The sequence below is a fragment of the Naumannella cuiyingiana genome, assembly GCF_013408305.1.
Lineage (GTDB): Bacteria > Actinomycetota > Actinomycetes > Propionibacteriales > Propionibacteriaceae > Naumannella > Naumannella cuiyingiana.
In genome coordinates this window covers 568,162-680,174 of sequence record NZ_JACBZS010000001.1, presented here as the reverse complement: position 1 = coordinate 680,174, position 112,013 = coordinate 568,162, and the positions used below count along the sequence as shown (strand labels likewise).

106 protein-coding genes and 1 tRNA gene (2 of these 107 only partly in view) are annotated in these 112,013 nt (G+C 71.6%); 72 read left to right on the top strand and 35 right to left on the bottom strand.

Features of this window, described 5'->3' with window-relative positions; genetic code table 11:
* The 14 genes from GGQ54_RS03040 to GGQ54_RS02980 all read left to right on the top strand — a co-directional run.
* On the top strand, positions 1-760 hold the 3' portion of the coding sequence (locus GGQ54_RS03040; protein ID WP_179444042.1) for an alpha/beta fold hydrolase. The gene continues 38 nt to the left of window position 1, outside the view; 760 of the gene's 798 nt are visible here — the last part of the coding sequence; the start codon falls outside the window, past its left edge; its stop codon occupies positions 758-760.
* Between the two features lie 32 nt (positions 761-792).
* The gene (locus GGQ54_RS03035) at positions 793-2,472 is read left to right on the top strand and encodes an ABC transporter substrate-binding protein (RefSeq protein WP_179444041.1); all 1,680 of its coding nucleotides are present in this window, start codon (positions 793-795) and stop codon (positions 2,470-2,472) included.
* Positions 2,473-2,494: 22 nt separating this feature from the next.
* Positions 2,495-3,517 carry an ABC transporter permease gene (locus GGQ54_RS03030; protein ID WP_179444040.1) on the top strand — a complete coding sequence of 341 codons (1,023 nt, stop codon included), beginning with the start codon at positions 2,495-2,497 and terminating at the stop codon, positions 3,515-3,517.
* Complete coding sequence (locus tag GGQ54_RS03025) at positions 3,514-4,482, top strand: ABC transporter permease (RefSeq protein WP_179444039.1); 969 nt, start codon at positions 3,514-3,516, stop codon at positions 4,480-4,482. The genes GGQ54_RS03030 and GGQ54_RS03025 overlap by 4 nt, the downstream gene beginning before the upstream one ends.
* Positions 4,483-4,546: 64 nt before the next feature.
* Positions 4,547-5,560 (top strand): ABC transporter ATP-binding protein, encoded by a 1,014-nt coding sequence (locus tag GGQ54_RS03020; RefSeq protein ID WP_179444038.1) that lies wholly within the window; start codon positions 4,547-4,549, stop codon positions 5,558-5,560.
* A gap of 8 nt (positions 5,561-5,568) precedes the next feature.
* Complete coding sequence (locus GGQ54_RS03015) at positions 5,569-6,681, top strand: ABC transporter ATP-binding protein (protein WP_179444037.1); 1,113 nt, start codon at positions 5,569-5,571, stop codon at positions 6,679-6,681.
* Positions 6,682-6,701: 20 nt separating this feature from the next.
* Positions 6,702-7,073: an RNA-binding S4 domain-containing protein gene (locus tag GGQ54_RS16650; RefSeq protein WP_218843651.1), complete on the top strand. Its 372-nt coding sequence runs from the start codon at positions 6,702-6,704 to the stop codon at positions 7,071-7,073.
* Positions 7,074-7,101: 28 nt separating this feature from the next.
* A complete protein-coding gene (locus GGQ54_RS03010) occupies positions 7,102-8,349 on the top strand; it encodes a glutamate-5-semialdehyde dehydrogenase (protein ID WP_343045839.1) in 1,248 nt (415 codons plus the stop codon).
* Positions 8,350-8,374: 25 nt separating this feature from the next.
* The gene (locus GGQ54_RS03005) at positions 8,375-8,512 is read left to right on the top strand and encodes a hypothetical protein (RefSeq protein WP_179443516.1); all 138 of its coding nucleotides are present in this window, start codon (positions 8,375-8,377) and stop codon (positions 8,510-8,512) included.
* Between the two features lie 14 nt (positions 8,513-8,526).
* Positions 8,527-9,210, top strand: coding sequence for a nicotinate-nucleotide adenylyltransferase (nadD, locus tag GGQ54_RS03000; protein ID WP_179444035.1), 684 nt, complete (start codon positions 8,527-8,529; stop codon positions 9,208-9,210).
* Positions 9,207-9,602: a ribosome silencing factor gene (gene rsfS, locus GGQ54_RS02995; RefSeq protein WP_179444034.1), complete on the top strand. Its 396-nt coding sequence runs from the start codon at positions 9,207-9,209 to the stop codon at positions 9,600-9,602. Before nadD ends, rsfS begins: the two co-directional genes overlap by 4 nt.
* Positions 9,599-10,210, top strand: a complete 612-nt coding sequence (locus GGQ54_RS02990) for a histidine phosphatase family protein (RefSeq protein WP_179444033.1) — start codon at positions 9,599-9,601, stop codon at positions 10,208-10,210. Before rsfS ends, GGQ54_RS02990 begins: the two co-directional genes overlap by 4 nt.
* Before the next feature lie 42 nt (positions 10,211-10,252).
* Positions 10,253-10,723 carry an SRPBCC family protein gene (locus tag GGQ54_RS02985; protein ID WP_179444032.1) on the top strand — a complete coding sequence of 157 codons (471 nt, stop codon included), beginning with the start codon at positions 10,253-10,255 and terminating at the stop codon, positions 10,721-10,723.
* Positions 10,724-10,769: 46 nt separating this feature from the next.
* The gene (locus GGQ54_RS02980; protein WP_179444031.1) at positions 10,770-11,201 is read left to right on the top strand and encodes a VOC family protein; all 432 of its coding nucleotides are present in this window, start codon (positions 10,770-10,772) and stop codon (positions 11,199-11,201) included.
* 78 nt (positions 11,202-11,279) lie between these two features.
* Here GGQ54_RS02980 and GGQ54_RS02975 read toward each other — a convergent pair whose 3' ends face one another.
* Entirely contained in the window at positions 11,280-12,716 is a 1,437-nt protein-coding gene (locus tag GGQ54_RS02975) for an aminotransferase class I/II-fold pyridoxal phosphate-dependent enzyme (protein WP_179444030.1), read from the bottom strand.
* 60 nt (positions 12,717-12,776) lie between these two features.
* Between GGQ54_RS02975 and yczE the strand changes: the two genes are divergently transcribed.
* The 4 genes from yczE (at position 12,777) to GGQ54_RS17740 (ending at position 14,185) form a co-directional block, all read left to right on the top strand.
* Entirely contained in the window at positions 12,777-13,421 is a 645-nt protein-coding gene (gene yczE / locus GGQ54_RS02970) for a membrane protein YczE (RefSeq protein ID WP_343045838.1), read from the top strand.
* Between the two features lie 59 nt (positions 13,422-13,480).
* A tRNA-Ala gene (locus GGQ54_RS02965) sits at positions 13,481-13,553 on the top strand.
* Between the two features lie 223 nt (positions 13,554-13,776).
* On the top strand, positions 13,777-14,100 hold the full coding sequence (locus GGQ54_RS02960) for a hypothetical protein (protein ID WP_246292536.1): 324 nt from the start codon (positions 13,777-13,779) through the stop codon (positions 14,098-14,100).
* Positions 14,024-14,185, top strand: a complete 162-nt coding sequence (locus GGQ54_RS17740) for a ribbon-helix-helix protein, CopG family (protein ID WP_425487415.1) — start codon at positions 14,024-14,026, stop codon at positions 14,183-14,185. The genes GGQ54_RS02960 and GGQ54_RS17740 overlap by 77 nt, the downstream gene beginning before the upstream one ends.
* A 112-nt stretch (positions 14,186-14,297) precedes the next feature.
* Here the strand turns inward: GGQ54_RS17740 and GGQ54_RS02955 are convergent, their stop codons facing one another.
* Together GGQ54_RS02955 and GGQ54_RS17735 are read right to left on the bottom strand one after the other, a co-directional pair.
* Positions 14,298-14,813 (bottom strand): GNAT family N-acetyltransferase, encoded by a 516-nt coding sequence (locus GGQ54_RS02955; RefSeq protein ID WP_179444027.1) that lies wholly within the window; start codon positions 14,811-14,813, stop codon positions 14,298-14,300.
* Between the two features lie 302 nt (positions 14,814-15,115).
* On the bottom strand, positions 15,116-15,460 hold the full coding sequence (locus GGQ54_RS17735) for a zinc-binding dehydrogenase (protein WP_179444026.1): 345 nt from the start codon (positions 15,458-15,460) through the stop codon (positions 15,116-15,118).
* A 431-nt stretch (positions 15,461-15,891) separates the two neighbouring features.
* On the opposite strand from GGQ54_RS17735, the gene GGQ54_RS02945 reads away from it, so the two are divergent.
* A complete protein-coding gene (locus tag GGQ54_RS02945) occupies positions 15,892-17,184 on the top strand; it encodes an aspartate aminotransferase family protein (RefSeq protein ID WP_179444025.1) in 1,293 nt (430 codons plus the stop codon).
* On the opposite strand, the gene GGQ54_RS02940 is transcribed toward GGQ54_RS02945, so the two are convergent.
* Positions 17,185-17,700, bottom strand: coding sequence for a TetR/AcrR family transcriptional regulator (locus GGQ54_RS02940; RefSeq protein WP_343045837.1), 516 nt, complete (start codon positions 17,698-17,700; stop codon positions 17,185-17,187).
* A 73-nt stretch (positions 17,701-17,773) separates the two neighbouring features.
* Here GGQ54_RS02940 and GGQ54_RS02935 point away from each other — a divergent pair, with 73 nt between their 5' ends.
* Together GGQ54_RS02935 and GGQ54_RS02930 are read left to right on the top strand one after the other, a co-directional pair.
* Positions 17,774-18,181, top strand: coding sequence for a DUF5360 family protein (locus GGQ54_RS02935; protein ID WP_179446395.1), 408 nt, complete (start codon positions 17,774-17,776; stop codon positions 18,179-18,181).
* A gap of 83 nt (positions 18,182-18,264) precedes the next feature.
* Positions 18,265-19,044, top strand: a complete 780-nt coding sequence (locus GGQ54_RS02930) for a glycoside hydrolase family 16 protein (protein WP_179444023.1) — start codon at positions 18,265-18,267, stop codon at positions 19,042-19,044.
* 9 nt (positions 19,045-19,053) lie between these two features.
* Here GGQ54_RS02930 and GGQ54_RS02925 read toward each other — a convergent pair whose 3' ends face one another.
* Complete coding sequence (locus GGQ54_RS02925) at positions 19,054-20,436, bottom strand: FAD-binding oxidoreductase (protein ID WP_179444022.1); 1,383 nt, start codon at positions 20,434-20,436, stop codon at positions 19,054-19,056.
* 32 nt (positions 20,437-20,468) lie between these two features.
* The gene (locus GGQ54_RS02920) at positions 20,469-20,930 is read right to left on the bottom strand and encodes a DUF1707 SHOCT-like domain-containing protein (protein WP_179444021.1); all 462 of its coding nucleotides are present in this window, start codon (positions 20,928-20,930) and stop codon (positions 20,469-20,471) included.
* Between the two features lie 261 nt (positions 20,931-21,191).
* On the opposite strand from GGQ54_RS02920, the gene GGQ54_RS02915 reads away from it, so the two are divergent.
* The 7 genes from GGQ54_RS02915 (at position 21,192) to leuS (ending at position 30,616) form a co-directional block, all read left to right on the top strand.
* Positions 21,192-22,325 (top strand): L,D-transpeptidase family protein, encoded by a 1,134-nt coding sequence (locus GGQ54_RS02915; RefSeq protein WP_246292534.1) that lies wholly within the window; start codon positions 21,192-21,194, stop codon positions 22,323-22,325.
* Positions 22,326-22,451: 126 nt separating this feature from the next.
* Complete coding sequence (locus tag GGQ54_RS02910) at positions 22,452-23,417, top strand: DMT family transporter (RefSeq protein ID WP_179444020.1); 966 nt, start codon at positions 22,452-22,454, stop codon at positions 23,415-23,417.
* Positions 23,417-24,646 (top strand): glycosyltransferase family 4 protein, encoded by a 1,230-nt coding sequence (locus tag GGQ54_RS02905; RefSeq protein WP_179444019.1) that lies wholly within the window; start codon positions 23,417-23,419, stop codon positions 24,644-24,646. The genes GGQ54_RS02910 and GGQ54_RS02905 overlap by 1 nt, the downstream gene beginning before the upstream one ends.
* Positions 24,643-25,806: a glycosyltransferase gene (locus GGQ54_RS02900; RefSeq protein WP_179444018.1), complete on the top strand. Its 1,164-nt coding sequence runs from the start codon at positions 24,643-24,645 to the stop codon at positions 25,804-25,806. Before GGQ54_RS02905 ends, GGQ54_RS02900 begins: the two co-directional genes overlap by 4 nt.
* A 94-nt stretch (positions 25,807-25,900) precedes the next feature.
* A complete protein-coding gene (locus GGQ54_RS02895; protein ID WP_179444017.1) occupies positions 25,901-26,935 on the top strand; it encodes a DUF4192 domain-containing protein in 1,035 nt (344 codons plus the stop codon).
* 9 nt (positions 26,936-26,944) lie between these two features.
* Positions 26,945-27,910 carry a PfkB family carbohydrate kinase gene (locus tag GGQ54_RS02890; RefSeq protein WP_179444016.1) on the top strand — a complete coding sequence of 322 codons (966 nt, stop codon included), beginning with the start codon at positions 26,945-26,947 and terminating at the stop codon, positions 27,908-27,910.
* Positions 27,911-28,096: 186 nt separating this feature from the next.
* On the top strand, positions 28,097-30,616 hold the full coding sequence (leuS, locus tag GGQ54_RS02885) for a leucine--tRNA ligase (protein ID WP_179444015.1): 2,520 nt from the start codon (positions 28,097-28,099) through the stop codon (positions 30,614-30,616).
* A gap of 46 nt (positions 30,617-30,662) precedes the next feature.
* On the opposite strand, the gene GGQ54_RS02880 is transcribed toward leuS, so the two are convergent.
* Positions 30,663-31,004: an ArsR/SmtB family transcription factor gene (locus GGQ54_RS02880; RefSeq protein ID WP_179444014.1), complete on the bottom strand. Its 342-nt coding sequence runs from the start codon at positions 31,002-31,004 to the stop codon at positions 30,663-30,665.
* Between the two features lie 58 nt (positions 31,005-31,062).
* Here GGQ54_RS02880 and GGQ54_RS02875 point away from each other — a divergent pair, with 58 nt between their 5' ends.
* From GGQ54_RS02875 to holA, 6 genes are all read left to right on the top strand, one after another.
* Positions 31,063-32,334, top strand: coding sequence for an MFS transporter (locus GGQ54_RS02875; protein WP_218843649.1), 1,272 nt, complete (start codon positions 31,063-31,065; stop codon positions 32,332-32,334).
* Between the two features lie 32 nt (positions 32,335-32,366).
* On the top strand, positions 32,367-32,861 hold the full coding sequence (locus GGQ54_RS02870; protein ID WP_179444013.1) for a hypothetical protein: 495 nt from the start codon (positions 32,367-32,369) through the stop codon (positions 32,859-32,861).
* Between the two features lie 127 nt (positions 32,862-32,988).
* Positions 32,989-34,041 carry a helix-hairpin-helix domain-containing protein gene (locus GGQ54_RS02865; protein WP_179444012.1) on the top strand — a complete coding sequence of 351 codons (1,053 nt, stop codon included), beginning with the start codon at positions 32,989-32,991 and terminating at the stop codon, positions 34,039-34,041.
* Complete coding sequence (locus tag GGQ54_RS02860; protein ID WP_179444011.1) at positions 34,038-36,479, top strand: ComEC/Rec2 family competence protein; 2,442 nt, start codon at positions 34,038-34,040, stop codon at positions 36,477-36,479. Before GGQ54_RS02865 ends, GGQ54_RS02860 begins: the two co-directional genes overlap by 4 nt.
* A gap of 99 nt (positions 36,480-36,578) precedes the next feature.
* Entirely contained in the window at positions 36,579-37,625 is a 1,047-nt protein-coding gene (locus GGQ54_RS02855) for an NAD(P)-dependent alcohol dehydrogenase (protein WP_179444010.1), read from the top strand.
* Positions 37,626-37,740: 115 nt separating this feature from the next.
* Positions 37,741-38,700 carry a DNA polymerase III subunit delta gene (gene holA / locus GGQ54_RS02850; protein ID WP_246292532.1) on the top strand — a complete coding sequence of 320 codons (960 nt, stop codon included), beginning with the start codon at positions 37,741-37,743 and terminating at the stop codon, positions 38,698-38,700.
* A 7-nt stretch (positions 38,701-38,707) separates the two neighbouring features.
* Here the strand turns inward: holA and GGQ54_RS02845 are convergent, their stop codons facing one another.
* The 8 genes from GGQ54_RS02845 to GGQ54_RS02810 all read right to left on the bottom strand — a co-directional run bounded on the left by GGQ54_RS02845 (position 38,708) and on the right by GGQ54_RS02810 (position 47,936).
* A complete protein-coding gene (locus GGQ54_RS02845) occupies positions 38,708-40,021 on the bottom strand; it encodes an exo-beta-N-acetylmuramidase NamZ family protein (RefSeq protein ID WP_343045836.1) in 1,314 nt (437 codons plus the stop codon).
* 106 nt (positions 40,022-40,127) lie between these two features.
* Positions 40,128-41,297 carry an acyl-CoA dehydrogenase family protein gene (locus GGQ54_RS02840; protein ID WP_179444009.1) on the bottom strand — a complete coding sequence of 390 codons (1,170 nt, stop codon included), beginning with the start codon at positions 41,295-41,297 and terminating at the stop codon, positions 40,128-40,130.
* A 2-nt stretch (positions 41,298-41,299) separates the two neighbouring features.
* Entirely contained in the window at positions 41,300-42,907 is a 1,608-nt protein-coding gene (locus tag GGQ54_RS02835) for a long-chain-fatty-acid--CoA ligase (RefSeq protein ID WP_179444008.1), read from the bottom strand.
* Positions 42,908-42,938: 31 nt separating this feature from the next.
* Positions 42,939-44,285, bottom strand: a complete 1,347-nt coding sequence (locus tag GGQ54_RS02830; RefSeq protein ID WP_179444007.1) for an ABC transporter substrate-binding protein — start codon at positions 44,283-44,285, stop codon at positions 42,939-42,941.
* Entirely contained in the window at positions 44,282-45,520 is a 1,239-nt protein-coding gene (locus GGQ54_RS02825; protein WP_179444006.1) for a branched-chain amino acid ABC transporter permease, read from the bottom strand. Before GGQ54_RS02825 ends, GGQ54_RS02830 begins: the two co-directional genes overlap by 4 nt.
* 1 nt (position 45,521) lies before the next feature.
* Positions 45,522-46,397, bottom strand: a complete 876-nt coding sequence (locus GGQ54_RS02820) for a branched-chain amino acid ABC transporter permease (RefSeq protein ID WP_179444005.1) — start codon at positions 46,395-46,397, stop codon at positions 45,522-45,524.
* Between the two features lie 11 nt (positions 46,398-46,408).
* Positions 46,409-47,110: an ABC transporter ATP-binding protein gene (locus tag GGQ54_RS02815; RefSeq protein WP_179444004.1), complete on the bottom strand. Its 702-nt coding sequence runs from the start codon at positions 47,108-47,110 to the stop codon at positions 46,409-46,411.
* Positions 47,103-47,936 carry an ABC transporter ATP-binding protein gene (locus GGQ54_RS02810; protein WP_246292530.1) on the bottom strand — a complete coding sequence of 278 codons (834 nt, stop codon included), beginning with the start codon at positions 47,934-47,936 and terminating at the stop codon, positions 47,103-47,105. Before GGQ54_RS02810 ends, GGQ54_RS02815 begins: the two co-directional genes overlap by 8 nt.
* A gap of 151 nt (positions 47,937-48,087) precedes the next feature.
* Between GGQ54_RS02810 and GGQ54_RS02805 the strand changes: the two genes are divergently transcribed.
* Positions 48,088-49,317, top strand: a complete 1,230-nt coding sequence (locus tag GGQ54_RS02805; protein ID WP_343045835.1) for a PucR family transcriptional regulator — start codon at positions 48,088-48,090, stop codon at positions 49,315-49,317.
* 90 nt (positions 49,318-49,407) lie between these two features.
* Here the strand turns inward: GGQ54_RS02805 and rpsT are convergent, their stop codons facing one another.
* The gene (gene rpsT, locus GGQ54_RS02800; RefSeq protein ID WP_179444002.1) at positions 49,408-49,668 is read right to left on the bottom strand and encodes a 30S ribosomal protein S20; all 261 of its coding nucleotides are present in this window, start codon (positions 49,666-49,668) and stop codon (positions 49,408-49,410) included.
* A 311-nt stretch (positions 49,669-49,979) separates the two neighbouring features.
* Between rpsT and lepA the strand changes: the two genes are divergently transcribed.
* Genes lepA through GGQ54_RS02755 form a run of 9 tightly spaced genes read left to right on the top strand, consistent with a single transcriptional unit; the run spans position 49,980 to position 60,329 of the window.
* Positions 49,980-51,827 carry a translation elongation factor 4 gene (lepA, locus tag GGQ54_RS02795; RefSeq protein WP_179444001.1) on the top strand — a complete coding sequence of 616 codons (1,848 nt, stop codon included), beginning with the start codon at positions 49,980-49,982 and terminating at the stop codon, positions 51,825-51,827.
* Positions 51,828-51,885: 58 nt separating this feature from the next.
* Positions 51,886-53,565, top strand: a complete 1,680-nt coding sequence (locus GGQ54_RS02790; RefSeq protein WP_179444000.1) for an ABC transporter transmembrane domain-containing protein — start codon at positions 51,886-51,888, stop codon at positions 53,563-53,565.
* On the top strand, positions 53,562-55,325 hold the full coding sequence (locus GGQ54_RS02785; RefSeq protein WP_179443999.1) for an ABC transporter ATP-binding protein: 1,764 nt from the start codon (positions 53,562-53,564) through the stop codon (positions 55,323-55,325). Before GGQ54_RS02790 ends, GGQ54_RS02785 begins: the two co-directional genes overlap by 4 nt.
* Before the next feature lie 5 nt (positions 55,326-55,330).
* Entirely contained in the window at positions 55,331-57,064 is a 1,734-nt protein-coding gene (gene sppA / locus GGQ54_RS02780) for a signal peptide peptidase SppA (RefSeq protein WP_179443998.1), read from the top strand.
* Between the two features lie 2 nt (positions 57,065-57,066).
* The gene (locus GGQ54_RS02775; RefSeq protein WP_218843647.1) at positions 57,067-57,921 is read left to right on the top strand and encodes a DUF2071 domain-containing protein; all 855 of its coding nucleotides are present in this window, start codon (positions 57,067-57,069) and stop codon (positions 57,919-57,921) included.
* Positions 57,918-58,649 carry a class I SAM-dependent methyltransferase gene (locus tag GGQ54_RS02770; protein ID WP_179443997.1) on the top strand — a complete coding sequence of 244 codons (732 nt, stop codon included), beginning with the start codon at positions 57,918-57,920 and terminating at the stop codon, positions 58,647-58,649. Before GGQ54_RS02775 ends, GGQ54_RS02770 begins: the two co-directional genes overlap by 4 nt.
* Complete coding sequence (locus GGQ54_RS02765) at positions 58,646-59,077, top strand: hypothetical protein (RefSeq protein WP_179443996.1); 432 nt, start codon at positions 58,646-58,648, stop codon at positions 59,075-59,077. Before GGQ54_RS02770 ends, GGQ54_RS02765 begins: the two co-directional genes overlap by 4 nt.
* Positions 59,074-59,454: a DoxX-like family protein gene (locus GGQ54_RS02760; RefSeq protein ID WP_179443995.1), complete on the top strand. Its 381-nt coding sequence runs from the start codon at positions 59,074-59,076 to the stop codon at positions 59,452-59,454. Before GGQ54_RS02765 ends, GGQ54_RS02760 begins: the two co-directional genes overlap by 4 nt.
* Positions 59,451-60,329 (top strand): DUF3419 domain-containing protein, encoded by an 879-nt coding sequence (locus GGQ54_RS02755; RefSeq protein WP_179443994.1) that lies wholly within the window; start codon positions 59,451-59,453, stop codon positions 60,327-60,329. The genes GGQ54_RS02760 and GGQ54_RS02755 overlap by 4 nt, the downstream gene beginning before the upstream one ends.
* Positions 60,330-60,353: 24 nt before the next feature.
* On the opposite strand, the gene GGQ54_RS02750 is transcribed toward GGQ54_RS02755, so the two are convergent.
* From GGQ54_RS02750 to GGQ54_RS02740, 3 genes are read right to left on the bottom strand one after another with little or no spacing between them, the layout of a single operon-like run.
* Positions 60,354-61,748, bottom strand: a complete 1,395-nt coding sequence (locus GGQ54_RS02750) for an ABC transporter substrate-binding protein (RefSeq protein WP_179443993.1) — start codon at positions 61,746-61,748, stop codon at positions 60,354-60,356.
* Between the two features lie 17 nt (positions 61,749-61,765).
* On the bottom strand, positions 61,766-62,605 hold the full coding sequence (locus GGQ54_RS02745; RefSeq protein WP_179443992.1) for a carbohydrate ABC transporter permease: 840 nt from the start codon (positions 62,603-62,605) through the stop codon (positions 61,766-61,768).
* Complete coding sequence (locus GGQ54_RS02740) at positions 62,592-63,473, bottom strand: carbohydrate ABC transporter permease (RefSeq protein WP_179443991.1); 882 nt, start codon at positions 63,471-63,473, stop codon at positions 62,592-62,594. The genes GGQ54_RS02745 and GGQ54_RS02740 overlap by 14 nt, the downstream gene beginning before the upstream one ends.
* Before the next feature lie 76 nt (positions 63,474-63,549).
* On the opposite strand from GGQ54_RS02740, the gene GGQ54_RS02735 reads away from it, so the two are divergent.
* On the top strand, positions 63,550-64,563 hold the full coding sequence (locus tag GGQ54_RS02735) for an NAD(P)H-dependent flavin oxidoreductase (protein WP_179443990.1): 1,014 nt from the start codon (positions 63,550-63,552) through the stop codon (positions 64,561-64,563).
* A gap of 18 nt (positions 64,564-64,581) precedes the next feature.
* On the opposite strand, the gene phoA is transcribed toward GGQ54_RS02735, so the two are convergent.
* On the bottom strand, positions 64,582-66,318 hold the full coding sequence (phoA, locus tag GGQ54_RS02730) for an alkaline phosphatase (protein ID WP_179443989.1): 1,737 nt from the start codon (positions 66,316-66,318) through the stop codon (positions 64,582-64,584).
* Between the two features lie 122 nt (positions 66,319-66,440).
* Between phoA and GGQ54_RS02725 the strand changes: the two genes are divergently transcribed.
* From GGQ54_RS02725 to GGQ54_RS02705, 5 genes are all read left to right on the top strand, one after another.
* Positions 66,441-66,932, top strand: coding sequence for an aminoacyl-tRNA deacylase (locus tag GGQ54_RS02725; protein WP_179443988.1), 492 nt, complete (start codon positions 66,441-66,443; stop codon positions 66,930-66,932).
* A 332-nt stretch (positions 66,933-67,264) separates the two neighbouring features.
* Complete coding sequence (locus tag GGQ54_RS02720) at positions 67,265-68,098, top strand: S-methyl-5'-thioadenosine phosphorylase (protein WP_179443987.1); 834 nt, start codon at positions 67,265-67,267, stop codon at positions 68,096-68,098.
* A gap of 38 nt (positions 68,099-68,136) precedes the next feature.
* The gene (gene hemW, locus GGQ54_RS02715) at positions 68,137-69,342 is read left to right on the top strand and encodes a radical SAM family heme chaperone HemW (protein ID WP_179443986.1); all 1,206 of its coding nucleotides are present in this window, start codon (positions 68,137-68,139) and stop codon (positions 69,340-69,342) included.
* Between the two features lie 124 nt (positions 69,343-69,466).
* The gene (locus GGQ54_RS02710) at positions 69,467-71,191 is read left to right on the top strand and encodes an N-acetylmuramoyl-L-alanine amidase (protein WP_179443985.1); all 1,725 of its coding nucleotides are present in this window, start codon (positions 69,467-69,469) and stop codon (positions 71,189-71,191) included.
* Positions 71,192-71,279: 88 nt separating this feature from the next.
* A complete protein-coding gene (locus GGQ54_RS02705) occupies positions 71,280-72,128 on the top strand; it encodes a DUF3097 family protein (RefSeq protein WP_179443984.1) in 849 nt (282 codons plus the stop codon).
* A 19-nt stretch (positions 72,129-72,147) separates the two neighbouring features.
* Here the strand turns inward: GGQ54_RS02705 and GGQ54_RS02700 are convergent, their stop codons facing one another.
* The gene (locus GGQ54_RS02700; RefSeq protein WP_179443983.1) at positions 72,148-72,363 is read right to left on the bottom strand and encodes a hypothetical protein; all 216 of its coding nucleotides are present in this window, start codon (positions 72,361-72,363) and stop codon (positions 72,148-72,150) included.
* 14 nt (positions 72,364-72,377) lie between these two features.
* Complete coding sequence (locus tag GGQ54_RS02695; protein ID WP_179443982.1) at positions 72,378-73,409, bottom strand: LacI family DNA-binding transcriptional regulator; 1,032 nt, start codon at positions 73,407-73,409, stop codon at positions 72,378-72,380.
* Between the two features lie 105 nt (positions 73,410-73,514).
* Between GGQ54_RS02695 and GGQ54_RS02690 the strand changes: the two genes are divergently transcribed.
* Entirely contained in the window at positions 73,515-74,300 is a 786-nt protein-coding gene (locus GGQ54_RS02690; RefSeq protein WP_218843645.1) for an inositol monophosphatase family protein, read from the top strand.
* 1 nt (position 74,301) lies between these two features.
* Here the strand turns inward: GGQ54_RS02690 and GGQ54_RS02685 are convergent, their stop codons facing one another.
* On the bottom strand, positions 74,302-75,159 hold the full coding sequence (locus GGQ54_RS02685) for an MBL fold metallo-hydrolase (RefSeq protein ID WP_179443981.1): 858 nt from the start codon (positions 75,157-75,159) through the stop codon (positions 74,302-74,304).
* A 114-nt stretch (positions 75,160-75,273) separates the two neighbouring features.
* Here GGQ54_RS02685 and hrcA point away from each other — a divergent pair, with 114 nt between their 5' ends.
* The 4 genes from hrcA to tgt are packed head-to-tail and all read left to right on the top strand — an operon-like array spanning position 75,274 to position 79,483.
* Positions 75,274-76,281: a heat-inducible transcriptional repressor HrcA gene (hrcA, locus tag GGQ54_RS02680; protein ID WP_179443980.1), complete on the top strand. Its 1,008-nt coding sequence runs from the start codon at positions 75,274-75,276 to the stop codon at positions 76,279-76,281.
* Between the two features lie 24 nt (positions 76,282-76,305).
* Positions 76,306-77,514, top strand: a complete 1,209-nt coding sequence (dnaJ, locus tag GGQ54_RS02675) for a molecular chaperone DnaJ (protein ID WP_179443979.1) — start codon at positions 76,306-76,308, stop codon at positions 77,512-77,514.
* Positions 77,511-78,245: a 16S rRNA (uracil(1498)-N(3))-methyltransferase gene (locus tag GGQ54_RS02670; RefSeq protein WP_179443978.1), complete on the top strand. Its 735-nt coding sequence runs from the start codon at positions 77,511-77,513 to the stop codon at positions 78,243-78,245. Before dnaJ ends, GGQ54_RS02670 begins: the two co-directional genes overlap by 4 nt.
* Positions 78,242-79,483 (top strand): tRNA guanosine(34) transglycosylase Tgt, encoded by a 1,242-nt coding sequence (gene tgt / locus GGQ54_RS02665; RefSeq protein ID WP_179443977.1) that lies wholly within the window; start codon positions 78,242-78,244, stop codon positions 79,481-79,483. Before GGQ54_RS02670 ends, tgt begins: the two co-directional genes overlap by 4 nt.
* Positions 79,484-79,555: 72 nt before the next feature.
* Here tgt and GGQ54_RS02660 read toward each other — a convergent pair whose 3' ends face one another.
* Together GGQ54_RS02660 and GGQ54_RS02655 are read right to left on the bottom strand one after the other, a co-directional pair.
* Positions 79,556-80,284 carry a queuosine precursor transporter gene (locus tag GGQ54_RS02660; RefSeq protein ID WP_343045834.1) on the bottom strand — a complete coding sequence of 243 codons (729 nt, stop codon included), beginning with the start codon at positions 80,282-80,284 and terminating at the stop codon, positions 79,556-79,558.
* Positions 80,285-80,324: 40 nt separating this feature from the next.
* Positions 80,325-80,741, bottom strand: a complete 417-nt coding sequence (locus tag GGQ54_RS02655; RefSeq protein WP_179443976.1) for a hypothetical protein — start codon at positions 80,739-80,741, stop codon at positions 80,325-80,327.
* Between the two features lie 46 nt (positions 80,742-80,787).
* Here GGQ54_RS02655 and GGQ54_RS02650 point away from each other — a divergent pair, with 46 nt between their 5' ends.
* The gene (locus GGQ54_RS02650; RefSeq protein WP_179443975.1) at positions 80,788-81,309 is read left to right on the top strand and encodes a DUF5709 domain-containing protein; all 522 of its coding nucleotides are present in this window, start codon (positions 80,788-80,790) and stop codon (positions 81,307-81,309) included.
* Positions 81,310-81,541: 232 nt separating this feature from the next.
* Here GGQ54_RS02650 and GGQ54_RS02645 read toward each other — a convergent pair whose 3' ends face one another.
* Positions 81,542-82,255 carry a CDP-alcohol phosphatidyltransferase family protein gene (locus GGQ54_RS02645; protein ID WP_179443974.1) on the bottom strand — a complete coding sequence of 238 codons (714 nt, stop codon included), beginning with the start codon at positions 82,253-82,255 and terminating at the stop codon, positions 81,542-81,544.
* 216 nt (positions 82,256-82,471) lie between these two features.
* Here GGQ54_RS02645 and GGQ54_RS02640 point away from each other — a divergent pair, with 216 nt between their 5' ends.
* Genes GGQ54_RS02640 through GGQ54_RS02620 form a run of 5 tightly spaced genes read left to right on the top strand, consistent with a single transcriptional unit; the run spans position 82,472 to position 86,901 of the window.
* Positions 82,472-83,458: a PhoH family protein gene (locus GGQ54_RS02640; protein WP_179443973.1), complete on the top strand. Its 987-nt coding sequence runs from the start codon at positions 82,472-82,474 to the stop codon at positions 83,456-83,458.
* Complete coding sequence (gene ybeY, locus GGQ54_RS02635) at positions 83,455-83,907, top strand: rRNA maturation RNase YbeY (protein ID WP_179443972.1); 453 nt, start codon at positions 83,455-83,457, stop codon at positions 83,905-83,907. Before GGQ54_RS02640 ends, ybeY begins: the two co-directional genes overlap by 4 nt.
* Positions 83,904-85,217 (top strand): hemolysin family protein, encoded by a 1,314-nt coding sequence (locus GGQ54_RS02630; RefSeq protein WP_179443971.1) that lies wholly within the window; start codon positions 83,904-83,906, stop codon positions 85,215-85,217. Before ybeY ends, GGQ54_RS02630 begins: the two co-directional genes overlap by 4 nt.
* Positions 85,217-86,173: a GTPase Era gene (gene era / locus GGQ54_RS02625; protein WP_179443970.1), complete on the top strand. Its 957-nt coding sequence runs from the start codon at positions 85,217-85,219 to the stop codon at positions 86,171-86,173. Before GGQ54_RS02630 ends, era begins: the two co-directional genes overlap by 1 nt.
* Positions 86,173-86,901, top strand: coding sequence for a glutamine amidotransferase (locus GGQ54_RS02620; RefSeq protein WP_179443969.1), 729 nt, complete (start codon positions 86,173-86,175; stop codon positions 86,899-86,901). The genes era and GGQ54_RS02620 overlap by 1 nt, the downstream gene beginning before the upstream one ends.
* Here GGQ54_RS02620 and GGQ54_RS02615 read toward each other — a convergent pair.
* Positions 86,889-88,118: an aminotransferase-like domain-containing protein gene (locus tag GGQ54_RS02615; RefSeq protein WP_218843642.1), complete on the bottom strand. Its 1,230-nt coding sequence runs from the start codon at positions 88,116-88,118 to the stop codon at positions 86,889-86,891. The two genes, GGQ54_RS02620 and GGQ54_RS02615, sit on opposite strands and share 13 nt — an antisense overlap.
* An 86-nt stretch (positions 88,119-88,204) precedes the next feature.
* Here GGQ54_RS02615 and GGQ54_RS02610 point away from each other — a divergent pair, with 86 nt between their 5' ends.
* Complete coding sequence (locus GGQ54_RS02610) at positions 88,205-90,118, top strand: ABC transporter ATP-binding protein (RefSeq protein WP_179443968.1); 1,914 nt, start codon at positions 88,205-88,207, stop codon at positions 90,116-90,118.
* Here GGQ54_RS02610 and GGQ54_RS02605 read toward each other — a convergent pair.
* Entirely contained in the window at positions 90,107-90,964 is an 858-nt protein-coding gene (locus tag GGQ54_RS02605) for an MOSC N-terminal beta barrel domain-containing protein (RefSeq protein WP_179443967.1), read from the bottom strand. The genes GGQ54_RS02610 and GGQ54_RS02605 overlap by 12 nt on opposite strands.
* Positions 90,965-91,098: 134 nt before the next feature.
* Here GGQ54_RS02605 and GGQ54_RS02600 point away from each other — a divergent pair, with 134 nt between their 5' ends.
* Both GGQ54_RS02600 and GGQ54_RS02595 read left to right on the top strand, forming a co-directional pair.
* Positions 91,099-91,311, top strand: coding sequence for a heavy-metal-associated domain-containing protein (locus GGQ54_RS02600; RefSeq protein ID WP_179443966.1), 213 nt, complete (start codon positions 91,099-91,101; stop codon positions 91,309-91,311).
* Between the two features lie 76 nt (positions 91,312-91,387).
* Complete coding sequence (locus GGQ54_RS02595; protein ID WP_179446385.1) at positions 91,388-93,595, top strand: heavy metal translocating P-type ATPase; 2,208 nt, start codon at positions 91,388-91,390, stop codon at positions 93,593-93,595.
* A gap of 22 nt (positions 93,596-93,617) precedes the next feature.
* Here GGQ54_RS02595 and GGQ54_RS02590 read toward each other — a convergent pair whose 3' ends face one another.
* Together GGQ54_RS02590 and GGQ54_RS02585 are read right to left on the bottom strand one after the other, a co-directional pair.
* Entirely contained in the window at positions 93,618-94,385 is a 768-nt protein-coding gene (locus GGQ54_RS02590) for an ABC transporter permease (RefSeq protein WP_179443965.1), read from the bottom strand.
* Positions 94,382-95,386, bottom strand: coding sequence for an ATP-binding cassette domain-containing protein (locus GGQ54_RS02585; protein ID WP_179443964.1), 1,005 nt, complete (start codon positions 95,384-95,386; stop codon positions 94,382-94,384). The genes GGQ54_RS02590 and GGQ54_RS02585 overlap by 4 nt, the downstream gene beginning before the upstream one ends.
* Before the next feature lie 192 nt (positions 95,387-95,578).
* On the opposite strand from GGQ54_RS02585, the gene GGQ54_RS02580 reads away from it, so the two are divergent.
* The gene (locus tag GGQ54_RS02580) at positions 95,579-96,322 is read left to right on the top strand and encodes a MerR family transcriptional regulator (protein ID WP_179443963.1); all 744 of its coding nucleotides are present in this window, start codon (positions 95,579-95,581) and stop codon (positions 96,320-96,322) included.
* The gene (locus tag GGQ54_RS02575) at positions 96,319-97,107 is read left to right on the top strand and encodes a TetR/AcrR family transcriptional regulator (RefSeq protein WP_179443962.1); all 789 of its coding nucleotides are present in this window, start codon (positions 96,319-96,321) and stop codon (positions 97,105-97,107) included. The genes GGQ54_RS02580 and GGQ54_RS02575 overlap by 4 nt, the downstream gene beginning before the upstream one ends.
* A gap of 10 nt (positions 97,108-97,117) precedes the next feature.
* Here the strand turns inward: GGQ54_RS02575 and GGQ54_RS02570 are convergent, their stop codons facing one another.
* Together GGQ54_RS02570 and pdxR are read right to left on the bottom strand one after the other, a co-directional pair.
* Entirely contained in the window at positions 97,118-97,564 is a 447-nt protein-coding gene (locus tag GGQ54_RS02570) for a DUF3817 domain-containing protein (protein WP_179443961.1), read from the bottom strand.
* Positions 97,565-97,574: 10 nt separating this feature from the next.
* Positions 97,575-99,014 (bottom strand): MocR-like pyridoxine biosynthesis transcription factor PdxR, encoded by a 1,440-nt coding sequence (pdxR, locus tag GGQ54_RS02565; RefSeq protein WP_179443960.1) that lies wholly within the window; start codon positions 99,012-99,014, stop codon positions 97,575-97,577.
* Positions 99,015-99,064: 50 nt separating this feature from the next.
* On the opposite strand from pdxR, the gene GGQ54_RS02560 reads away from it, so the two are divergent.
* The 6 genes from GGQ54_RS02560 to GGQ54_RS02535 all read left to right on the top strand — a co-directional run bounded on the left by GGQ54_RS02560 (position 99,065) and on the right by GGQ54_RS02535 (position 108,893).
* Positions 99,065-99,856, top strand: coding sequence for a CHAD domain-containing protein (locus GGQ54_RS02560; protein ID WP_179443959.1), 792 nt, complete (start codon positions 99,065-99,067; stop codon positions 99,854-99,856).
* A 166-nt stretch (positions 99,857-100,022) separates the two neighbouring features.
* Entirely contained in the window at positions 100,023-101,780 is a 1,758-nt protein-coding gene (gene leuA / locus GGQ54_RS02555; protein ID WP_179443958.1) for a 2-isopropylmalate synthase, read from the top strand.
* Positions 101,781-101,871: 91 nt separating this feature from the next.
* Complete coding sequence (gene trmD, locus GGQ54_RS02550) at positions 101,872-103,050, top strand: tRNA (guanosine(37)-N1)-methyltransferase TrmD (RefSeq protein WP_179443957.1); 1,179 nt, start codon at positions 101,872-101,874, stop codon at positions 103,048-103,050.
* Positions 103,051-103,139: 89 nt separating this feature from the next.
* Positions 103,140-103,742, top strand: coding sequence for a hypothetical protein (locus tag GGQ54_RS02545; RefSeq protein WP_343045833.1), 603 nt, complete (start codon positions 103,140-103,142; stop codon positions 103,740-103,742).
* 2 nt (positions 103,743-103,744) lie between these two features.
* A complete protein-coding gene (locus GGQ54_RS02540) occupies positions 103,745-105,361 on the top strand; it encodes a Y-family DNA polymerase (RefSeq protein WP_179443956.1) in 1,617 nt (538 codons plus the stop codon).
* Between the two features lie 22 nt (positions 105,362-105,383).
* Positions 105,384-108,893, top strand: coding sequence for an error-prone DNA polymerase (locus GGQ54_RS02535; RefSeq protein ID WP_179443955.1), 3,510 nt, complete (start codon positions 105,384-105,386; stop codon positions 108,891-108,893).
* Between the two features lie 67 nt (positions 108,894-108,960).
* Here GGQ54_RS02535 and GGQ54_RS02530 read toward each other — a convergent pair whose 3' ends face one another.
* The 3 genes in view from GGQ54_RS02530 to mmsB are tightly spaced (at most 38 nt apart) and all read right to left on the bottom strand, a layout consistent with a single transcriptional unit that may run on beyond the window.
* Positions 108,961-109,749: an isoprenyl transferase gene (locus GGQ54_RS02530; RefSeq protein ID WP_179443954.1), complete on the bottom strand. Its 789-nt coding sequence runs from the start codon at positions 109,747-109,749 to the stop codon at positions 108,961-108,963.
* A 38-nt stretch (positions 109,750-109,787) separates the two neighbouring features.
* Positions 109,788-110,897 (bottom strand): substrate-binding domain-containing protein, encoded by a 1,110-nt coding sequence (locus GGQ54_RS02525; protein WP_218843639.1) that lies wholly within the window; start codon positions 110,895-110,897, stop codon positions 109,788-109,790.
* Positions 110,898-110,932: 35 nt separating this feature from the next.
* Positions 110,933-112,013 carry the 3' portion of a multiple monosaccharide ABC transporter permease gene (gene mmsB, locus GGQ54_RS02520; protein ID WP_179443953.1) on the bottom strand. The gene runs 209 nt beyond the window's last position, so the window shows 1,081 of its 1,290 coding nt (coding positions 210-1,290); its start codon lies off the right edge, out of view; its stop codon occupies positions 110,933-110,935.

The window sequence follows — 112,013 nt, the reverse complement described above, 5'->3', positions numbered from 1 at the left end:
TGCGGCGCACGGCGGCTGGTGCTGGCAGTTCGTGCGCGAGGGGTTGGCCCGCGCCGGCGTACCCGCGATCGCGCCGGATCTGCCCGGTCACGGCGCCCGGGTGGGCGAGACCGAGCGGGCCTCGATGCGCGCGTACGCCGACGAGATCACCGCGCTCGTCGCCGGCATCGACCGGCCGGCAGTGCTCGTCGGGCACAGCATGGCCGGGCAGGTCATCGCCCGGGTGGCGCTGGACGCCCCCGACCGGATCCGCCGCCTGGTGTTCCTCAGCGGCCAGGTGCTGGAGCCGGGGATGACGGCGCTGGACACATTGCCGCCGCGGCGACGTGCGGACTACCTGGCCCGCGCCCGTGAGCGCGGCGGGCTCGCCTATGACGTCGCCGAGCAGACGGTACGCGAGCTGTGGTTGAACACCTTGGCCAAGGACGATCCCCGGTTGGACTGGGTGCTCGGCCAGATCACCCCGCAGCCGCTGCGGCCCCTGACCGAACGGGCCGCGGTCGCCGGTTTCCGGCGGCTCGCGATGCCGATCGACTACCTGTGGCCGCGGTCGGATCGGAGCACCACCGCGGGACGGATGCGCACCTTCGTGTCCCGGCTGCCGTCACACGCCAGCGTGCGTACCCTGCCCGGCGATCATGACATCATGGTCAGCGCGCCCGACCGGCTGATCCGAGAGCTCCTGCGGCTCACTCAGGCGGTTGCAACCCAACCGTTATCGCGAACGGCTGAGGGGCCGACGCCTTCTGGGTTAGGTTGACGCGGACCTGGACTCGATTGCGGAGGTTTCTCGTGCGCAACGGATGGAAGAAGCGCGGCCTGGCCGCGTTCGGTGCCCTGCTCGTCACGGCGGGGCTGGCGGCGTGTGCGCAGAGCGAGCGCGACCCCGGCGGTCAGAGCGGCGGCGCGGCCGACACCTTCGTCTTTGCCGCCTCCTCTGATCCGGTGATGCTCGACCCGGCGATGGCGAGCGACGGCGAGACCTTCCGGGTTGCGCGGCAGATGTTCGAGGGCCTGGTCTCGCTGCAGCCGGGCTCCACCGAGCTGGCGCCGCTGCTCGCGACGGAGTGGACCTCCAGCTCCGACGGCAAGACGCACAGCTTCACCCTGCGCGAGGGCGTCAAGTTCCACGACGGCACGGACTTCAACGCCGAGGCCGTCTGCGCGAACTTCGAGCGTTGGTACAACTGGACCGGCCTGAACCAGAACGAGAACATCACCTACTACTACGGGAAGCTGTTCAAGGGCTTCAAGAACCCCGAGGGCGCGGACAAGTCCGCCACCGGGATCTATGAGTCCTGCACCGCCGAGTCCCCGACCAAGGCGACGATCACGCTGAAGAAGCCGTTCGCCGCCTTCGTCGACGCGATGACCCTGCCGTCGTTCTCCATGCAGAGCCCCGCCGCGATGCAGCAGTGGGACGCCAACAACACCACCGGCACGGCGGATGATCCGCGATTCTCCGCCTACGCCACCGAGCACCCGACCGGCACCGGCCCGTTCAAGTTCGAGTCCTGGGACCGCGGCCAGCAGGTGACGCTGGCGGCCAATCCCGACTACTGGGGCGAGAAGCCGAAGATCGCCAAGGCGATCGTGAGGACGATCCCCGACGGCAATGCCCGCAAGCAGGAGCTGCAGGCCGGCAACATCGACGGCTACGACCTGGTCGCGCCGGGCGATGTCGAGCCGATGCAGGCCGAGGGGCTGCAGATCAAGAACCGTCCCGCGTTCAACATCCTCTACCTGGGCTTCAACCAGAAGAACAAGGCCCTGCAGGACGTGCGGGTACGCCAGGCGATCAACTACGCGATCGACAAGGAGGCCGTGATCAGCCAGACGCTGCCGCCGGGTTCGGTGGCGGCCAAGGAGTTCATGCCGGACATGGTGAACGGCTACAACCCCGATGTCACGAGCTATGACTACGACCCGGAGAAGGCCAAGCAGTTGCTGGCCGAGGCGGGGCAGAGCGATCTGACCCTGCGGTTCGCGTACCCGACCAGTGTCTCGCGGCCCTACATGCCGACGCCGGAGGACACCTTCGTGGCGCTGAAGTCCCAGCTCGAGGCGGTGGGGATCAAGGTCGAGCCGCTGAACGCGAAGTGGACCCCCGACTACCTCGACATGGTGCAGGGCGATGGTGGCACCGACAAGCGCGACATCCACCTGCTCGGCTGGACCGGCGACTACAACGACGCGGACAACTTCGTCGGGGTCTTCTTCGGTGGCAAGTCCAACGAGTGGGGCTTCGAGAACAAGGCCCTGTTCGACGAGCTGGGCGCGGCCCGCGAGCTGCCCGACAAGGAGCAGCAGGCAACGGCGTACGCCAAGATCAACGAGGACATCGCGAAGTTCGCTCCCGGCGTGCCGATCGCGCACCCGGCCCCGTCGCTCGCCTTCGGCAAGGGCGTCCAGGGCTATGAGCCCAGCCCGGTCCAGGACGAGGTCTGGAACAACGTCACGGTGACCCGCTGATCCTTCGCCCGGAGGCGGCACCATGCTGAGATTCGTGGTCCGGCGGCTGCTGTTGATGATCCCGGTGCTGTTCGGATTGTCGCTGCTGTTGTTCGCCTGGCTGCGCGCGCTGCCGGGTGATCCGGCGCGCGCGCTGCTCGGCGAGCGCGCGACCCCGGAGGGGATCGCCCGGCTGAACGAGCAGTACGGCTTCGACAAGCCGCTGGTCGAGCAGTACCTCACCTACATCGGGCGGTTGATCACCGGCGACTTCGGCAGCTCGCCGCGCACCGGCGAGGCGGTTCTGCCGACCTTCCTGGAACGGTTCCCGGCGACGATCGAGCTCGCGGTGGCGGCGTTGATCTTCGCGATCGCGATCGGCATCCCGCTCGGCTACTTCGCCGCGCGGCGGGCCGGTGGGTTCCTCGACCTGCTCGCGGTCGGCTCCTCGCTGGCCGGGGTGGTGATCCCGGTGTTCGTGCTGGCCTATGTGCTCAAGGTGATCTTCGCAGTCGGCCTGCCCGGGCTGGAGTTCCTCGCCGTGCTGCCGACATCGGGCCGACAGGACCCGCGGATCGACGCCACCCACATCACCAACTTCTATGTGTTGGACGGGCTGCTGACCCGCGAGTGGGACGCGGCGCTGGACGCGATCGTGCACCTGATCCTGCCGGCGATCGCGCTGGGCAGCATCCCGCTCGCGATCGTGGTCCGGATGACGCGCGCCTCGGTGCTGGAGGTGTTGAACGAGGACTACGTGCGGACCGCGAACGCCAAGGGCCTGCCGCGGCGGTGGATCACGACCCGGCACGTACTGCGCAATGCGTTGCTGCCGGTGGTCACCACGATCGGCCTGCAGGCGGGAGCGCTGCTGGCCGGCGCCGTGCTCACCGAGTCCGTCTTCGCGTTCAACGGGATCGGCTCCTACCTGTTCGAGGCGATCTCCTCCCTCGACTTCGCCGTGCTGCAGGGCTTCATCTTGTTCATCGCGCTGACCTACGCGGTGGTCAACCTCGTCGTCGACATCCTCTACGGCGTCATCGATCCGAGGATGCGGGTCGCATGAGCGAGCGGACGAAGATCGGCGGGGAGGCCGCCGACGAGCTCACCGATCACCGCCCGCCGGCCCTGGTCGAGGCGATGGGGCGGACCGCGCGCGCCGAGGAGACCGGGACCAGCCTGTGGGTCGGGGCCCTGCGCCGGTTGGTGCGCAACCCGTCGGCCATCGTCGGCGCGATCATCGTTGCCGCCTTCTTGGTGGTGGCGCTGTTCGCTCCGTTGCTCGCGCCGTACGCGCCCTCGGACCCGCGCTGGGCGAGCCAGGTGACGCCGTCGAGCGTTCCGCCGTTCAGCGCCGAGCACCCCCTCGGGCTGGACTCGTTCGGTTCCGACCTGCTCACCCAGTTGATCTACGGGGCGCGCCAGTCGCTGGTGATCGGGGTGGTGTCCACCACGCTCGGTCTGCTCGGCGGTGCGCTGCTCGGCGGGATCGCGGGCGCGTTCGGCGGCTGGGTCGACACCGCCGTGATGCGGGTCGTGGACATCTTGTTGTCGATCCCCGCGTTGCTGCTCGCCGTCAGCGTCGCCGCGGTGCTCGGTCGCAACCCCTATGCGTTGATGATCGCGATCGCGGTCGCCCAGGTGCCGATCTTCGCCCGGCTGCTGCGCGGGTCGATGTTGTCCCAGCGTCGGCAGGACTATGTGCTCGCCTCCACCTCGATCGGCCTGCGCCAGCGCACCATCGTGATGAACCATGTGCTGCCGAACTCGCTCGGCCCGGTGATCGTCCAGGCCACGCTGGTGCTGGCCACCGCGATCATCGAGGTGGCGGCGCTGTCCTATCTGGGTCTGGGCGACCCGAATCCGACCGTCGCCGAGTGGGGCCGGATGCTGGTCCGCGCGCAGACCCGCCTGGAGTCGGCGCCGCACCTGACACTGCTGCCCGGTGCCTGTATCGCGATCACCGCGCTCGGCTTCACGCTGCTCGGCGAGGCCCTGCGCGAGGCGCTCGACCCGAAGTCCCGACGATGAGGGATCCCGACGATGAGGGGTCCCGACGATGAGGGCTCGACGATGAGGGGGCGCGGAGGTGACCATGGCTGAGGCACGCACACCCGAGCCGGCGAGCGAGCCGGTGCTGGCGGTGCGCGATCTGCGCGTGCACTTCGTCCGCCGCGGTCAGCCGCCGGTACGCGCGGTCGACGGCGTCGACTTCGAGGTCGGGGCCGGGGAGGTGGTCGGCATCGTCGGCGAGTCCGGCTCCGGCAAGTCGGTCACCTCGATGGCGATCATGGGCCTGCTGCCGCGCCGCGGCGTACAGGTCACCGGTGCCGCCGACTACCGCGGACAGAACCTGCTGCAGCTGTCGCCCGACCGGCTGGCCAGGCTGCGCGGCAACGACCTGGCGATGGTCTTCCAGGACCCGATGAGCTCGCTGAACCCGGTGATGACCGTCGGCGCGCAGGTCGCCGAGGTGCTGCTCGCGCACGAGAAGATCAGCAAGCGTGCGGCCCGCGAGGAATCGATCGACCTGCTCCGCCGGTGCGGGATTCCCGACCCGGAGCGGCGCTTCGGCGAGTACCCGCACCAGCTCTCCGGCGGCATGCGGCAGCGCGCGCTGATCGCCACGGCGCTGGCCTGTAAACCGCGACTGTTGATCTGCGACGAGCCGACGACCGCGCTCGACGTGACCATCCAGGCCCAGATCCTGGAACTGCTGGCCGAGCTGGTACGCGGCTCCGGCGCGTCGATGATCATGATCACCCACGACCTCGGCGTCGTCGCCGGGCTGTGTGACCGGGTGAACGTGATGTATGCCGGGCGGATCGTGGAAACCGCACCGCGCCGCGAACTCTTCGCCCACCCCCGGCACCGCTACACCGCCGGACTGCTCAGCTCCATCCCGCGGCTGGACGCCGTGCGCAGCGAGCGGCTGGTGCCGATTCCCGGCACCCCGCGCGACACCATCGGCTGGGACGCCGCGTGCGCGTTCGCACCGCGCTGCCGGCATGCCACCGACGCCTGCGTACGACCCGAACTGGAGCTGTCGGGCGAGGCCGAGCATCGCTGGCGCTGCGTCCATCCTGCCGAATCGGAGGCGACCCAGTGACCGACACGATGCCCAACCCAGAGACCGATCACGCGACCGACGTGCTGCTCGACGCGCGCGGGGTGCAGGTGCACTTCCCGATCCGGCGCGGGCTGGTGATCGACCGCACCGTGGGGCATGTTCGCGCCGTGGACGGCGTCGACCTGGCGGTACGCCGGGGCGAGAGCTTCGGGCTGGTCGGCGAGTCGGGCTGCGGCAAGTCCACCCTGGGGCGGGCGCTGCTGCGGCTGGAGAAGCCGACGGCCGGCACCGTCGAGCTCGGCGGCACCGACCTCGCCGCGCTGCGCGGGGAGGCGCTGCGGCGCGAGCGGCGCCGGATGCAGATGGTCTTCCAGGACCCGCTGTCCAGCCTCGATCCCCGGATGAGCGTGCAGAGCCTGATGATGGAGCCGCTGCGCGTGCACGGACTGAGCGAGCGCGACCGGGACACCTTCGGTGCGGACTCGGGCCGAACCCACCTGGCGAAGGTGCGCGACATGATCGAACGCGTCGGCCTGCCGCAGTCCAGCCTGGCCAAGTATCCGCACGAGTTCTCCGGCGGCCAGCGGCAGCGGATCGGCATCGCGCGGGCGATGGTGCTCAATCCGGAGCTGGTGATCGCCGACGAGCCGGTCTCGGCGCTGGACGTGTCGGTGCAGGCGCAGGTGATCAACCTGCTGGAGGACCTGCAGGACGATCTCGGGCTGACCTACATCGTGATCGCCCATGATCTTGCCGTGGTACGCCACATCGCCGACCGGATCGGCGTGATGTATCTCGGCCGGATCGTCGAGGAGGCCGACAGCGACGAGCTGTATGCGATGCCGATGCACCCGTACACGATCTCGCTGCTGTCGGCGATCCCCGTCCCGGACCCCGACGTGGAGGACGCGCGGGAGCGGATCCTGCTCGCGGGCGACCTGCCCAGCCCGGCGAATCCGCCCAGCGGTTGTCGCTTCCACACCCGGTGCCCGTTCCGGCAGCCCGAGCGGTGCGACACCGAGGACCCACAACTGGTGGAGGTGTTGCCCGGGCACCGGGTCGCCTGCCACTACGCCCGCGAGATCAACGACGGGAGGATCACGGCCGCCGGATCGCAGGTCGTCGATCCCGAACGGGCCGGGATCGTGCCCGAGGCGTGAGCCGTGGTGGACTGACCGGCATGCCCGAGCAGGTACGCGTGGACAGTTGGCTGTGGGCGGTGCGCCTGGCCAGGACGCGCTCGGCCGCGACCGCGGCCTGCCGCGCGGGGCATGTGTGGGTGCGCGGCGAACGCGCCAAGCCGGCCCAGCCGGTCCGCATCGGCGACGAGGTACGCCTGCGCCTGCCCGGGGCCGAACGAATCGTCGTGGTACGCCAACTGCTGGTCAAACGCGTCGGTGCGCCGGTGGCTGCCGAGGCGTACCTGGATCGGACCCCGCCGCCACCGCCGCGGGTGGAGCGTGGCACCGTGCCGCAGCGCGATCCCGGCAGCGGCCGGCCCACCAAGCGGGAGCGCCGCCAGCTCGACCGGCTGCGCGGACGCCGGGGCTGACCGGGCCGATCGCCCGTATCCTGTGCGGGTGAGCGAGGTCATCGAGGCGGCGAACCGGGCGCGGGAGGCGGCGCGGGCGCTGGCGGTCGCGTCCAGCAGCGAGAAGGACGTGGCGCTCGCGGCGATGGCCGCCGCGCTGGAGTCCGAGTGCGAACCCATTCTGCGCGCCAACGAGCGCGACGTGGACGCCGCGCGGGAGGCCGGCGTGGACGCAGCGATCGTCGACCGGCTACGGCTGAACGCCGAGCGGATCGCGGCGATGGCGACCGGGCTGCGCGACCTGGTCGCGCTGCCGGACCCGGTCGGCGAGGTGGTGCGCGGGTGGACGGCGCCGAACCGCGTCGCCTATCGGCAGGTCCGGGTGCCGTTCGGTGTGGTCGGGATGATCTACGAGGCGCGGCCGAACGTGACCGCCGACGCGGCCGGGATCTGCCTGAAGTCGGGCAACGCGGCGCTGCTGCGCGGGTCGTCGTCGGCACAGGCCTCCAACGTCGCGGTCGCGGCGGCCCTGCGTACCGGTCTGGCGTCCACGCCGCTGCCCGCCGACGCGGTGCAGTTGATCACCGGGCCGCGGGAGGTGACCGGCGAGTTGATGCGCGCCCGCGGGCTGGTGGACGTGCTGATCCCGCGCGGCGGCGCGGGCCTGATCGAGGCGGTCGTCACCGGATCGCAGGTGCCGGTGATCGAAACCGGCACCGGCAACACCCATCTCTACGTCGACGAGCACGCCGACCAGCAGATGGCGCTCGACATCATGATCAACGCCAAGACGCAGCGGCCGTCGGTGTGCAACTCGCTGGAAACCCTGCTGGTGCATGCGGCGATCGCCGACTCGTTCGTGCCGAAGGCGCTGGCGGCGCTGGCCGAGCACGGCGTGACGGTGCACGGCGACGCGCGGATCGCGGGCCACGACCCGGACGGCGTCCGGCCCGCGACCGAGGACGACTTCACCGCCGAGGCGCTGTCGCTCGATCTCAGCGCCGCCGTGGTCGACGATCTCGACGCGGCGTTGGCCCACATCCGGCGCTACTCGACGGGCCACTCCGAGACCGTGGTCACCGAGTCGCTGGGCGTCGCGGAGCGGTTCAGCGCGGAGGTGGACGCCGCCGCGGTACTGGTCAACGCCTCCAGCCGGTTCGTCGACGGCGGCGAGTTCGGCTTCGGCGCCGAGATCGGCATCTCCACCCAGAAATTGCACGCCCGCGGGCCGATGGGGCTGCCGGAGATGACCACGACGAAGTATCTCGTCACGGGCCGGGGTCAGGTACGCCCGTGAGGCCGTTCGCGGCTAGGGTGTCGCCATGCTGATCCCGCTCGAGGCCGAGGTCGTCAATCACCTGCCCATGCCCGCCTATGTCTTCGGCATCGTGGCGTTCCTGCTGCTGATCGGCCTGCTGCAGCTCGTCCGCGGCGTCGGCAAGGGCCGCCCGCACAGCTGACCGATGGTGCGTGCATGACGGAGGCGACAGGGCTGGCGCACGGCGAGGAGGCCGGGCGACGCTACCGACTCGGGGTGATGGGTGGCACCTTCGACCCGATCCATCACGGCCACCTGGTCGCGGCGAGCGAGGTGGGCAGCCGGTTCGGGTTGGACGAGGTGGTCTTCGTGCCCACCGGCGTACCGTGGCAGAAGAAGGACCGCGAGGTCTCCCCGGGCGAGGACCGCTACCTGATGACGGTGATCGCGACGGCGTCCAATCCGCGGTTCACCGTGAGCCGGGTCGACATCGAGCGGCCGGGGGACACCTACACGGTCGACACGTTGAAGGACCTGTGCGAGCAGCGCGGCGACGTCGACCTGTTCTTCATCACCGGCGCGGACGCGCTGGCCAAGATCCTCACCTGGCGCGGGGCGGACCAGCTTTTTGATCTTGCCCATTTCGTCGGGGTGTCGCGGCCCGGTGTCGAGCTGAACTCGCCGGCGGTCGCGCATCTGCCGAAGGACAAGATCACGTTGATGGAGGTGCCGGCGATGGCGATCTCCTCGACGGCGATCCGGGAGCGTACCCGCTCCGGCGAGCCGGTCTGGTATCTGGTGCCTGACGGCATCGTGCAATACATCTCCAAGCGGGGCCTGTACGCCCCCGGGAATGATCAGAAGTCCGAGCATGATCACGACGGAGAAGGAGCCGGATGAGCGCGGACCCGGAGGCCCTGGCATGGGCGCGCGCGGCGGCACGGGCCGCCGATGACAAGCAGGGCATCGAGATCGTCGGCTTCGACGTCTCCGAGCAGCTTGCGATCACCGACATCTTCTTGGTGGCGAGCGCGGCCAGCGAACGCCAGGTCGGCGCGATCGTCGACGCGGTCGAGGAGGCACTGCTGAAGCTCGGCGCGAAGCCGATCCGGCGCGAGGGCGACCGGCAGAACCGTTGGGTGCTGCTCGACTACGGGGTGTTGGTGGTGCACGTGCAGCACGCCGAGGAGCGGGCGTTCTATGCGCTGGAACGGCTGTGGCGCGACTGCCCCCAGCTCGATCTGGAGCTGCCCACGCACGACCGGTCGGGTACGCCGGAGGACGACGCGTGACCGCATCGCGGATCGTGGTCTGGCGGCACGGGCAGACCGACTGGAATGTCCAACTCCGCTTCCAGGGCCATGCCGACATCCCGCTGAACGAGGTCGGCCGGGCGCAGGTGGCCGCGGCCGCCCCGGCGATCGCGGCGCTTCGGCCCGATGTGATCATCTCCTCGGATCTGTCGCGGGCGCGGGAGACGGCGGGCGCCCTGGCAGCGCTGACCGGTCAGCCGGTGGCGACGGATCCCCGACTCCGCGAGATCGCGGTCGGGACCTGGGAGGGGCGCACCCTCGCCGAGATCGCCGAGGAGGAGCCGGACTTCCGGGACCGGGAGATGGCCGGCGACGACGTGCGGCGCTCGCCCACCGGCGAGACCGTGACCGAGGTGGCGACCCGGTTCGCCGCGGCGCTGGCCGAACATGCCGATGCCCTGGCCGACGGGCAGACGCTGCTGGTCGCCGCGCACGGGCTGGCGGCCCGGGTCGGCTCGTGCGCGTTCCTCGGCATGTCGGGCAAGGACGCGCGGCTGCTGCGCGGGATGGACAATGCCGGGTGGTTGATCATGGACCGCTCCGGGGAGGGCGCCTGGCGGATGGCGGCGTACAACCGGGTCGCCTGACCGCCGTCGAGGCCGCGCGTACCGAAATGCGATGATCACTCCATGAGTGAACGTATCGAGGTCTCCCGGGTGGTGCCGGCCGGCGCGGCCGAGGTGTTCGCGGTGCTCCGCGACCCGGAGGGCCATGTGGCGATCGACGCGTCCGGGATGCTGCAGGGCTCCGACGGGCGGCCGGTCGAGGCCGCGGGGGAGTCGTTCGTGGTGCACATGGACCGCGAGGCGCTGGGCGACCTGCCGATGGGCAAGTACGACGTCGAGGTGGTCTTCACCCGCTACGAGCCCGACACGGAGATCGCCTGGACCATTCACGGGACGATCAAGCCACCGATCGGGCACGTCTTCGGCTATCGGCTGGAGCCCGTTGCGGAGGGCACGCGGGTGGTGTCCTACTACGACTGGTCCGATGCCGCGCCCGAGTGGAAGGGCATCTTCCCGGTGATCGGGGAGTCCTCGCTGAAGGCCACTCTCGGCATCCTCGACCGGACGGTACGCCGGGGCTACCCGCGCGGTTGACCGGGCGACCCCTGTCGGTCCGGGCTCGGGCGGGTTAGCGTGGCACATGGCCATCATCGACAGCCCGGGATTCGCGGACGTACACATCATCGTCTCCGACATGGAGCGGGCGAAGGACTTCTACGACAAGCTGTTCGGCTGGCCCGAGGTGGCGGCGAAGCCGATCCGCTACGACGCGAAGATCGGGTCCGAGGTCGCGGCGACCTACGACCGCGGCACCGTCTACCGCACCCCGCAGGGCACGCTGCTCAGCCTGCACCCCACGGGGATCGGAGCGTTCGACCCGGCGATCACCGGGCTCGACCACGTGACGTTCGGCGTCGGCTCGAAGGCCGACCTCGACCGGGCGACGAAGGCGCTGGACGAGGCCGGAATCAGCTACACCGGGCCGATCGAGGCGACCGAGGTTGGGCTGGCGCTGCTCGCGGTACACGACCCGGACGGCCTGCCGATCAACCTCACCGCCCCGCTGACGTAGCCTCCCCATTTGTGTCGTCAGTTATCGCCGCCTGCGGTAGCCCGCAGGCGGCGATAACTGACGACACGATCGTGGTGGTCAGGCCGACAGCGGCCCGAATCCCTCGTGCCGGGTGGGCGCGTCGGGGCGATCGAGCTCCTGCCAGGCGCGCGCGATCCGGCGTACCGCCTCGGCGAATGCGTCCTCCGGCGCCGCGAACGGGAGCCGGAGCCAGCGCTCGCCGCCCGGATTGCAGAAGAAGTGCGGGCCCGGGGTGAGCAACACGCCGTGCTCGGCCGCGCGCCGGGTGAGCCGCGTCGAGGACGCCGACGGCAGCTCCAGCCACAGCGATTGCCCGCCGTCGGGCCGCCGGAACGCGAACTCCGGCAGGTGTTCGCGGACCAGGTCCATCGCGGTGACCGCCTGTCGGTGCAGCCGCTCGCGTGCCGCCGGGTTCGCCGTCGGGTCGGCGAGCAGTTCGGCGAGGACGAGTTGTTCGACGGCCGCACCGTGGTCGGCGAGGGTACGCGCGCGCAGCAGCGGTTCGATCATGGCGTGCGGGGCGCGGATCCAGCCGAGTCGCAGCCCGCCCCAGTAGGTCTTCGACGCCGAGCCGACCAGGATCGCCGACGGGTCGTGCGCGGCGACCGGTAGTGCCGGTGCGGCCCACGGCAGGGCGAGCTCGGCGAGGGTCTCGTCGGCGACGACGGGTACGCCGGCACGGCGGGCGCGGGCGGCCAGGCCGGCGCGGGTGGTGTCGTCCATCTGCCGGCCGGTGGGGTTGTGGAAGTCGGCGATCACGAAGACGGCCGCGGGGCGGGTCTCGGCGAGGGCGGCGGCGAGGGAGTCGAGGTTCCAACCGGCGGGAGAGGTGTCGAAGGAGCGGACCCGGCCGCCGGAGCGACGTGCGACATCGTGCAGCAGGTGCAGGGTGTTGCCGAAGCCGACCGACTCGGTGATCAAGGCGCGCCGTGGCCCGGCGAGGGTGCGCGCGACGATGGCGAGCGCGGAGAGGGCGCCGGTGGTGATCAGGAGCTGGCGCGGGTCGGTGGGCAGGCCGCGGGCGGCGTACCGCTCGGCGAGCGCGGCGCGCAGCTCCGGCAGCCCGTCGGGGAAATAGCCGCTGCCGCCGGTCAGCTCGGGCAGGCGGTCGAGCGCGCGGGCGTAGGCGGCACCGACGTGGGGGAGCGCGGCGTCGGCGGCGGCGGTGAGGCCGATCCGGCCGTCGGCGTCGGGGCCGGCGGCCGGGAGCAGCGGGCTCATCGTCGGGGCGGGGCGTTCGGTGACGAAGTGGCCGGCGCCGCGGCGCGGGCGGAGCAGGTCGCGCTCGGTGAGGGTGGTGTAGGCGGCGCCGATGGTGGTGCGGCTGAGGTCGGTCGCGGCCGCGAGGTCCCGCTCGCTCGGCAGGCGCGTGCCCGCGGCGATGCGGCCGTCCGCGATCAGCCGCGCGATCCGGTCGGCGAGGTCGCGGTAGCGCGGCTGGGTCCAGGGTGGGCCGCCGAGCAGGCCGGCCAGGACGTTCGCTCCGATGGACACGGGTCCACCCTTGCAGAATTGGCTATGGCGTACCAGTCCAATTCGTGGTCGACTGCTCGGGTGACGACGACGCTGCAGAACCTCGGACCGATCGAACAGCTCCGCGCCGGCCGTCTGGCGCGCCGGATCCCCCAGTTGCTGGTGGGGCTGTTCCTGTACGGGTTCTCGATCGCGATGCAGGTACGCGGGGCGCTCGGCGTCGCGCCCTGGGACGTGCTGACCCAGGGATTGAGCCGGTGGCTGCCGCTGAGCTTCGGCACGATCGCGATCTTGGTCTCGGTCGTCGTGTTGTTGTTGTGGATACCGCTGCGCCAACTGCCCGGCCTGGGGACGATCTGCAATGTCGTGCTGGTCGGGATCTCCGCCGACATCGGGCTGGCCCTGATTCCGGTGGTGGATGATCTTGGTCCGCGGATCGCGCTGACGGTCGGCGGGGTTGTGCTGAACGGGCTGGCCGGCGGGCTCTACATCGGCGCGCAGTTCGGCCCCGGCCCGCGGGACGGGCTGATGACCGGGCTGCACCGCAGGACGGGGCGCTCGCTGCGGCTGGTGCGTACCGGCATCGAGGTCGTGGTGTTGTCGATCGGTTGGCTGCTGGGCGGGCAGGTCTGGATCGGTACGCTGCTCTACGCCCTCGCGATCGGCCCCCTGACGCAGTTCTTCCTGCGCTGGACGCTGGTACGCCTCCCCGAGCCCACGATTTGAGGCGGCGCCTCCGCGGGCGCTATCATCTCGTGGTCCTGGCCGCGAGGTCGGGGCAACCTGGGGCTATGGCGCAGTTGGTAGCGCGCTTCCATGGCATGGAAGAGGTCAGGGGTTCGAATCCCCTTAGCTCCACAATTTCAGACGTAGTCGAACCCCTGACATGGGTCTCTCCTGTCGTTGCGGCGAACGGTTCCGCGAAGCGGAGGGTTGCTTCTTCGCCTTCGTCGACGTCGATCCCGGTGGTGAAGGTCTGGTTCGCCAACCGTTTCCCGTGGGCATCAGTGGTCCTGTAGAGGCGTTGGCAGTCGATCAGGAGACGTAGCGCCTTCGCGATCTGGCGTCTCGGGCCTTGGTCTTGGTCGTTTTCGATGCGGCGGTCGATGTCGGCCAGGCCCGCCCGGATGCGGTCCTGGTGGCGTTTCAGTGTGGTGAGGTCGATCGCGTCGGCGAAGTGAGCGGCGAGGAGCTTGTCGGACTCGTCTTCCAAGCGGCGGCGGTTCGCTGCAAGCTCGGCCAGCTCGTCGGATCGGGCCGCGAACCGTTCGTCGAAAGCCTCCTCGACCTGGGCGACCGAAGCGGAGTCTGGCTACGATGTGGCGGCATTGAAGAAGCGGGGCCGTGGTCGACCTGGTCGTGGCGCGAAGCCGTCGCAGGTCATTGCGTTGCGTCTCACGGCTGACGAGGTCAGTGCTCTTGATGCGCGGGCGGAGCTTGAGGGTAAGTCTCGCTCCGAGGTGATCCGCGAGGCACTAGCCTCGGCGTGAGAGTCCAACCGATCGCTGCTCAGGGGGCGATTGGTCACGAACCGCAGCAGAATCGCCCGAAAACCTGCGGTTGGGACCAAACCCGCAACACGATGCCGAGCCCTGAGCACGCCTAAAGCGTGATCTCGAAACCGAGGAACCGGGCATCGGAGCCGACCGGTGACTCGGCGCGCCCGGTCTCGGTGAAGCCCACACGCGCCAGCACTCGCCGAGATCCGAGATTGTCCTCGGCCACGCGAGCGAGGACTTTGTCGACGCCGCACTCTCGAGCCGCCTCGAGGGCCGCGCTCACGCCGTAGGTCGCGACTCCGCGACCCTGATCGGCTTCGGCCACGCGGAACCCGAGCTCGGTCAGATCGGGCTGGTCGATGTCGGTGATGTTCACTCGGCCCAGGATTCGGCCGAAGTTGTCGACGATCACAAACAGCAGCGATCGCCCGACGTCATTCTCGTCGACGAGCGCGGCCAGCCGCTCCTCGAAGCGGGCAAAGTAGTCATCCCCGCGGTCTCCCACCCGCTCGGCAAAGAAGCCGCGGTTGGCGATCTCGAACTCCTCGAGGAACCGAGCATGACGCATCGCCACGAGTTCCAACTGCATGCGTCCATCTCCATCCGTGCCCGGGTCCAAGGAGAGTGATCGTGCAGGTCTCACCTCGGGAACCAACCGATTGTTCACCGTACCGCAGCCGGGTCACCATCCATTTGCGGTTGGGGACCAAGCCGCAGACCCCGTAGGTCGACGGCGAGGCGATAGCGGGCTGGATGCCGTCGTTGAAGAACAGTTAGGCGACCAGGATGGTGAGCGCTATCGGGTAGTTGCGCATGTCCTTCTACGTCGATAGAGCTGTTCGAAGCTGGCCTGGAGGATTCCGCCGCGCTCCTCGATGACGCGTGTGGGCGGATGGTTGCGCAGTCCGAGGAACGGGAGCATCACGTGACGATGTCGATCACCCGTTTGCCGGGTGTGGGATCTGTCTCCAGGTGATGGTGTGCCTCGTCGATGTGTGTGAGAGGGAAGCGTCGGGCGATCAGTCGTGTGAGGTCCCCGCGATCGATGAGGCGGGCGAGTTCGTTCAGGTGGCGTCGGGATGGGCGGTCGAATTCCGGGCTGGTGGATGTCCTGCCCGGGAGGGCCGCGGCGAGGATGGCGCCCGGGGCGATCGGGGACGACCGCGGCGACGCGCCCGCCTTTGCGCGCGACGCGAACCAGCCTGGCGAACTTGGTCTCCACCGACAAGAGCGAGGGCGGCCAATCGGACCGCACCCTCGACGCACTCCGCAGCGGCCACCGATCCGAAGTCGTCGAGACGCTTTGGCCGCTTGCCGTCCTCGTCCACCGCACCTGTGTGGCCGTCTGCTTTGTGGGTATCGCAGTGCTCATGGCGGCCATCGACATTTCCATTCCGCATGATCGTCTGGTTCAGCAGCTTGGAGTCCGACAGCGGCCGCAAGGGCCGCGCCGAGATGGAACGAGAGCGTTTCGACCGCGCCCCACAACCAACTGGCGCACCCCTAGTCAGACTCGCCGACGACCGCGCTACACACGACCACACAGCGGCAGGGCAGCGGCTGTGAATGCTGCGGGGCCCGCTGCCCATGAGGAGCCGAGTGCCACACGAGGGATCGCGCTCACACGAGGCCCGGAACGCGGCCTCATCAATGACGGCAACCGCGACGTCGAGCCCGCCGATGGTGGAGAATGCGGCATGGCGTACGAGATCAATGACCCGAGGCTTCAGTACCTGACCCGGTACGGCGGCACCTGGGCGCCGTTCGTGGCAACGAGCGCCTCCGGTTCGTTCGTCGAGGACGCCGACGGCCGCAAGGTCCTCGACTTCACCAGCGGGCAGATGAGTTCCATCCTCGGCCACGGGCATCCGGAGATCGTCGAGACGGTCAGCGCGGCGGTACGCGACCTTGATCATCTTTTCTCCGGCATGGTCTCCGAGCCGCTGCTCGCGGCGGGGGAGGCCCTCGGCACGCTCGTGCCCGGCCTGGACCGCGTCCTCCTGCTCACCACCGGCGCCGAGTCCAACGAGGCGGCCATCCGGATGGCCAAGCTCGTCACCGGCGGCTGGGAGGTCGCCGGCTTCGCCCAGAGCTGGCACGGTATGACCGGCGCCGCCGCCGGCGCGACCTACTCAGCGGGCCGGCGCGGCTACGGACCGGCACCGGTTGGCTCGGCCGCGATCTTCGCGCCGAACGCCTATCGGCCACGGTTCACCGATGCCGACGGCAACCTCGACTGGCAGACCGAACTGGCCGACGGTTTCGACCTGCTCGACCGGCAGACCGCCGACGGCCGGGCCGCCTTCATCGCCGAGCCCATCCTGTCCTCCGGCGGCATTCTCGAGCTGCCCGACGGCTACCTTGCCGCGCTCCGAGCCGCCTGCCACCGGCGCGGGATGTTGTTGATCATCGACGAGGCGCAGACCGGAGTCGGGCGTACCGGATCGATGTTCGCCTTCCAGCGCGACGACATCGTGCCCGACATCGTCACCTTGTCCAAGACCCTCGGCGCCGGCCTGCCCGTCGCGGCCGTCCTCACCACCGCCGAGATCGAGGAGCGCGCCCACGAGCGCGGCTATCTCTTCTACACGACTCACGTCTCCGACCCGCTCGCCGCCTCGGTCGCCGCCAAGGTGATCGAGATCGTCGTGCGCGACCGCCTCGCCGACCGCGCGACCGCCGCCGGCGCCCGGTTGCGCTCGGCCCTGGCCGAGCTGCAGACCCGGCACGAGTGCATCGGCGACATCCGCGGCCGCGGCCTGCTGCTCGGCATGGAGATCGTCGCCGACCGCGAGTCGAAGCAACCGGCCCCCGAGGTCGGCGACGCGATCACCCGCCGCTGCATGGAGCTCGGCCTGTCGATGAACGTGGTCAGCCTGCCCGGTGCCGGCGGCGTGTTCCGCATCGCGCCGCCGCTCACCGTCAGCGACGCCGAGATCGACCTCGGCGCGGAGATCATCGACCGCGCCATCGCCGACGTCACCGGCTGATCAGCGCGCCAGCAACGCCCGCAGCTCGCCGATCATCCGTTGCCGCGCCGCGCCGCGGGCCGGAGCAAGATCAAGTGTGTCCGCGAGCCACAGGCCGTCCACCGCGAACCGGATCGTGGCCGCCACCTCCGCGGGTACGCCGTCGCGGTCCAACCGGTCCTGCCACGCCCGGTAGCGCTCCCGCAGCGAGTCCAGCGCCCGCGGGTTGACCACCGCCGCCGCGAGCAGCGCGATCACCGGCTGGCCCGCCGGACCGCTGGTGCGCTCCGCCGACCGCAGGTACGCCTCGGTCGCCGCCCCCGGCTCCTCGCCGGCCCCGATGATCAACTCGTCGAACGTGGCCACATAGCGCGCGATCAACCCGTCGATCAACAACTCCTTCGACGCGAAGTGATAGAACAGCCCGCCCTTGCTCACCCCCGCCTCGCGCGCCACCGCCGCGATCGTCACCGCGTCCCCGCCGTCGCGGACCAGGATCCGCCCGGCCGCGTCGAGGATCCGGTCCCGAGAAGTCACCCGGGGACTGTACCGGGCGTCCGGCATCCGGTTCCGAGCAATACCGGACGTCCGGTACAGTAAGGTCGTGATCATGCAGCCCCAACCCCGCCGCCTGCCGGCCGCCCGCAAGGCCGCCCTCGTCGTCACCGATCTCGGTCTGCTCGCCTATTGGGCCCTGACCGCCCTCGGCGTGATCTCCGTCGGCGAGGGGGCCTGGCTCAAGGCCTGGAACTGGTCGTTCTTCCCGCTCGACGCCCTGGCGATCGCCGCCGGCCTGGTCTGGTCACTGCTGCCCAGGGGCCACCGCTGGTCGGTGCCCGCCTACGTCACCGCGCTCGCCCTCACCCATGCCGCCGGGCTGATGGCGCTCAGCTTCTTTGCGCTGTGGGGGAGCTGGGACGCCTCCTGGTGGGCGGTCAATCTCTGGCTCGCGCTGCTGCCGGTCGCCCTCGCGCTGGCTTCCGGTCTCGTCGCGTGCAGGACCCCGAACTGGGCCTGATGTGGTACGCGGGGTTATGGTGGCGTACCGGGGATGACGAGACGGCCGACGATCGGCCGCACCGAACGCCGGAAGGACAACGCATGCGACGGCTGGGCCGCGGGCTTGCGCTCGCCGTGCTGGGCAGCACCGCACTGTTGTGCACCCCGATGCCGGCCCAGGCCGCACCCCCGGCCGGCACCTGGCAGCTCGAACTGGCCGACGAGTTCAACGGAACCGCCCTCGACACCAACATCTGGAATGTCGCCGAGCAGGGCGACCACAGCGCCGACCGGGTCACCGTCGCCGGCGGGGCGCTGCTGCTGTCGGCCCGCGAGGACGGGGGCTGGTCCACCGGCGCCGTCAGCACCGGCGGCGCCGACCAGGGGGTCGCGCTCGCCCCCGGCAGCTACCTGGAGACCCGCCTGCGGGTGCCGAAGGGAGCGGCGTACCGCCCCGCCGTCCGGCTCACCCCGGCCGAACCGGACGACGCACCCGACCGCGACACCACGACGATCACCGCCCTGGAGGTGACGGGTACGCCAACCGCGGCGCGGCTCGGTCTGCGCACCCCGGACGGCCCGTGTACCGACGCCGGAGCCGCCGCCTGCACCGCGACGCTGCCGACCCCACCCGAACTACTCGCCGAGGGCGACCACACCATCGGCCTGGCGTGGCGCGACGACCGGCTCGACTACTACGTCGACGGCGACCTCGTGCTCAGCCTCACCGAGCAGATTCCCACCGGGCCGCTGGTGCTCGACCTGGCTCTCGATGTCGACCCGGGCGCCGGCTCGTCGATCGACGACGAGGCCAGCCTGCGGGTCGACTACGTCCGGATCTACCGGGCCGCCGACCCCGCGCACGTCCAGATCTCGGCCTGAGGGCGTACCTCAGAAACCAGCACCGGGATTCAGGATCCCGTCCGGGTCCAGCGCACTCTTGATCTTGTGGGTGAGCGCCATCACGTCGGGCCCGAGCTGCTGGGCCAGCGGGCCGCGCTTGAGTCGGCCGATGCCGTGCTCACCGGTGATCGTTCCGCCGAGACCGATCGCCAGGCCCATCACCTCGTCGAAGGCCCGCGCCGCGCGCGCCTCGGCGTCGGCATCGGTGCCGTCGTAGACCACGATCGGATGGGTATTGCCGTCGCCCGCGTGCGCGACGGTGGGGATCTCCACCTGGTGCCGCTCCGCGATCTGCTCGATGCCCTCCAGCAACTCCGGCAGCCGGGGAATCGGCACGCCGACATCCTCCAGCATCAGCGAACCCTTGCGTTCCACGGCGGGGAAGGCCGCCCGCCGCGAGGCGAGGAACAGCTCACCCTCGTCGGGGTCGGTGGTCACAAAGGTCTCCTTCGCACCCGCGGTCCGAAACGCCTCCTCCATGATCGCGATCTCCGCGCCACAGGCCTCGCCGGGCGCATCCGACTGCGCGATCAGCATCGCCCCCGCATCCCGATCCAGCCCCATCGGCTGGTAGTCCTCCACGCAGCCGATCGACCGGGCATCCATCAGCTCCATCATCGACGGGCGCAGCGTCGCTCCGACCTCCACGACGGCCCGGGCCGCCGCGCTCACGGTGGGGAAGTAGCCGACCAGTGTCGCCGCCGGCGGCTTGGCGGGGATCAGCCGCAGGATGGCCCGGGTGACGATGCCGAGCGTGCCCTCGCTGCCCACGAACAGCTTCGTCAGCGACAGCCCGGCCACGTCCTTGATCCGCTGGCCGCCGAGCTGCACGAGCGTACCGTCGGCCAGCACCACATCGAGACCGAGCACGTAGTCGGTCGTCACGCCGTACTTCACACAGCACAGCCCGCCCGCATTCGTCGCGACATTGCCGCCGATCGAGCAGATCTCGAACGAGCTGGGGTCGGGCGGGTACCACAGCCCGTGCTCGGCGGCCGCGGCCTTGACCTCGGCATTCAGGGCGCCGGGTTCGACGACGGCGGTACGCGTGGCGAGGTCGATCTCGATGCTCCGCATCCGGTCCAGGCTCAGCAGCAGGCAGCCCTCGACGGCACACGATCCGCCGGACAGCCCGCTCCCGGCGCCGCGCGGCACGATCGGGATCCGATGCGCCGCGGCCCAACGGACGGCGGCCTGGACGCCCTCGGCGCTCGCCGGGCGGGCGACCGCCAGCGGCTTGCCGGCCAGGCGGCTGCGGGTCCAGTCCCAGCGGTAGTTGTCGATCAGCCCCGGATCGGTCACGACCGCGTCCGCGCCGATCTGGGAGATCAGCTCGGCAACCGTCGCCGACACGTCCTCGTGTTGCGCCATTGCGTCAGCGTACCGACCGGGCGGGGTGGGGCTCAGGCGATCCGCCGCCGCGCCAACAGCCAGCCGATCGAGCCACCGCCGATGGCGGCGAGGAAACCGCCGATGAGCGCGAACACCGCGATCGGCGGCGCGATCAGCACCGAGCCCGCGACCATCAGGAAACAGGTCAGCGTGCAGGCCGCCGCGATCACTCCGGCCGCGACCGTCGCATCGCCGTAGCCGCGACCGACCGGCGCCCGGCCGGCGGCCGGCGTGCGGGGCCCGGGCCGGGGGAGGTCGTGGAACAACGCATACAGCTCGGCCGCGCGCTGTGCGCGCGCGGCCGATTCGATCCGCTCGGACAGCTCGCCCTCGGTGAGCCGGCCGGCGGCGAAGTGGACGGCCAGTTCGTCGCAGGCGGCGGAGCGTTCGGCATCGCCGATCCTGAGATCGGGGGTCGGCATCGCGAGAGGTGCGGGCGGGAGGGGCGCGGCCGCCGGATATGAGATCGCCATGCCGCCATTCAAGGCGCCGACGCCGTGCCCGGCCACGGTCTCGGGCCGATCGCAGACCCTCGGCGGCGAAGGCCAGACCACGGTCGCACGCGCCCGGGACACGGGCCGGACGGCGGTGGCGTAGCAGATTGTTTCCGAATCGAGACCAAGTTCTGCCCGCCCACGGGAACTCCCCACTCGTCGCGGGACTCGTTTCTGCCATAGATTGACTCCCGTTGTCCCGACGCTCCGGGCCCCCCGCCCGGCAAGGAGAAGGTTCGTATGTCCCGACGAGTCCCCGCTCTGATGGCCACTGCCGCGATCGGCGCCCTGCTGTTCGGTGCCTGCGCGGCACCGGCCGACGAGGCGCGCCAGACCGCGGTGGTCGCGCCCGCGCCGACAACGAGCGCACCCGAGACCCCCTCGGCCAGCCCCACGCCCGACAACACCCCGAGTCCTACGCCGACCAAGGATCCCGCGCTGTTCTCCCGCGGCGCCAAGGGTGACAAGGTCAAGGACCTGCAGGCCCGGCTGAAGCAGATCGGCTGGCTCGAGGGCAAGGTCACCGGCGAGTACGACGAGACCACCGAGAACGCGGTCAAGGGTTTCCAGGCCAAGCGCGAGCTCGAGCAGACCGGCGAGGTCGACGCGAAGACGCTCGAGGCGCTGAACTCGATGACCCGCAAGCCGACCGACGACGAGCTGAACAACCGGATCACCCCGGGCCCGACCCTGCTGGAGTCCGGCGACTCCGGCGACAAGGTCAAGGACCTGCAGGCGCGGTTGAAGCAGCTCGAGTGGTTCTCCGGCGATGTGACCGGCAACTACGGCTCGCAGACCGCCGCGGCGGTGAAGGGCTTCCAGGACAAGCGCGCGTTGCCGCAGACCGGCAAGGTCGACCAGCGCACGCTGGACCGCCTGCACGACATGACGCGCAAGCCGACCAGCGACGAGCTGAACAACGTGAAGCCGAAGACCGACGAGAAGAAGGACAAGTCCGACAAGTCGGGCACGTCTGGCTCGGACTCCTCGGCCAAGGCCAAGGGCCTCGACCCGCGCTGCATGACCGGCCGTGTGATGTGTGTGTCGAAGAAGTCGAATCGCCTGTGGTGGGTGATCGACGGACGCGCCGTCATCTCCTTCGACGTCCGCTTCGGCACCGATGAGACCCCGACCCGCGAGGGCACGTTCTACGTGGACCGCAAGTCCAAGAACCACGTCTCGAACATGTACTTCACCCCGATGCCGTACGCGATGTTCTTCAGCCGCGGCCAGGCGGTGCACTACTCGGCCGACTTCGCGGCCCGCGGCTACAACGGTGGCTCGCACGGCTGCGTGAACGTCCGGGACAAGGGCAAGATCGCCAAGCTCTACTCCCAGGTGCGGATCGGCGACAAGGTCGTCGTCTACGGCTGATCATCCGACCCGGCTCGGCTCCGACCAGGGGCCGAGCCGAGTCGTTCCCTGGGGCAGATCCTCCGGGTCGGATCCGGGTTCGCAGGACGACTACGTCGACGCCGCGCTGCACTACGCTGACAGCGTTTGCAGACCGCTGAGCGGGACCCGGCCGTGGGCTGTGGATCCGATTCCTGGCCGAGGAGAGTCACCCTGAGCATCGCCATCGCCATCGGACTGGTCGTCATCGCGTCGTTCTGCTTCGCCGGCGGCGCGATCCTGCAGCACATGGCGATCAGCGCCGACCAGACTGCCGGCGCCAAGCAGGAGATGAGCCTGCGCCAGATCCTCGGCCTGTTGCGCAAGCCGCGCTGGGTGCTGGGTCTTGCCCTGGTCGGCTTCGGCGCCGCGCTGCACCTGATCGCGCTGACCCAGGCCCCCGTCACCGTCATCCAGCCGGTCGGCATCCTCGCCGTGCCCTGGTCGGTGCTCGTCGCCTCGAAGATCTACGGCTATCGCACCACCCCGGCGGTCTGGCTCGCGGTCGGCGCGACGGTCGTCGGCATCGTCGGCTTCACCATGTTGTCCACCCGCTATTCCGACGATCACCGCGCCACCATCGACTTCGGCCACATGATCATCGCGATCGCCGTCTGCTACGGCATCGGCTTCGCCCTGGTCGGGCTGAGCCGGGTGATCCCGGAGGTCTTCCGCTCCTTCGCCCTCGCTGCCGGCGGCGCGGTGCTCTACGGGCTGGCGTCGGCGCTGATGAAGTCGATGTTCGTCTTCCTCGGGCGCGGGGAGCACTTTCTCTCGCCGGGGGTGGTCGTGTCGTTCGTCGGCATCATCGCGACCTATGTGATCGGCGGTTGGATGATCCAGCAGGGGTACGCCCTGGGCCACCCCGAGATCGTCGTCGGGGCCCTGACCACCATCGACCCGCTGGTCGCGGTGATCTACGGGCTGTTCGTGCTGAACGAGGGCGTCGGCATCACGCCGCTGGTGGTCGTCGGCATGACCGTCGCCGGGGCTCTCGCCACCGCGGGCGTGGCCGGTCTGTCGAGGTACCACCCGGAGGCCCGCCAGCGCGCGGAGGCGAGCGGGCCCGCCTGATGCCGCAGCAACGCCCGCCGCGCGTCGCGGTGGTCAGCGACTACACGCTGGCGACGCTGGGCGGCGCCGAGAACGCCTTTCACGAGCAGGTCGGCACCCTCGCCCGCAGCACCGAGGTGTTGGCGATCTGCCCGCCGAGCGAGCGGCTCGCCGCCCTCGGCCGGCAACCCCGCGTCACCGCGCTCGGCGTACCCGTCGCCTTCGTCGCGCCCGGCCTCGGATTCCCGGTCGCCCGGAACACGGCGCGGTTGCGGGCCATGTTCCGGCGAGCCTTCGCCGCCGCCGGGACCGAGGTGGTGCACGTGCACTCCGAGTTCGGCGTGGCCGCAGCGGCGATCGCCGCCGCGCGCCAGCTCGGCCTGCCCGCGGTGCAGACGATCCACACCTTCTTCTGGCAGACCCAGGCACCGATCCAGCGGCTGCTGGCCCTCGGCGGGCCGCCGTTCCACCGCTGGCTCACCGGGCTCGCCGACCCCGGGGTCCGGCTCGCCGAGCGGCCCGGCGATTCCGCCCTGCGCAACATGAGCCTCGCCGTCGGCCTGGCCGCCGACCGGGTCGTCTCGCCCTCGGCGCACCAGGCCGCGGCCCTGCGAGCGGCGGGACTGGAGCGCGTCGATGTCGTGCCCAATGCCGTCTCTCCGAACGCCGCGGCCCGGCCCGTGCGCAGCATCGACGGCCCGCTGCGGGTGCTGTGGATCGGTCGTTTCGCCGACGAGAAGCGCGTCCTGCCGTTCCTGCGCTCCGCGCTGCGCGCGCTGGAGGCCGTCGGCCCGGAGCGGCTGCACATCGACCTGCTGGGCACCGGACCGCGGTACGCCCGGGCGCGCCGGCTGGTCGGCGCCGCCCCCGGCATCACCCTGCACGGCCGCGTCCCGCACGCCGACATCCCCGGCTGGCTGGCCCGCAGCCACGTGAGTGCGCTCAGCTCCATCGGCTGGGACAATCAGCCGATGACCGTCGCCGAGTCGATCATGGCCCTGCGCGGAGTGATCTGGGCCGACCCCGCGCTCACCGAAGGCCTGGACCGCGCCGGCATCCCCGCCTTCGGCCACGACGAGGGGGTGCTGGCCCGGCGGCTCGCCGACCTGGCCCGCGACCCCGCGCCCGTGCTCGCCGCCTCGGCAGCGGCCGTGCAGGCGCGCGAACTGTTCGGCGCCGACGAGTTCACCCGAGCCGTGCTGGGCGTGTATGCCCGGGCCGGCGTACCCACGACCGGAAAGCAGCCATGAGGGTCCTGATCGGCACCGACACCTACCCGCCCACCGTGAACGGCGCGGCGCAGTTCTCCCAGCGGCTCGCCCGCGGGCTGGCCGCGCGTGGACACGAGGTGCATGTGGCCTGCCCGTCGCCGACCGGGCCACCGGAGCGGGTGGTCGGCGCGGACGGCGTCGTGGTGCACCGGATGCGGTCGATCACCTACCCGCTCTACGACACCTTCCGGGTCTGCCTGCCCGGGACGGTACGCCGCTCCGCGCGCCGGGTGATGGACGCGGTCTCGCCCGATGTGGTGCACACCCAGGACCACTTCCTGCTCGGCCGCGCGCTGATGACCATCGCCGGCGCCCGCGGGATCGGCATCGTCGCCACCAATCACCTGATGCCGCAGAACTTCTTCGATCATGTGCCGTGCCCGGTGCCGCTGCGCGGCCCGGCGTCGCGGGTGCTGTGGTGGGATCTGGCGCGGATCTACCGCAAGGCCGGTGCCGTGACCTCGCCGACGCCGCGGGCGGTCGAGCTGTTGGACCGCTCGACCGGCGTCGGTGCGATCGCGGTGTCCAACGGGATCGACATCGCCCCCTATCTGGCCGCCGCCGAGCGGGCAGAGCACGATCCGACCCCGGTGATCTTGTTCGTCGGCCGGCTGGACCAGGAGAAGCGGGTCGACGACCTGCTGCGCGCGATGGCCCGGTTGCCCGAGGACCTGCCGGGCCGACTGGAGGTGGTCGGCGACGGCTCGCACCGCGACAGTTGGCGCGCGCTCGCGGGGCGGCTCGGCCTTGGTCCCGACCGGGTCGTCTTCCGTGGGTTCCTGCCCGACGAGGCGCTGCTCGCCGCCTACGGGCGCGCCGATGTGTTCGCGATGCCCGGCGTCGCGGAGCTGCAGAGCCTCGCGACCCTGGAGGCGATGGCTGCCGGGCTGCCGGTGGTGGCCGCCGATGCGATGGCGCTGCCGCACCTGGTGCACCACGGAGACAACGGCTACCTGTTCACGCCGGGCAACGCCGCGGAGCTGGCCGGGCGCCTGGAATCGCTGCTGCGCGATGCCGAGTTGCGGGCCACGATGGGCAAGAACAGCCGCGAGATCGTGGCCGCACACAGCTTCGAGCAGACCCTCGACACCTTCGAAGACCTCTACCGGCAGGTCGGCCGGGCGGCGCGCACCGCCTGAGCGCGAGGCTTTCCACAGGCGGGTTTTCCGCCGGAGTTCTCCACAGATCCGGCCGCGGGCGACAGTTCGGGGCGGCTCACGGCAACTGTCTGGCATGAACTCGGACGGCCCGAACTCGGGCGACATCGACTCGGGCGACATCGACTCGGGCGACATCGACTCGGGCGATCCCGGTGCCGCTGGCCATCGGATGCGCATCGGGGACCGCGGCGATCTCGTCGCGGCCGTGCCCTACCTGCTGGGCTTCCACCCGGCGGAGTCGCTGGTCCTGGTCGCGCTGCGGGGGACCCGGCTGGTGGTCACCGCGCGCGTCGACCTGCCCGATCCCGAACGGGCCGGCGAGCTCGTCGCCCGGGCCGCGCAGATCCTCGACACCCAGCGCTGTGACGGCGTGCTGCTGCTCGCCTTCAGCGACGACGAGGACTACCCGGTGGGCTATCTGCTGGCGAGGCTGGCGCAGGCGCTGGCAGGGGTGGTGGTCGATGCGCTCGTGGTCCGGCACGCGGCGTGGTGTTCGGTGTTCGAGCCGGACGGCGCGACGGAGGCGGTCGATGCCGCCAGCCCGAAGGTGGCGGAGGCGGTGGTCGCCGGCCTGCGGGCGCTGCCGAGCCGCGAGGGGCTGGCAGACCTGGCCCGGCACGGCGACGACACGCTCGCCGAGTCCTGTACCGAGGCGATGCTGGCGCTGATCCGGTCCGATCCCGACGATGACGAGCTCGACGCCCGCACGGCGGAGCTGCTGGATGCGGGGCTTGCCGGCCCGCTCGGCGAGGAGGCGGCGGCCGAGCTGGCCGTGCTCGCCGGCACCGGTGCCGGGCAGGCGGCGGCGCTGGGCCGGTTGACCCGCGACCGGGCGCCCGACCTGGTCGGGTTCTGGTCGTCCGTGGTGCGGCGTACCCCCGAGCCCTGGGCGGCTGGCCCGTTGGCGCTGCTCGGAATGGCAGCCTGGGTGAGCGGCGACGGGGCGCTGCAACTGATCTGCGCCGAGCGGGCACTGGCGATCGACGAGACCGAGCCGCTGGCCCACGACCTGCTCGACCTCAACGCCGCGATGGTGCCCCCGTCGGCCTGGGACCCCGCGCACGCCCGTGGCCCGCTGTCCGTGCCCGACCCCGACGAGCCGGGGTAGCGTACGCGGGTGGACATCGGACGGTTCGTGGTGTGCGGCGAGGCATTGATCGATCTGCTGCCGGCGGGGGGTACGCCGGATGCCTGGTTCTCCACCACCTGGCAGGCCACCTCGGCCGGCGGCCCGATGACCACCGCGATCGCGCTGCGGCTGCTCGACCAGCGGGCCAGCTATCTGGGGCGGTTGTCCCGCGACGCGTTCGGCCAGCAGCTGCGCCAGCACCTGGTCGAGAACTGGGTCGACCTCGACCTGGCCGTCTCCACCCCCGAGCCGACCTCGCTGGCGGTGGTCAGCCTCGACGAGCAGGGCCGGGCCAGCTACACCTTCCACTTCCACGACACCGCCAACTTCGCCTGGCGGCCCGAGGAGCTGCCGGCGCTCGAGCCCACCGACTGGCTGCACACAGGCACGCTGGCGGCCGTGGTCGAGCCCGGCGCCTCGGTGCTGCTCGACTGGGCGCGCGGCCTGCCGGGCGGGATCTCGGTCGACGTGAACGTGCGGTCCAGCCTGATCGACGACCCGGCCGAGTACTGGCGCCGGATCCGGCCGTGGCTGCAGATCGTCGGCGAGCGCGCCCGGGCGGGCGCCGGCGGCATGGTGAAGGCCAGCGACGACGACATCCGGTTCCTGGCCCGAGGTTCTGGCGCGGCCGGCGACCCCGAGGAGCTGATGCGCGGCTGGGTCGCCGAGTTCGGCCTCGACCTGGGCCTGTTGACCCTCGGCCCGGACGGCGCCGTCGCGGTCTCCGCGAGCGACGCGGTTCGCGTACCCGGGCGCAAGGTCGAGCTGGTCGACACGATCTCCGCGGGCGACACCTTCATGGCCGGGTTCCTGTCCGCCCATGCCGCCGACCCCGACGACCTCACCGGCGCCCTGGAGCGCGCCGTGGCAGCCTCGGCGCTCGTGGTGACCCGGGTCGGGGCCCAGCCGCCGACGCTGGCGGAGGTGTTGGAGTTCCAGCGCGCGGGTGCCTGAGCGCACCGGGAAGCGTCGGTGGCGGGGCGGGGTTAGAATCGCGGCATGGAACACACCCTGCTCCTTACCGGGCCGCGCTGAGGCGACCGACCAGGCGCGGCGGCCCCTCGTGCGCGGGGGGCTTTGTCGTGTCCGGGCGCGCACGCCCGGGCAGGGGATCCACCGGAGCAGGCTGAGGAAGGACGCATGACCAACGAACAGGCCACGCGCGAGGTCGACGAGCCGCGCGGCGGCGAGCTGGAGCGACGCGGCTACGACGCCGCGGCGGCGCAGGAGCGCTGGCAGCGCTACTGGGCCGAGCACGACACCTTCGCCGCGCGCGATGACGACTCCGCCGAGCGTCGCTACATCCTCGACATGTTCCCCTACCCGTCGGGCGACCTGCACATGGGCCATGCCGAGGCCTTCGCGATGGGCGACGTGATCGCGCGCTATCTGCGGCTGCGCGGCTACGACGTGTTGCACCCGATCGGCTGGGACTCCTTCGGCCTGCCGGCCGAGAACGCCGCGATCAAGCGCAACGCGCATCCGGCCGAGTGGACCTATGCCAACATCGAGACCCAGGCCAACTCCTTCCACCGCTACGGCCTGAGCCTGGACTGGTCGCGCCGACTGCACACCTCCGACCCGGAGTACTATCGCTGGACCCAGTGGCTGTTCCTGCGCTTCTTCGAGCGTGGCCTGGCCTATCGGAAGGCGAGCCCGGTCAACTGGTGCCCGGTCGACAAGACCGTGCTGGCGAACGAGCAGGTGATCGACGGGCACTGCGAACGCTGCGGCGCGCTGGTCACCAAGCGCAATCTCACGCAGTGGTATTTCAAGATCACCGACTATGTGGAGGACCTGCTGGCCGGCCTGGACGAGCTGTCCGGTCACTGGCCCGAGCGCGTGCTGACCATGCAGCGCAACTGGATCGGCAAGTCCGTCGGTGCTTGGGTCGACTTCGCCGTGCCCGGCCGCGACGAGCCGATCCGGGTGTTCACCACCCGGCCGGACACCCTCTACGGGACCACCTTCCTGGTGCTGGCGCCTGAGTCGGCGCTGGCGACCGAGCTGGTCACCGATGATCATCGCGAGGCGTTCGAGGCGTACCTCGAGCAGACCAAGCAGGCCAGCGAGATCGAGCGGCAGTCGACCGAGCGGGAGAAGACCGGCGTCTTCACCGGCCGGTACGCGACGAACCCGGCGACGGGGGAGCAGATCCCGATCTGGGTGGCCGACTACGTGCTCGCCGACTACGGCAGCGGCGCCGTGATGGCCGTGCCCGCCCATGATCAGCGCGACCTGGACTTCGCCCGCGCCTTCGGGCTCGACGTGCGGATGGTCGTCGACACCGGCGAGGACGACCCGGCGAGCAGCGGCATCGCAACCACCGGCGACGGCGCCTATGTGCACTCCGGCGTGCTGGACGGGCTGACCGACAAGCAGTCCGGCGTCGCGACGATCATCGAGCGGCTGACCGCGGACGGCACCGGCGAGGCCGCGACCACCTACCGGCTGCGCGACTGGCTGTTGAGTCGGCAGCGGTTCTGGGGCTGTCCGATCCCGATCATCCACTGCCCGGAGCACGGCGAGGTTCCGGTGCCCGATGATCAACTTCCCGTCGAGCTGCCCGACCTGCGGGGGCAGGACCTGGCCCCGCGCGGCGGGACCGACGGGCAGGGCCCGCTGGCCGCGGCGACGGACTGGGTGAACACCACCTGCCCGATCTGCGGCGGCCCCGCGAAGCGCGACACCGACACGATGGACACCTTCGTCGACTCGTCGTGGTACTTCTTCCGCTACACCTCGCCCGGATACGACCGGGGCCCGTTCGATCCCGAGGCCGTGCGGCGCTGGATGCCGGTCTTCCAGTACGTGGGCGGCGTCGAGCACGCGATCTTGCACCTGCTCTACATGCGCTTCTTCACCCGGGTCCTGCACGACATGGGCATGGTCGACTTCACCGAGCCGATGCAGCGGCTGCTCAACCAGGGCCAGGTGATCAACCAGGGCAAGTCGATGAGCAAGTCGCTCGGCAACGGGGTCGATCTGGGCGAGCAGATCGACCGGTTCGGCGTCGATGCCGTCCGGCTGACCGTGGTCTTCGCCGGCCCCCCGGAGGACGACATCGACTGGGCCGATGTGTCGCCGGCCGGCTCGCTGAAGTTCCTGCAGCGGGCGTACCGGCTGGCCCAGGATGTGGCCAGCCCCGTCGGCGCCGATCCGGCGACCGGCGACGTGGCGCTGCGGCGGGTGACGCACGGGACGATCGCCCAGGTGACCGAGCTGATCGAGGGGCAGCGGTTCAATGTCGCGATCGCCCGGATCATGGAGCTGGTCAATGCGGCGCGCAAGGCGCTGGATGCCGGCGGTGGCGACGATCCGGCGGTACGCGAGGCGGCCGAGACCGTGACGATCATGCTGAGCCTGGTCGCGCCGTACGTCACCGAGGAGATGTGGGAACTGCTCGGGCACGAGCCGTCGGTGGCGAATGCGGACTGGCCGGTGGCCGATCCCGCGCTGCTGGTGCAGGAATCCGTCACCTGCGTGGTGCAGGTGAAGGGGAAGGTACGCGCGAAGCTCGAGGTCACCCCGGACATCTCCGACGGCGAGCTGGAGTCCCTCGCGCTGGCCGATCCCAACGTGCAGCGGGCCCTGGCTGGCGCGGAGATCGCCAAGATCATCGTCCGGGCCCCGAAGCTGGTCAGCATCGTCCCGGCCTGAGCTGGCCGTTGCCCGAGGCGTTGTCGGCGCTGGGCAACCGTCGCGCCTATTTGGCGATGCTGTCGCGGCCTTGTCGGATGACGATGTCGAGGAGACCGGGGAAGCGATCGTCGAGGTCGGTACGCCGGAGCCGGTTCAGTCGCCTGGTCCCCTCGTCGCGCTGGTGGATCACTCCCGCTTCGCGGAGGGTCTTGAAGTGACCGCTCTGGGTCGACTTGCTGACGGACAGCGCGAAGGTTGTGCAGGCCAGTTCGCCGTCGGGTTCGACATCGGCGAGTCGTGTGACGATGGCCAATCGGACCGGATCGCTGAGCGCTGCCATCACGGTGGTGAACTCCAACTCGTCAGCGGCCGGGTGCACGAGTTTGGTTGCGGTCCTGCTCGCCATGACTGCAACCCTACCGCACATGTTCGGCGGGTACGAACATGTGCTATGTTCGCAAACCATGAACATGGTACGCGGCGGCAGCACCGACGACATCGGCGCGCCGGACCGGGCTCAGCCTCCCGGCTCGGCGGCATCACATGTCGGCATCCGGCGGGCAGGAGGAGCCAGCCGGTGGAGGTTCTGGGCGACGGCGTATGCGTTGCTGATCCTGCTCACGGGAACCAATCTGCCCACCCCGCTGTACCGGAGCTACGAAGCGTCGTTCGGGTTCTCCCCGTTCGTCCTCACGCTGGTCTTCGCCGTCTATGTCGCGGCTCTCATCCCGTCCCTGCTCGTGGCCGGACCGCTCTCCGATGTGATCGGGCGACGACGGGTCCTGTTGCCGGCGCTTGTCCTGGCAGCCCTGGGCGCACTGGGCTTCGCGCTGGCCAGCAGCACCGGCTGGCTGTTCGCCGCCCGGATCCTCCAGGGTCTCTCGGTAGGTGCGGCGTCCGGAGCACTGACCGCGGCCCTCAGTGAACTCGAGCCGACCGGCAACCGTCGCAGGGCGGCGGTGATCACCACGGTGGCCTCGGTCGGCGGACTCGGCCTGGGACCGGTCCTCGCCGGACTGATCGCCGAGTACGCACCGGCTCCCACCGTGGCCCCGTTCGTCGTCGAGATCGTGCTCCTCATCCCTGCTGCCATTGCCGTCGCGCAGCTGCCCGCGACCCGCCAGACGGCGCGGTGGCGTCCTCGCCGACCGCAGATTCCGGCCGCGATGCGGACCGTGTTCATGACCAGCGGGAGCGCCAACTTCCTCGCCTTCGCCGTCATCGGACTGTTTCTCGCCCTCATCCCGACATACACCGCCACACTGACCGGAAGCACGAACCTGCTCCTCGGCGGCGGGACATCCGCACTCATGCTGGCCACCTCCGTCGTCGTCCAACTCCTCAGCTACGGACGGCCACCACGCCGCCTGCAGCTCGCCGGACTGCCGATCCTCGCGGTGGGGCTGGGCCTCGTCGTGCTGGTCGGGGCCACGGGTTCGCTCGCACTCCTGCTGACGGCCACCGTCATCGCCGGAGTCGGCCACGGGCTGGTGTTCCTCGGCGGTCTCACCGCGGTGAACAGCAACGCCCCTTCGACCAAACACGCCGAGGTGGTGTCGAGCTTCTACGTCATCGTCTATGCCGGCGTCGGCTTGCCCGTGCTCGGTGTGGGCCTCCTCGCCACCGTCCTCGATCTGACCACGGCCATGACCTGGTTCGCCGGAACCGTGGCCGTCTTGTGCCTGCTCGTGCTCGTCGCGCTCGTGCGTACCGACCGCGTAGCCCTTGGCGAGTAGCCCGCGACATCCTCCACACTTGGGAAGGCCCGATGGATACCACTGACTTCGACGCCGTCTACAGCGATCTGCTGAGGGTCGCCGAATCGATCCGGGACACGGCGAACTACCCGGTGCCGGCGCGAGACGATGTCGACTGGACGCTGAGTCACATCGCGCTCAGCGATTCGCTCCTCGCCGAAGCGGCTCGCGACATCCATCACGGTCGCGATGCGGTCGTCAACAACCGGGGCGCGATGAACGAGACCGCGATCACCGAGCTCATCGCCTCCACCACTCACCAACAGCGCGTCGCCATGGTGAGCGACCACGCACGGGAGCTGCGCGACGCGCTCGACGCGATCCCCGACCGAGCGGCCGAACGTCCGGTGCTCCTTCGCTTGTTCGATCGTGCGGGCGATGCGCTTCCGGAGCAGCACACGGCCTGGCAGGACCTGATCACGCTCCGCATCACCACCCACATCCCCGGCCACACCGCCCGGATCAGGACGTACGCGGCGACCGACGACACGAGGCGCGATGCGTGAGAACGCGCCGCTGGATGACCGGGCCGACCTCGTCCCGGAGTTGTCCACAGCGCCCGGCCCGGCCGAAATTGTCCACAGATCGGCCCGCGGGTGACAATCCGTGGGCCCGCGAGCCAACTGTCTGGACATGGCACGCGATGGGGATGGTTCGGCGGTCGGGGGAGCCCCGCTCACCGATCATGTGCGGCGGCGGCTGGATGACCTGATCGCCCGCGAATCGGGACCCGACGCCCCGCCGTCGGACGATGGTCCCGACGGGCCGCCGACCGAGATCATCGACCCCGTCGACGACGCGCCCGGCCCCGACTGGCTGGCCGAGCTCGCGGCGCGACGCCGGGTTGGCGCCCTCGCGGTGCCGGCCGATCGCCCCCGGGGCGTCGCCCGCCGCGCGGGGGAGCCGGCGGCGAGTCCGGGCGAGCGGGCCATCGCGACCCGAGCGAGTGAGCCGCCCGGTGCCGGGCGCGGGCTGCCGGGGCGGGGTGCGTTCGCACGCATGGGCTTCGGACGCCTGCACGTGTTCGCTCTGGCCGCGCTGGCCGGCGTCGGGCTGCTGGTTGCCGGGTTCACCGTGCTCAGTGCGCGCGCGGTCCCGGTGCCGGAGGCGCCCCCCGTGACGGCCGAACCGCTGGGCGAGCAACGTGGCGGCGAGCAGCAGTCCGCGGGTGCGCCCGTGGAGCCGGAGTCGGCACCTGCCGACGGTGCCACGACCGGGCCGACGATCACGACCGAGCCGATGATCATGGTGCACGTCGTGGGTGCGGTGCAGAAACCGGGGATCGTCGAGCTGCCGGCGGGCTCGCGGGTGAACGACGCGATCGAGGCCGCCGGCGGCCTCTCCGACAAGGCCGATCCGGGCGAGCTCAACCTCGCTCAGGTGCTGAACGACGGCGAGCAGGTGGTCGTCGGCACCGACCGTGATCCGGCCGGCGAAGTGCGCGGGGCAGGCGCAGCGTCTTCGAGCGGTGAAGCCTTGGGCGGGTCGTCCGGCCCGCTCGTCAACCTCAACTCCGCGACCAGCGACCAGCTCGAAACCCTGCCGGGGGTCGGGCCGAAGACGGCGGAGAAGATCATCGCCTGGCGGGAGGAGAACGGCGGCTTCTCCGCGCCCGAGGACCTGCAGGAGGTGCCGGGCATCGGCCCGAAGACCTTTGCGGAGCTGGCGCCGCTGATCACAACGTGACCGGGTTGCCCGGGGTCGCGCGGTTCGCACGGGGCGGAGCGGAGCTGGTCCGGCGCCGGGTGGGCGCCGCCGCCCGACGGGAGCCGCCGGGTGCCCGGGGCGGCGACGAGGCGGCGGCCGCCGGTGATCATCGATTGGTGCTGCCGGCGCTCGCGGTCTGGGGCGGGGTCCTCGCCATCGTGCAGGCGGGCCCGGTGGGTGCGCTCGGCGCGGCGGTCGGCGCCGCCGTGCTGATCATGGTCGGCGTCCGATTGCGTCGCCGGGCGGCGACCGCGGCCGGGGTGTTGGTCGTGATCATCTGTGCCGCGGCCCTGCTGCGGGTCGCGGCGACCGAGGCCTCGCCGGCGCGCGCGCTGGCCCGCGACGAGGCAGGCGGTCGGGTGGTCGTGGTGATCACCTCCGATGCGCGCTACTTCGCGGCGAAGGGCGCGCGGCCGGCGTTCGCGGTGCGGTACGCCCAGCTCCGGGAGCTGCGCGCCCGGGGACAGACCTGGCGGCTCGACCAGACGATCGCGCTGACCGGCATCGGGCCGGTCGCCGAGGCGCTGCGCGGGCCCATCGTGGGGACGACGCTGGAGGCCCGCGCCGGCCTGCGGCTGCCCGACCCGGGCGAGCGGGCCGTCGCCACGGCGCGGCTGCGCGCGCCGCCGGTGACGATCGCCCCGGCAGGCGCGCTCGACCGGCGGGTCGAGGCGGTCCGCGTCGGGCTGCGGGCATCGGTCGCCGGGCATCCCGAGGAGCGCCGCGGTCTGGTGCCGGCGCTGGTCGTCGGCGATGTCTCCGGCGTGCCCGAGCGGCTGGGCGAGGACTTCCGGACCACGGCGCTCACCCATCTGACCGCCGTCAGCGGCGCCAACCTCACCCTGATGCTCGCGTTCGTGTTGTTCGTGGCCCGCTGGATCGGCGTGCGCGGCTGGTGGCTGCGGGTGATCGGGCTCGGCGGGGTGATCGGATTCGTGTTGTTGTGCCGCACGGAACCGAGCGTGCTGCGGGCTGCGGCGATGGGCCTGGTCGGGCTCGCCGGCCTCGGCCTGACCGCCGGGCTGCGCCGCGGGATGCGGCCGCTGTGCGCCGCGGTGCTGGGCCTGTTGCTCGTCGATCCGTGGCTCGCCGCCGAGATCGGATTCGCGCTGTCGGTGTTCGCGACGGGCGGCATCGTCTGGTGGGCCGGTGGCTGGGCCGACCGGCTGGCGGGCTGGCTGCCGCGGCCCCTGGCCGAGGCGCTCGCCGTGCCGCTGGCCGCCCAGGTCGCGACTCAACCCGTGGTCACCGCGATCTCCGGGCAGGTCAGCATCGTCGGGCTGCTCGCCAACGCGCTGGCCGGCCCGCTCGTCGGGCCCGCCACCGTGGCCGGTTTCGCGGCCGCGGCGCTCTCGCAGGTGCACCCCTGGCCCGCGGCCGCCGCGGGCTTCGTGGCGGCATGGTGCGCGCAGGGGATCATCGCGATCGGCACCGCCGGCGCCGCGCTGCCAGGTGCGGCGATGGCGTGGCCGGCGGATCCGCTCGCCGTCGCCGTCCTCGGCGTCGGCTGCCTGCTCTGGGCGGCGGTGCTGCCGGCAATCCTCGCCCGTCGGCTGGCCTGCCTGCTGCTGGGCATCGTGCTGATCACGATCATGCTGCGCGGGCCCGTCCAGCCCGGCTGGCCACCCCCGGGCTGGCGGCTCGTGGCCTGCGACGTCGGGCAGGGCGACGGGCTCGCCATCCGGGCCGGTCCCGCCGCCGCCGTCGTCGTGGACGCGGGCCCGGAGCCGGAGCCGATCGCCCGGTGTCTTGATCAACTCGGCATCACCGACGTGCCCCTGCTTATCCTGAGCCACGGCCACGCCGATCATGTCGGGGGACTGCCGGGCGTGCTGGAGCGCCGGCGGATGGGCACCGTCCTGGTCTCGTCGGCCTCCACCGGGTCGGCGGGCGCAGCGGCCCTCGCCGGCCGGGCCGGGGCGACGGTCGTCGCGGCGGGCGCCGGTCAGGCGTACCGGGTCGGCGAAGCCGAGGTCGAGGTGCTCGCCCCGTGCGCGGCGCCGGCGAGGGCCCGCGCCTCGCCGGCGACCGGAAAGGACGGCGAATCGGCGGCGGAGAACGACGCCGGTCTGCTGGTCCGGGTGCGTTCGGGCGGTGTGTCGGTGCTGCTGTCCGGCGATCTCGAACCCGCCGGCCAGGCCGCGGCGCTGCGTTGCGCGACCGACCTTCGCGCCGCCGTGCTCAAGGTGCCGCACCACGGCTCGTCGCGACAGGACGAGCGCTTCCTGGCCGCGACCGGCGCACGGATCGCGATCGCCAGCGCGGGCGCCGGCAACGACTACGGACACCCGTCCCCGCGCACGCTGGGCGTTCTCGGTGCACTCGGGATGACCGTCGCCCGCACCGACACCCAGGGTGCCGCCGCGGTCGCCGTCGTCGACGGTCGGCCGCGGCTCTTCGTCCAACGCCGGGCGTGACCCGGGACGAGGGACGATTCCGTCACCGATCGGCCGGGGGAGCCCCGGAACGGGGGTGAGGTCGATACCGTCGACCTCACCGACGAAAGTGAGCCGACGATGTCCACCACCGCCCCCGAGATCCCCGATCGCATGCGCGCCAATGTGCTGACCGGCAAACGGAGCATGGAGATGCAGGAGCGGCCGGTGCCCACCCCGGGCCCCGGCGAGGTGTTGATCAAGGTCCGCACGGTCGGCGTGTGCGGGTCCGATGTGCACTACTACACCGACGGCCGGATCGGCGACATGATCGTCGACGGCCCGCTCGTCCTCGGCCACGAGGTGTCGGGCGTGATCGCGGCCGTCGGGCCCGGTGTCGATGAGGGGCGGGTGGGGGAGCGGGTCGCGATCGAGCCGCAGCGCCCGTGCCGGGTCTGCCGCGCGTGCACGACCGGGCACCTGAACCTGTGCCCGGAGATGAAGTTCTACGCCACGCCGCCGATCGACGGCGCCTTCGCCGAGTACGTCACCGCTCCCGCCGAGTTCGCCTTCGCCGTGCCCGACACGCTCAGCGATGCCGCGGCGGCGCTGCTCGAACCGCTGTCGGTCGGGCTGTGGGCCTGCCGCAAGGCCGGGATCGGACCCGGCGACCGGGTGCTGATCACCGGCGCCGGGCCGATCGGGGCCCTGGCGGCCGTCGCGGCCCGCAGCTACGGCGCCGCCGAGGTGATCGTGACCGACCCGGTCGCCTCACGCCGCGAACGGATCGCGGCGTTCGGCGCCACGGCGACCCACGATCCCGCCGCAGCCGATTTCGCACCCGAGACGCTCGCCGTGGATGCCTTCATCGAGTGCTCCGGCGCGACCCCGGCGATGCTTGCCGGGCTGCGGGCCCTGCGGCGCGGCGGAACGGCCGTGATGGTCGGCATGGGAGCGGACGAGATGACCCTGCCGGTCCAGCTCATCGCCCGCAACGAGCTCGTGCTGACCGGCATCTTCCGCTACGTCGACACCTGGCCGACCGCCATCGCGATCGCCGGACAACCCGACGTCGACCTGGACGCGCTGGTCACCGCCGAGTTCGCGCTCGAGGACGCCGAGTCGGCCCTGAACGCCGACGCGGACCCGCTGAGCATGAAGTCGTGCGTGGTGGTCTCGCGCGGCTGATCACACTGCCGAGCAGCGCCGCAGGTTGTCCTGGGCGAGGTCGGTCGTGAGCGAGGTCGGCCGTGAGCGAGGTCAGCCACGAGCGATGTCGGCCCGGACTGGCATGCTTGCGCCCATGGCCTCACCGTTCGGACGGACCCTGCTGGTCACGGGGCCGGAGTCACTGATCGCCGACCGGCACGTGGCCGAGCGGGTGGCCGCCGCACGCGCCGAGACGGCAGAGGCCGAACACAACGACCTGTCGGCGACCGAGCTGGATGCGGGCAGCCTCGCCGAGATCACCGGCGGCTCGCTGTTCGCCTCCCGCACCATCGCCGTGATCCGCGAGCTGGGCGCCGTGCCCGCCGACCTCGCCGACGCGGTCCTCGCGCTGGCCGGCGACACGCCCGCCGACCTCGCCCTGGTGCTGGTCCATCCGGGAGGCCAGCGGGGCAAGGGCCTGCTCGACAAGCTGCGCAAGATCAGGTCCGTCGAGACTGCCGACAGCCCGCAGGTGAAGCCGTGGGAGCTGCCGCGCTTCGTCACCGCGGAGGTACGCCGACACCATGCCCGGGCCGATCCCTCCGTCGCCCAGTTGCTGGTCGACTCCGTCGGGCACGACCTGCGCGCGCTCGCCGCCGCCGTCGACCAGCTCGTCGCCGACTCCGAGGACTCGGTGATCGACGAGCGGTTGGTCCGGCGCTACTTCTCCGGGCGCGCCGAGGCGACCAGCTTCGCCATCGCCGATCTCGCGCTGGCCGGTGAGACCGCCCGTGCGCTGGAGCACCTGCGCTGGGCGCTCGCCACCGGGGTGCCGGCGGTGTTGATCACCAGCGCGCTCGCCTCCGGGCTGCGCGGCCTCGGGAAACTCTCCGGAGCGCGGGGGAGCGGGATGCGCGAGGGCGACCTGGCGCGCGAGGTGGGCGTACCCCCGTGGAAGCTGAAGACCATGCGCAACCAGCTCCGCGGCTGGGACGATCGCCGCCTGGCGCGCGCGATCGCCACCGTCGCGACCGCCGATGCCGACGTCAAGGGCGCGGCGGACAATGCCGACTACGCCCTCGAGCGCGCCGTCCTGGCGATCGCCGCCCGTTGACCCGCGATCAGCGCGGGTAGAGCAGATAGCGCTGCCGGCGTCGGTCGAACTCGGTGAGCTCCCGGCGCCAGCGGGCGATCAGCGCCGCCGGCGCAGCGCCCCGCTCGAACTGCTCGCGGAACCGCGACGACCCGGTCAGCAGGTCGATCCAGCGGCCCTTCTGCCCGCCGCCGGCCTCGGCGCGCCAGTCGAAGTCGGCGTACAGATCTCGCGCGGCGCACAGCATCGTCACCGCGACCGCGATCGCGTCCACCCGCCGCGGCTCGGTCAGATGCACCTGGACGCCCGCGCACACCGTGCCGGCGTGCTTGGAGAAGGTCGGGTTGAAATACGCCTCGCGGAACCGCACGCCGGCGAGCCCAGCATCGTTCAGCCGCGCATTCCACCGGTGGTCCATGAACGGCGCCCCGATCAGCTCGAACGGCCGGGTCGTCCCGCGGCCCTCCGAGAGATTGACCGCCTCGAACAGGCCGGTCCCGGGATACAACAACGCGGTGTCCGGGGTCGGCATGTTCGGGCTCGGCAACACCCAGGTCAGCCCGGTCTCGGCGTAGAGCTGGTCGGGCTGCCAACCCTCGACCTTGATCACGTCCAGCGCGGGCAGCCGGCGCCCGGCCTTGCCGGCGACGAACTCCCCGTCGAAGAACCGCGCCAGCTCGCCGACCGTCATCCCGTGCTGCTGCACGATCCGGTCCTGCCCGACGCCGGAGGTGAAACCGTCGACCAGGAGCGGGCCGCGGGCGGTGCCGCCGACCGGATTGGGCCGGTCCAGGATCACGAAGCGCAAGCCGGCCCGGGCGGCGGCGATCATCGCGTGGTACATGGTCCAGATGTAGGTGTAGAACCTCGCGCCGACGTCCTGGATGTCGAAGACGACGGTCTCCACGTCCGCCTCGGCGAACAGGGCCTCGAACTTCGCGTCGTTCGCGCCGTAGGCGTCATAGACCGTGACGCCGGTGCGCTCGTCGACATAGGTGTCCTCGGACTCGCCCGCCTGGGCGCTGCCGCGGAAGCCGTGTTCGGGGCCGAAGACGCCGCCGATCTCGACCTTCCCCGAGCCGGCCATCACGTCGACGATGCTGGCCAGGCTGTCGCTCAGCACACCGGTCGGGTTGGTGATGATGCCGATCCGCTGGCCGGCGAAGGCCGACCAGTTCGCGGCGGCGGCGACATCGGCGCCGGTGCGTACGCTGCCCGCAGCGCCGGCACGGGTCGGCCCGCCCAGGCCGCCCGAGGCGGCGAGCCCGGCGACACCCGCCGCTGCGGCGGCGCCCAGCAACACGCCCCGGCGCCCGATCGACGGCAGTTCTGGCTCGGTCACGACTGACTCCCTCGTCCGTGGTGGCTGCCTCCGACCCTAGGCGAGCCCGGCGCGGCTCGGGCGCATTCGGGCAGATCCGGCGCACTCGGGCAGATCGGGCGCCCGATCAGCCCAGATGCCCGCGTACCGACACGTGCCCCTTCAACAGGTTCCGGGCGATGGTTCGACGCTGGATCTCGTCGGTGCCCTCGTAGATCCGCAGCAGCCGCAGCTCGCGATACCACCGCTCCAGCGGCAGCTCCCGGGTGTAGCCCATGCCGCCGTGGATCTGCAGCACCCGGTCCACGATCTCGTTGGCCTTCAGCCCGCCGTAGAGCTTCGCGATCGACTGCGCCTGCCGCGAATCCAGGCCCTGGTCGACCTGCCAGGCGGCGGTCAGCACCAGCCAGCGCAGCGCCTCGATCTCGACCGCGGAGTCCGCGATCATCCACTGGATCGCCTGCCGGTTGGCGATCGGCTCACCGAAGGTGACCCGGTTGTTCGCCTGCTCGATGCCCATCTCGACCAGCCGCTCGCACGCGCCCAGCGCGTGCGCGGGCAGCATGTAGCGCCCCCGCCCGATCCACTGCATGGCCAGCGCGAAGCCCTGACCCTCCTCGCCGAGGATGTGGTCGTGCGGCACCCGCACGCCGTCGAAGACCAATGCCGCCGGCCCCCACTCGCCCATGGTGTCGATCGGCTCGGACTTCCAGCCCATGTCGCGATCGACGAGGAAGCAGGTCACCCCGCCGTCGGCCCCCTTCTCGGGATCCGTCACCGCGAAGACCATGCAGAAGTCGGCCTCGTTGCCGCCGGTGATGAAGGTCTTCTCGCCGGTGATCACCCACTCCTCGCCGTCGCGTACCGCCCTGGTCCGGATCGCGCGCGCATCGGAGCCGGCACCCGGCTCGGTGATCGCGAAACAACTGCGCAGCTCGCCGTTGATCGTCGGCAGCAGGTAGTCCTGCTTTTGTCGATCATTGCCGGAGAACAAGATGTTGTCGGCGTACCCGGCGAACCGGAACGGGATGAACGAGCGGCCGAGCTCGACCTCGATCAACGCGGTCATCACCGCGCCGAGCCCCATGCCGCCGTACTCGGTCGGGGTCTGGACGCCGAAGAAGCCGGACTTCTTGGCCTTGTCCTGCAGGGCGGTCAGCTCCTCGCGGGTGATCGCCGGCTCGCCGCGCCGTTCGCGGTTCAACGCCTCCGGCTCCAGCGGCCGGATCTCTCGGTCGACGAAGGTACGCACCCACTGCCGGATGTCGCGCTCCTCCTCGGTCAGGGTGAGGTCCATGATCAGTTGCTCACTTTCTCGTCGTTTCCCGGCCGGGCCAGCCTCGCCCGCAGCTCACGCTTCAACACCTTGTGCGAGGGCCCCGTCGGCAAGGCATCGACCACCTCGATCCGCCGGGGAAACTTGTGCCGGGCAAGCCGGTCGCGGGCCCAGGCGCCGAGTTCCTCGGGATCGATGCGGCGGCCGGTCGCCGGGACCACCACGGCGCAGACCTCCTCGCCGACCCGGTGGTCCGGCAGGCCGATCACGGCGACCTGGCCGACGTCGGGGTGGCCCATCAGCACCTCCTCGACCTCGCGCGGATAGACATTGAAGCCGCTGCGGATGATCAGGTCCTTCAGCCGGTCGACGATGTGCACGAAGCCGTCGGCATCGGCATGACCGAGATCGCCGGTGCGGAACCAGCCGTCCACCACGGCCGCCGCCGTCGCGGCCGCGCCGTCGAGGTTCTCGCTGTCCAGGTAGCCGCCGAACACGTTGTGCCCGCGGACCACGATCTCGCCCGTCTCGCCCGGCTCCAGCAGCCGGATGCGAGCGCGGTCGGCGGGATCGGCGATCGCGGTCTCCACGCCCCACATGCCGTGCCCGACCGAGCCGGGCCGGGTGCCGAAGGTCGCCTGGTTGGCCGAGGCGCCCGAGGCGGTCTCGCTGAGGCCGTAACCCTCGTGGATCTCGGCCGAGAAGATCTCCTCGAAGCGCCGCAGCAGCGCTACCGGCAGCGAGGCGCCGCCCGATCCGGCGTGCCGCAGCTTCGGCAGCCGCGGGGCGTCTCGTGCCGCGTCGACCAGCCCGACGAACATGGTCGGTACGCCGCAGAACAGCGTCACGTCGTGCTCGGCCATCAGCTCGATCGCGCGCGCCGCGTCCCAGCGGGGCTGCAGGACCAGCGTCGAGCCCTTGCGGAACGAGGAGTTCAGGACCGAGGTCTGGCCGAAGACGTGGAACAGCGGCAGGCAGGCCAGCACCACCTCGTCCGGCTCCACGGTGCGCCCGACGTCGAACGCGTTCACGGTCGCGTTCATCACCATGTTCAGGTGGCTGAGCAGCGCGCCCTTCGGGCGACCAGTGGTGCCCGAGGTGTAGAAGATCACCGCCACGTCCATCGGGCGACTGGGCACCATCCGCGCCAGCGGCTCGTGGTCGGCCAGTTCGGCCAGGTCGGCGTGCGGTACGCCGGATGCCTGAGCCACCGCGGCGCCGGTTTCGCCGAACGAGGCGTGACTGATCACGAGCATCGCCCCCGAGTCGCCGACCAGGTGGCCGGCCTCGCCGGGGGTGAGCAGCGTCGGCACCGGGACGACCACCCCGCCCGCGGCGAAGATGCCGTAGTAGGCGAAGACGAACTCGGCGACGTTCGGCGCGAGCAGGGCGACGCGGTCGCCCGGGCGTACCCCGCGCGCCTGCAGGCCCGCCGCGTAGCGACGGGCCTGCTCCCAGGTCTCGGCGAACGTGTGCTGGCGATCGTCCTCGATCAGGGCGATCTTGTCGCCGCGCCGGTACGCCGATTCGGCCAGGATGCTGGCCACCGACAACACGGTCGCCGAGGAATCGGTGAGCGCCAGTCTGTGCTCCTCGGTGCCGCCGACGCCGGTGGCCAGCTCAGTTGTCATCTCGCGATGATCCCTTCCGTTGCGTTGATCATCAGCCGGCCGGCGGGATGCCGTTCTCCGGCGGGGTGCCGAGCTGCGACTCGCCCTCAACGATAGGCGCGTCGCCGATGTTGGTGGTCAGCAACGGGCCGATGGGCTCGGTCTTCTCGCCCTTCAGCTCGACCATCTGCAGACCGCCGAGGCCGAGATGCGACGTTGCCGAGAAGCGGAACGGCGCCACCCACGGGCCCTTCCACGACGCGCCCTTCTCCTCCATCACCTTGACCAGACCGTCCCGGGTCGGGTTCGGGCCGGCCTCCTGGAGCGCCATGACCACCGCATACGCCTGCGACATGCCGTAGATGTGGTAGTTCGTCAGCGGCTTGCCCTGCTCGCCGTACTCGGCCCAGATCTTCTGCCACAGCTCCGGCCAACCCTTGCCATCGGCGCTCTCGACCTCGGCGATGTAGTCGGTCGTGAGCGTGCCCTCGAGGGCGCTGGAGTCCTTCACACTGCCCTCGGAGAACCGCTCCAGCAGGGAGCCGACCAGCTTGGTGTCGGAGCCGACGTTGGAGTAGTACCAGGTCGGCTTGTAGTTCAGGCGCATGGCCTGCAACTGGCTGAGCGCGGTGTAGCTCGGGGTGTTGAACGCGATCACGAAGTCCGCGCCGTCGGCCTGCAGGGCGGCGAGCTGCGGCGCCACATCGGTGTTGCCCGAGGTGTAGCGCTGGACCGACACGATCTCCTTGTCCAGGAACTGGCGCACACCCTTCTCGCCGTCGGCGCCGAGATCGTCGGCCTGCAGGAACAGGCCCACCTTGGCGTCGGGCTTGTTCTTCTTGATCCAGTCGCCAATGATCTTGCCCTCGATCTCGTAGTCCGGCGTGAAACCGAAGGTGTACGGCTTGGCCTTCGGGTCATCGCCCCAGGCGAGCGAGCCCGACGCCACGAACATGTCGGGCACCTTCTCCGAGTTCAGGAAGTCGACGACCGCGCCGTGGGTCGGCGTGCCGAGACCGCCGGCGATGGCGAAGACCTGGTCCTTCAGGACGAGCTCGTTGACGACCTCGGTGGTGCGGGTCGGGTTGTAGCCGTCGTCCTTGTAGACCCATTCGATCTGGCGACCGTGCACCCCGCCGTTGGCGTTGACCATCTTCAGGTACGCCTCGTAGCCGAGCGGGATGTCGGAATATCCCGGCGCCGCGACGCCGGTCAGCGGGTAGTGGCTGCCGAGCTTGATCGAGGTCTCCGTGACCCCGACGTCGGAGGCGGTGCGCTCGCCGTCGGCGCCGGTGTCACCGGAGGATCCGCGCCCGCCCGCGCCGCAGGCGGCGAGTGCGACGACGGCTGACAGGGCGGCCGCCAGGACGCCCAGGCGGCGAATCTGTGGTCTTTTCATCGAGATATCTCCTTCTCCGATACATCGTTGTGCTGCGCGGCGGGGAGCCGCGCGTCGGTCTGTTGAGTGGGGGGTGCCGCGTCGTCTCCGGTCCCGGGGGTCTCGGTGCCGAGCCCGGGTGTGACGTCGTTCTTCGCATCGCTCAGCGCGGCGCGACGGCGACGCCGCGCGATCGCGCCCCTGATGCTGCCGACCAGGCCGGCGGGGGCGACGACGATCACGATCATCATCACCAGGCCGAACACCAGCGGCGAGATCTCGGCGGCCTGCAGGTCGTTCAGCCCGGCCCGGGCGCCGAGGTCGGTGGCGAGCTGGGGCAGGAACGCCAGCAGCGCGGCACCGATCAGGGCGCCGAGCAGGCTGCCCAGGCCGCCGAGCACCACGGCGGCGAGCAGGCTCAGCGACAGCGCGAGCGGGAACGCGCCGGGGGCGGCGATCCGGGTGACCATCGCGAGCAGCGATCCGGCAAGGCCGGCACAGGCGGTCGACACGACGAACGCGAGGACACGGTTGGCGCCGAGGTTGATCCCGGACAGCGATGCCGAGGTCTCGTCGTCGCGTACCGCTCGCCACCGCCGGCCGACCCCGCTGGCCGACAGGTTGGCCAGCAAGAAGTAGCAGACGATCACGGTGAACCAGCCGAGGTAGGCGATCAGCTCGCGGGTGGTCGTGTCGGAGCCGGTCAGGAAGAACCAGGCGTCGCCGAGCCAGACCGGAACGTCGGGCAGGGACACGGTGATCCCGGGCTCGCCGCCGAGTTGATCATAGAAATGGATGGCGACGCCCGGCACCGCGACCGCCAGCGCCAGCGTGGCGCCGGCGATGTAGGGCCCGTGCAACCGCGCGGCGGCCAGTCCGACCACCGCGCCGATGACTAGCGTGACCAACATCGCGATCAGCATGATCACCACCAACGGCGGCGGGTTCTCGTTGTCGCGCAGCAGCAGCGCGGTGGTGTAGGCGCCGACCGCCATGAAGGCGCCGTGGCCGAGCGAGAGCTGACCGTTCAGGCCGGTGAGCACCGTCAGGCCGCCGGCGGCGAGGGCGAGGTAGGCCATCACCGCGAGCTGGCCCTGCCGGAACGGCGGGACCGACTCCAGGACGAGGAACACGACGACCAGGGCGAGCAGCGCCAGGCAGGCATTGCGCAGCAGCGGGGTACGCCGCAGCGCGGCGGTGATCCGTTGCCGCCGCGACGGCGCGGGAGCGGGTGCGTCGGAAACGCTCGTGCTCATCTCAGACCTTCCTCTCCTGCACCGAGGAGAACAACCCGGCGGGCCGCACCAGCAGCACCAGCACCAAGATCACCAACGCGGTCAGCGCGACCAGGCCCGAGCCGAGGAAGCCCGACACCAGGCTCAGGATGATGCCGGTCGCGAGGCCGCCGATCACGGCGCCGGCGGGGGAGTCGAGGCCGCCGATGACGGCGGCCACGAAGCCGTAGACGACGACCGGGTCCATGTAGCTCGGGTGCACCAGGCTGCCGCCGGCGATCAGGATCCCGGACAGGCTGCCGACCAGGGCGGCCAGCGCCCAGCCGAGGGTCAGCATCCGGTTGACCGGTACGCCGAGCAGCCGCGCCACCTCGGGATTGAACGCCGAGGCGCGCATCCGCAGGCCGATGTCGGTACGCCGGAAGAGCACCAGGAGCGCGACCATCACGACCAACACCGCGACCAGGGTGAAGATGCCGTAGCCGGTGATCGCCAGGTTGATCTCGCCCACCTGGAATCCCGACAGCCCGAAGGGTGCGGGGAACGAGCGGAAGTCCTGGCTGAAGATGATGCCGGCCACGGAGTGCAGGACGATGAACAGCCCGAGCGTCAGGATCACCGCGTTGATGTGGTCCTTGCCCTCGACCGGGCGGATGATCAATCGCTCCACGACGGCACCGGAGACGAATCCGACGACGAGCGCGGTGACGAAGGCGACCCAGTAGGAGATGCCGGCGTCGATCATGGTCAGCGCGACATAGGTGCTGAGCATGGCCATCGGCGCCTGGGCGAAGTTGACGATGCGGGTGGCGCGCCAGATCAGCACCAGGGCCAGGGCGAAGGCGGCGTACACGGCGCCCAGCGTCAGGCCGGTCAGCAGGGTGGACAGCAGTTGCATGGTTGTTCTCCTCAGAACCCGAGGTAGGCGTGCCGCAGGGTGTCGTCGCCGGCCAGGTCGGCGGCGGGGGAGTCGCCGACGACCCGGCCGAGGTTGAGCACGATCCCGTGATCGGCGATCTGCAAGGCGGAGCGGGCGTTCTGCTCGACCAGCACGACGGTCATCTCGCGCTCGTCGACGAGCTGGCGGACCAGCGCGAAGATCTGGCTGACGATCCGCGGTGCGAGGCCCAGCGACGGCTCGTCCAGCAGCAGCACGGTCGGCTCGGCGAGGACGGCGCGGGCGATCACCAGCATCTGCCGCTCGCCGCCGGACAGCGTGCTCGCCGCGTTGTGCCGGCGCTCGGCCAGCTTCGGGAACATCTCGTAGGTCTCGGCCAGGTCGATCCGCTTCCGGCCACGCCCGCCGAGCGCGCCGAGTCGGAGGTTGTCCTCGACGGTCAGCTCGGTGATCACGCCGCGCCCCTCGGGCACGTGCGCGAGGCCGAGCCGGCTGAGGCGGTCCGCCTCGAGGCCGGTCAGCTTCGTGTCGCCCATGCGTACGCTGCCGTGGTCCGGGCGAACCAACCCGGAGATGGTCCGCAGCAACGTGGTCTTGCCGGCGCCGTTGGCGCCGAGCACCGCGGTGATCTTGCCGCGCTCGGCGGTGAAGCTCACCTTGTCCAGCGCGCGTACCGGCCCGTAACCGGCGGACAGTTCGGCGATCTCAAGCATGCTCGGCCTCCCGGCGTGCGGTCGCGGGTTCGTCGGTCGCATCGCCGTCGGCGTCGCTCGTGGCCTCTTCGGTGTCCTCGCCGAGATAGGCGGCCAGCACAGCCGGGTCGTCGCGCACCTCGTCGGGCGTGCCGTGCGCGATCACCTTGCCGAAGTCGAGCACCGTGATCATGTCGCAGACCGACATCACGATGTCCATGTGGTGCTCGACCAGCAGGACGGCCGTGTCACCGGACAGCTCGGTGATCACCTCGCCGAGCTCGTCCATCTCGTGGGCGGACAGGCCGGAGGCGGGCTCGTCGAGCAGCAGCAGCTCGGGCTCGGCCACCAGCGCGCGGGCGAGCGCGACGCGCTTGCGCAGGGGGTAGGGCAGTCCGCCCGCCGGCAGCTCGGCGTACTTCGCGGCTCCCAGCCGATCGAGCGCGGCCATGCTGCGCTCGGCCAGCGCGCGATCGTCGCGCGCGGATCGGGGCAGCCCGAACAGTGCTGACCAGAAGCCCGTGCGGGCGAATCGGTCGGCACCGACCATCACGTTCTCCAGCACGCTCATCCGCTCGAACAGGCCGAGGCCCTGCAGGGTGCGGGCCATGCCGAGGCGGGGGAGATGATGGGGGCGCAGTCGGCCCAGCTCGCGGCCGTTGCGAAGGACGGTGCCGTGCGCCGGCTGGACGAAGCCGCAGGCGACATTGAACAGTGTGGTCTTGCCCGCTCCGTTGGGGCCGATCACGCCGTGCACCTGTCCGGGCTCGACGCTGAGCGACACCTCCGAAAGCGCGACAATGCCACCGAAGCGGACGGTGACGTCGCGTAGCTCGAAGAGTGACAACGAGGCTCCTTTGGTCGTTGTGTCACGGCTCACTCTGGACTCTGCGCCCAACCGCGCATATGGGCGTTGAGCACAAAGATCGATGTGCAGCGTCCGCGGGGTGGGACGATTGGGGGTAGCGGAGTTGTGCGCCGAGTGGGAAGGTGCCGTTGTGCAGCCGCTGACGCCACCGGTGGGCACCAGCCGCGACGAAGCGGCCGGTGCGGACCTTGTCGCCGCGATGGAACGCGCCTGGGCGACGCTGCTCCCGCGGGCGAATGCGCTCGCCGACGACATCACCTGGGCGATGGTCGAGGCCGACCGGGAGTGGTACGACGCGGCGCCGGCCGAGCTGCGCGCCGAGATCCGCGCCTCGACCCGTGAGCACGTCCGGCGCGGGCTGTGGACGATGGCGGGCGTACCCCTCCAGGAGGGGCGCGCCATCGATCTGTGGCGTGAGACGGGGCGGCGCCGCGCCCGCCAGGGCGTCCCGATGGAACTTGTGCTGAAGAGCTGCAGTCACGGCACCCGGGTGCTGTGGGAGGCGATGCTGTGGGGCCGGGGAACCCAGGAACTGCCCGACGAGGTGGTGATTCGCGCCGGGCAGCGGATGTGGGGCGCGCTCGAGGTGCAGATCGCCACGGTCGTCGACGCCTATCGCCGTGAGCAGGCACGGCTGCAGCGGCACGACCTGCAGCGCGAGATCAACGTGCTCGACGGCCTGCTGGTCGGCCGGGGTGGTGACCCCGGATTCCTGGCGGAGGCGAACGAGGTGCTGGGGCTCGGCCGGCTCGACCGCGTGACCTGCGTCGTCGTTCTCGGCACCGGGGACGTACCGCCGTCCCCGCGTTCCCCGGAGGAACGGTTGGAACGGAGCGGAATGCGCTCGTGGTGGCACGCCCACGAGGGGGCCAGCGTCGGCCTGGTCCGGCTCGGCAACCGCGAAATCGACGATGTCGTGTCGGCCCTCGCCGACGCGCCGGGCCGGATCGGCGTCGCCCCCGTTCGCGACGGTCTCGGCGAGCTCGCCTCGGCGTACCGACTGGCCCGGCAGGTGGCGACGATCCGCCGGACGCCGGGCCCGTCAGCCGTGATCGACGCGTTGCCCGAGCTGCTGGTCGCGTCCGCGCCCCAGGTCGCCTATCTGCTGGTGTCCGAGGTCCTCGGCGGGCTGCTCGCCGAACCCGATCCGCATCGCGGCATCCTGGTCGACACCCTGCGCGCCCTGCTGGCGCACAACGGTTCGGCCACCCACGCGGCCCGAGAGCTGTACTGCCACCGCAACACCGTGATCTACCGGATGCGTCAGATCGAGGCGGGTACTGCGCGGCGGATCTCCGATGCCCGGGACCGGCTGGTGCTCACCCTCGCGCTGATGGCGCTGGACCAACAGCAGCGCTGAGCGACGCGGGTACGCCGAACGCCCCGCCGAGGCGTGTTCGGCGGGGCGTCGGGGCCGCTGGTCAGCGGCGACAAAGATGCGGCGTCGCGGTCAGAGCGCGGCAGCCCGGGCCGAGATGGCCGACTTGTGGTTGGCGGCGTTGTTCTTGTGGATGACGCCCTTGCCGGCGGCCTTGTCGAGCGCACGGTTCGCGACGGCGGCCAGCTCGGTTGCCTTGGCCGAATCGCCCGCGGCGGCGGCCTCGTTGAACCGGCGGATGTGGGTACGCACGGCCGACTTGACGGCCTTGTTGCGCTGCCGCGCCTTCTCGTTGGTCTTGATCCGCTTCATCTGGGACTTGATGTTTGCCACTTCACGCCTCTTGCTCGTCTGGCCGATTGCTCGGGTCTGCTGGTGTTGCCCGGAACTCGGAGTTGCCTGGCAGGTCTGCTCGCGCGGCGCACGGGAACCACCCGGCACACGGCGCGACCGCAGACTTTACCAGCGCGCGGCGACCCGGCCTAATCGCGCCGTCGGGTCGTCGCCGGCGATTCGGGCGCGCGGCGCGTCCGTGGGAGGATGGGCCGTCCAGCCGCGCGCGTCGCGGCGTACCCGTCCGAATCGCCCATCCGAATCGTCCGTCCGAAATCGTCCGTCAGCAGACCAGCAGGAGATCACCGGCCTTGCCCGCAGCGACCACGCCCGCCCCGGGCGCGACCGACCCCGCGATCATCCGCAATTTCTGCATCATCGCGCACATCGACCACGGGAAGTCCACCCTGGCCGACCGGATGCTGCAGCTCACCGGGCTGGTCGACGACCGGACGATGCGCGCGCAGTACCTGGACCGGATGGACATCGAGCGCGAGCGCGGGATCACCATCAAGTCCCAGGCGGTCCGGCTGCCGTGGCGGGCCGGCGGTGTGGACCACGTGCTGAACATGATCGACACCCCGGGTCACGTCGACTTCACCTACGAGGTGTCGCGGTCGCTGGAGGCGTGCGAGGGCGCGCTGCTGCTGGTCGATGCCGCGCAGGGCATCGAGGCGCAGACGCTGGCCAATCTCTATCTCGCGATCGATGCCGACCTGCAGATCATTCCCGTGCTGAACAAGATCGACCTGCCGGGTGCGCAGCCGGACAAGTACGCCGCCGAGCTGGCGGGGATCATCGGCTGCGATCCCGGCGATGTGCTCCGGGTGTCGGCGAAGACCGGTGAGGGCGTACCCGAACTGCTGGACCAGATCGTCGCCCAGATCCCCGCCCCGCAAGGGGATCCCGACGGCCCGGCGCGCGCGCTGATCTTCGACTCGGTCTATGACACCTATCGCGGCGTGGTGACCTATGTGCGGGTGGTGGACGGGCAGTTGTCACACCGTGAACGGGTGCTGATGATGTCCACCGGTGCCACCCACGAGGCGCTGGAGGTCGGGGTGATCTCGCCCGAACCGGCCGCCACCAAGGCGCTCGGGGTCGGCGAGGTCGGCTACCTGATCACCGGCGTGAAGGATGTCCGGCAGTCCCGGGTCGGCGACACGGTGACCGCCGCGGTGCGGGGCGCGGCCGAACCGCTGAGCGGCTACCGCAATCCGAACCCGATGGTCTTCGCCGGGCTCTATCCGATCGACGGCGCCGACTTCCCCGAGCTGCGCGAGGCGCTGGAGAAGCTGCAGCTCAACGACGCGGCCCTGACCTATGAGCCGGAGACCTCGGGTGCGCTCGGCTTCGGCTTCCGGACCGGCTTCCTCGGCCTGCTGCACATGGAGATCGTCCGCGAGCGGCTGGAGCGCGAGTTCGGGCTGGACCTGATCTCGACCGCGCCGAACGTGGTCTACCGGGTGATCATGGAGGACGGGACCGAGCATGTCGTGACGAACCCGAGCGAGTACCCGACCGGCGGCAAGATCGCACAGGTGCACGAGCCGGTGGTGAACGCCACCATCCTCGCGCCGGCGGAGTACATCGGCACGATCCTCGAGCTGTGCCAGGCCCGCCGCGGCGAGCAGAAGGGCATCGATTACCTGTCCGAGGACCGGGTCGAGATCCGCTACGTGCTGCCACTGGCCGAGATCGTCTTCGACTTCTTCGACGCCCTGAAGTCGCGGACCAAGGGGTACGCCTCCCTCGACTACGACATGGCGGGCGAACAGGCCGCCGACCTGGTCAAGGTCGACATCTTGCTGCACGGCGACCCCGTCGACGCCTTCTCCGCGATCGTGCACCGCGACAACGCCTACGCCTACGGCGTCGCGATGGCGGGCAAGCTCAAGGAGCTGATCCCGCGCCAGCAGTTCGAGGTGCCGATCCAGGCGGCCATCGGGTCGCGGGTGATCGCCCGCGAGACCATCCGCGCCATCCGCAAGGACGTCCTCGCCAAGTGCTACGGCGGCGACATCTCGCGCAAGCGCAAGCTGCTGGAGAAGCAGAAGGAGGGCAAGAAGCGGATGAAGATGGTCGGCCGCGTCGAGGTCCCCCAGGAGGCCTTCGTGGCCGCCCTGTCGACCGGTGAGACCCGCTCGGAGAAGCGCTGACGACCGCCCGGGACGGGGGCGAATTTAGGGCAGCCTAAGTCTCTGGCAGACTGCGCCGGTGACCTCCGCCGCCCCGTCGATGATCGGCCGATCCCTGCGCCGGCACCGCGGACGGCTGCTCGCGGCCATCGCCCTGCTCTGCCTGTGGCAGCTCTGCGAGGCGGCCGTGCCGGTGGCCATCGGGCTGATCATCGACCGGGCCGTGCTGACCGGATCGATCCCGGCCATGGTCGTCTCGCTGATCGGGCTGACCGCGCTCTTCGGCGTGCTCAGCATGGCCTACCGGCACGGTGCCCGCACGGCCAATGTCGCCCTGCACCGCGAGACCCACCAACTCCGGGTGGAGGTCGCCGAGCGCGCGCTCGATCCGCGCGGGGTGCGGACCGACCTGATGCCCGGCGAGGTGTTGTCCATCGCCTCGGCCGATGCCGACACCGCCGGGCTGATCTTTCGCCAGCTCGCCCTGACCGGCGCCGGGCTGTGCGGTGTCCTGGCCACCGCCGGCTACCTGCTGATCACCGATTGGCTGGTCGGCATCGTGATCATCCTCGGCGTCCCGCTCGTGCTCGGTGCGGTACACCTGCTGACGCCGCGGGTCTCGCGGCACGCGGAGGAGCAACAGGGCCGGATCGCCGCCGCCAGCGGACAGGCCGCGGACCTGATGCGCGGACTGCGCGTGCTCAAGGGGATCGGGGGAGAGGCAGCGGCGGGCGAGCGATACCGCCGGACGAGTCAGCGCGCCCGCGCGGCCGGCGTCGCGACCATCGACGGGATCGCGATCATGGAGGGCATCCGCACGTTCATGATCGGCCTGCTCGTGGCCGTGGTCGTGCTGGTCGCCGGCTGGCGGTTGATCACGGGCCGGTTGACCCCCGGGGAGCTCGTGGCCGTGGTCGGGCTCGCCACCTTCCTCGCCGAACCCGTCGGGCTGGTCGCGGCGCTGGTTCCGATGCTCGCCCGAACGGCTGCCGCGGGCCGGCGCATCCGCGCGTTCCTCGGCCTCCCGCCGCTGGTGCAGGCCGGGGACCGGGCGCCCGGCGACGCGCCCGCGGACCTGCGCCTGAGCGGCCTGCGGGCCGGCCCGGCGGCCGAGTTCGATCTCGACTGCGGTCCCGGCGAGCTGGTCGTGCTGGCCTGCGGCGACCCCGCGGTGGTACGCGAGGTGCTCGAGGTGCTCGACGCCCGGTCCCGCCCGCGACACGGACACGTGCTGCTCGCCGGCGTACCCCGGGACGGGCTGGACCCGGTCGCCGCCGCTGCGTTGATCACCGTCGCGCCGCACCAGGTCGACCTGTTCGCGGGCAGTCTCGCCCACAACGTCTTCGGTGCCGAGGGCGAGCCCGGCCCGCGCGAGCGCGAGGTGCTCGCCGCCGCTGCGGTGGACGAACTGCTCGGGCTGTTCCCCGACGGGCTGGCGCACCCGCTGGCCGCCGAGGGCGCCAACCTGTCCGGCGGCCAGCGGCAGCGCATCGCGCTCGCCCGCGCGCTGGCCGCCGACCGTCCGGTGCTGGTGCTGCACGACCCGACGACCGCCGTCGATGCGGTCACCGAGCTGGCCATCGCCCGGGGCTGTCGCAGCGTACGGTCACGGTCGGCGACGCTGGTGATCACCACCAGCCCCGCGTTCTGCGCGCTGGCCGATCGCGTGGTGGTCGTCGACGAGGCGGGTTCGACGACCGGCCGGCACGATGACCTGCTGCGCACCAGCGCGGCCTACCGACGGCTGGTCCAGCGATGAGCGGGCCGGACACCGCGACCCTGTTGCCGAACGCGACGCGCGCCCAGGCGCTGGCCCGGACCTGGCGCCTGCTGCGCCGCCGGCCCGGCGAGTCGATCATGGTCGTGCTGAGCGCCGTGGTGGTCGGTCTCGCCGGGCTGGTCGGGCCGATCATGCTCGGCCGGCTGGTCGACCGGCTGCTGGCCCATCCCGCCTGGTCGCCGGTGGTGATCACCGCCGCCGCGATCGCCGGCTCGGCGGCCCTCGGCGGGATCGCCACCTGGACCGGGCTGCGGGCGCTGGCCCGGGCCGGCGAGGCGGCCGTCGCCGAGCTGCGCGAGGATGCCCTCGCCGCCGCCCTTCGCCTGGACGCGCCCGTGGTGGAGCGCGCGGGCCCGGGGGACCTGGTCTCGCGGGTGGCCGAGGATGCCCGCGTCGTCACCGAGGCCATCGCCACGGTCGTGCCGTTGCTCGTCGCCTCGCTGGTCACCGTGGCGGTCTCGGCCATCGGCCTGCTCGCGGTGGACTGGCGGCTGGGCCTGGTCGGGCTGGTCGCGGTGCCCATGTACCTGCTCTCGCTGCGCTGGTACCTGACCCGTTCGGGGGCGTACTACGCGGCGGAGCGGGTGGCTTTCGGCGAGCGTGCCGGGCTGCTGCTCGGCGGGATCACCGGCGCCGCGACCCTGCGGGCCTTCGGCCGCGGGCCGGCCGAGCTCGACCGGATCACCGCCGCGTCGGCACGCGCCCGCGATCTCGGTATCGACGTGTTCGCCATGCTCACCCGCTTCCTCGGGCGCAACAACCGGGCCGAACTGGTCACGCTCGCCTCGATCCTCGGCGCCGGCTTCTTCTTCGTCCGGGCGGGCTGGGTGAGCGTCGGCGCCGTCGCCACCGCCGCGTTGTTGTTCCACCGGCTGTTCAACCCGCTCGGCGCGCTGGTCGGCCTGTTCGACTCGGTGCAGTCGGCCGCCGCCTCCCTGGTCCGGATGGTCGGGGTCGGACAACTGCCCGCGCGTACCGGCAGCCCGGCACCGCCGGCCACGCCGCGCGGGCTGGAGATCGTCGCCGTCGGGCACCGCTATGCCGACGCCGGCCCGGCCGTGCTGACCGACATCACGTTGCGGGTCGGCCGGGGTGAGACCGTCGCCCTCGTCGGCGCCACCGGCGCGGGCAAGAGCACCGTCGCCAATGTCGCGGCCGGCCTGGTCGATCCGAGCGCCGGCATCGCCCGGATCGACGGGGCGGGCGTCCGTGACCTCGATCCGGCCGCGCTGCGCCGGCTGATCATGCTGGTCAGCCAGGAGGTGCACGTCTTCGACGGCACTCTCGCCGAGAACCTGGCCTGGGGTCGCGAGGCGAGCGAGGAACGCCTGTGGACGGCGCTGCGCGAGGTCCGGGCCGACGGCTGGGTCGCGGGACTGCCGGGCGGGCTCGCCACCCGGGTCGGCGACGGCGGTCACCGGCTGGCCGCCGCCCAGGCCCAGCAGATCGCGCTGGCCCGCGTCCTGGTCGCCGACCCGCCGTTCGTGGTTCTCGACGAGGCGACCGCCGAGGCCGGCTCCGCGCTGTCGCGCGATCTCGACGCGGCGGCCGCCCGGGTCCTGCGGGGCCGCGGCGCCCTCGTCGTCGCGCACCGGCTCAGCCAGGCGCGGCACGCGGACCGGATCGTCGTGCTCGACCACGGCGCGATCGTCGAGGCGGGTGACCATGATCAACTCGTCGCCGCCGGCGGCCGGTACGCCGAGCTCTGGGCCGCCTGGTCCGGTCGTCCTCTAGCCTGAGCCGCATGGACGTCACCGCCCTGATCCGAGACGGCGCCGACCAGTTGCGCAAGGCGCTTCGCCGCGGCGCCGACGATGGCCCGCTGGTGCTGGAGCTCGACCTGACCCGGGGCGTGATCGATGCCCCTCCGCAGAACCCGGTGGCCATGCTGCGCGCCCGCCAGACCCCGACGATGGCCGCCATCCGCGAGGGGCTGCGCGCGGGCGCCGAGGATCCCGACGTCGCCGGGCTGATCGTCGATCTCGGGCCGGGCCACATCGCGCCGGCCCAGGCCGACGAGCTGGCCGGGCTGATCGGTCGGTTCGGCGAACACAAGCCCACCGTGGCCTTCGCGCCGACCTTCGGCGAACTCGGCAACGGGATCTTCGCCTACCGGCTCGCGGCCGCGGCCGGCGACATCTGGGTGCAGCCGTCGGGGATGCTCTCCCTGGCCGGCGTGCAGGCCCGGATGATGCTGCTGCGGGGCGGTTTCGAGAAGCTCGGCATCGAGCCGGAGTTCGCCCAGCGCTGGCAGTACAAGACCGCCGCCGACACCTATGCCGCGACGGAGATCAGCGAGGCGTACCGCGAATCGACCCGGGGCATCGCGGACTCGGTGTTGGGTTCGGTGGTCGACGCGGTGGCGACCGGTCGCGGGCTGGAATCCGTCGAGGTGCGCGGCGCCGTCGACGACGCACCGCTCGGGTCGCGGGCCGGCCAGGACCGGGGCCTGGTCGACGCGATCGGCTATCGCGACGAGGCCTACGCCCATGCGCGTCGCGCCTGGGGCGGCGACGACGGCGAGATCCGCCTGCGCTACGTGCACCGGTACGCCGAGAAGCACGGCGGCGGGCCACTCGCGCCGCTGCTGAACCGGGCGCGCTCCGCGGTCGGGGTGGTCTCGGTGCACGGCGCCATCGTCACCGGCATCAGCCAGCCCGGCGGGCTGAACGGGCAGACCGCCGGCTCCGACACCGTCTGCGCAGCGCTGCGCGCCGCCGGCCGGGACGAGAAGGTCAAAGCGGTCGTGCTGCGGGTGGACAGTCCCGGCGGCTCCTATGTCGCCTCCGACGCGATCCGTCGCGAGGTGCAGCAGTTGCGCGAGGCCGGCAAGCCCGTCGTCGCGTCGATGGGGCAGACGGCCGCCTCCGGCGGCTACTTCGTGGCCATGCCGTGCGCGGAGATCGTCGCCAACCCGACCACCCTGACCGGCTCGATCGGCGTCCTCGCCGGGAAGCTGATCACCACCGGACTGGTCGACAAGCTCGGGCTGGTCCGCGAGGCGGTCGACGCCGGCCGCCGCGCGGGGATGATGGCCGGCACCCAGCCGTTCACCCCCGAGGAGTGGGAGGTGCTGAACGGGTGGCTCGACGAGGTCTACGCCGACTTCACCGGCAAGGCTGCCGCCGACCGCAGGATGGAGCTCACCGCCCTGGAACCGCTGGCCCGCGGTCGGGTCTGGACCGGCGCCGACGCCGCGCGCAACGGGCTCGTTGATCATCTCGGTGGCCTCGATCTGGCCATCGACCGCGCCTGCGAGCTGGCCGGCGTCGACCGCGACGATCTGGTCACGCGACCGGTGCCGATGCCCAGCCCGCTCAGCCAACTGCGCGGCACGGAGAACAGCGAGGCGGTCGGCGCGGCGGGCGCGCTCTCGCTCAGCCCCGGCTGGGAGGGGCTGTTGGAGCTCGCGGGTGCCGCGCTCGGGATCCGGCATCGCGGGGTCCTCTCCCTGCCCGTGGACATCCGGCTCGGCTGATCATGGACGCCGCGACCACCGGGGCCGCACCCCGGCGGGCGGGTCGACCGGCCGCCCCGATCCGGCTCGCGGCCGCGGCGCTGCAACGGCTGCGCCGGCATCCGGTGCCGATGCGTACCCACTTCCGGCACTCCCTGGTGCTCACCTGGGCCGTTCCGCCGGCGGCCGTGCGGCGGTTCTTGGTGCCGGGGCTGGAGCTGGACACCTTCACCGATCGGTCCGGTCGGGAGTGGGCCTTCGTGGCCGCGGCCTGTGTCGAACTGGATTCGCTGCGACCGGCACCGGTTCCGGCCCGCTTCGGCGGCCGCCAGTTGATGGTGGGCTACCGGGTCTTCTGCACCCTGGCCACCCCGCGCCGGGGCGGCGGTACGCTCACCCGGCGCGGCCTGCGCATCCTGGCCAGCCAGGCGACCGATCCGCTCGCCGTGCTCGGCGCCAATCTGACCACCCGCTACCACTACCGGCCCGTGCGCGGCGAGCTGACTGCTGACGGCGACCGCATCACGGTGCGGGTACGCAGCCGCGACGGGCGCGCCGACATCGACCTCGCCGTCGATCCGCGCGACGGCCGGTTGCCCGAGGAATCGGTCTTCGCGACCGCGGCGCAGGCCCGCCGGTTCGCCGGGCCGCTGCCCTACACCTTCTCGCCCGACCCCGACGGGATCGTGGTGGTCAGGGCGACGCGGACCGACTGGTCGCCGGAACCGGTCCGGGTGTTGCACGCCGAGGTCGGCTTCTTCGCCGAGGGGCCCTTCGCCGGCGTCGAACGGCGGCTCAGCAATGCCTTCCACGTCGCCGATGTCGACTACGGCTGGCAGCGCGGGCAGTTGCACCGGGTCGAGACGCCTCGGCCATGAGCGTGCTCGATCGGCTGCGGATCCGCGGCGCCGCCCAGGTGGTGATCTTCAACTGGCCGAAGCTGGCCGGCGGGCTGGCCTTCGCCGTCGCCGGTCACCTGTTGCGCCGCCGGATGCCGTGGCCGGTACGCCTGATCGCGCTCGGCGCCGCCGCCTGGACCCCGCTGTCGGTGCTCGCCTCCTGGTGGGTCTACGACCTCTCCCCGCTGCGCCGCTGGCGCTTCTTCCCCGCGCCGCAGCCCGGCCGGGTGCTGGTCGCGGTGGCCGGATTCGACGAGGCCTCGCCGGCCATCCGGGCGCGCTGGCCGGCCGCCGAGCTCCGCGTCGTCGACATCGTCACCGAGCCGGAGGTGTCGGTACGCCGGGCGCGCGCCTGGGCGGCGGGGGGCCATGCCGCGGCGGGCGTACCGCCCGTGATCGACCCGGCCCGCTTCGAGGTCGGCGACGGCTGGGACGTGATCGTCCTCGCACAGTCCCTGCACGAGATCCGCGACCCGGCCGACCGCGCGGTCCTGCTGCAGCGCGTGCGGGCCGCGCTGGCCGAGGACGGCGACATCGTCGTCGTCGACCATCTGCGCGACGCGGCCGGCATCGTCGCGTTCGGGCCCGGCGCCTGGCACTTCGGGACCGGGCGCGGCTACCGCGAAGCGTTCGCCGAGGCCGGCCTGACGGTGCGCGACCGGGGGCGCGTCGGCGTGTTGGTGCACTGGTGGCGGTTGGGCCGATGAGCCTGCTGGTGCCGCTGCTGCAACTGACGGGCGCGCTGCTGACGGTGCTCGGCATCGCCCATGTCGCGCTACCGAGGGTGCTGGGCTGGACGGACGCGACGACCTTCGGGCAGTCGCCGCTCGGCGGCCTCGTCATCCGGATGCACGTCGGGTTCATCGGCGGCTTCGTCGCGCTGCTGGGCCTGTGCACGCTGGTCGGCGCCCCGGAGCTGGCGGCGGGCGGGCGGCTGGCGGCGCTGTTCCTGGGGGCGAGCGCGCTGCTGTGGCTCGGCCGCGCGGTCTGCGAGGTCGTCCTGGTGCCGCGGGCGCTCGCCGCCCAGCCGGCGCCGAAGCGGCTGTGGCGCACCGCGCACCTGCTCGGCCTGCTCGGCTGGCCCGGGCTGGTGATCGTCTACGGTGTCGCGGCATGGCAGGCGGCAACACGATGAGGGTGCCCTCGGCCGCGTTGGCCGCCGGGCGGGTGGCGCTGGCGCTGGTCTGGCTCTACCAGGGCCTGGTGGCCAAGATCATCGGCCTGCGTGCCGACGAGCTGGACATCCTCGCCGCCGTGCCCGGGATCGGGCCCGAGCACGCGCGGCTGGCGGTCATCCTGATCGGCGCCTACGAGCTCGGCATCGCCCTCGCCGTCCTCGCCCGCCTGCGACCGGTGCTGGTCGCCGCGCTGCAGACGGTGACCCTGGTCGTGTTCAATGCCGGCGGGCTGATCTTCGCCGGCGACGCGATCGCCGACCCCGGCGCGCTGGTCACCGGCAATCTCGCGCTGCTCGCGCTGGCCTGGCTCGTGGCGCTCGGTGATCGTCGATGACGGGCGACCGCTGGGCCAGGGGCAGGCTGTTGCCCTGGGGCGCGCCGGCCGTGCAGTTCGGGCGATCGTATGAGGACGAGCGAATCGAGTTGGCGGCCTTCGGGGAGCCGGGCCGGGTCTGTGTGATCGCGGCCGCGGGGGAGACCGCGGCGGCGTGCGCGGCGGCCGGGCACCGCGTGAACGCGGTCGACATCAATGCTGTCCAGCTCGCCTACTGTCGTGACCGGTTGGCAGGTGGGCCGGCGGTCGACGGCCAGGCCGAGCGCCTCATGCGCGCCGGGCGCCGCCTGCTCGGCGTCCCCGCGCCCGGGTGGCGCAAAGACGTGCTGGCGGCGCATCTCGACGACGACGGCCCGGCGGCGGCGCGGCTGTGGCGCGAGCGGCTCGACACCCCCGCGCTGGCGGCGCTGCTGGCGCTGGTGCTGCGCCCGGGGCAGGCCCTCGCCGGCTGGCGTACCCCCGACTTCGCCGCCCTGCTGCCGCCCGACTTCGGCCGCGAGCTGCGCAACCGGATCGGCCGGGCGCTGGGCCGGCACGGCATCGCCGGCAACCGGTTCGCCCACCGGCTGCTGGCCGGTGCCGAGCTGCCTGGCTGGCGCCCGGTGACCGGCGGCGCACCCGTCCGGCTGGTCCGCGCCGACATCGCCGACCACCTCGCCGCGGTGCCGCCGGGCCACTATCGCGGCATCGCGCTGTCGAACGTGATCGACGGGGTCGGCGCCGCCCGCCGGCGCCGGCTGCTCCGGCTCGCCCACCGGGCGCTCGCCCCGGGCGGCGCCGTCGTGCTGCGCTCCTTCGCTCCGCTCGCCGACCCCGGGCTCGCCGCCGACGACCGCTCGTTGATCTGGGGCGCGGTGCGGGTACTTCGCCGCTGAGCCGGGGCCCGACCCCGTGTTGTCTCAGCCGTCCTGCATCGCCTTGTTCGCCGCGTCCTGGGCCTTGGGCAGCCCGTCGGCCGCGGACGTGCGGCCCAGGAAGATCTCGTTGAACGTCGGCTTCCAGGCTTCCAGCGCCGCGCTGTAGTTCTGCCCGACGGGTGCCTGCATCGCCGGCAGCTCGCCCTGCTTGGCGAACTGCGACGGATCGACCTGGCGACCGGACCAGTACTCGGCGAAGGCCGGCTGGGCGCCGGTCACGGCGGGCAGCGCCGCGCCGTCCGCGCCGATGAACCGCGCGCCCTCCGGCGTACCCATCCACTGCAGCACCCGCTTGGTCGCCTCCGGGGTGTCGGAGGCCGCGTTGCCGGCGACCACGACGTTGTTCACCACCGACACCGCACCCTTGGGGCCGGCCGGCATCGGCGCGATGCCCCACTCGAAGTCCGCGCCGTCCGCGACGTTCTTCAGGTTGTAGACCCCGGACTGGAACAGCGCGATCTTGCCCTGCAGGAACTGGTCGCGGGTGAAGTCGCCGTTGTCGTTGGTGTTCGAGGCCGCCGGCGAGACCTTGTACTCGTTGATCAACTTCGACAGGTAGTCGAACGCCTGCGTCGACTCCGGCGAGGCGAAGACGAAGGTGCCGTCGGGGTTCTGGAACTGGCCGCCGTTGGAGCCGACGTAGTTGTAGTAGATCCCCTGCAGGTCCTGGGCCGCCGAATAGCCCCAGGTCGCGGGCTGGGAGCCGTCGAAGCCCTGCTCGTCGCCGCGCCGGCCGGACTTGTCGACCGTCAGCTTGCGGGCCACCGGCAAGAACGTGTCGCCCTGGCCGTTCGGGGACCAGGTCAGGTCGGTGAGCTGCTCGGGGGTGATCTTGGCGTCGTCCAGCAGCTTCTTGTTGTAGTACACCGCGATGCCGCCGTCGGTGAGCTGCGGTACGCCCCACAGCTTCCCGTCGAACGTGTACTGCTCGACCGCCGCCGGCACCCAGCCGGCGCGCTGGGCGTCGAAGTCGGCGCCGATCTCGACCAACTGTCCAGCCTCGATGTAGGGCTGGATGTAGGAGCCGTTGATCATGAAGATGTCGTCGGCATTGCCGCCCGAGACGTCGGTACGCAGCTTGGTGAAGTAGTCGGAATAGGGCACCAGCACGGTCTGCACGTCGATGTCGGGATTCGCCTTCTCGAACTCGGCGAAGGAGGCATCGTAGGCCTTCTGCACCTGCTCGTCCCACAGGCGTACCGTCACGACCTGGCGCTGGCCGTTGCCCGGGGAGCTCGGCGGCGCGGCGGGCGAGCAGGCGGCCGTGGCGACCCCGAGCCCGAGCGCGGTCGCACCCGCCGCCAACCGGGCGAAGTGGCGCCGGCCGAAGCCGCGACGGCTCGCGCCCGACGGGCGCGCATCCAGTGTGTTGGCCATGATCGTTCCTCCTGTTGCTACTTGAATCCGGTGAGCTGGATCGAGTTGACGATGCGCCGCTGGAAGATCGTGAAGATCACCAGCAGCGGCGCCATGGCGATCGTCGTCGCGGTCATCACCAGCGTCCAGTTCGCGTTGTACTGCCCGCGCAGCGCGTCCGTGGCGACGGTGAGCGTCTGCCAGGTCGGGCCGGTGGTGACGATGAACGGCCACAAGAAGCTGTTCCAGTGCGTGACCACCGTGATGATCGTCAGGGTCGCGATGATCGGCCGGGACAGCGGCACGACGATGCTCCAGATGATCCGCCAGTTGCCCGCGCCGTCGATCCGCGCCGCGTCCAGGATGTCGGCGGGAATGCCGCGGAAGTACTCGCGCAGCAGGAACACCGCGTACGGCGAGCCCAGGACGAACGGCAGCACCAGCGACCAGAACGTGTTCCGTAGCCCCGTGCTGGCGAAGATCGTGTAGAGCGGGATGACCGTGACGATCTGCGGCACCATGAGCGTCGCGAGATAGACCCAGAACAAGGCATCGCGACCCGGGAAGCGGAGCCTCGCGAAGGCGTACGCCGCGAGGATGGAGAAGAACAACTGCCCGACCACCAGCACCACCACGACCTGCGTGGTGACGGCGAGCGGCGTGACGAAGTCGCGACCCAGCAGCGCCAGGTAGTTCTCGGCCGTCGGCGGCGCCGGCGGGCTGAGCGGTGAGGTGTTGGCGAACTGGCGCGGCGACTTCAGCGAGGTCAGCACGCTCAGCAGGAACGGGGCGAGAGTGATCACGGCGCCGGCGGCCAGGACGAGGTAGATCGCGATCGAGCCGGGCGCTCGGCGCGCGGCGGGACTAGGAGAGGTCATAGGTCACCCGCTTCGCGAACCAACGCTGCTGGACCACCGTGACCACCACCAGCAGCGCGAACAAGATCACCGCCATCACCGACGCCTGGCCAAGGTTGAACGCCCCCCGGAACGCCTCCAGATAGATCCTGGTCGCGATCACGTCGGTGGCGCCCTGCGGGCCGCCGTTCGGGGTGAGCGCCCAGATCTGGTCGAAGGCCTGGAAGGAGGCGATCACCCCGGTGACCAGCACGAAGAAGAACGTCGGAGCGAGCAGCGGGAGCTTGATCGAGAAAAAGATCCGCCACGGCCCGGCGCCGTCCACCTCGGCGGCCTCGATCACCTGGCGCGGGATCCCGGCCAGCCCCGCCATGAAGAACAGCGCGACGTAGCCGACCTGGGACCAGATCGTCACCGCGGCCACCGCGGGCAGGGCCAGCGCGGGCGTACTCAACCACTCGATCGGTACGCCGAGCAGCGCGTTCAGGGCACCGTCGAAGGGCGCGAAGATCCACTGCCAGACGATGCCGAGCGCGAGCGGGGCGCACACCCAGGGCACGACGTAGATCACCCGGAACAGCCCGCTCCCGGGCAGCCCCCGGGACAACAGCACGGCGACCAGCAGGCCGAGGCCGGTCTGCAACGGGATCACCATCGCGACGAATGCGAGCGTGACCAGCAGCGAGTGGCCGAAGGTCGGGTCGGCCAGCACCTCGACCCAGTTGGCGAGCCCGACGAAGCGGAGCGGGCCGAGCAGGTTCCACCGGTTCAGCGACAGCCAGAACACGACCAGCACCGGGAGCAGCAGGAAGCAGGCGATCCCCGCCAGGCTGGGGGCCAGCAGGGCGTAGGCGACGGCGCTCTCTCGCCGTGCCTTCCGTGACGCCATGATCGTCACCCTAGGACAGCGCCGCGGCCCGGTGCCCCCCGTCCAGCGACGTGGACGACTCTGCGAGGGTGGGGACATGTCCGTCACCGCGCTCACCGATCTTCCGATTGCCGTCGCGCCGATGGCCGGACCGGGCACCCCGGCACTGGCCGCCGCGGTCAGCGAGGCGGGCGGGTTGGGCAATCTGCCCGCCGGGTACGCCCCGGCCAGCTCGCTCGCCGCCGACATCGCCGCGGTCCGGGAGCTGACGGAGCGGCCGTTCGGGGTGAACGTGTTCTGCCCGCAGCCGATGGACGAGGCCGGCCAGGGGGAGGCCGTGGCGCGATTCCGGGACCGCCTGCGATCGCGCGCGGAGGGCGCGGGCGTGGCGCTGCCGGAGGTGAACTGGGCCGACACCTTCGACCACGCCGCCAAGATCGAACTCCTGGTCGCGGTCGGGCCCGCCGTCGTCTCGTTCACCTTCGGCTGCCCCACGGCCGAGGTCGTGCAGCGACTGCAGCGGGCCGGCAGCGCGGTGGTGGTCACCGTCACCGGTGCGGAGGAGGCCGCGGCCGCGGCAGAGGTAGGCGCGGACGGGATCTGCGTCCAGGGCGCGGAGGCGGGCGGGCATCGGGGCACCTTCGACGGTGCCGCCGAACCGAACACCGCCTCGACGACACAACTGTTGGCCGCCTGCCGACCGGTCGGTCTGCCGATGATCGCGGCCGGCGGCCTGATGACCGCGGCCGAGGTGGCGCAAGCCCGGGCGGCGGGCGCATCGATGGCGCAGTGCGGGACGGCGTACCTGCTCGCCGACGAGGCCGGCACCTCGGCGCCGTATCGGCGCGCGCTTGCCGAGCCGGGCCGGCAGAGCCGATTGATCCGCTCGTTCAGCGGGCGGGTGGCGCGCGGGCTGGGCAACGCCTGGACCGAGGAGTTCGAGCCGTACGCCCCGGCCGCGTTTCCCGCAATCGATCAGTTGACCAAGCCGCTTCGTGCCGCGGCGACGAAGGCCGACGACGCGGAGTCGATCAACCTGTGGGCCGGCACCGGGTGGGGTTTCGCCCGCGCCGAACCGGCGGCGGTGATCACCCGGCGCCTGGCCGGGTGATCACCGCGTACCGATCGGTCAGGAGCGGAACTGGCGACGCAGCAGCAGCGCCGCACCGGTGAGCATCGCGAGCCCCGCGGTGATGGCGACCATCCCCGCCGGACCGCCGGTCTGGGCGAGGTTGCCGCCGCCCGGCACCTGCTGGGTGCGCACCGCATCGCCCCCCGAGCCCTGATCGCCCGCGCCGCCGACCGCGGTCGGCTGGCTGGTGGGCTGGTCACCGGGCTCGTCGGTGGGCGTGGGGTCGCCGGTGGCGGTCGGCTCGTCGGTGGGCGCGGGCTCGCCGGTGGCCGTCGGCTCGCCGGTCGGCGTGGGCTGGCTGGTGGCCGTGGGCTCGCCGCTCGGGGTCGGTTCCTCGGTCGGCGTGGGCTCCTCGGTGGGAGTCGGTTCGGTGGTGGCGGACGAGTCGAGCTGCAGCGCGCGACTCATGATCTTGTTCAGGTCGGTCTCGTCGATCAGGCCGGTCACGTTCGCCGCGCCGGGTCCGAAGGCCGCGACCCGAACCTGTGTGCCCGAGTGGGCGCCCGTCGGGTAGATGATGCCCATGTCGGCGCCGTCCTTGGTGCGCAGCTTGATCGACGGGACGACGTCGTCTGCGTCCTCGGTGATCTGTGAGTTGTGGGAGTGATCGGCGGTCACGATCACCAGCGTGTTCCCATCGGCCTTGGCAAAGTTCAGCGCCTCCTGCACCGCACGGTCCAGCGCGACCGTCTCGCCGATCTGGCCGCAGGCGTCCCGCGCGTGGTCGGACTTGTCGATCGAGGCGCCTTCCACCTGGAGGAAGAAGCCCTTGTCGTTGTCCAGCAGCTCGATGCTCTTCTTGGTCATCGCCGCCAGATCGGGCGAGGTCGCCGGTACGGCCGGGTTGGGCTTGCAGGTCACGGCGTCGCCGTTCGCGCCGCCCGGGGTGGCCGGCGTCGGCTCCCACTCGGTCGCCATGTTCTTGGGCTCGAACAGGCCGAGCAGCGGTGCGTCCTGGTCGGCCCTGGTCACGCCGTCCAGCGCCGTCTTGTCGTTGATCAGTTGGTAGCCCTGCTGTTGGGCGCTCTCCAGCACAGTCTTGCCCTCGTACTGCCCGGCGAGGATCGTGTCGTCGAAGTAGCTGGCGCCGCCGCCGAGCGTGACGTCGGGGCGGGTGGCGAGCAACTGCTCCGAGATCGAGCCAGGCCCGCCCTTGTCGAGCGCGTCGTCGCCACACTGTTCGATCCGCGACGGGCTGTAGCAGGCGCGCTGCTTGACGCTCGCCACCTGCACCGCGGGGGTGGCGTCCTGGATCTCGGAGGTGGTGATGTCGCCGGTCTTCAGGCCGTTCGCCTTGGCCGTCTTCAGGATCGAGGTCAGCGGGTTGCCCTGGTAGTCCACGGCGACCGCGTTGTCGTAGGTCTTGGAGCCCGTCGACCAGGCGGTGCCGGTGGCGGCGGAGTCGGGCACGTAGTCCGGGATTCCCTCCCGGGTCACGCTGTAGGTGGTCATCTGCCCGGTGATGGGCAGCGCGTCGATGCCGGGCAGCGAGCCCGCCGCACCGTACTGGTAGTTGCGCGCCTGGGTGATCTCCTGATCTCCCATGCCGTCGCCGATCACCAAGATGACGTTCTTGGCGGGCCCCTTGCGTGCCTGCTCGATGATCTGATCAGTCTTGTCGCCGTCGAGCCGATTGGCCCCGAACGGGTCGGTCACGGCTGCCGTGGCGAACCCGCCGCCGAGCAACAAAAGACCAGCGGCACCCATCGCCACCGGTACCAGCTTCTTGCGCATCTCAGTCTTCCCTCCGGGAGTGTGTGGGATTCGACGGAACTACCGGCGGGTCAACGGCGGGGCGCTGCTCGGTGGCTGGCCGGTGACCGTCGGGTGAACACTGCGCTCGCTAGCCTTCGCGCATGGGGAGTGTCGGAGCAGCAGGTGGCGAGGGCGTGTCCCGCGCCGTCGCCGCGTTGCGGGCTGCGGGCATCGCGTACCGGATCGTCGAGCACGAGCAGGTCGGCTCGGCGGCCGAGGCGGCCGCCGCGCGCGGTGTCGCCGAGTCGGCGTTGATCAAGACGCTGGTGGTACGCCGCGGCGCCGGCGACCATCTGTTCGTGCTGGTCGGCGCGGACCGCGAGATCGCCTGGCCGAAGCTGCGGGCCCTGCTCGGGGTCGGCCGGATCTCGATGCCGGACGCGGCCTCCGCTCGGGAGGTGACCGGCTACGAGCGCGGCACGATCACCCCGTTCGGGTCGCTGACCGCGCTGCCGGTGATCGCTGACGCCGCGCTGATCGGACAGGTCGCCATCGGCGCGGGCGGCCACGGTGTGGCGGCGATCGTCGACGCCGACGAGTTGATCGCCGCGCTCGGCGCCGAACGCGCCGACGTCACCGAGCCCAGGGGCTAGGTCGGTCCCGACGGGCTCGACCGGCGTATCGGCAGCCTCGCGCCGAAAGCGACCACTCGTCGGGGTTTCGGCTGGTTTTGGGGGCGGAGTGTGGCCTGAACTCTGGCGAGCGGTCGGTAATGGCGGTTGGGTGTCGTTGGTCTCGACGGGCTCGATCGGCGTATCGGCAGCCTCGCGCCGAAAGCGACCACTCGTCGGGGTTTCGGCTGGTTTTGGGGGCGGAGTGGTGGCCAGAACTCTGGCGAGCGGTCGGTAATGGCGGTTGGGTGTCGTTGGTCTCGACAGGCTCGACCGGCGTGGGGCTCGACGGGCGCAGGCCGTAGGGTCGGGCCATGACCTACCAAGGCCCCCGACCAGACATCGGCATCATCGGTGGATCCGGCTTCTATGAGTTCCTCGACGACCCCGAACGGGTCGCGGTCGAGACGCCGTTCGGGCCGCCGTCGGCCGACCTCGCGATCGGCGACGTGGACGGGCGGACCGTCGCCTTCCTGCCCCGGCACGGCGAGCGGCACCAGTTCCCGCCGCACCTGGTCAACTACCGCGCGAACCTGTGGGCCCTGCGTTCGGTGGGGGTACGCCAGGTCCTCGCCCCGTGCGCGGTCGGCTCGCTGAAGCCCGAGCTCGGCCCGGGCACCTTCGTCGTCCCCGACCAGGTGGTGGACCGCACCTGGGGTCGCGGCCAGACGGTCTACGACCTCGAGGGCGATGTCGTGCACGTCGCCTTCGCCGACCCGTACTGTCCTCGCGGCCGACAGGTCGTGCTCAACGATGCCGGCGCCGCCGCGGGCGAGGTCGTCGACGGCGGGACGCTGGTGGTGATCCAGGGCCCACGCTTCTCCACCCGCGCCGAGTCGCAGTGGCACTCCGCCGCCGGCTGGTCCGTGGTCGGGATGACGGGGATGCCGGAGGCCTCGATCGCGCGCGAGCTGGCGATGTGCTTCACCACGGTCGCGATGGTCACCGATCACGACGCCGGCGTCGCCGAGGGCGAGCACGTCACCCACGCCGAGGTGTTGAAGATCTTCGCCGGCAACATCGATCGGTTGAAGGCACTGCTGCGCCAGGTGATCGGCAACCTGCCCGGTCCCGAGTCCGATGCCGACGCGACCTGCAGTTGCCGCCGGGTGCTGGACGGCATGAAGCTGCCCATCGAGCTGCCCTGACCCGGGCGTACTCGCCGGTGCGCGCCTAGGATGGCGCGATGCCCTCCGCCCTGCCCGACGGCGAACCCGCGCCCGCCGACGGTGCCCTGCCCGACGCGGCCCGCGCCGAACTCGGCGAGCGGGCGTTCGGGATCTACCTGCACGTGCCGTTCTGCGCGACCCGGTGCGGCTACTGCGACTTCAACACCTACACCGCGGCCGAGCTCGGTCCAGGCGCCAACCGGGCCGACTACGTCGACGCGGCGATCGCCGAACTCGATCTTGCCGCCCGGGTGCTCGGCGACACCCCGCCCGTCGCGACGATCTTCGTCGGCGGGGGTACGCCGACCCTGCTCCCGCCGGCCGACCTGACCCGCTTCGTCGCCGCCGTGGACGCCCGCTTCGGCCTCGCCGCCGACGCCGAGGTGACCACCGAGTCCAATCCGGAGTCGGTCACCGATGATGATCTTGCCCGGCTCGTCGACGGCGGGTTCAACCGGATCTCGTTCGGGATGCAGTCCGTCGTGTCGCACGTGCTGGCGATCCTCGACCGCACCCACACCCCCGACCGGCCGCAGCGGATGGCGCACGCAGCGCGGCGGGCGGGCTTCGCGCAGGTCAGCCTCGACCTGATCTACGGCACGCCCGGCGAGCGGGCCGAGGACTGGGCGGCGAGCGTGGCGGCCGCGCTGTCCGCCGAACCCGATCATCTCTCGGCGTACGCCCTGATCGTGGAGGAGGGCACCAGGCTCGCCGGCCGGGTCCGCCGCGGGGAGCTGCCGATGCCGGACGACGACGATCTCGCCGACAAGTACCTGCACACCGAGCGCGCCCTGACCGAGGCGGGCTTCGCGGCCTACGAGATCTCCAACTGGGCGCGACGGCCCGAAGCGCGCTGCCGGCACAATCTGGGCTACTGGCGCGGCGACAACTGGTGGGGGATCGGTCCCGGCGCGCACAGCCATCTGGGCGGGGTGCGCTGGTGGAACGTGAAGCACCCGCGGGCCTATGCGCAGCGCCTCGCCGCGGGCGAATCACCCGCCCACGGCCGCGAGGTGTTGGACGCGCCCACCCGGCGTACCGAACGAGTGCTGTTGGAGCTGCGGACCAGCGACGGACTGCCGGCGACGGTGCTCGGCCCGGCCGGTCGCGCCGCCGTCCCCGGGCTGCGCGAGCGGGGGCTGCTGGCCGGGAGCGACCCCCTCCGGTTGACCGTGGCCGGCCGACTGCTCGCCGACGCCGTCACCCGTGAGCTCCTGGACTGATCGGCGCGCCCCCGACGCTTCGGCGTGCTGATGTGTTGACAATGGCGACACGTCGGGGACACCGAACCGAAGGGGCACCGCCATGCTTCGCCACTGTCCACCCCCCAGCCGACATGCCGCTCGCGTGATCGTTGCTGCCCTGCTGGGCGCCGCCCTGGTCGCGGGCCTGGTCTTCGCTGGTACACCGCTGCCGGCCGACGTCGCCGCGGCGGCACCGCCCACCCGGGCGAAACCGGTCAAACCGCGGATCGACTCGATCGCCATCCCGGCCGCCGGCCGGACGGAGCGGCAGGCCGGCAAGCGCCCGGTGGTGGCCGAGCTGCGCCAGCGCGCCACCGAACGCTTCTCCACCTTCGGCGTCACCTGGGACGCCGGTCCCGCCCCCGCCGTCGACTACCGCGTCCGCCGCGACGGGAAGTGGACCGACTGGGCGGAGCTGCCGATCGACGACGCGACGGTCGCCGGGGGCGAGGAGGGGACCCGCCCGGGTTCCGCGCCCGTCTACGTGGGCTCCGCCGATGGCGTCGACCTGCGGGTCCGGGGCGAGCGCGCCCCGAGCGGCCTGCGGGCGGACCTGATCGACGCCGGGACGACGGCGGCCGATGCGAATCCCGAGACCCTGCAGGCGCCGTCCGGCGCGCCGGTGCCGACCCGCCCGGCCATCGTCTCCCGGGCCGGCTGGGGCGCCGACGAGAGCCTGCGGACCGACTGTGGCAAGCGCTACGGCACGACGGTCCGGGGTGCGGTGGTGCACCACACCGAGGGCAGCAATTCCTACAGCTCGGCCGAGGCGCCGGGCGTGATCCGCGGCATCTACGCCTACCACGTGCAGAGCCGCGGCTACTGCGACATCGCCTACAACTTCCTCACCGACCGGTACGGCAAGATCTACGAGGGCCGGGCGGGCGGTGTCGAACTGCCGGTGCACGGCGGCCACGCCCGGGAGTGGAACACCGACACCGTCGGTGTGGCGATGATGGGCAGCTATGTCTCGACCAACCCGCCGACGGCCGCGCTGGACGCGACGGCCAGGATCATCGCCTGGAAGCTCGCCGGCAACTACCGCAACCCCAAGGGCACCGTCACGCTCGCCGGCAAACAGGTGAATGTGATCTTCACCCACGGCGACGTGGTCGCCACCGACTGTCCGGGGGCGAAGATGCAGGCCCAGATGCCGGCCTTCCGGGACCGCGTCGCCGCGCTCGCGGACTACCGCACGGGCAGCTATGAGAAATGGCGCTCCCTCGGCGGGGAGTCGGGTTGGGTCGGCTCACCCTTCCGGCTGGAACGCCGCGCCTACGGCGGCGCGGAGACCCAGTTCGCCGGCGCCGACATCCTCGGCAAGGACGGCCGCATCCACGCGGTTCGCGGCAGCATCCGCACCCGGTACCGCCAGCTCGGGTCCGGGGCATCCTTCCTCGGCTTCCCGATCACCGACGAGATCGACTGGCCGGGTGGCAAGGGCAGCCGGTTCGCCAGCGGCGGCATCTACTGGTCCGCCACCACCAATCGCGCCATCGAGGTCCGGTCGGGCATCAACGGCGTCTACGTCAGCGGCGACCACCCGTCCCAGCTCCGGCAGCCGACCGCCACCGAGCGGGCATCGGCCGTCGCGGGCGTGCCCTACCAACAGTTCGAGAAGGGCCGGATCTACTGGTCGAACAAGCGTGGGTACGCCGTCTACGGCAGCATCTACCGTGCCTACGCCGACCTCGGGCACGAGCGATCGCGCCTCGGGCTGCCGACCAGCAGCGAGTTCGACGTCTCGGGCGGCCGGGCGAACAACTTCGTCGGCGGCCGGATCACGTGGAACCGCAGCACCGACCGGGTGACCGTCACCTACAACTGACCGGCCAGGACTGACCGGCTGGGCCCGACCCGGGCGCCGCGCCGCGTGGCGGCGCGGCGCAAGGGGCGTACCGGTCTAGCCTGCCTCGGTGGCATCATCCGGCGACCGGTACGGCACCGACGTCCTCAGCCCCGGCTGGCAGCGCGCGGGCAGGCCCGCGAGCTCCGAGGTCCCGCTCGCGCTCGACCTGGTCGTGGAGGAGCCCAGCTCGGGCTTCTGCGGGGCCGTCGTCCGCTGGGAGAACGGTCTCGTCGTGTTGGAGGACCGGTCGGGCAAGCGGCGCAGCTTCCCGATCGGCCCCGGCTTCTGGATCGACGGGGCGCCGGTGACGCTGGTCCGTCCGCGCCGGGGGCCTGCCGCGCAAACGCGTACCCGCAGCGGGTCGCGAGCTTCCGAGACCTCGGCGAGGACGGCGCTGCCCAGCCGGATCTTCGTCGAGGGCAGGCACGATGCCGAGCTGGTCGAGAAGATCTGGGGAGACGATCTTCGACACGTCGGGGTCGTGGTGGAGTATCTGAACGGCGTGGATGATCTTGAGGCGGTCGTCGAGGAGTTCGCGCCGCGGCCGGGTCGCCGGCTCGGCGTGCTCGTTGATCATCTCGTCCCCGGATCGAAGGAGGCTCGGATCGCCGCGCGGGTCGCGTCCGGGCCGCACGGGGAGTTCGTCTTCGTCACCGGGCACCGGTTCATCGACATCTGGGAGGCCATCTCGCCCGAGCGGGTCGGCCGTCCGGCGTGGCCCCGGGTCCCGAAGGGCGAGGACTGGAAGACCGGCGTCTGCCGGGCGATGGGCTGGCCGCACGAGAGTCCGGCCGACATCGGGAAGGTGTGGACGGCGCTGCTGAAGCGGGTCCGCTCCTGGGATGATCTTGATCCGCGGCTGCTGACCGAGGTCGAGAAGTTGATCGACTTCGTCACCGCCGATCATCCCGCCTGAGTTCGCCGGCGGCCGCGGGTCAGCTCGTCCGGTAGCGCGGGGCGGGGCGGCGGCAGGGCTCGATCCGCTCGGCCCAGCGCAGTTGTGCCCGCGCGATGCCGCGCAGGCCGGCCACGAGGACTCCACGCACGGCGGCGAAGCGCGGCGGCGCGGGGGAGTCGTCGATCATCGGGGCGTCCGGCAGTGCGGAGCGGTTCTCGGCCCGGATGGTCTCGATCGGCATCGGGTAGTACACGGCAATCTCCTTGATCAATCGGTGGTCGGGACGGGGCCGGTGGTGCGGCGTACCACCAGCTCGGTGGGCAGGGTGATCTGTTCGGTGGGCTCGGCCTCGCCGATCAGCAGCTCGCCGACGAGGCGGCCTTTCTCCTCGATCGGCTGGCGCACGGTGGTCAGTCCGGCGGCCGCGGCCTCCGGCACGTCGTCGAAGCCGGCCACCGAGATGTCGCCGGGCGCGTCGAGTCCGCGCACGGCCAGGGCATCCAGCGCGCCCAGGGCGAGCACATCGCTCAGCCCGACGATGGCGGTCGGTCGGTTCCGCGAGTCGAGGACGTGCGCGGCGGCCAGGCGGCCGGCCTCGCGGGTGTTGTGGCCGCCGGTGAACACCCGGATCCGGGCGTCGGGCAGCGCGGACTCCAGCCCGGTGATCCGCGGCGCGAGGTAGGTGCCGCGCCAGTCCTGGCCGAGCCCCCGGGGCTGTTCGCGCCCGCTCTCCAACTCGTCGCAGAGCACGACGATCTCCCGATGGCCGAGCGCCGCCAGGTGTTCGCCGAGCTGCCGCCCGACCGCCCGGTCGTCCACGGCCACCCAGCAGCCCTGGGGGGAGACGTCGGTGCCGATCAGCCGGACGCCGCGGCGACGCGCCAGCTCGATCAGGTCGCCGCGGGTGGTCAGGCAGAGCGCGGCCATGCCGTCGACCTGCGCGCGGCGCGCCGCCTCAATCCCGTCGGGGTCGTCGTCGTTGACCGGCAACAGCAGCAGGCTGGTGCCGTGCTGCTCCAGGACGCGGGTGAGCGAGCGGATCAGCGCGATGGCGTAGGGATCGGAGAAGGCATAGGACAACTGCTGGTGGGTGACCAGGCCCACGGAGCCGGACCTGCCGCGGCGCAGGCTGCGGGCCGAGGCGTCCGGGCCGGCATAGCCGAGGTCCTCGGCCTTGGCGAGGATCCGGTCGCGCAGCTCGGCCGACAACTGGTCGGGCTTGTTGTAGGCATTCGACACGGTCGCGGCCGACACCCCGACCGCCTCGGCGATCGTTCGCAGCGTCACCCGGTTGGTCATCCAGGCCCTCCTCGGTTCGTCCCAGCACCGTCTGTATCGATTAACTAGAACGATACAGAACGAGCCGCCGGGTAGGCAAGGTCACCCGTGTGCGAGTGTTTGTCCGTGCCGAGATTCACCCTGGACGACACCTCCACCGAGTCCGTGCTCGGGCTGCTCGAACGGGTCGCCGCCGAGATCATCAATCCGCGTTTCCGCGCCCTGAGCGGCGGACAGATCGCCGAGAAGAAGCCCGGTGACTACGTGACGGTCGCCGATCGGGAGTCGGAGGCGGCACTGACCGAGACCTTGCAGGCGGCCGATCCGGGAGCCTTCGTGGTCGGCGAGGAGGCCGTCGCGGCCGATCCCGGCCTGCTGGACCGGCTGGCCGCGGCCGAACACGCCTACGTGATTGATCCGCTGGACGGCACCCGCAACTTCGTCCGCGGCTCCGACGATCACGCCATGCTGCTCGCCGAACTGCGCGACGGCGAAGCGGTGCGCGGGTGGATCTGGCAGCCCCAGCACCAGCTCGCTGTCGTCGCCGAGCGGGGTCGCGGGGTGCTGCGCAACGGCGCCCGGGTCGTCGCCCCGCCGGTCAACGACCCGCCGAATGTCGCCACCTCGATGTCGACCAGGCACTTCGACCCGCCGGGAATCGAAGCGGTGCGGACGCGCTGGTGCTGCGGGGTGGACTATCCCGATCTGCTGGCCGGCACGATCGATGCCCTGGCGTACCGCAATCCGAAGCCGTGGGACCACGCGGCGGGCGCGCTGATGGTGCGCGAGCTGGGCGGCGTCGTGCGGTTCGCCGACGGCACCGATTATGTCCCCGGCCGGCCGGTCGAGTCCGGGCAGATCCTGTTGGTGGCGTCCTCGCCCGCGGTCGCCGAGCAGATCGGGCGGGGCTGACTCAACTCCCGCCGCGCTCCAGCACGATCGGCAGTTGCGGTCGCGCCCGGACGCCGGCCGAGGCGAGTTCGGCGTAGGCCCGCGCGATGTGCGGCGCGACCGTCTCGGTCGGCCAGGGCCAGTTGCCCGCCGCGCCGGCATCGGCCTCGGCGATGCCGCGCTCGATCAGCGCGCGTGCCTCGCCCGTGACGGCCGCCAGTTCGGCGCGCTGGGTGATCACGTCGGTACGCGACATCGGGCCACCGTGCCCGGGAATCACCACCGCGTCCTCGCCGAGCACCCCGACCAGACCGTCCAGCGTCGCCGGCCACTGGCCGAGCGCGCTGTCGGGGCCGGCCTGCGGCACGCCCGCCGACTCCACCAGGTCGCCGGCGATGACGACCTTCGAGTCCGGAACGACCACGACCAGATCGCCCTCGGTGTGGCCCGGGCCCAGGTGGACGATCTCGACCCGGCGACCGGACAGGTCGATCCCGCGGGCCAGGTGCAGCAGGGTGGTCGGCGCTACCAGGTCGGCCGGGGACAGGCCGAGCCCGGCGAGATCGGCGGCCGTCGCCGGATCCTCGAGGCGGTTGGCGAGGCTGGCATGGCCGAAGGACGGTACGCCGGCCAGCCCCGCCAGCCCGAACCAGTGATCGCGGTGGCCGTGCGTGATCACCACGCCGGCGGGATCGGTGCCGGTCAGCTCGACCACGTCGGCGCGCAGCCGCGCCCCCTGCTCCGGGCTCGAACCGGTGTCCACCAGCAGTCCCGGCGCCTGCGGCGTACCGCCGAGCACCAGGGCGATGTTGACCGAATCCGGCTCGGCGACGGCCACCAGCACGCCCGGCGCGGCCTCGCGCCACTCGAGGAAAGTCACCTCGCCAGCCTAACCGCGCGCGAGCGCTAGACTGGCACTCCGCTGCAGAGAGTGCCAGCAAACCGAGTGCCAGCAAACCGAGTGTCAGCCATTCGCGAGAACCAGGAGGGGGCTGTGGACGATCGCAAGCTCGACGTGCTGCGCGCCATCGTCACCGACTACGTGTCCAGCCACGAGCCGGTCGGGTCGAAGGCGCTGGTCGATCGGCACAACCTCGGCGTGTCGTCCGCGACCGTCCGCAACGACATGGCCGTGCTGGAGGACGAGGGCTACATCACCCAGCCGCACACCAGCGCGGGCCGGATCCCGACCGACAAGGGCTACCGGCTGTTCGTCGACCGGATCGCCGCGCTGAAGCCGCTGTCGCCGGCGGAGTCGCGAGCCATCCAGGCCTTCATGTCGGGCGCGCTGGATGTCGACGACATCGTCACCCGAACCGTCCGGCTGCTCGCCCAGGTGACCCACCAGGTGGCGATCGTGCAGTACCCGATCGTCTCCTCGGCAACCGTCCGCCACATCGAGCTGGTGCCCGTCAGCGACGATCGGGTGCTGGTCGTGCTGATCAACTCGACGGGGCGGGTCGAGCAGCGCACGGTGGAGACCGGAGAGATCGCCCATGCCGACGTGGCCGAGCTGGCGGAGCGGATCAACGCCCGGCTGGTGGGTGAGCGGCTGGCGGCTGCCGCGGAGTCCCTCGACGGCCTGCCCGGGTCCGTGCCCGAGCGGCTCGCTGCGACCGCGGGCAAGCTCGCCGCGGCGCTGGGTACGATGCTCGACACCGAGGTCGCCACCCGCGTTGCCGTCGGCGGCGTACCCAATCTGACCAGCTTCGGCCCCGGTTTCGACGCGGTACGCCCGGTGCTGGAGGCACTTGAGGAACAGGTCGTGCTGCTCACCTTGTTGAGCGAGGTGGGTGATGACCCGGTGACCGTCCGCATCGGCGCGGAGAACCCCTACCGGGAGCTGAGCGCGACCTCGGTCATCGCCAGCGACTACGGGCAACACGCCGGCGTCCGGGCGAGCCTCGGCATCGTCGGCCCGACCCGGATGGACTATCCCTCGACCATGGCCTCGGTCCGGGCGGTGGCGCGCTATGTCGGGCGCTTCCTGTCCGAGCGCTGAGCCGGAGAACGACGAAGGAACCAGATGAGCATGGACTACTACGCGGTGCTCGGCGTGGAACGCAGCGCGTCCGCGGAGGAGATCAAGAAGGCCTACCGCCGGATGGCGATGAAGGTGCACCCCGATGTCGCGCCGGGCCCGGAGGCGGCGGAGAAGTTCAAGCAGATCTCCGAGGCCTACGAGATCTTGTCCAATCCGGACAAGCGGGCCCTCTACGACCGCGGCGGCGATCCGCGGATGGCCGGCGCGGGGTTCGGCCGCGGTGGCGGGTTCGGCGGGTTCGGCGGCGGTTTCACCGGCGGAACGGCCGGCTTCGACTTCGGCGACCTGATCGATGCGATGTTCACCGGGCAGACCGGCCCCCGCGGCCCGCGCTCGCGGGTGCGGCGCGGGCAGGACTCGGCGGTCCCGATGACGCTCGACCTGGCGGAGGCCGCGTTCGGCACGACCGTCGAGACGACCATCGACACGGCGGTACGCTGCGCGACCTGCGAGGGCCAGGGCACCCAGCCGGGCACCCGGCCCGAGCGCTGCAACACCTGCCGGGGCGCCGGTGAGATCACCCAGATGCAGCGGATCGGGATCGCGGGCATCCGCACCTCCCAGCCCTGCCCGAACTGCCGGGGCTTCGGCGTGACGATCCCGCACCCCTGCGTCGAGTGCGACGGCGAGGGCCGGGTCCGGCAGACCGAGACGCTGCAGGTGAAGATCCCGGCCGGGCTGGAGGACGGCGTGATGATCCACCTGCCCGGGCGCGGCGAGGTGGGACCGGGCGGCGGCGAGCCGGGCGACATCTACGTCAAGATCGCGGTCCGCCCGCATGCCGACTTCCGCCGCGACGGCAACAACCTGGAGCTCGTCGTGCCGATCCCGATGACCGCGGCAGCCCTGGGCACCCGGGTCGACGTGCCCACCCTGGAGGCCGACCTGGTTGCCTCCGGGCGCGAGGACTTCGCCGATGCCGAGACGACGGTCGAGGTGGAGGTGCCGCCGGGCACCCAGTCGGGGACCAGGATCGCGCTGCCCAATCGCGGCATCCCGCGCCGCCGCGGGCGCGGGCGCGGCGAGCTGGGCGTCACCTTCCTGGTGCAGACGCCGACCAGGCTGACCAAGGAACAGCGCGAGCTGCTGGAACAACTTGCCGCCGAGCGGGACGAGACGCGCGTCGAGGTGCGCGGAGGAGCCGGGCGCGGGATGTTCGGGCGGTGGAAGGACCGCCTGGCCGGCCAGTGAGCGACCCCGTCTTCCTCGCCGACGCGGCCCGCGATGCGGCGATCGGTGACGCACTGGTGCTCGACGGGCCCGAGGGTCATCACGCCTCGGTGGTACGCCGACTCCGCGCCGGCGAGTCGATCATCGTCGCCGACGGCGCCGGCGCCGCCGTCCGGGGACCGGTCACCGAGGTGGCCAAGGGCTGGGTCGCCATCCGGGTCGACGAGCGGCTCGCCCGGACCGAGACCGGCCCGCGGTTCGCGGTCGCCCAGGCGCTGGCCAAGGGTGATCATGCCGAGCGGGCGCTGGACATGCTGACCGAGGTCGGTGTCGCGGAGATCATTCCGTGGCAGGCGGCCCGGTCGGTGGTGCGCTGGCAGGGGGAGCGGGCGGCGAAGTCACTGGCGAAGTGGCGCACCGGTGTGCGCGAGGCCACCAAGCAGTCGCGGCGCTTCCGGGTGCCGGAGGTCTCGACGCCGGTCGGGACGGCAGACCTCGCCCGGCGGGTGGCGGCCGCGGATCTGGCGCTGGTGCTGCACGAGGAGGCCGATGATCAACTCGCCGAGCTGGCGCTGCCGACCTCCGGGGAGATCTTGATCATCGTCGGCCCCGAGGGCGGGATCGCGCCCGAGGAGCTGGATCGCCTGGTTGCCGCCGGCGGGCGGCCCGTGTTGATCAGCGACGGCGTGTTGCGTACCTCGACCGCCGGGGTGGTCGCCCTGGGTGCCTGCCGGAACCGGGCGCGATCATGACGGGTTTCTCCTTCGAGGTGGGCGATCGGCTCGCCGGCGAGCGCGGGCGTACCGGTGTGATCACGACCCCGCACGGCAGGATCGAGACGCCCGCGTTCATCGCCGTCGGCACCAAGGCGACCGTGAAGGCCGTCCTGCCGGAGTCGATGCGTGAGCTCGGCGCGCAGGCGCTGCTGGCGAACGCCTACCACCTGTATCTGCAGCCGGGCAGCGACATCGTCGAGGCGGCCGGCGGGCTGGGCCGATTCATGAACTGGCCGGGCCCGACGTTCACCGACTCCGGCGGCTTCCAGGTGATGAGCCTCGGCGTCGGGTTCAAGAAGGTGCTGGCGATGGATGCGGCGGGCCTCGGCGACGACGACGTGATCGCCGCCGGCAAGGAGCGGATGGCCCATGTCGACGACGACGGCGTGACGTTCAAGTCGCACCTGGACGGCACGATGCACCGGTTCACGCCGGAGGTCTCGATGCGGGTGCAGCACCAGATCGGTGCGGACGTGATCTTCGCCTTCGACGAGCTGACCACGCTGATGAACACCCGCGGCTACCAGGAGCGTTCGCTGGCGCGGACCCAGGCGTGGGCGGAGCGGTGTCTCGCCGAGCACGGCCGGCTGACCGCGGCGCATCCCGGGCGCCCGTACCAGGCCCTGTTCGGCGTGGTGCAGGGGGCGCAGTACGAGGACCTGCGGCGGAGGGCCTGTCGTGATCTTGCCGCGAGCGAGGTCGACGGGCGGCGCTTCGACGGCTACGGGATCGGCGGCGCGCTGGAGAAGGAGAACCTGGGCACCATCGTCGGCTGGTGTGCCGACGAGCTGCCCGAGGACCGGCCGCGGCACCTGCTCGGCATCTCCGAGCCCGACGACTTCTTCGCCGCGATCGCCAACGGCGCCGACACCTTCGACTGCGTCTCGCCGTCACGGGTGGCGCGGAATGCGGCGCTCTACACCCGCGACGGCCGGTTCAATGTCAACACGGCGGCGAACCGGCGCAACTTCGCCCCGGTGGACGAGGAGTGCGACTGCTACACCTGCGCGCACTACACCCGGGCGTACCTGCATCACCTGTTCAAGGCCAAGGAAATGGTGGTGAATACGCTCGCCACGATCCACAACGAGCGGTTCATCGTCTCGCTGGTCGACGACATCCGGGCGAGCATCCGGGCGGGCGACTTCGCCGCCTTCCGCGAGGAGTTCCTGGGCCGCTACTACGCCGGCCGCCGCAGCACCGCACCGTCCTGACGCTCGCCACGCGGGCCGGCGGCCGGTTCCGCGTCAGGCCGCGGCGGGCCGGAGAACCGGGGCCCGCGAGCGTCAGGACGGTGCGGTGACCTTGCCGTAGCTGGGCTCCGCGCGCTTCAGCCAGCCGGTCACGCCGTAGGTCACCGGCAGCAGACCTGCCTCGACGGCGAGCTTCCAGACGAAGCCGACGATCACATAGTTCAGGAAGTCCGAGACGGTGGCGATCCCGAGGCCGGTGGCGGCGATCGCGCAGAACACCGTGGTGTCGACCGCCTGGCCGACGACGCTGGAGCCCAGCACGCGGGCCCACAGCGAACGCTCGCCCGTGCGTTCCTTCAGCTTCACCAGCACGAACGAGTTCAGGAACTCCCCGCACAGGTAGCCGGCCAGGCCCGCCGCCACGAACTGCGGCACCACGCCGATCACCGACTCCAGCGCCGCCTGGTTGTCCCAGAACGGCGCGCCCGGAAGCTGCAGCGTCAGCCAGAAGCACACCGTCATCAGCAGCAGGGACCCGAAGCCGAGCATGATCACCCGGCGCATGGTGCGAAAGCCGTAGACCTCGCTGATCACGTCGCCGAGCACATAGGCCAGCGGGAACAGGAAGAACGCGCCGTCGGTGACGATCCCGCGGACCTGCAGCGGCCCGAGATCGAACTGCAACTGGGGGAACAACAACACCCCCTTGGTCACCACCACGTTGCTGATCAACATCACCGCGATGAACAGCGCGAGCAGCCCCATGAAGTGACTGCTGCGAGGCTGCGCGAAGTTCGCCCGCGCGGGCTCTGTCTGGGTCACGGCGAAATGTTCGCAGGATCGCCTCGCGGGTGGCGAATCCTCAGCGCAACGGCTGCCCCGCGCCCGCGGCCCGGCCGCGGAAATGCTCGGCTCGGGCCTGCGGCGACAGGTTCAGCAATCCGCTGTCCAGGCAGATCACCTGCTCGATCAGGCGCTGGTGATCACCGCCCGTCAGCGAGAACTTCCGACAGGCGGCGAGCGCCTGTTCCCAGATCAGCAGCACCCGGTTCTTGGCGACCTCGACCGGCGGCGACTCCCGCGTACCCAGTCCCAGGAAGCCCGACTCTGCCGGTTCCGCGCACAGCGCGCGAAACAGCGGGTCGAGCTCGCCGTCGGTGATCAGGTAGCGCTGGGCGAAGGCGTAGCCGAACATGTGCCCGGCGAGCAGGTACGGCTCCGCCGCGGCCATCTCGGTGTAGGTGGCGAAGGTCCGCGGCGGTCCAGGGGGCTGGCTCATGGCGTCATCCTGCACCGGGCCGGGGGCATCGTGGCAGGGTGGGGCCATGAGCGAGCAGAACGATCAGTACGAGCAGGTTCCCGACGAGTCCGAGCAGCTCGACCAGCTTTCGGAGGACGATTCGCTGATCGATCGTGGGGTCGAGGATCCGCTGGACGAGGGCTACATCGCGCCCGACCAGTGGTCGGCCGGCGAGGGGTACGGGAACACGGCCGCCGAGGCCGAGCAGGGCGAGTCGCTCGACATGCGCCTGCGTCAGGAGAATCCCGATGTCGGGCCGGGCAGCTACGGCGGTGAGGGTACGCCGGAGCAGGAATGGGGCGCCAACAATCCCGGCACCGGTGACCTGCTGGAGGGTCGGGAGGAGGCCGAGGAGTTCGACGATCCCCGCGGGTCCGATTCGATCAACGATCCCGAGGTCGGCAACCAGCGCGCCGGCCGGCTGGTCGATGCGGAGACGGTGGACGGCGAGGACGTCGAGTCCGAGGTCCTCGGCACCGATGTCGGTCTGGCCGGCGGCGCGGCGAGCGCCGAGGAGGCCGCCATGCACATCGTGGACGAGCACTGACGACGGCCATCCAACTGACGGGCCCTCGTTCTCCGAGTCGTGTCGTCAGTTATCGCCCCCCGGACGTGGTCTTAGGCGGCGAGAGCTCACGAGGAGATCGGGGCCTCGCCCGCCTCGGCGTACCGCATCGCGCGGTGGAGAGCGTCGTGGGTCGCGTTCCGTCCGCAGGTGATGCCGCCATCCGGGGCTCAGAGCGGGCATAACTACGGAAACATCGAGCGGGGTGGGGCGTTCAGCGGTTGCGGCGCAACCAGCGCAGGTCGCGGCCGAAGGACCAGGCGAGGGCGGCCAACGCGACCAGCAGCGCGCCGGTGCCGACCGGCGCGGGTGCCAGCCCGCTCAGCGCGACCAGCAGGGTGATCGGCTGCGCGGCCGCGATCACGCGCCGGGCCAGGCTGTAGGGCAGTGGCCGGCGCAGCCACGGCCAGCCGAGGCCGGCGGCGGCAAAGACATAGCGCGCGGCGCCGATCGCAAGCACCCAGCCGCCGTACTCGCGCGCGGCCAGGACCGACAGCACCGCGATCAGCAGCGCATCCAGCTCCATGTCGAAGCGGGCGCCGAGATCGCTCGCCGATCCGGTGCGCCGCGCCACCGCGCCGTCCACCCCGTCCAGGACGACCGCGAGCGCGCCCGTGGCCAGCAACAGCACCGACACCCGCGCGGAGTCGGCGATCACATAGGCGGCGAGCATCGCGACACAACTGACCAGTACCGCCCGGACCAGCGTCACCCGGTTCGCCCACCCGAGCCCGAGCGGGAGCCGGGCCGAGGGGCCCCAGAGCAGCGCGAGCGACCCGGCGGCGATCACCAGCCCGGACAGCAGCGGCGCGGTGCCGAGGGGCGCCGCGAGGGCGAGCGCGCAGATCGCGGCCACCCAGCCCGCGCTCCAGCCCAGCAGCTCGGCCCGGGGGCGGCGGGTCGTCGCCCGGGGCTCCGGCGTGCTCATGGCCGCCAAGGCTAGCGCCCGCCGGCGGCGGCCGCGGCCACGTCATCGCACCCATCGAAGCCGGTGGACGAGGCGGTCGCGGCGGATAGAATTGCGCGCAGCCGGCCTCGCGCCGGACCCAGCCACCGGAGGACTCCCATCACACCCGACACCACCACAACCACCGCGCGCCAGCCCGGCGGCAGCCGGCAGATCGTCGTTCCGCCGTCGATCGACATGGTCACGGTGCTCGGCCCGGCAGATGAGTTCCTGCGTACCCTCGAACGCGAACTGGATGCCGATGTGCATGCCCGGGGCAACGAGATCACCCTGACCGGCGACCCCGACGCCCTCGCGCTCGGCGAGGACGTGCTGAACGAGATGGTCGCCGTGATCCGCACCGGCCAGGGCCTGACCGCCGACGCCGTCGAGCGGATCATCGCGATGATGCGCAGCGCTGAGGCGAGCCCGGCGGAGGTGCTGACCCAGAACATCTTGTCCAATCGCGGCAAGACGATCCGGCCGAAGACGCTGAACCAGAAGCGTTATGTGGACGCCATCGACCAGCACACCGTCGTCTTCGGGATCGGCCCGGCCGGCACCGGCAAGACCTATCTGGCGATGGCAAAGGCCGTGCAGGCGCTGCAGAACAAGGAGATCAACCGGATCATCCTGACCCGGCCCGCGGTGGAGGCCGGCGAGCGGCTGGGCTTCCTGCCCGGCACGCTGAGCGACAAGATCGATCCCTACCTGCGCCCGCTCTACGACGCGCTGCACGACATGGTCGAACCCGACTCGATCCCGCGCCTGCTGACCGCCGGGACGATCGAGGTCGCGCCGCTGGCCTACATGCGCGGCCGCACGCTGAACGATGCGTTCATCATCCTCGACGAGGCGCAGAACACGTCGATGGAGCAGATGAAGATGTTCCTCACCCGGCTCGGCTTCGGCGCCAAGATGGTGGTCACCGGTGACGTCACCCAGGTCGACCTGCCCGGCGGCCAACGCTCCGGTTTGCGCGCGGTCGAGGGGATCCTGGACGGCGTCGAGGACATCGCCTTCTGCCGGTTGACCAATCACGACGTGGTACGCCACAAGCTGGTCGGCCGGATCGTCGCCGCCTATGACCGGTTCGAATCCCTCTCCGACACCTCGCGTGAGCTGACCGGCAACCGTGCGGCGCGGCGCGAGGCCGCCCGCGGCGTCGCCAGGGGCGGCGCGTGAGCATCGACCTGACCAACGAGTCCTCCTCCGAGGTCGACGAACGCGGACTGATCGCGCTCGCCGGCTACTGCCTGGACGCCCTGCGGATCCATCCGCAGGCCGAGCTGTCGATCGTGTTCGTCGACGCCGACACGATGAGCGGCTACCACGAGCGGTTCATGGGCGAGCCGGGACCGACCGACGTGCTGAGCTTCCCGATGGACGAGCTGCGGCCGCCGAGCGACGACGAGGAGCCGCCGGAGGGGCTGCTCGGCGACATCGTGATCTGTCCGGAGGTGATCGCCGAACAGGCGGCCGAGCGCGGGCGCGATGTCGCCGGCGAGACCGAGTACCTGCTGGTGCACGGACTGCTGCACCTGCTCGGCTATGACCACGCCACCGACGCCGAACGGGCCGAGATGTTCGGGCTGAAGGACCGCCTGCTCGCGGATCACCGCGCCGCGCGATGAACGGCGCCCAACTGGCGATGGTGGTCATCGCCCTGGTCCTGACCGTCCTCGTCGGAATCCTGGCGGTCGCCGACCAGGCCCTGCGGGTGATCACCCCCGAGCGGGCGGCCGGGGCGCTGGACGAGGGCCGCCGGGGTGCCGGCAGCCTGTTGATCATCTCCCGCGATCCCGCCCCCTTCCTGAACACCATCCTGCTCGTCCGGATCATCTGCGAGATCTCGTCGGTGGTGCTGGTCACGCTCGTCGTCTCCGACTTCTTCGGTGCCGACTGGGTACGCCTGGTGATCACGGTGGCGGCGATGGTGGTCGTCTCGTTCATCGCCTGGGGAGTGGCCCCGCGTACCCTCGGGCGCCAGCACGCCGGCCGGATCGCCCGCGCCGTCGCCGCACCGGTGCGGGTGATCACCGCGATCCTCGGCCCGCTGCCCAAGTTGATGATCATGATCGGGAATGCCCTGACTCCGGGCCGCGGCTATTCCGACGGGCCGTTCGTGAACGAGGACGAGCTGCGCCAGTTGCTCGACATCGCCCGCTCCTCGGAGGTGATCGAGGCCGGTGAGCAGGAGATGATCCACTCGGTCTTCGAGCTCGGTGACACCGTCGTCCGCGAGGTGATGGTGCCGCGCCCCGACATGGTCTGGATCGAGCAGCACAAGACGCTGCGGCAGGCGGTCTCGCTGGCGCTGCGCTCGGGCTACAGCCGGATCCCGGTGATCGGCGACGGCGGGGTCGACGACGTGGTGGGCATCGTCTATCTCAAGGACCTGGTCCGCGAGGTGTTCAACGCGGCCGCGGCGCAGGGCCGGCCGGTGGCCGAGATCGCCCGGCCGGCCACGTTCGTGCCGGAGTCCAAGCACGTCGACGCACTGCTGCGTGAGATGCAGGCCACGCGTACCCATATTGTGATCGCGGTCGATGAGTACGGCGGCACCGCCGGCCTCGCCACCATCGAGGACATCCTGGAGGAGATCGTCGGCGAGATCGTCGACGAGTACGACATCGGCGAGGTCGCGCCGATCACCCGGCTGGACGATGGTCGCGTCCGGGTGACGATGCGGCTAGGCCTGGACGAGCTGGACAGCGAGTTCGGGGTGCACACCGATGCCGACGAAGACGTCGAGACGGTCGGAGGGCTGATGGGCAAGGAACTGGGTAAGGTGCCACTGGCCGGATCGGTGGTGCGGGTGGCCGGTCTGGAGCTGGAGGCCGAGCAACCCACCGGGCGGCGCAATCGCGTGCACACGGTGCTGGTCCGCCGGCTCACCGATGCCGAGCTGGAAGACGCCGATGCCGAGGCGGCGGTGGACTGATGGGTGCCCCCGATCAGTCGAACCCCGGTCAGTCGGGCCCGGACTTCAGGTCCGGTTTCGCCTGCTTCGTCGGTCGGCCCAATGCCGGCAAGTCCACGCTGACCAATGCGCTGGTCGGCTCCAAGATCGCGATCACCTCGTCCAAGCCGCAGACCACCCGGCATGCGGTACGCGGCATCGTCAGCCGGCCCGCAGCCCAGCTCGTGCTGATCGACACCCCCGGTCTGCATCGGCCCCGCACGCTGCTCGGCGAGCGGTTGAACGATGTCGTCCGCGACACCTGGAGCGAGGTCGACGTGGTCGGCGTCTGCCTGCCCGCCGACCAGCGGATCGGCCCGGGGGACCGCTACCTGCTCGGCCAGCTCGCCGAGCTGGACCGCGTACCCACCCTGATCGCGATCGCCACCAAGGCCGATCTGGTCGGCCCCGAACGGATGATCGAGCACCTGTCGGCGATCGACGCGCTGCAGGCCGAGCTCGGGCTCACCTTTGCCCACATCGTGCCGGTCTCGGCCACCGACGGGAACAATCTCGACCGGCTGGCCGACCTGATCATCGACGAGCTGCCCGCCGGGCCGGCGTACTACCCGGACGGGGAGATCACCGACGAGCCGTCGGAGACCCTGGTCGCCGAGCTGATCCGCGAGGCCGCGTTGGAGGGGGTACGCGACGAGCTGCCGCACTCGATCGTGGTCACCGTCGAGGAGATGGGACTGCGACCGGGCCGTGCCGAGGATCGCCCGCTGCTCGACATCTACGCCAACCTGATCGTCGAGCGGGACTCGCAGAAGGGGATCATGATCGGCCACAAGGGATCCCGGCTGCGTGAGGTCGGGGCCGCCGCCCGGGCCCAGATCACCCGCCTGCTCGGCACGCCGGTGCACCTGGACCTGCGGGTGAAGGTGCTCAAGGACTGGCAGCGCGACCCCAAGTACCTGAACCGGCTGGGCTTTTGATGCGGCCCTTCGTGTTGCTCGCGACGCGTGATCACGACGAGGCCGCCGACGACGAGTACGCCTCCTACCTGTCGATGGGTGGCCTGGCCGCCGACGAGCTGGTCCGGGTCCGGCTGGAGCGCGACCCGCTGCCGGGCTTCGAGCTGGCCGAGGTCTCGGGTTTCATCCTGGCCGGTAGCCCGTTCAATGCCTCGGATCCCGATGATCGCAAGTCGCCCACCCAGTTGCGCGTGGAGACCGAGCTCGGCAGCCTGTTGCGCCGGGTGGTCGCGCACGACTTCCCGTTCCTCGGCGTCTGTTACGGGGTGGGTACGCTCGGGCGGCTGCTCGGCGCAACGATCGACCGCCGCTTCGCCGAGATCACCAATGAGGTGACGGTGACGCTGACCGCCGACGGCCGCGCGGACCCGGTGTGTGCCGGGCTGGCGCCGATCTTCCGGGCCTTCGTCGGGCACAAGGAGGCGGTCAGCGCGCTGCCGGAGGGGGCCGTCCTGCTGGCCCGCGGCGAGGCCTGTCCCGTGCAACTGTTCAGGTACGGCGCGAACGGCTATGCCACCCAGTTCCATCCGGAGCTGGACGGGCCGGCCTTCGCCCGCCGGATCGACTTCTATCGCGATGCGGGCTACTACCCGCCGGAGCGGGCCGAGGAGCTGATCGACGCGGCGCTGGCCTCGCCGGCCAACTCGGGCCGCCTGATCGGCAACTTCGTGGAGCGCTACCGGCGCTGATCGATCAGGTCCGCGAGCACCCCGACACCCGCGCGGATCCGATCCTCGGGCACCGTCACGTAGCTCAGCCGCATCGTGTTGGCGCCCTCCCCGGGCGCGGCGAAGAACGACGCGCCGGGCACGAAGGCGACACCGGCCTCGACCGCGGAGATCAACAGCTTCTCGGCGTCGAGGCCCTCGGGCAGGGTCAGCCACAAGAACATGCCGCCCTCCGGCCGGGTCCAGTGCACGCCGGCCGGTGACCGTTCGGCCAGCGCCGCCAGCATCGCGGCGCAGCGCTGCCCGTAGGCCTCGCGGACCCGCGCGATCTGCCTCGGCAACACCTCCTCGACCAGCTCGGCGATGATCATCTGGTTCAGTGTGGGGGAATGCAGGTCGGCCCCCTGCTTGGCCTGCACCAGCTTGTCGATCACCGCGCCGGGGGCGAGCACCCAGGCATCGCGCAGGCCGGGGACGAGCGTCTTGGAGAAGGTGCCCAGCGAGATCACGCGTACCGACTCGATGTCTCCGCCGGCCCGTGCCAGGGCCAGCTCGAACAGCGACGGCTGTGCCTGACCGCGGAACCTGAGGTCGGAATAGGGGCCGTCCTCGATGATCAACAGGTCGTGCCGTTCGGCGACGTCCAGCAGGGCCTCGCGGCGTTCGCGCGACAGCGTGCGGCCGGTCGGATTCTGGAAGGTCGGGATGGCGTACAGCAGCCTGACCGGCTGCTCGGCGAGCAGCGCGTCCAGCCCGTCGGGGGAGATGCCGTCGTCATCGGTGGGGACCGCGACGAACCGTGCGCCGTAGGGCCGCAGCGCCTGCAGCGCGCCGAGATAGGTCGGATTCTCCACGGCCACCAGGTCGCCCGGGTCGAGCAGCACCCGGCCCAACAGGTCCAGGCCCTGCTGGCTGCCGCTGACGATCTGCACGTTCTGCGCGGGTACGCCGGCGCGATCGCCCAGCCAGGCGCGCAGCGGCGGGTGTCCCTCCGTGGTCGAGTACTGCAGCGCCGCGGGCCCGTAGCGGTCCAGCACGGCGCCGGTGGCCGCGCGCACCTCCTCGAGCGGGAACAGCTCCGGTGCCGGAAGCCCGCCGGCGAAGGAGATGATGTCGGGGCGCTGGGTGACCTTGAGGATCTCCCGGATGGTGCTGGCGGTCATCTGTTCGGCGATGCGGCTGAGCCGGACCGGGCGTGTCGACATCGCGGCCTGGCCGGTTGCGGGGCGGTCGTGCATGGCCGCAGCGTAACCCGCGGCCGCGCTGGTGAGGTGCGCAATTCCCGTTGGACCTCAACCGCGGTGCAGGGCATAGCGTGGGCGACATGAGCATGGATGTCACGGCGTGGAACTCGTTGTACAACGCGATGCACGCCCAGTCGGACCGGCGGCCGTTCTCGGCCGCGACGGTGCGGCGGATCGGTGGCTTCGCCCGGCCGCACCGCGGCGCGCTGATCGCCTTCCTCGTGGTCGGCATCGCGACGGCCGCGACGGCGGTCGCGACCCCGGTGCTGGCCGGCCGGGTGGTCGATGCGATCACCGCGGGCGGCCCGACGGCGCTGGTGATCACCCTCGCGGTGGCGATCGCGGCGATCGCGCTCGCCGAGGCCGGGCTGAACCTGCTCGGCCGCTGGCTCTCGGCGCGGATCGGTGAGGGGCTGATCTTCGATCTGCGTACCGCGGTGTTCGATCATGTCCAGCGGATGCCGATCGCCTTCTTCACCCGGACCCGCACGGGGGCCCTGGTCAGCCGGTTGAACTCCGATGTGATCGGCGCCCAGCGCGCGTTCAGCGGGACGCTGTCCGGGGTGGTCAGCAATCTGGTCACGCTGATCCTGACGCTGGTCGTGATGCTCGGCATCTCCTGGCAGATCACGCTGCTCAGCCTGGTGCTGTTGCCGATCTTCGTGATCCCGGCCCGTCGGATGGGGGCGCGGCTGGCGCGACAATCCAGGGAGGCGGCCAACCACAACGCGGTGATGACCTCGCAGATGACCGAGCGGTTCTCCGCACCCGGCGCGACGTTGATCAAGTTGTTCGGCCGTCCCGAGCGGGAGTCGGCGGAGTTCGGGGTGCGCGCCGGTCGGGTGCGCGACATCGGGGTGCACACGGCGATGCTGCAGGCGACCTTCACGAATGCGCTGACGCTGGTCTCGGCGCTCGCGCTGGCGCTGGTCTACGGGCTCGGCGGGGTGTTCGCGGTGGCCGGCCAGTTGCAGGCGGGCGATGTGGTCGCGCTGGCGCTGTTGCTCACCCGGTTGTACGCCCCGCTGACCGCCCTGGCCGGCGCCCGCGTCGACCTGATGAGCGCGCTGGTCAGTTTCGAGCGGGTCTTCGAGGTCCTCGACCTGGAGCCGCTGATCACGGATGCGCCGGATGCGCGCGCGGTGCCCGCGGGCGACGCTTCGGGCAACGGGGTCGGCCTCGAGTTCGACGACGTCACCTTCGCCTATCCTGCCGCGGGCAAGGTGTCGCTGGCCTCCCTGGAGGAGGTCGCCGTGCTCGACCAGCGCGGCGGGGAGGATGTGTTGCACGACGTGTCGTTCACCGCGGCACCGGGTCGGATGATCGCGCTGGTCGGCTCCTCCGGGGCGGGCAAGTCCACCATCGCCCAGCTCGCCGCGCGCCTCTACGACACCGACTCCGGGGCGGTACGCCTCGGCGGCGTCGATGTCCGCGAGCTCAGCGCCGCCTCGATCAAGCAGACCATCGGCATGGTCACCCAGGACGGCCACCTGTTCCATGCCTCGCTGGCGGAGAACCTGCGTCTGGCGTACCCCGAGGCGACCGATGACGACCTGTGGGACGCGCTCGGCCGGGCCCGGCTCGCCGAGGTGGTCCGGGCGTTGCCCGACGGCCTCGACACCGTGGTGGGGGAGCGCGGCTACCGGTTGTCGGGCGGCGAGCGGCAGCGGCTGGCGATCGCCCGCCTGCTGCTGGCCCGGCCGCAGGTGGTGATCCTGGACGAGGCGACGGCCTCGCTCGATGCGACCTCGGAGGCTGCCGTGCAGGCGGCGCTGGCGGAGGCGCTGGTCGGGCGTACCTCGCTGGTCATCGCGCACCGGCTGTCGACCATCCGGGCCGCCGACGAGATCCTGGTCGTCGAGGCCGGCCGGATCGTCGAGCGCGGTGATCACGCCTCGCTGCTGGCCCGCGGCGGCCGGTACGCCGAACTGCACCGCACGCAGTTCGCCGGTGGCGACGACGCTCGCCGGTCGGGTTGTTGCTCAGCCGCCTGACCGGGCAAGCACCTCGACCGGGTCGCCCACCCGGATGGTGCCGGGCTGTTCGGGGATCAGGTGCCGGGCGAGCCAGGTCCGGCCGTCCCAACGCCGGTGCCGGGCGAGGCTACGGATCGGCTCCTTGCCCTTCTCCCGGGTGTCCGGGTCGATGGTGGTCATCACGCAGCGGTCGACCGACTTCACCCCCCGCAGCCGCGTTCCGCCGAGTCGCACCTGTGTCCAGGCGTCCTCCTCGAACGGTTCGCCGCCGGCCACCACGACATTGGGCCGGAAGCGCTGTGGCGTGATGGGCGAGCCGGCCGGCTCGCCCAGTTCGGCGCGGCGCTCGGCGACCCAGGCGTCGACCTGCCGCACCGATGCCTCGCCCAGCACGGTCACCGGGTAACCGTCCTGGAACGCGGCGTGATCGCCCGGCCGGCTGTACTCGGGGTTCAGGGTGCGCTGTCGCGGGTCGTGGCAGTGCACCAGGTGCACATCGGGACGGCGCAGCGCCTCGCACAGCCAGGCGTCCGCCTCGGCGCCGACCCGCAGTGCCTGCCAGGCCGGCCGCGTGAACAGCCGGACGGTGAGCTGGTGTGCAGCGGCAGCCTCGGCGAGCTCCAGCGTCCCGGCTCCGGGCGCGGACAGCCGCAGCGCGGCGCCGCACGCGGGGTCGGTCTGCGGGGTGTCGGCGACGATCGTGAACAGCGCCGGCAGTTCGCGCGCCGTGATCGCCTGCCCGGCCTCGTCCACCACCATCCACTCTCGGTCGCCGCGCAGCCCGGCGGGGCCGACCGTGGCGGCGTCGACGGGTCGGATCGCGGCGCTCTTGACGGGGTGCAGGTTCAACGCGGTGACGATCACCTGCGCAAGTCTGCCGGGGATCCGGATCGGGTCGCGAACGTCTTGCAAAAATACCGTAGGGGGGTATATTCGGCGCCAACGAGTGATTACCCTCGAGGGGTATCCAGGCCGGCAATCACACGGGAGGCGAGACGATGGGCACCGCGGACTACACCGTCACCGGGATGACCTGCGAGCACTGCGCGGCATCGGTGTCGCGGGAGGTCGGTCGGGTCGGGGGTGTCACCGGCGTCGAGGTCGACCTGGCCTCCGGCCGGCTCACCGTCCTCAGTGACCAGCCCGTGCCGACCGACGGCATCCGGGCCGCGGTCGGCGAGGCCGGCTACGACCTGGCCGACGCCGAGTGATCGGGGGCGGACGGTGAGCGTGCCGGGCGAGCTGACCCGCGCTCCACGGGCCGAGGTCGAGCTCGTGATCGGAGGCATGACCTGCGCGTCGTGCGCCAACCGGATCGAGCGCCGGCTGAACCGGCTCGACGGCGTCAGTGCGACGGTGAACTACGCGACGGAGAAGGCGAAGGTCAGCCATGACGCGGGCCTCGATCCGCGCGCGTTGATCACGGCCGTGCGGCAGGCCGGCTACACCGCGCGCCTGGCGCGTCGCGACCGCGCCGACGACACCCCCGGCGCCGACGAGGACGCGCCGGTCCGCGCGCTGCGCGACCGGGTGATCATCTGCGCGCTGCTCAGCCTCCCGGTGATCGCGATGGCGATGATCCCGGCATTGCAGTTCACCTACTGGCAGTGGCTCTCGCTGACGCTGGCCGCGCCGGTGATCGTCTGGGGCGGCTGGCCGTTCCACAAGGCGGCCTGGGCCAACCTGCGGCACGGCACGGCGACGATGGACACGCTGATCTCCATGGGCACCAGCGCTGCATTGTTGTGGTCGTTGTACGCGCTCCTCCTCGGCACCGCCGGGATACCCGGGATGACCCACTCGTTCGAGCTGACGGTCGCCCGCGGGGACGGCGCCGACAACATCTATCTCGAGGTCGGCGCGGGCGTGATCACCTTCATCCTGCTCGGCCGCTACTTCGAGGCGCGCTCGAAGCGCCGCGCCGGCACCGCCCTGCGGGCGCTGCTCGAGCTCGGCGTCAAGGAGGTCTCTGTCCTGCGCGACGGTCGCGAGCTCCGGATCGGCGTCGAGCAGCTCGCCGTCGGCGATCGGTTCGTCGTCCGGCCGGGCGAGAAGATCGCCACCGACGGCGAGATCGTCGAGGGCGCCTCGGCCGTCGATGCCTCGATGATCACCGGCGAGTCCGTGCCCGTGGAGGTCGGTCCCGGCGATGCCGTGGTCGGCGCGACCGTGAACGCGGGCGGTCGGCTGGTGGTCGAGGCGACCCGGGTCGGCGCGGACACCCAGCTCGCGCAGATGGCGCGGCTGGTCGAGGACGCGCAGACCGGAAAGACCGCGGCCCAGCGGCTGGCCGACAAGGTCTCGGGCATCTTCGTCCCGATCGTGGTCCTGCTCGCCCTGGCCACTTTCGGTTTCTGGGTCGGGACGGGCGGGTCGCTGACGACGGCCTTCACCGCCGCCGTGGCGGTGCTGATCGTCGCCTGCCCGTGCGCGCTCGGCCTGGCCACGCCGATGGCGCTGATGATCGGCACCGGTCGCGGTGCCCAGCTCGGCATCCTGATCAAGGGGCCCGAGGTGCTCGAGACCACCCGCCGGGTGGACACCGTCGTGCTGGACAAGACCGGCACCGTGACCACCGGACGGATGGCGCTGCTCGACGTGATCGCCGCCGACGGCGAGGACCCCGATGAGGTGTTGCGGCTGGCCGGTGCGGTGGAGGATGCCTCCGAGCATCCGATCGCCCGGGCGATCGCCGCCACTGCCGTCGAGCGGTTCGGCGACCTGCCCGCCGTGCACGGTTTCTCCAGTCTGGCGGGTCTCGGGGTGCGCGGCGAGGTCCGCGAGCACGGGGACGCCCGCGAGGTCACCGTGGGCCGGCCCGGGATGATCGCCGAGGCGCCGCTGGCCGACGAGCTGACCGAGGCGGTGCGGGCAGCGGGCCGGCGCGGACGGACGGCGGTCGTGGTCGGCTGGAACGGCCGGCCGCGCGGGGTGCTCGTCGTGGCCGACGCGGTCCGACCCACCTCGGCTGACGCCATCGCCCAGTTCCGTGCGCTGGGCCTGACCCCGGTGCTGCTCACCGGTGACAGTGCCGAGGTGGCGGCGGCCGTGGCGGCCGAGGTCGGGATCGACCCCGAGCGGGTGATCGCGCAGGTGCTGCCGGCGGGCAAGGTCGATGCCGTGCGCCGGCTGCAGGACGAGGGCCGCTCGGTCGCGATGGTCGGCGACGGGGTGAACGACGCGGCGGCGCTCGCCCGCGCGGACCTCGGCCTGGCGATGGGCACCGGCACCGATGCCGCCATCGAGGCCTCCGACCTGACGCTGGTCCGCGGCGACCTGCGCGCGGCGGCCGACGCGATCCGGCTGTCCCGCCGGACGCTGGGCACGATCCGGACGAACCTGTTCTGGGCCTTCGCCTACAACGTCGCAGCTCTGCCGCTGGCGGCCGCCGGGCTGCTGAACCCGATGCTGGCCGGGGCGGCGATGGCCTTCTCCTCGGTGTTCGTCGTGGCCAACAGCCAGCGGCTGCGAGGATTCCGGGCCCGCGCCGCCTGACCGGCGGCGCGGACCCGGCCCGTCAGCGCGACAGCCCGCGGTAGGCGCGCGCGGTCAGCGGCACGGCGATCGCCAGGATCAGCAGCGACCAGGCAACCGAGAACAGCACCGGGTGGGTGGCCGGGAGCGAGGCGTCCGACCAGACCGGGGAGCCGGTCAGCACCCGCACCGCGTTCGCCGTCGCCGACAGCGGATTCCAGGCCGCGATCGCGCCCAGCCAGGCCGGCATCGTCGCCGGATCCACGAAGATCGAGGAGACGAAGACGAACGGCCAGACCAGCACATAGCTGGCCTGCACCACACCCTCGCCGCCGCGCAGGGCGATCCCGATACCGAGCCAGGTCACCGCGAGCCCGAGCAGCAACAGCAGGCCGTACGCCGCCAGCATCGACCACCAGGGCGCGCCCGGTCGCCAGCCGAAGAGCACCCCGACGACGCTCATCACGACCAGGCTGATGGTGATCAGCAACAGGTCGGCGAGCACCCGGCCGCCGATGATCGACGAGGCGTTGATCGGCAGCGACCGGAACCGGTCGGTGACGCCCTTCTCCGCGTCATTGACGACGATGTACATGGTCGTGGACAGACCGAAGAAGGTGGTCATGGTCAACAACCCCGGCAGCAGGGGGTTCAGGTAGGTGACCACGTCCCCGGCGATCGCGCCGCCGAACATGCCGCCCATCATCAACAACATCAGCAGCGGGAACGCGGCGGCCATGATCAACTGCATGGGATTGGTCCGCCAGTACATCATCGTGCGGCGGGTCATCACGAGGGTGTCGGAGATCATCGGGCGGCTCCTTCGCTGGCGGTGTGGGTGAGGAAGACGTCGTCGAGGGTGGCGTGGCGCAACTGGAGGGTGTCGGGTTCGAGCCGCTCGGCGTCGAGGGTGCTGCAGATCCGGATCAGGTCGCGCGTGGAGTCGGCGATCGGCACCCGCACCACGCCGGGCTCGTCGCCGCGCTCGGCGTGGGCAAGCGCGGCGAGCGCCCGATCCGTGATCTCGGGGTCGGTGAAGGTGATCTCGGCGCGGTCGCCGCCGAGTTCGGCCTTGAGCTGGTCCGGCGTACCCTCCGCGGCCACGGCGCCATCGCGCAGGATGGTGATCGCGTCGGCGAGCCGATCGGCCTCCTCGAGGTACTGGGTGGTCAACAGCACGGTGGTGCCGGCCTGCGCCAGCTCGGCGACCGCGGACCAGACGTCGCGGCGACCGGCCGGATCGAGCCCGGTGGTCGGCTCGTCGACGAACAGCACGGGCGGGGTGGTCAGCAGGCTGGCCGCCAGGTCCAGCCGGCGTCGCATGCCGCCGGAGTAACCGGAGACCGGGCGTGCTGCCGCCTCGGTCAGCCGGAACTGCTCCAGCAGCTCGCCGGCGCGGGCGCGGGCCCCGGCGGGCGAGAGGCCGGCCAGGCGGCCGAACAGCAGCAGGTTGTCGCGGCCGGTCAGCGGTTCGTCGACCGCGGCGTACTGCCCGACCAGACCGATCGACGACCGGACCGCGGCCGGGTCGGCCCCCACGTCATGCCCGGCGACGCGGGCGCTGCCCGAGGTCGGGGACAGCAGAGTCGCGAGGATCCGCACGGTGGTGGACTTGCCGGCCCCGTTGTGGCCGAGCAGGCCGTGCACCGTGCCCGCCGGGACGATCAGGTCGAGGCCGGCCAGGGCGGTCACCGGCGCCTGCCGGCGCTTCCCGGGATAGGTCTTGGTGAGTTGTTCGGTGCGGATCGCGATGTCCGGCTCGGGGCCGACGGATCGAGGGGTGACGGATCGGGGCACGGCGGATCGGGACATGACACTCCTGTCGAATGGAGGGGGTGTACAGGATACCGTACATTGTACGGATCAATTCAAGAGCTGTCGGGCGACGCTGGGTCGCTGGGTTCCTGCGGGATTTCGGTAATTCAAATCTATCATTGAAGTGCATGTGTAAATTTCGGAGCGTCGAGTTCTTGATGGGCGCGCGATCGTTGGGGGAGAGGTTTCATGCCGGGTGGAGTCGGAGGTGCGGTCCGGCCGATCGAACTGGCGCGCGCCGCCGGCGTCTCGACCCAGCAGGTACGCCGGCTGGAGGACCTCGGCGTGCTGCCCCCGGCCCGGCGCAGCGCGGGCGGGCACCGTCGCTACGGCCCGCAACACCTGGCCGCGCTGCGTGCCTACACGGCACTCGCGGGCGGGATGGGTGCGAGTGGTGCGGTGGCGGCGCTCGTCCCGCTGTGGCGCGGCGAGATCGCGGCGGTGCTGGAGCGGATCGACGCGGGGCACGGGGCGCTGCACGACGAGCGGGTGGCCCTGGCCGAGCTCGCCGACGCGCTGGCGGCACTCGCGGCCGACCCGGCGGGGGCCGGTCAGGTGCCGGACGACAACTCGCTCGCGATCGGCGACCTCGCCCGCCGCCTCGGGGTGCGTACCTCCGCCCTGCGGGTGTGGGAGTCGGCGGGTCTGCTGTCGCCCGCGCGCGAGCGAGGGACCGGGTATCGGCGCTATGACCCGGGCGATGTGCGCGATGCCCGGGCGGTGCAACTGCTGCGCCGGTCGGGTTACCTGTTCGACGCGATCTCCCCGGTGATCGCCGAGCTCCGCCGGGCGGGCGGTACGCCGGCGCTGCAGGCGACGCTGGAGCGACGACGCGAGGTCTTGTTCGAGCGGTCGCGGGCCATGATCACGGGCGCGCGGCACCTGGCCGAGTGCCTCGAGCTGCTGGCCGCCGATGGCACGATGGCCCCATGACCCCGGATCCCGCGCCCGATCAGGCCCGCCTGATCCCGCTGATGTGGCGACCGCGGGACCGCGCCAGCCGGACCGGGCTGAGCATCGGCGCGATCACCAGCGCGGCGGTCGGGCTGGCCGATGTGCATGGCGCCGGAGCGGTGACGATGCGTGCCGTCGCCGAGATCCTCGGCGTCGGCACCATGTCGCTCTACACCCACGTGCCCGGCAAACCGGAGCTGTGGGCGCTGATGAACGACGCCGTGCTCGGCGAGATCTATGCCGACGGCCGCCTGCCCCGCGATGCGGGCGAGTGGCCGGACCGGCTGCGCTTCGTCGCCGAGCGCAACTGGAAGTCGATCATGCGGCATCCCTGGCGGGCCCAGGCCGAGCCCGGTGGTCAGGCGATGGGTCCCGGCCTGGTCGGCAAGTACGAGCACGAGCTGGGCGCGGTCGAGGGGATCGGCCTGACCGATGTCGACATGGACTCGGCGATAGCCCTGGTGAACAGCCACGTCACCGCATCGGCGAGCTGGTATCTCGCCGAGCGATCCGATCCGAAGCAGCGCGCGATGACCGCCGAGGAATGGGGCGAGCACACCCGCCGGGAGTGGGCCGAGCGTCTCGGGCCCGCGCTGGGTGCGGCGATGGCCGCACGCGCCGGGGACTATCCGCTCGCCTCCCGGGTCGGTGAGGCCGCGGCGACGGCCTATGCCGGCGCCGATCCCCAGGTGCTGATGGACTTCGGCCTGGCGATGATCATCGCCGGGCTGCGCGAGCGGATCGCCGCATCGCAGGTGAGCTGATTCGCCGAACTCAGCCGAAGCGGGTCGACCAGCCCGACGGTGGCCCGAGCCAGAGCAGGAAGCCGAACACCGCGGCCACCCCGACCAACGTGATCAACAGCGCCGGGACCGGGTGACCGATCACCCAGGTTCGGAAGCGGCCGGCATCCCCGCCGGTCCGCCAGCCGCCGGCAAGATCATCGCGGCGCTCCAGCCAACGCTCGAAGGGGATGGTCAGCCAGGGCACGAAGGCCGCGCCGATGCCGAGCGCCAGGGTCCCGGCACGCCAGCGCTGGTTCAGGCCCACGAAGACGGTCGAGCAGACGTAGCACAAGAACGCGAACCCGTGCACGCCGCCGCCGATCCGCACGCCGAGATCGGTCACCCCGAGCCCGCGCAGCACCAGTCCGATGATCAACAGCGTCCAGGTGATCGCCTCCGCAATCGCCACGGTCCGGAACAGGCTGCGCGGTGTCATGGCGCCGAGCCTAGGCGCTGCCCGGCGTACCCGCCGATTCCAGCGCGGCGGCGATCCGCTCGACGGCGTCGGCGGCAGCCGTCTCGGCGAGCTGGGCGTACCCGAGCAACAGCCCGCTGCGCCGATGGCGTACCGCATGGTCCGACAGGGCCGCCACCGCGACGCCGCGCGCCAGGCAGCGGGCCGCGACCTCGGCATCGTCGATCGCGTCCGGCAGCAGTGCGGCGACGTGGATCCCGGCATCGACCCCGATCACGTGCAGATCGGGCAATCGCGTGGCCAGCGCCTCGACCAGCCGCCGGCGGCGCGCGGCATAGGTGCGCTGGGCGCGGGCGAGATGGCGGGTGAGCGCGCCGGAGTTGATCAGCTCCGCCAGCGCCAGGCTGGCCAGCCGGCTGGCGTCGGCGCGCAGCGTGACCGCGGCTGCCCGGACCGCGTCGGCCAGCCAGGTAGGCAGCACGGCCCAGGCCAGCCGCAGGTGCGGGGTGAGGATCTTCGACGCCGTGCCGATGTAGATCACGCAGTCGGCGCCGCGGGCGGTCGAGCGCAACGGCCCGAGCGGTGCGGACTCGTGCCGGTACTCGCCGTCGAAGTCGTCCTCGATGATCACCGCCGATCTCCGCTCGGCCCAGCGCAGCAACGCCTCCCGGCGGGCCGTCGACATCCGGGCGCCGAGCGGGAACTGGTGCGCCGGCGTGACATAGACCAGGTCCTCGTCGGTCAGCTCGTCGGTCCGCAGCCCGTGTTCATCGACGCCGATCATCCGCAACTGTTCCACCGCCGGCGCCAGGGCGGCTCGGACCGCCGGATAGCCGGGATCCTCGATCGCGGCGAGATGTGGCCGCAGCGCCGCCAGCACGGCCTGGACCGCCGCGTTCACGCCGGGGAAGATCACGATCTCCTCCGGCGGCGTCGCGATCTGTCGGGTACGCCGAAGCTGGGTGGCGAGCGCGGCCGCCAGCTCGGGATGTTCGGCGGGCCAGTAGGCGAGCACGGGCGGTACGCCCTGCGTGGCGCGGCGCCACGCGCGCCGCCAGTCGCGGACATCGACCAGCCGCGGGTCCGGCGCGCCCGGCAGCAGGTTGTGCCGGATGCCCGTCAGCTCGGGCCGCCGCCGACTCCCGGGCGGCGGCTCGAGCCGCTCCCGGCGGCGCACCGCCAGGGCGGGTTCGGTCAGCGCGGCGGCGGCCTGCGGTTCGATCGCGACCGTGGCACCGGATCCCGCGCGGACGTCGATCACGCCGGAGGCCGCCAGTGCCTCGTAGGCGGACACGACGCCCGCGCGTGACACCCCGAGTCGGGCCGCCAGCGCCCGCGTCGACGGCAGCGGGTCGCCCGGCCCGAGCCGGCCGCGGGCGATCTCGCGCATGATCGCGTCCACCAGCGCCTCCGGTCGCCGCACTGCCCCGAGGTCGAGGGCGAGCGCGCTCGCGCGCGGGGTGCGGGGCATGGTCCCACCCTAGGGCGGCGCCCGGGTGGGCTCGGAGATCGCGTTCTGCGGTGAATCGACCCGGATCGACCGGGCTGGCCGTGCACAATGACCCGATGGAGGCGGCAACGAGGCTGCGGGCGGCCGACCGGGCGTACCGCGACGGCGATCCCGAGGGCATCCACGACCTGCGCACCAGCGCGCGGCGGCTGCGTGAGGAGCGCCCGGACCTGATCGACGAGCTGCGCTGGCTCGGCCGCGAACTCGGCCCGGCGCGAGACGCCCAAGTGCTGCGCGAACGCCTCGCCGCCCGGCTCGCCGCCGAGGCCGAGGACCCCGATGCCGGCCCCCTGGACCCCGCGCCGGCGCGACGACTGCTCGGCGCGCGGCTGGAGGCCGACCTGGCCGTTGGCCTGCGCCGCGCCGACCGGGCCCTGCGCGGTCGGCGGTACGCCGCACTGCTGGCGGCGCTCGAGCACGACCCGCCCGAGGACGCCGGGCCGGCGCCGGCCAGGGCGTACCGGGCCCGGGTGCGGAAACGGATCGCGGCCGCCGCACAGGCGCCCCCGGCAGAGCGCGACGACGCCCGGCATCGGGTCCGCAAGGCCGCCAGGCGGGCCCGCTACGCCGCCGAGGCAACGGGGCGGCACAAGCTCGCCCGCCGGGCGGAACGGGTGCAGGACCACCTCGGCGAGGCCCGGGACGCTGCCGCCGCGCGGCGCCTGCTGGCCGAGCTGGTCCGCGACCACCCCCGCAGTTCGGCCGCTGCCGCCGTCCTCGGCCGGCTCGATGCGGCCGAACAGCGGGCCGGCCGGCGCGCGACGCGCCGGGCCGACGCTGCGATGGCCCGGCTCGCCGACTGAGACCCACCCTTCACCCGGATGCATCGATGGCGTAGTGTCACCGATCGTGGCAGGCCGGATTCTCCTCCTCACTCGCCGCAGCGGGGCCCGTTAGACCGGTGGCTCCCTCGCTGCGGAGTCGCTGTGCGCCGCCGGGTGAACCAACCCGATAGTGAGGAACCCATCGATGACCACCACCCCCAACCGCTTCGGCACCCGGACCCAACCGCGCCCGGTCCAGCAGCCGAGCCCGATGCCCTTCGGCCGCTACACCGCCTTCGAGCCCGTCGACGTACCCGACCGCACCTGGCCCGCGAACAAGATCACCGCCGCCCCGCGCTGGCTGTCCACCGACCTGCGCGACGGCAACCAGGCGCTGATCGACCCGATGACGCCGGGGCGCAAGCGGCGGATCTTCGAGCTGCTGGTCGGCATGGGCTACAAGGAGATCGAGATCGGCTTCCCGTCGGCCTCGCAGACCGACTTCGACTTCGTTCGCGAGTTGATCACGTCCGACGCGATCCCCGACGACGTGACCGTGTCCGTGCTGACCCAGGCCCGCGAGGACCTGATCGAGCGCACCGTGCAGTCGCTGGTCGGGGCGAAGCGGGCGAATGTCCATCTGTACAACGCGACGGCCGAGCTGTTCCGCCGGGTGGTCTTCAAGATCGACGCCGACGAGTGCATCGCGCTGGCCACCCGGGGCACCGAGCTGGTGCGCAAGTACGCCGAGGAGCTGCTGGCCGACACCGAGTTCGGCTACCAGTACTCCCCGGAGATCTTCACCCAGACGCCCACCGACTACGCGGTCGAGGTGTGCAATGCCGTGATGGAGGTGTGGGAGCCGGGCGAGGGGCGCGAGATCATCCTGAACCTGCCGGCGACGGTCGAGATGTCCACGCCGAACACCTATGCCGACCAGATCGAGTACTTCGGCCGCAACATCGACAACCGCGAGTACGCCTGCGTCTCGCTGCACCCGCACAACGACCGGGGCACGGCGGTCGCGGCGACCGAGCTGGGGCTGATGGCGGGCGCGGACCGGGTCGAGGGTTGCCTGTTCGGGCACGGTGAGCGGACCGGCAATGTCGATCTGGTCACCCTGGGCATGAACCTGTTCAGCCAGGGGATCGACCCCGAGATCGACTTCTCCGACATCGACGAGATCCGGCGTACCGTCGAATACTGCACGAACCTGCCGGTGCATCCGCGGCATCCCTATGCGGGCGATCTGGTCTACACCGCGTTCTCGGGCTCGCACCAGGACGCGATCAAGAAGGGGCTGGAAGACCTCGAGCGGCGCGCTGCCGAGCAGGGCATCGACGTCTCCGAGATCGCCTGGGAGGCGCCCTATCTGCCGATCGACCCGCGTGATGTCGGGCGTACCTATGAGGCCGTGATCCGCGTGAACTCGCAGTCCGGCAAGGGCGGGATGGCCTACATCATGAAGGCCGAGCACCAGCTCGACCTGCCGCGCCGGCTGCAGATCGAGTTCTCCCGGGTGGTCCAGGAGCACACCGACGGCGAGGGCGGGGAGGTCGAGCCGCAGGTGTTGTGGAAGATCTTCGCCGGGGAGTACCTGGAGGACAACGTTCCGCTGCAACTGGTCGACGTGACCAGCGAGTCGGGCTCGGGGCGGCAGGACTCGGTGACGGCGACCGTGATCGACGACGGCGAGGAGCGCAGGATCAGCGGCGAGGGCAACGGCCCGGTGTCGGCCTTCGTGGACGCGATCTCCGGCCTCGGATACCGGGTCCAGGTGCACGACTATGCCGAGCACGCGCTGTCCGCGGGCGGCGACGCGCAGGCGGCGGCCTATGTCGAGTGCGAGGTCGGCGAGGGCGAGTCCTCCCAGGTGGTCTGGGGTGTGGGAATCGACGCCAATATCGTCACGGCCTCGCTCAGGGCCGTCACCTCGGCGGTGAATCGGGCGGCCCGGGAGTGACGCCCGCCGGCCCGCCGTCCGGCCGCATCGGGCCCGCCTGGCTGTGCACCAGCGGGGGCGCCGCGACGGATCGGTCTGGCAGGATCGCAGGGTGCGTATCGACATCGTCTCGATCTTCCCCGAGTACCTGGCGCCGTTGCGGCTGTCGCTGCTGGGCAAGGCGGTCCGCGACGGGGTGATCGATCTCGGGGTGCACGATCTGCGGGCGTTCACCCATGATCGGCACCGGACGGTGGACGGTACGCCCTACGGCGGTGGCGCGGGGATGGTGATGCGTCCCGAACCGTGGGGTGAGGCGCTGGATTCGATCATGGAATCCGGGGATTCGGGGGTACGCCCGACGCTGCTGGTGCCGACCCCCGCGGGGCGGCCCTTCGACCAGCGGCTGGCACACGAGCTGGCCGAGCGTCCGTGGTTGATCTTCGCCTGCGGGCGCTACGAGGGGATCGACCAGCGGGTGATCGACGAGTACGCCGAGCGGGCCGAGGTGATCCCCTTCAGCCTCGGCGACTATGTGCTGAACGGCGGCGAGGTGGCGGCGCTGGCCGTGACCGAGGCCGTGGGCCGGCTGCTGCCCGGGGTGGTCGGCAATCCCGAGTCGCTGGTCGAGGAGTCACACAGCGACGGACTGCTGGAGTATCCCGTCTACACCAAGCCGCCGCTCTGGCGGGGCCGTGAGGTGCCCGCGGTGCTGCTCGGCGGTGATCATGGCGCGATCACGCGCTGGCGTACCGAACAGTCCATGATCAGGACGGCGCGGACCCGCCCCGATCTGCTGCATCCCTCGCAGGGATTGACTGTTCCGGGCCTCGAGGACGCCGAGTTGCGCCTCGCCGAGCCCGGGGATGTCGCCGAGCTGTTCACGCTGACCAAGGCGTGCTGGGTGAGCGAGGCGCTGGCCAACGAGCGTCTCGACATCCCGGTGCTGCACGAGACGCCGGCCGAGTTGGCCGCCGACCTGCGGAACTGGACCACGCTGGTGCTGCGCGACCACGGCCGGCTGATCGGCTCGGCCCGCGGCCGGATGGGCGAGGACGGGGCGTTCGAGATCGGCCGGGTGATGGTCGCACCCGACCTGCAGGGTCGCGGGATCGGCCGCTGGCTGCTGGAGCGGATCGAATCCCTCGCCCCGGAGGACGCGGGCGAGCTCTGGTTGTTCACGGGGGAGCGGAGCTCGGACAACCTGCGGATGTATCGCAAGGCGGGCTATCGGCCCGACCGCTCCCGCCAGGTGCCGCCCGGCGCGCGGGCGCTGAGCAAACGCCGCTGACCGTCCGGCCGCGATCGGGGTCGTTGTCGGACCGGGGGTCATTGTCGGACCGCCTTGCTTGACTCGAACGCATGTTCGATACTGAATCGGTGTCCGCCCCAGACCATGCCGACCGGAGCCGGCCCGGTGCCCTGCTCACCGGGCTGCGGGACCGGCTCGGGCTCGCCCCGGTGCCGGTCGGGCGGGCGGTGCATGCAGACCTGCGGCCGCTGTTCCCCGGCGGGCTGCAGCCCGGGGTGCACGCCTTCGACGGGGCGCTGTCGGTCGGTCTCGGGCTGCTCGCCGGCGCCGACTGGTCGGCGGTGGTCGGGTTGGGCGATCTCGGCGTGGAGGCGGCCGTGGAGTGGGGCGTCGCCACCGAGAAGATGATCACCGTCCCCCGTCCGGGCGCCGACTGGTGGGGGGTCGTCGCGGAGCTGGTCGAGATCGCCGACGTCGTGCTCGCCGCGCCGCCGGACCGGGTTTCCGACGCCTCGGCGCAGCGGCTGGCCGCCCGCCTGCGCCACCGCGACGCAGCCCTGGTCGTCGCCGGCGACTGGCCGCGCTCCCGCTCCCGGATCCGGGCCGATGTGGAGGGCTGGTCCGGCCTCGGCGTCGGCCACGGCCACCTCACCGCGCAGCGGCTGCTGATCGAGGTCACCGAGCGCCACCGCACCCGCCGGCACCGGATCGTCGTCCGCCGGGGGAGTTGATCATGGCCAGGCAGGCTTCGGGGTACGCCCCGCTGGTCCCGCAACCGGTCCGGGTGCTGCTGGCCCGGTTCGCCGACTGGCCGTTGCAGGCGGTCCGGCTCGCGTTCGCCGCCGGTGACCCCGCCGCCGAGGCGCCGTTGATCGTGATCGATGCCGGCAAGGTGCTCGCCCGCTGCCCGGTGGCGGCCGCGGAGGGGGTGACGGTCGGACTGCGGGTGCGCGAGGCACAGTTGCGCTGCCCGGCCGCCGTGCTGTGCGCCCACGATCCCGAGGCCGAGGCGGCCGCCTTCGAGCCGGTGCTGCGGGCGATGGCCGAGGTCGCCCCCGATGTGCATCTGGTCCGGCCCGGCGTGGCCGCCGTCCGGGCCCGCGGCCCGGCCCGCTTCTACGGCGGGGAGGAGGCCGCGGCCCGGGTGCTGCTGGGTCGTCTGGACGCCTTTGCGACCCCCGACTGCCGCCCGAGCGCGGCGGTCGCCGACGGCCTGTTCTGCGCCGAGCGGGCCGCCGAGCGGGCCCGCCGATGGGCGGTGGTCCCGCCGGGGGAGTCCGCCCGGTTCCTGGCCGGGCTCGGCGTGGAGTGTCTCGGCGAGCCCCTGCTCGCGCGGCAGTTGCAGCAACTGGGCATCCGCACCCTGGGCCGCTACGCCGAGCTGCCCCGAGCCGATGCGCACGCCCGGTTCGGCGCGGCCGGCCGGCACACCCACCGGCTCGCGTCCGGGGAGGACCTCGCCGCGCTCACCCCGCGCAACCCGGCGAGCGACCGCAGCGTCGAGATCGACCTGGATGCCGCACTCGCTGAGGAGGTGGTCGCGACCTGCCGGCCGGCGATCGATGCCCTGTTCGCCGAGCTGGCCGCCGACTCGCTCGCCCTCACCGAGGTGCGGCTCCGGGTCCGCACCGAGCGCCGCCGCGACGACCGGCTGTGGCGACACCCGTGGCAGTTCGACGCCGGCGAGCTGGCCAACCGGCTGCGCTGGCAGCTTGCCGACCTCGCCGCGAGCGGGCCACCCGCGGAGGACCTGGAGACGGGCGGGGACGCCGATCCGGTCGTGGGGGTGCAGGTGATCCCGGTCGGGGTGGGCAGCCCGGAGCTCGCCGCCCGGGGTCTCTTCGGCGATCGGCCCGAGCCGCGGGTGATCAAGGTGCTGACCGATCTGCAGGAGCGGCTGGGCTACCGGGAGGTGGCGACCCTGGTGCCGCGCGGCGGCCGGTTGCTCAAGGACCGCCGGTTGCGGGTGCCGTTCGGCACGGCGCCCCCGCCGGTCCGCGAGCGTCGGCTGGACCAGCCGTGGCCGGGGCGCGTTCCCGGGCCGGCACCGGCCCGGGTGCTGCAGCGGCTGGCGCCCGCCAAGCTGCTGGACCGCGCCGGCGTACCCGTCACCGTCGACGAGCGGGGTGGCCCGAGCGCCGACCCGGCCGCGCTGCTGCTCGCGCCCCGGGCGGCGCCGCGGCCGCTGCTCGCCTGGGCCGGTCCCTGGCCGCTGGACGAGCGCTGGTGGGAGACCGGCGAGGACGCCCGCGGGGCCCGGGCGGACCGCTTCCAGGTCGTCGACGCCGCCCAGCAGGCGTGGCTGCTGGTGCTGGTCGCCGGCGCCTGCTGGATCGAGGCGGCGTACTGATGAACCCGGGAGGGCAGGACTGATGGGCTGGCAGAACCCGCCGGTCACCTGGTCGGAGCTGGAGGCGAAGCTCTCCGGGCGGCCGTGGCCGCCCGAACCATCCGGACGGGCGTGGCCGCCCGAGCCGTCCGGACGGGCGTGGCCGCCCGAGCCGTCCGGACGGGCGTGGCCGCCCGATGACCGGCCGCGCTCGCACAAGCGTCCGGCCTTCCGCCCCGCCCGCGGCGTCGCGCCGCCGACCGGCGGGGTGCCCTATGCCGAGCTGCACGCCCACTCCGCCTACAGCTTCCTCGACGGCGCCTCGCCGCCGGAGGAGCTCGCCACCGAGGCGCACCGGCTCGGCCTGCACGGGCTCGCGCTGACCGATCACGACGGCCTCTACGGCGCGGTCCGGATGGCGGAGGCGGCGCAGGCGTACGGGGATCTGATCACCGTCTTCGGCGCCGAGCTCTCGCTCACCCCGCCGGAGCGCACCGGCGTACCCGACCCCGACGACGAGCACCTGCTGGTGCTCGCCCGGCGCGCGGAGGGCTATCGGCGGCTGTCGCTGGCCCTGACCGACGGCTACCTGCGCGAGGGGGCGGAGAAGGGACGCCCGCTGCACGATCTCGATGATCTTGCCGCCCGGGCCGGCGGGCACTGGCTGGTGCTGACCGGATGCCGCAAGGGCCGGGTACGCCGGGCGCTGGCGCGCGGCGGCGAGCGCGCGGCCGGGGCGGAGCTGTCCCGACTGGTCGAGCTGTTCGGCCGCGGCAATGTGGTGGTCGAGCTGACCGATCACGGGCTGCCGGACGACAGCGCGCGCAATGATCAACTCGCCGCGCTGGCCGCGACGCACCGACTGCCGACGGTGGCGACCACGGCCGCCCACCACGCCACCCCCGAGCGCTATCGGCTGGCCAGCGCGCTGGCGGCGGTGCGAGCCAGGTCCAGCCTGACCGAGCTGGACGGCTGGCTGCCCGGCACCCCGGGGGCCCACCTGCGCAGCGGCGCGGAGATGGCGGCGCGGTTCGCCCGCCACCTCGGCGCGGTCGAGCGCAGCGTCGAGATCGCCGACGATCTCGGTTTCGTGCTGCGCACCGCGCGGCCGAGGCTGCCGCAGACCGAGGTACCGGCCGGCCACAGCCCGATGAGCTGGCTGCGCGAGCTGGTGGCACGGCGCCTGCCCGAGCGCTATCCCGGGGTGGCCGGCGATCCCGACCATCCGGCCGCCCGCCGGGTGGAGGAGGAGCTGGCGGTGATCGAGGCCAAGGGGTTTGCCGGCTACTTCCTGATCGTGCACGACATCGTCGGCTTCGCCCGCGAGCGCGGCATTCTTTGTCAGGGCAGGGGTTCCGCGGCGGCGTCCGCGGTCTGCTACGTGCTCGGGATCACGGTGATCGATTCGGTGTTCTACCGGCTGCCGTTCGAGCGGTTCCTCTCCGCGCTGCGCGACGAGGAGCCGGACATCGACGTCGATTTCGACGCGGGCCGGCGCGAGGAGGTGATCCAGTACGTCTACCGCCGCTACGGCCGGCGCAATGCCGCCCAGGTCTGCAATGTGATCACCTATCGGCCGAAGAACGCGATCCGCGACATGGCGAAGGCGCTCGGCTACAGCACCGGCCAGCAGGACGCCTGGTCCAAGCAGGTGGAGCGCTGGGGCCCGGATTTCGCCGAGACCGGCCACGACATCCCGCGGCAGGTGACCGAGCTGGCCGAACAGTTGTTGACCTTCCCGCGCCACCTCGGCATCCATTCGGGCGGGATGGTGCTCACCGAGCGGCCGGTCTCGGAGGTCTGCCCGGTCGAACCGGCCCGGATGACGGACCGGACGGTGCTGCAGTGGGACAAGGACGACTGTGCCTGGATGGGGCTGGTGAAGTTCGACCTGCTCGGGCTCGGGATGCTGGCGGCGCTGCAGCACACCTTCGATCTCGTCGCCGAGCACCTGGGGGAGCGGTGGCGGATCGAGACCCTTCCCCGCAACGAGCCCGGCGTCTACGACATGTTGTGCCGGGCCGACGCGATCGGGGTCTTCCAGGTCGAGTCGCGCGCCCAGCTCGGTACGCTGCCGCGGCTGCGGCCGCGATCGTTCTACGACCTGGCGGTCGAGATCGCCCTGATCCGGCCGGGCCCGATCCAGGGCGGCGCGGTGCATCCCTACATCCGGCGGCGGACCGGGGCGGAGGCGGTGACCTGTCCGCATCCGCTGCTCGAGCCGGTGCTGGAGCGTACCCTCGGCGTGCCGTTGTTCCAGGAGCAACTGATCCAGATGGCCACCACGGTCGGCGGGTGCACGCTGGCCGATGCCGACCTGTTGCGCCGGGCGATGGGGTCCAAGCGCGGGGTGGAGCGGATCGACGAGCTGCGCGAGAAGCTGTACGCCGGGATGGCCGGCAACGGCATCGACGGCGAGCTTGCCGATGAGATCTACACCCAGATCGAGGCCTTCGCGAACTTCGGCTTCGCCGAATCCCATGCGTTGAGCTTCGCCGTGCTGGTCTATGCCAGCTCCTGGCTCAAGCTGCACTATCCGGCGGCCTTCCTCGCCGCCTTGTTGCGCTCGCAGCCGATGGGCTTCTACTCGGGCGCGACGCTGGTCGGCGATGCGCGCCGACACGGCGTGAGCGTCCGCGGGCCCGACCTGGCCCGCTCCGGAGTGCAGGCCGGCCTGGAACGCGAGACCGGCCCGGAGCGCGAGACCGGCCCGGAACGCGAGAGCGGCCGCGGCGGGCCGGATGCGGCCGGGACCAATCCCGACTGCCTGCGCGATCACGACCAGTCCGAGATCGGCGAGTTCGATCCCGCAGCGCGAGACGATGCCGCGGAGCACCGCCGCGACGGCGGGTACGCCGTGCGGCTCGGGCTGGCCGAGATCAACCTGATCGGGGTGGAGGTGGCAGAGCGGATCGTGGCCGAACGCGAGCTCGGCGGGCCCTTCACCGACATCGCCGACCTGGCCAGGCGGGTTCGCCTCGATGCGGCGCAACTGGAGTCACTGTCGCTGTCCGGGGCGCTGGACGGTCTGGGGGGATCGCGCCGAGCAGCGCTGTGGGGGTCGGGACTGGTGGCGGGGACCGCGCCCGGTCAGTTGGAGATCGGTGTCGCGAGCCAGCCGCCACTGCTGCCGGAGCCGACGGCGATGGAGCTGCTGGGCCACGATCTGCGGGCCACCGGGATCAGCCCCGACGATCACCCGATGCGGCACTGCCGAGAGGAGCTGACCGAGCGCGGGGTGCTGCCGATCGAGCTGTTGGGGCAGGTGGAGCCCGGCCGCCGGATCGAGGTGGGTGGGGTGGTCACCCACCGGCAGCGGCCGATGACGGCGAGCGGAATCACCTTCCTCAACATCGAGGACGAGGGCGGCCTGCTGAACGTGATCGTCACCCCCGGGTGCTGGCAGCAGCACCGCAAGGTGGCGCGCACCGCCTCGGCGATGATCATCCGCGGCATCCTGGAGCGCTCCGAGCACGGTGTGACCAATCTCTACGCCGATCGGTTGACCGAGCTCGTGCTCAGCACGCGGACCCGCTCGCGGGACTTCCGGTGACTGGGCCGCACCGCCCTCGCCGCGCCCGGCCGGCCGGCGCCGGTTCCGGAACGTTCGCCGGTGGCGGTCAAGCCCCGCCGACCTCGTTGGGGATCGCGCCGCCGTAGCGGCGGTCGCGATCGGCGTAGAGCTCGATGGCCCGCCACAGGTCGCGCCGGTCGAAGTCCGGCCACAGCGTGTTCAGGAAGACCAGCTCGGCGTACGCGGACTGCCACAACAAGAAGTTTGAGGTGCGTTGCTCGCCGGAGGACCGGACGAACAGGTCGACATCCGGAATCTCCGGCTCGTCGAGGAACTGCGCGAAGCGCTTCTCGTTCAGCCGGGCCGGGTCGAGCTTCCCCGCGGCGGCGAGCTCGGCGATCCGCCGGGTGGCATCGACGATCTCCGCCCGCCCGCCGTAGTTCACGCAGAACTGCAGCGTGAGCACCGAATTGTCCTTCGACTGCTCCTCGGCGCTCTCCAGCTCGTCGATCACCGATTTCCACAGCCGCGGCCGGCGACCGGCCCAGCGGATCCGCACCCCCATCGCATCCAACTCGTCGCGGCGGCGATGGATCACGTCGCGGTTGAAGCCCATCAGCCAGCGGACCTCGTCGGGGGAGCGCCGCCAGTTCTCCGTGCTGAAGGCGTACGCCGACAGATACTTCACCCCGACCTCGATCGCGCCCGCGATCACATCGAACAGCGCGGCCTCCCCGGCCGCATGCCCGTCGGTCCGTGGCAGCCCGCGCTGCTTGGCCCAGCGGCCGTTGCCGTCCATCACGATCGCGACATGCCTGGGCAGCGCTTTCGCGGGCAGTCGGGGCGGGCGCGCCCCGGACGGGTGCGGCTTCGGCGGTTCGACGTGACGGGCCACCGGACGAGACTAGCCCGTCCGGCGGCCCCGGCCCGCGGTTACTCGATCTCCTTGCCCAGGATCGGATCGTCGGCGTAGACCTCCTTGGCGTTCTTCTGCGTGACGATCACCGGGTCGAGCTGATAGGTCGGCACGATCTTCACCCCGTTGTCGTAGTCGGTGGTGTCGTTCACCTCCGGCTGCTGACCCTGCTGCAGGCTGTCCACCATCTTGATCGTCTGGTCGACCAGCTCGCGGGTGTCCTTGTAGATCGTCGAGTACTGCTCGCCGGCGATGATCGACTTCACCGACTCGACCTCGGAATCCTGACCGGTCACCACCGGGGTCGGCTTGCCGGCCTGCTTCACCGAGGTCAGCGCGGCGCGGGCGAGCGTGTCGTTCGGCGACAGCACGCCGTCCAGCTCGGTGTCGCCGGAGTACTTGCCGGACAGGATCGTGTCCATCCGCTTCTGCACGTTCTCGGCCTTCCAGCCCTGGGTGACGACCTGGCTCATCTCGGTCTGCCCCGACTGCACGACCAGCGTTCCGTCGTCGATCTTGGGCTGCAGCACGCTCATCGCACCGTCGAAGAAGTTCTTCGTGTTGGCGTCGTCGGGGGAACCGGCGATCAGCTCGATGTTGTAGGGGCCACCGCCCTTGCGCTCGGCCAGCCCGTCCAGCAGCGCCTGGCCCTGCAGCTCGCCGACCTTGAACGGGTCGAAAGCGACGTAGTAGTCCACCGCCGGCGTGTTCAGGATCAGCCGGTCGTAGGCGATCACGGTCGCGCCGGAGTCCTTCGCCTGCTGCACCTGCGAGGACACCTGGGATCCGTCCAGCGCGCCGACGATGATCACCTTGGCGCCCTTGGTCACCATCGACTGGATCTGGTTCTGCTGCTCGGCGACCCCGCCGTTGGCGAACTGCACGTCCGGCTGGTAACCGGCCGCGCTCAGCCCGTCGTTGAACAGGCCCTCGGCCAGCACCCAGTTCTCCGAGGTCTTCTGCGGCAGCGCCACCCCGATCAGCGCGCCCTTCTCGAAACCGGCCGCGCCCTCCTGCCCGGGCGTGCCCTGCTCTGCCTCGGTACGCCCACCGCAGGCCGACAGCGCCAAGGTGGCGGCCGCCGCCGCGGCCACCGCCGCGCGTACCCACATCCCACGTGTTCTCATCTCGTTCCCTTTCCTCCAGCTCTCGAAAATTCGCCTCACGACTGCTGACCCACGCCGGGGCGCTCGGTCGAGGCCTGGTCGACCGGATCGGCCGGCTCCGCGGGCGGCGCCGCCTCCCGGGGCTTTCGCGTACCCAACAACAGGCCCGTGATCGACGGCTTGCCCTGGGTCTTGTTCCACACGTCGAATGCGACCGCGATCAGCAGCACCAGGCCCTTGATCATCTGGGTCCAGTCGGCGCCGACGCCGAGCAGTTGCAGGCCGTTGTTCAGCACCGCCATCACCAGGCCGCCGATCAGCGCGCCGATCACGGTGCCGACCCCGCCGCTGACCGCGGCGCCGCCGATGAAGACGGCGGCGATCGCGTCGAGCTCCCAGTTCACCCCGTCGAACGGGCCGGACGAGGTCGATCGGCCGACGAAGATCAACCCCGCCAGCGAGGCCAGGATCGACATGTTCATCATCACGAAGAAGTTCACCCGCTTGGTGTTCACACCGGACAGCGCGGCGGCCTGCTTGTTGCCGCCGACGGCATAGACATGCCGGCCGGTGACGGTACGCGAGGAGACGAACCAGTAGAAGATCACCAGCACCGCGAGGATCAGCCCCGGGACCGGGAAGGAGGTGCCCGCGCGGCCGGTGGCGAACAGATAGGTCGCCGCATAGATCACCGCGGCCAGCAGCGCCAGCTTGACCACGCTCACCCACACCGGTGGCACCTCGGCCTGGATCCGCCGGCGGTTGCGGCGCTGGATCACCTCGCCGAGCACCAGGCCGGCGATCACCAGCAGCCCGAGCAGCAGGGTCAGGTTGTTGTAGCCCGTCCGCGGCCCGACCTCGGGCAGGTAGCCGCCGCCGAGGTACTGGATCTGCGGCGGCACCGGCACCGAGTTCGACTGGCCGACGAACTGGTTGGCACCGCGGAACAGCAGCATCCCGGCCAACGTCACGATGAAGGCGGGGATGCCGACATAGGCCACCCAGAAGCCCTGCCAGGCGCCCGCGAGCGCGCCGACGGCGAGGCAGAGCAGGATGCCCGCCCACCAGGGCACGCCCAGGTCGCGCATCGCGATCGCGGTGACGATCCCCGCGAAGGCCGCGACCGAGCCGACGGAC

What these genes read in the sequence shown, in the direction of transcription:
- nadD (WP_179444035.1), top strand. Translation starts at nt 8,527, where the DNA reads ATGACGGAGGCGACAGGGCTGGCGCACGGCGAGGAGGCCGGGCGACGC.
- GGQ54_RS02905 (WP_179444019.1), top strand. Translation starts at nt 23,417, where the DNA reads ATGCCGCAGCAACGCCCGCCGCGCGTCGCGGTGGTCAGCGACTACACG.
- tgt (WP_179443977.1), top strand. Translation starts at nt 78,242, where the DNA reads ATGACGGGTTTCTCCTTCGAGGTGGGCGATCGGCTCGCCGGCGAGCGC.
- GGQ54_RS02930 (WP_179444023.1), top strand. Translation starts at nt 18,265, where the DNA reads ATGCGACGGCTGGGCCGCGGGCTTGCGCTCGCCGTGCTGGGCAGCACC.
- GGQ54_RS02535 (WP_179443955.1), top strand. Translation starts at nt 105,384, where the DNA reads ATGGGCTGGCAGAACCCGCCGGTCACCTGGTCGGAGCTGGAGGCGAAG.
- GGQ54_RS02590 (WP_179443965.1), bottom strand. Translation starts at nt 94,385, where the DNA reads ATGATCTCCGACACCCTCGTGATGACCCGCCGCACGATGATGTACTGG.
- GGQ54_RS02945 (WP_179444025.1), top strand. Translation starts at nt 15,892, where the DNA reads ATGGCGTACGAGATCAATGACCCGAGGCTTCAGTACCTGACCCGGTAC.
- rsfS (WP_179444034.1), top strand. Translation starts at nt 9,207, where the DNA reads ATGAGCGCGGACCCGGAGGCCCTGGCATGGGCGCGCGCGGCGGCACGG.
- GGQ54_RS02865 (WP_179444012.1), top strand. Translation starts at nt 32,989, where the DNA reads ATGGCACGCGATGGGGATGGTTCGGCGGTCGGGGGAGCCCCGCTCACC.
- GGQ54_RS02640 (WP_179443973.1), top strand. Translation starts at nt 82,472, where the DNA reads ATGGTCACGGTGCTCGGCCCGGCAGATGAGTTCCTGCGTACCCTCGAA.
- GGQ54_RS02585 (WP_179443964.1), bottom strand. Translation starts at nt 95,386, where the DNA reads ATGTCCCGATCCGCCGTGCCCCGATCCGTCACCCCTCGATCCGTCGGC.
- GGQ54_RS02645 (WP_179443974.1), bottom strand. Translation starts at nt 82,255, where the DNA reads ATGAGCACGCCGGAGCCCCGGGCGACGACCCGCCGCCCCCGGGCCGAG.
- GGQ54_RS02830 (WP_179444007.1), bottom strand. Translation starts at nt 44,285, where the DNA reads ATGAAAAGACCACAGATTCGCCGCCTGGGCGTCCTGGCGGCCGCCCTG.
- GGQ54_RS02575 (WP_179443962.1), top strand. Translation starts at nt 96,319, where the DNA reads ATGACCCCGGATCCCGCGCCCGATCAGGCCCGCCTGATCCCGCTGATG.
- GGQ54_RS03005 (WP_179443516.1), top strand. Translation starts at nt 8,375, where the DNA reads ATGCTGATCCCGCTCGAGGCCGAGGTCGTCAATCACCTGCCCATGCCC.
- GGQ54_RS02875 (WP_218843649.1), top strand. Translation starts at nt 31,063, where the DNA reads ATGAACATGGTACGCGGCGGCAGCACCGACGACATCGGCGCGCCGGAC.
- GGQ54_RS02735 (WP_179443990.1), top strand. Translation starts at nt 63,550, where the DNA reads ATGTCCGTCACCGCGCTCACCGATCTTCCGATTGCCGTCGCGCCGATG.
- GGQ54_RS02920 (WP_179444021.1), bottom strand. Translation starts at nt 20,930, where the DNA reads ATGGCGATCTCATATCCGGCGGCCGCGCCCCTCCCGCCCGCACCTCTC.
- holA (WP_246292532.1), top strand. Translation starts at nt 37,741, where the DNA reads ATGGCCTCACCGTTCGGACGGACCCTGCTGGTCACGGGGCCGGAGTCA.
- GGQ54_RS02630 (WP_179443971.1), top strand. Translation starts at nt 83,904, where the DNA reads ATGAACGGCGCCCAACTGGCGATGGTGGTCATCGCCCTGGTCCTGACC.
- GGQ54_RS02935 (WP_179446395.1), top strand. Translation starts at nt 17,774, where the DNA reads ATGCAGCCCCAACCCCGCCGCCTGCCGGCCGCCCGCAAGGCCGCCCTC.
- GGQ54_RS02525 (WP_218843639.1), bottom strand. Translation starts at nt 110,897, where the DNA reads ATGAGAACACGTGGGATGTGGGTACGCGCGGCGGTGGCCGCGGCGGCG.
- GGQ54_RS02720 (WP_179443987.1), top strand. Translation starts at nt 67,265, where the DNA reads ATGACCTACCAAGGCCCCCGACCAGACATCGGCATCATCGGTGGATCC.
- GGQ54_RS02915 (WP_246292534.1), top strand. Translation starts at nt 21,192, where the DNA reads ATGTCCCGACGAGTCCCCGCTCTGATGGCCACTGCCGCGATCGGCGCC.
- GGQ54_RS02595 (WP_179446385.1), top strand. Translation starts at nt 91,388, where the DNA reads ATGACCTGCGCGTCGTGCGCCAACCGGATCGAGCGCCGGCTGAACCGG.
- GGQ54_RS02770 (WP_179443997.1), top strand. Translation starts at nt 57,918, where the DNA reads ATGAGCGTGCTCGATCGGCTGCGGATCCGCGGCGCCGCCCAGGTGGTG.
- GGQ54_RS02840 (WP_179444009.1), bottom strand. Translation starts at nt 41,297, where the DNA reads ATGGACCTCACCCTGACCGAGGAGGAGCGCGACATCCGGCAGTGGGTG.
- GGQ54_RS02650 (WP_179443975.1), top strand. Translation starts at nt 80,788, where the DNA reads ATGAGCGAGCAGAACGATCAGTACGAGCAGGTTCCCGACGAGTCCGAG.
- GGQ54_RS03015 (WP_179444037.1), top strand. Translation starts at nt 5,569, where the DNA reads ATGCCCAACCCAGAGACCGATCACGCGACCGACGTGCTGCTCGACGCG.
- GGQ54_RS02695 (WP_179443982.1), bottom strand. Translation starts at nt 73,409, where the DNA reads ATGACCAACCGGGTGACGCTGCGAACGATCGCCGAGGCGGTCGGGGTG.
- GGQ54_RS03030 (WP_179444040.1), top strand. Translation starts at nt 2,495, where the DNA reads ATGCTGAGATTCGTGGTCCGGCGGCTGCTGTTGATGATCCCGGTGCTG.
- GGQ54_RS02760 (WP_179443995.1), top strand. Translation starts at nt 59,074, where the DNA reads ATGAGGGTGCCCTCGGCCGCGTTGGCCGCCGGGCGGGTGGCGCTGGCG.
- GGQ54_RS02725 (WP_179443988.1), top strand. Translation starts at nt 66,441, where the DNA reads ATGGGGAGTGTCGGAGCAGCAGGTGGCGAGGGCGTGTCCCGCGCCGTC.
- GGQ54_RS02580 (WP_179443963.1), top strand. Translation starts at nt 95,579, where the DNA reads ATGCCGGGTGGAGTCGGAGGTGCGGTCCGGCCGATCGAACTGGCGCGC.
- dnaJ (WP_179443979.1), top strand. Translation starts at nt 76,306, where the DNA reads ATGAGCATGGACTACTACGCGGTGCTCGGCGTGGAACGCAGCGCGTCC.
- era (WP_179443970.1), top strand. Translation starts at nt 85,217, where the DNA reads ATGGGTGCCCCCGATCAGTCGAACCCCGGTCAGTCGGGCCCGGACTTC.
- pdxR (WP_179443960.1), bottom strand. Translation starts at nt 99,014, where the DNA reads ATGCCCCGCACCCCGCGCGCGAGCGCGCTCGCCCTCGACCTCGGGGCA.
- sppA (WP_179443998.1), top strand. Translation starts at nt 55,331, where the DNA reads ATGGACGTCACCGCCCTGATCCGAGACGGCGCCGACCAGTTGCGCAAG.
- GGQ54_RS02820 (WP_179444005.1), bottom strand. Translation starts at nt 46,397, where the DNA reads ATGCAACTGCTGTCCACCCTGCTGACCGGCCTGACGCTGGGCGCCGTG.
- GGQ54_RS03020 (WP_179444038.1), top strand. Translation starts at nt 4,547, where the DNA reads ATGGCTGAGGCACGCACACCCGAGCCGGCGAGCGAGCCGGTGCTGGCG.
- GGQ54_RS02615 (WP_218843642.1), bottom strand. Translation starts at nt 88,118, where the DNA reads ATGCACGACCGCCCCGCAACCGGCCAGGCCGCGATGTCGACACGCCCG.
- GGQ54_RS02620 (WP_179443969.1), top strand. Translation starts at nt 86,173, where the DNA reads ATGCGGCCCTTCGTGTTGCTCGCGACGCGTGATCACGACGAGGCCGCC.
- GGQ54_RS02655 (WP_179443976.1), bottom strand. Translation starts at nt 80,741, where the DNA reads ATGAGCCAGCCCCCTGGACCGCCGCGGACCTTCGCCACCTACACCGAG.
- GGQ54_RS02785 (WP_179443999.1), top strand. Translation starts at nt 53,562, where the DNA reads ATGAGCGGGCCGGACACCGCGACCCTGTTGCCGAACGCGACGCGCGCC.
- hemW (WP_179443986.1), top strand. Translation starts at nt 68,137, where the DNA reads ATGCCCTCCGCCCTGCCCGACGGCGAACCCGCGCCCGCCGACGGTGCC.
- GGQ54_RS02540 (WP_179443956.1), top strand. Translation starts at nt 103,745, where the DNA reads ATGGCCAGGCAGGCTTCGGGGTACGCCCCGCTGGTCCCGCAACCGGTC.
- GGQ54_RS02750 (WP_179443993.1), bottom strand. Translation starts at nt 61,748, where the DNA reads ATGGCCAACACACTGGATGCGCGCCCGTCGGGCGCGAGCCGTCGCGGC.
- GGQ54_RS02815 (WP_179444004.1), bottom strand. Translation starts at nt 47,110, where the DNA reads ATGCTTGAGATCGCCGAACTGTCCGCCGGTTACGGGCCGGTACGCGCG.
- GGQ54_RS02825 (WP_179444006.1), bottom strand. Translation starts at nt 45,520, where the DNA reads ATGAGCACGAGCGTTTCCGACGCACCCGCTCCCGCGCCGTCGCGGCGG.
- GGQ54_RS16650 (WP_218843651.1), top strand. Translation starts at nt 6,702, where the DNA reads ATGCCCGAGCAGGTACGCGTGGACAGTTGGCTGTGGGCGGTGCGCCTG.
- GGQ54_RS02870 (WP_179444013.1), top strand. Translation starts at nt 32,367, where the DNA reads ATGGATACCACTGACTTCGACGCCGTCTACAGCGATCTGCTGAGGGTC.
- leuS (WP_179444015.1), top strand. Translation starts at nt 28,097, where the DNA reads ATGACCAACGAACAGGCCACGCGCGAGGTCGACGAGCCGCGCGGCGGC.
- phoA (WP_179443989.1), bottom strand. Translation starts at nt 66,318, where the DNA reads ATGCGCAAGAAGCTGGTACCGGTGGCGATGGGTGCCGCTGGTCTTTTG.
- GGQ54_RS02900 (WP_179444018.1), top strand. Translation starts at nt 24,643, where the DNA reads ATGAGGGTCCTGATCGGCACCGACACCTACCCGCCCACCGTGAACGGC.
- GGQ54_RS02600 (WP_179443966.1), top strand. Translation starts at nt 91,099, where the DNA reads ATGGGCACCGCGGACTACACCGTCACCGGGATGACCTGCGAGCACTGC.
- GGQ54_RS02775 (WP_218843647.1), top strand. Translation starts at nt 57,067, where the DNA reads ATGGACGCCGCGACCACCGGGGCCGCACCCCGGCGGGCGGGTCGACCG.
- GGQ54_RS02925 (WP_179444022.1), bottom strand. Translation starts at nt 20,436, where the DNA reads ATGGCGCAACACGAGGACGTGTCGGCGACGGTTGCCGAGCTGATCTCC.
- leuA (WP_179443958.1), top strand. Translation starts at nt 100,023, where the DNA reads ATGACCACCACCCCCAACCGCTTCGGCACCCGGACCCAACCGCGCCCG.
- GGQ54_RS02570 (WP_179443961.1), bottom strand. Translation starts at nt 97,564, where the DNA reads ATGACACCGCGCAGCCTGTTCCGGACCGTGGCGATTGCGGAGGCGATC.
- GGQ54_RS02985 (WP_179444032.1), top strand. Translation starts at nt 10,253, where the DNA reads ATGAGTGAACGTATCGAGGTCTCCCGGGTGGTGCCGGCCGGCGCGGCC.
- GGQ54_RS03025 (WP_179444039.1), top strand. Translation starts at nt 3,514, where the DNA reads ATGAGCGAGCGGACGAAGATCGGCGGGGAGGCCGCCGACGAGCTCACC.
- GGQ54_RS02755 (WP_179443994.1), top strand. Translation starts at nt 59,451, where the DNA reads ATGACGGGCGACCGCTGGGCCAGGGGCAGGCTGTTGCCCTGGGGCGCG.
- GGQ54_RS02880 (WP_179444014.1), bottom strand. Translation starts at nt 31,004, where the DNA reads ATGGCGAGCAGGACCGCAACCAAACTCGTGCACCCGGCCGCTGACGAG.
- GGQ54_RS02835 (WP_179444008.1), bottom strand. Translation starts at nt 42,907, where the DNA reads ATGACAACTGAGCTGGCCACCGGCGTCGGCGGCACCGAGGAGCACAGA.
- GGQ54_RS02610 (WP_179443968.1), top strand. Translation starts at nt 88,205, where the DNA reads ATGAGCATGGATGTCACGGCGTGGAACTCGTTGTACAACGCGATGCAC.
- GGQ54_RS02855 (WP_179444010.1), top strand. Translation starts at nt 36,579, where the DNA reads ATGTCCACCACCGCCCCCGAGATCCCCGATCGCATGCGCGCCAATGTG.
- GGQ54_RS02740 (WP_179443991.1), bottom strand. Translation starts at nt 63,473, where the DNA reads ATGGCGTCACGGAAGGCACGGCGAGAGAGCGCCGTCGCCTACGCCCTG.
- GGQ54_RS02765 (WP_179443996.1), top strand. Translation starts at nt 58,646, where the DNA reads ATGAGCCTGCTGGTGCCGCTGCTGCAACTGACGGGCGCGCTGCTGACG.
- GGQ54_RS02895 (WP_179444017.1), top strand. Translation starts at nt 25,901, where the DNA reads ATGAACTCGGACGGCCCGAACTCGGGCGACATCGACTCGGGCGACATC.
- GGQ54_RS02745 (WP_179443992.1), bottom strand. Translation starts at nt 62,605, where the DNA reads ATGACCTCTCCTAGTCCCGCCGCGCGCCGAGCGCCCGGCTCGATCGCG.
- GGQ54_RS02980 (WP_179444031.1), top strand. Translation starts at nt 10,770, where the DNA reads ATGGCCATCATCGACAGCCCGGGATTCGCGGACGTACACATCATCGTC.